The organism is Streptococcus sp. SCPM-O-B-15294 (M123), from assembly GCF_058200455.1.
The window spans coordinates 1-93362 of sequence record NZ_JBYQGU010000008.1; the positions used below are offsets into that span (position 1 = coordinate 1).

The 93362-nt window shown below is 42.5% G+C and carries 82 protein-coding genes, 1 pseudogene and 1 other annotated feature; of the genes and pseudogenes, 20 read left to right on the forward strand and 63 right to left on the reverse strand.

Going from position 1 to position 93362, the window contains the following annotated elements; all coding sequences use genetic code 11:
- From AC3E8G_RS06305 to trpX, 21 genes are all read right to left on the reverse strand, one after another.
- The coding region (locus tag AC3E8G_RS06305) for a GIY-YIG nuclease family protein (RefSeq protein WP_490677285.1) at positions 1-736 on the reverse strand (736 nt) is incomplete at its 3' end.
- Positions 733-1071, reverse strand: a complete 339-nt coding sequence (locus AC3E8G_RS06310; protein ID WP_154857768.1) for a nucleotide pyrophosphohydrolase — start codon at positions 1069-1071, stop codon at positions 733-735. The genes AC3E8G_RS06305 and AC3E8G_RS06310, both read right to left, overlap by 4 nt.
- Positions 1072-1197: 126 nt before the next feature.
- Positions 1198-1563: a TIGR02328 family protein gene (locus AC3E8G_RS06315; protein ID WP_490677286.1), complete on the reverse strand. Its 366-nt coding sequence runs from the start codon at positions 1561-1563 to the stop codon at positions 1198-1200.
- Entirely contained in the window at positions 1564-1941 is a 378-nt protein-coding gene (locus tag AC3E8G_RS06320; protein ID WP_287515007.1) for a YbgA family protein, read from the reverse strand.
- A 508-nt stretch (positions 1942-2449) separates the two neighbouring features.
- Positions 2450-4318, reverse strand: coding sequence for an ABC transporter ATP-binding protein (locus AC3E8G_RS06325; RefSeq protein ID WP_490677288.1), 1869 nt, complete (start codon positions 4316-4318; stop codon positions 2450-2452).
- Entirely contained in the window at positions 4308-6056 is a 1749-nt protein-coding gene (locus AC3E8G_RS06330; protein ID WP_414279469.1) for an ABC transporter ATP-binding protein, read from the reverse strand. The genes AC3E8G_RS06325 and AC3E8G_RS06330 overlap by 11 nt, the downstream gene beginning before the upstream one ends.
- 251 nt (positions 6057-6307) lie before the next feature.
- Positions 6308-8074 (reverse strand): glycerophosphodiester phosphodiesterase, encoded by a 1767-nt coding sequence (locus AC3E8G_RS06335; protein WP_287515000.1) that lies wholly within the window; start codon positions 8072-8074, stop codon positions 6308-6310.
- 257 nt (positions 8075-8331) lie between these two features.
- Entirely contained in the window at positions 8332-9477 is a 1146-nt protein-coding gene (locus AC3E8G_RS06340; RefSeq protein ID WP_287514997.1) for an FtsX-like permease family protein, read from the reverse strand.
- A 3-nt stretch (positions 9478-9480) separates the two neighbouring features.
- Positions 9481-10161, reverse strand: coding sequence for an ABC transporter ATP-binding protein (locus tag AC3E8G_RS06345; protein ID WP_048691050.1), 681 nt, complete (start codon positions 10159-10161; stop codon positions 9481-9483).
- Positions 10158-10733 carry a TetR/AcrR family transcriptional regulator gene (locus AC3E8G_RS06350; protein ID WP_003002793.1) on the reverse strand — a complete coding sequence of 192 codons (576 nt, stop codon included), beginning with the start codon at positions 10731-10733 and terminating at the stop codon, positions 10158-10160. Before AC3E8G_RS06350 ends, AC3E8G_RS06345 begins: the two co-directional genes overlap by 4 nt.
- Positions 10734-10877: 144 nt before the next feature.
- Positions 10878-11801: an aldo/keto reductase gene (locus tag AC3E8G_RS06355; protein WP_048714886.1), complete on the reverse strand. Its 924-nt coding sequence runs from the start codon at positions 11799-11801 to the stop codon at positions 10878-10880.
- Positions 11802-11904: 103 nt separating this feature from the next.
- Complete coding sequence (locus AC3E8G_RS06360; RefSeq protein WP_048691046.1) at positions 11905-13119, reverse strand: ABC transporter permease; 1215 nt, start codon at positions 13117-13119, stop codon at positions 11905-11907.
- Positions 13116-14009 (reverse strand): ABC transporter ATP-binding protein, encoded by an 894-nt coding sequence (locus AC3E8G_RS06365; RefSeq protein ID WP_013903836.1) that lies wholly within the window; start codon positions 14007-14009, stop codon positions 13116-13118. Before AC3E8G_RS06365 ends, AC3E8G_RS06360 begins: the two co-directional genes overlap by 4 nt.
- A gap of 11 nt (positions 14010-14020) precedes the next feature.
- Positions 14021-14794, reverse strand: coding sequence for a DUF3169 family protein (locus AC3E8G_RS06370; protein WP_490677289.1), 774 nt, complete (start codon positions 14792-14794; stop codon positions 14021-14023).
- A 2-nt stretch (positions 14795-14796) separates the two neighbouring features.
- Entirely contained in the window at positions 14797-15006 is a 210-nt protein-coding gene (locus tag AC3E8G_RS06375) for a helix-turn-helix transcriptional regulator (RefSeq protein WP_003002675.1), read from the reverse strand.
- A gap of 13 nt (positions 15007-15019) precedes the next feature.
- Entirely contained in the window at positions 15020-15328 is a 309-nt protein-coding gene (locus tag AC3E8G_RS06380) for a hypothetical protein (RefSeq protein WP_048691039.1), read from the reverse strand.
- Between the two features lie 235 nt (positions 15329-15563).
- Positions 15564-17969, reverse strand: coding sequence for a phenylalanine--tRNA ligase subunit beta (pheT, locus tag AC3E8G_RS06385; protein WP_490677290.1), 2406 nt, complete (start codon positions 17967-17969; stop codon positions 15564-15566).
- A 172-nt stretch (positions 17970-18141) separates the two neighbouring features.
- Positions 18142-18657, reverse strand: a complete 516-nt coding sequence (locus AC3E8G_RS06390) for a GNAT family N-acetyltransferase (RefSeq protein ID WP_490677291.1) — start codon at positions 18655-18657, stop codon at positions 18142-18144.
- Positions 18658-18659: 2 nt separating this feature from the next.
- Positions 18660-19706 carry a phenylalanine--tRNA ligase subunit alpha gene (gene pheS, locus AC3E8G_RS06395; protein WP_154853357.1) on the reverse strand — a complete coding sequence of 349 codons (1047 nt, stop codon included), beginning with the start codon at positions 19704-19706 and terminating at the stop codon, positions 18660-18662.
- A gap of 313 nt (positions 19707-20019) precedes the next feature.
- Positions 20020-20439, reverse strand: a complete 420-nt coding sequence (locus tag AC3E8G_RS06400) for a chromosome partitioning protein ParB (RefSeq protein WP_140814153.1) — start codon at positions 20437-20439, stop codon at positions 20020-20022.
- Between the two features lie 124 nt (positions 20440-20563).
- Complete coding sequence (gene trpX, locus AC3E8G_RS06405; RefSeq protein ID WP_140814154.1) at positions 20564-21568, reverse strand: tryptophan ABC transporter substrate-binding protein; 1005 nt, start codon at positions 21566-21568, stop codon at positions 20564-20566.
- Positions 21569-21700: 132 nt separating this feature from the next.
- Positions 21701-21935 (reverse strand) — a binding site (T-box leader).
- A 179-nt stretch (positions 21936-22114) separates the two neighbouring features.
- Here trpX and AC3E8G_RS06410 point away from each other — a divergent pair.
- Positions 22115-23776 carry an Rqc2 family fibronectin-binding protein gene (locus AC3E8G_RS06410; RefSeq protein WP_490677292.1) on the forward strand — a complete coding sequence of 554 codons (1662 nt, stop codon included), beginning with the start codon at positions 22115-22117 and terminating at the stop codon, positions 23774-23776.
- 190 nt (positions 23777-23966) lie between these two features.
- On the opposite strand, the gene budA is transcribed toward AC3E8G_RS06410, so the two are convergent.
- The 3 genes from budA to AC3E8G_RS06425 all read right to left on the reverse strand — a co-directional run bounded on the left by budA (position 23967) and on the right by AC3E8G_RS06425 (position 27231).
- Entirely contained in the window at positions 23967-24683 is a 717-nt protein-coding gene (gene budA / locus AC3E8G_RS06415) for an acetolactate decarboxylase (RefSeq protein WP_490677293.1), read from the reverse strand.
- A 150-nt stretch (positions 24684-24833) separates the two neighbouring features.
- Positions 24834-26072: a tetratricopeptide repeat protein gene (locus AC3E8G_RS06420; RefSeq protein WP_490677294.1), complete on the reverse strand. Its 1239-nt coding sequence runs from the start codon at positions 26070-26072 to the stop codon at positions 24834-24836.
- Entirely contained in the window at positions 26062-27231 is a 1170-nt protein-coding gene (locus AC3E8G_RS06425) for an AI-2E family transporter (RefSeq protein WP_048691022.1), read from the reverse strand. Before AC3E8G_RS06425 ends, AC3E8G_RS06420 begins: the two co-directional genes overlap by 11 nt.
- Before the next feature lie 175 nt (positions 27232-27406).
- Between AC3E8G_RS06425 and AC3E8G_RS06430 the strand changes: the two genes are divergently transcribed.
- Together AC3E8G_RS06430 and AC3E8G_RS06435 are read left to right on the forward strand one after the other, a co-directional pair.
- Positions 27407-28417, forward strand: coding sequence for a lactonase family protein (locus AC3E8G_RS06430; protein ID WP_042361161.1), 1011 nt, complete (start codon positions 27407-27409; stop codon positions 28415-28417).
- Positions 28418-28493: 76 nt separating this feature from the next.
- Complete coding sequence (locus AC3E8G_RS06435) at positions 28494-28679, forward strand: hypothetical protein (protein ID WP_490677295.1); 186 nt, start codon at positions 28494-28496, stop codon at positions 28677-28679.
- 102 nt (positions 28680-28781) lie between these two features.
- On the opposite strand, the gene eno is transcribed toward AC3E8G_RS06435, so the two are convergent.
- Positions 28782-30086 (reverse strand): surface-displayed alpha-enolase, encoded by a 1305-nt coding sequence (gene eno, locus AC3E8G_RS06440; RefSeq protein ID WP_006597394.1) that lies wholly within the window; start codon positions 30084-30086, stop codon positions 28782-28784.
- A 186-nt stretch (positions 30087-30272) separates the two neighbouring features.
- Between eno and AC3E8G_RS06445 the strand changes: the two genes are divergently transcribed.
- Positions 30273-30716 carry a DUF1694 domain-containing protein gene (locus tag AC3E8G_RS06445; protein WP_490677296.1) on the forward strand — a complete coding sequence of 148 codons (444 nt, stop codon included), beginning with the start codon at positions 30273-30275 and terminating at the stop codon, positions 30714-30716.
- Between the two features lie 57 nt (positions 30717-30773).
- Here AC3E8G_RS06445 and AC3E8G_RS06450 read toward each other — a convergent pair whose 3' ends face one another.
- From AC3E8G_RS06450 to AC3E8G_RS06485, 8 genes are all read right to left on the reverse strand, one after another.
- A complete protein-coding gene (locus AC3E8G_RS06450; protein WP_490677297.1) occupies positions 30774-31892 on the reverse strand; it encodes a glycerate kinase in 1119 nt (372 codons plus the stop codon).
- 90 nt (positions 31893-31982) lie between these two features.
- Positions 31983-33707, reverse strand: coding sequence for a septation ring formation regulator EzrA (ezrA, locus tag AC3E8G_RS06455; protein ID WP_490677298.1), 1725 nt, complete (start codon positions 33705-33707; stop codon positions 31983-31985).
- Between the two features lie 86 nt (positions 33708-33793).
- Positions 33794-35743: a DNA topoisomerase (ATP-hydrolyzing) subunit B gene (gene gyrB / locus AC3E8G_RS06460; protein ID WP_490677299.1), complete on the reverse strand. Its 1950-nt coding sequence runs from the start codon at positions 35741-35743 to the stop codon at positions 33794-33796.
- A 12-nt stretch (positions 35744-35755) separates the two neighbouring features.
- Positions 35756-36319, reverse strand: a complete 564-nt coding sequence (locus AC3E8G_RS06465; RefSeq protein WP_490677300.1) for an HAD-IA family hydrolase — start codon at positions 36317-36319, stop codon at positions 35756-35758.
- 179 nt (positions 36320-36498) lie between these two features.
- Positions 36499-37056 carry a DJ-1 family glyoxalase III gene (locus AC3E8G_RS06470; protein ID WP_490677301.1) on the reverse strand — a complete coding sequence of 186 codons (558 nt, stop codon included), beginning with the start codon at positions 37054-37056 and terminating at the stop codon, positions 36499-36501.
- 1 nt (position 37057) lies between these two features.
- The gene (locus AC3E8G_RS06475; RefSeq protein WP_490677302.1) at positions 37058-38302 is read right to left on the reverse strand and encodes an FtsW/RodA/SpoVE family cell cycle protein; all 1245 of its coding nucleotides are present in this window, start codon (positions 38300-38302) and stop codon (positions 37058-37060) included.
- 16 nt (positions 38303-38318) lie between these two features.
- A complete protein-coding gene (locus tag AC3E8G_RS06480; RefSeq protein ID WP_490677303.1) occupies positions 38319-39326 on the reverse strand; it encodes a YeiH family protein in 1008 nt (335 codons plus the stop codon).
- 1 nt (position 39327) lies between these two features.
- Positions 39328-41787 carry a bifunctional DnaQ family exonuclease/ATP-dependent helicase gene (locus tag AC3E8G_RS06485; RefSeq protein WP_490677304.1) on the reverse strand — a complete coding sequence of 820 codons (2460 nt, stop codon included), beginning with the start codon at positions 41785-41787 and terminating at the stop codon, positions 39328-39330.
- Positions 41788-41946: 159 nt separating this feature from the next.
- Here AC3E8G_RS06485 and AC3E8G_RS06490 point away from each other — a divergent pair, with 159 nt between their 5' ends.
- Positions 41947-42588 carry an MBL fold metallo-hydrolase gene (locus AC3E8G_RS06490; protein ID WP_490677305.1) on the forward strand — a complete coding sequence of 214 codons (642 nt, stop codon included), beginning with the start codon at positions 41947-41949 and terminating at the stop codon, positions 42586-42588.
- Positions 42589-42780: 192 nt separating this feature from the next.
- On the opposite strand, the gene ftsX is transcribed toward AC3E8G_RS06490, so the two are convergent.
- The 3 genes from ftsX to prfB form a co-directional block, all read right to left on the reverse strand.
- Entirely contained in the window at positions 42781-43707 is a 927-nt protein-coding gene (gene ftsX, locus AC3E8G_RS06495; protein WP_314368465.1) for a permease-like cell division protein FtsX, read from the reverse strand.
- A complete protein-coding gene (gene ftsE, locus AC3E8G_RS06500) occupies positions 43700-44392 on the reverse strand; it encodes a cell division ATP-binding protein FtsE (RefSeq protein ID WP_126404538.1) in 693 nt (230 codons plus the stop codon). Before ftsE ends, ftsX begins: the two co-directional genes overlap by 8 nt.
- Positions 44393-44434: 42 nt before the next feature.
- Positions 44435-45530 (reverse strand): peptide chain release factor 2 gene (prfB, locus tag AC3E8G_RS06505; RefSeq protein ID WP_490677307.1). Its coding sequence is split into 2 segments (ribosomal slippage): positions 44435-45457 and positions 45459-45530, totalling 1095 coding nucleotides; the frame shifts between segments, so codons are not numbered across the junction.
- A 197-nt stretch (positions 45531-45727) separates the two neighbouring features.
- On the opposite strand from prfB, the gene AC3E8G_RS06510 reads away from it, so the two are divergent.
- A complete protein-coding gene (locus AC3E8G_RS06510) occupies positions 45728-46585 on the forward strand; it encodes a metallophosphoesterase (RefSeq protein WP_490677308.1) in 858 nt (285 codons plus the stop codon).
- A gap of 58 nt (positions 46586-46643) precedes the next feature.
- Here AC3E8G_RS06510 and AC3E8G_RS06515 read toward each other — a convergent pair whose 3' ends face one another.
- From AC3E8G_RS06515 to AC3E8G_RS06525, 3 genes are all read right to left on the reverse strand, one after another.
- Entirely contained in the window at positions 46644-47312 is a 669-nt protein-coding gene (locus AC3E8G_RS06515; protein ID WP_490677309.1) for an MIP/aquaporin family protein, read from the reverse strand.
- A 120-nt stretch (positions 47313-47432) separates the two neighbouring features.
- Positions 47433-50117, reverse strand: coding sequence for a cation-translocating P-type ATPase (locus AC3E8G_RS06520; protein ID WP_219074458.1), 2685 nt, complete (start codon positions 50115-50117; stop codon positions 47433-47435).
- Positions 50118-50310: 193 nt separating this feature from the next.
- Entirely contained in the window at positions 50311-50694 is a 384-nt protein-coding gene (locus tag AC3E8G_RS06525) for a YwiB family protein (RefSeq protein ID WP_023023839.1), read from the reverse strand.
- A 110-nt stretch (positions 50695-50804) separates the two neighbouring features.
- Here AC3E8G_RS06525 and AC3E8G_RS06530 point away from each other — a divergent pair, with 110 nt between their 5' ends.
- The 4 genes from AC3E8G_RS06530 to AC3E8G_RS06545 are packed head-to-tail and all read left to right on the forward strand — an operon-like array spanning position 50805 to position 55312.
- Positions 50805-52115, forward strand: coding sequence for an HD domain-containing protein (locus tag AC3E8G_RS06530; protein ID WP_048688696.1), 1311 nt, complete (start codon positions 50805-50807; stop codon positions 52113-52115).
- A complete protein-coding gene (gene yidA / locus AC3E8G_RS06535; RefSeq protein ID WP_154853404.1) occupies positions 52105-52914 on the forward strand; it encodes a sugar-phosphatase in 810 nt (269 codons plus the stop codon). The genes AC3E8G_RS06530 and yidA overlap by 11 nt, the downstream gene beginning before the upstream one ends.
- Complete coding sequence (locus AC3E8G_RS06540; RefSeq protein WP_023027076.1) at positions 52914-54128, forward strand: aminoacyltransferase; 1215 nt, start codon at positions 52914-52916, stop codon at positions 54126-54128. The genes yidA and AC3E8G_RS06540 overlap by 1 nt, the downstream gene beginning before the upstream one ends.
- A gap of 8 nt (positions 54129-54136) precedes the next feature.
- Entirely contained in the window at positions 54137-55312 is a 1176-nt protein-coding gene (locus AC3E8G_RS06545; RefSeq protein WP_306474791.1) for an aminoacyltransferase, read from the forward strand.
- Positions 55313-55390: 78 nt separating this feature from the next.
- On the opposite strand, the gene tpiA is transcribed toward AC3E8G_RS06545, so the two are convergent.
- The 4 genes from tpiA to ftsW form a co-directional block, all read right to left on the reverse strand.
- Positions 55391-56149: a triose-phosphate isomerase gene (tpiA, locus tag AC3E8G_RS06550; RefSeq protein ID WP_006595928.1), complete on the reverse strand. Its 759-nt coding sequence runs from the start codon at positions 56147-56149 to the stop codon at positions 55391-55393.
- 163 nt (positions 56150-56312) lie between these two features.
- The gene (gene tuf, locus AC3E8G_RS06555; RefSeq protein ID WP_006595927.1) at positions 56313-57509 is read right to left on the reverse strand and encodes an elongation factor Tu; all 1197 of its coding nucleotides are present in this window, start codon (positions 57507-57509) and stop codon (positions 56313-56315) included.
- Positions 57510-57821: 312 nt separating this feature from the next.
- A complete protein-coding gene (ppc, locus tag AC3E8G_RS06560; protein ID WP_490677310.1) occupies positions 57822-60647 on the reverse strand; it encodes a phosphoenolpyruvate carboxylase in 2826 nt (941 codons plus the stop codon).
- A 28-nt stretch (positions 60648-60675) separates the two neighbouring features.
- Positions 60676-61914, reverse strand: coding sequence for a cell division peptidoglycan polymerase FtsW (gene ftsW, locus AC3E8G_RS06565; RefSeq protein WP_490677311.1), 1239 nt, complete (start codon positions 61912-61914; stop codon positions 60676-60678).
- A gap of 256 nt (positions 61915-62170) precedes the next feature.
- Here ftsW and AC3E8G_RS06570 point away from each other — a divergent pair.
- The 3 genes and pseudogenes from AC3E8G_RS06570 to AC3E8G_RS06580 all read left to right on the forward strand — a co-directional run bounded on the left by AC3E8G_RS06570 (position 62171) and on the right by AC3E8G_RS06580 (position 64231).
- Positions 62171-63033: pseudogene (locus AC3E8G_RS06570) on the forward strand (GH25 family lysozyme).
- Between the two features lie 86 nt (positions 63034-63119).
- Positions 63120-63593 (forward strand): aminoacyl-tRNA deacylase, encoded by a 474-nt coding sequence (locus AC3E8G_RS06575; RefSeq protein WP_490677312.1) that lies wholly within the window; start codon positions 63120-63122, stop codon positions 63591-63593.
- A gap of 14 nt (positions 63594-63607) precedes the next feature.
- Positions 63608-64231, forward strand: coding sequence for a histidine phosphatase family protein (locus AC3E8G_RS06580; protein ID WP_490677313.1), 624 nt, complete (start codon positions 63608-63610; stop codon positions 64229-64231).
- 419 nt (positions 64232-64650) lie between these two features.
- Here the strand turns inward: AC3E8G_RS06580 and lysS are convergent, their stop codons facing one another.
- From lysS to AC3E8G_RS06600, 4 genes are all read right to left on the reverse strand, one after another.
- Positions 64651-66141: a lysine--tRNA ligase gene (gene lysS / locus AC3E8G_RS06585; protein WP_490677314.1), complete on the reverse strand. Its 1491-nt coding sequence runs from the start codon at positions 66139-66141 to the stop codon at positions 64651-64653.
- Between the two features lie 183 nt (positions 66142-66324).
- On the reverse strand, positions 66325-67677 hold the full coding sequence (locus tag AC3E8G_RS06590) for an ABC transporter permease (RefSeq protein WP_048717382.1): 1353 nt from the start codon (positions 67675-67677) through the stop codon (positions 66325-66327).
- Positions 67677-68372, reverse strand: coding sequence for an ABC transporter ATP-binding protein (locus AC3E8G_RS06595; RefSeq protein ID WP_485771452.1), 696 nt, complete (start codon positions 68370-68372; stop codon positions 67677-67679). Before AC3E8G_RS06595 ends, AC3E8G_RS06590 begins: the two co-directional genes overlap by 1 nt.
- Entirely contained in the window at positions 68356-69513 is a 1158-nt protein-coding gene (locus tag AC3E8G_RS06600) for an efflux RND transporter periplasmic adaptor subunit (RefSeq protein WP_195550007.1), read from the reverse strand. The genes AC3E8G_RS06595 and AC3E8G_RS06600 overlap by 17 nt, the downstream gene beginning before the upstream one ends.
- A gap of 200 nt (positions 69514-69713) precedes the next feature.
- On the opposite strand from AC3E8G_RS06600, the gene gorA reads away from it, so the two are divergent.
- Entirely contained in the window at positions 69714-71063 is a 1350-nt protein-coding gene (gene gorA, locus AC3E8G_RS06605) for a glutathione-disulfide reductase (RefSeq protein WP_490677315.1), read from the forward strand.
- Between the two features lie 211 nt (positions 71064-71274).
- On the opposite strand, the gene AC3E8G_RS06610 is transcribed toward gorA, so the two are convergent.
- Positions 71275-72006, reverse strand: coding sequence for a cyclase family protein (locus AC3E8G_RS06610; protein ID WP_048689477.1), 732 nt, complete (start codon positions 72004-72006; stop codon positions 71275-71277).
- 338 nt (positions 72007-72344) lie between these two features.
- Complete coding sequence (locus AC3E8G_RS06615; protein ID WP_006597402.1) at positions 72345-72557, reverse strand: YdbC family protein; 213 nt, start codon at positions 72555-72557, stop codon at positions 72345-72347.
- Between the two features lie 90 nt (positions 72558-72647).
- Here AC3E8G_RS06615 and AC3E8G_RS06620 point away from each other — a divergent pair, with 90 nt between their 5' ends.
- Complete coding sequence (locus AC3E8G_RS06620; protein WP_040803002.1) at positions 72648-72977, forward strand: hypothetical protein; 330 nt, start codon at positions 72648-72650, stop codon at positions 72975-72977.
- Between the two features lie 40 nt (positions 72978-73017).
- On the opposite strand, the gene AC3E8G_RS06625 is transcribed toward AC3E8G_RS06620, so the two are convergent.
- On the reverse strand, positions 73018-74304 hold the full coding sequence (locus tag AC3E8G_RS06625; protein WP_042361172.1) for a peptidase U32 family protein: 1287 nt from the start codon (positions 74302-74304) through the stop codon (positions 73018-73020).
- Between the two features lie 162 nt (positions 74305-74466).
- A complete protein-coding gene (locus tag AC3E8G_RS06630) occupies positions 74467-75396 on the reverse strand; it encodes a peptidase U32 family protein (protein ID WP_490677316.1) in 930 nt (309 codons plus the stop codon).
- A 131-nt stretch (positions 75397-75527) separates the two neighbouring features.
- On the opposite strand from AC3E8G_RS06630, the gene AC3E8G_RS06635 reads away from it, so the two are divergent.
- Positions 75528-75824, forward strand: coding sequence for a DUF3270 family protein (locus AC3E8G_RS06635; protein WP_006595911.1), 297 nt, complete (start codon positions 75528-75530; stop codon positions 75822-75824).
- 375 nt (positions 75825-76199) lie between these two features.
- Here AC3E8G_RS06635 and AC3E8G_RS06640 read toward each other — a convergent pair whose 3' ends face one another.
- From AC3E8G_RS06640 to AC3E8G_RS06670, 7 genes are all read right to left on the reverse strand, one after another.
- Positions 76200-76670, reverse strand: a complete 471-nt coding sequence (locus AC3E8G_RS06640; protein ID WP_490677317.1) for a YtxH domain-containing protein — start codon at positions 76668-76670, stop codon at positions 76200-76202.
- Between the two features lie 15 nt (positions 76671-76685).
- Entirely contained in the window at positions 76686-77069 is a 384-nt protein-coding gene (locus AC3E8G_RS06645) for a DUF948 domain-containing protein (protein ID WP_006595909.1), read from the reverse strand.
- 11 nt (positions 77070-77080) lie between these two features.
- Positions 77081-77863 carry a prolipoprotein diacylglyceryl transferase gene (lgt, locus tag AC3E8G_RS06650; protein ID WP_048717396.1) on the reverse strand — a complete coding sequence of 261 codons (783 nt, stop codon included), beginning with the start codon at positions 77861-77863 and terminating at the stop codon, positions 77081-77083.
- Positions 77860-78792: an HPr(Ser) kinase/phosphatase gene (gene hprK, locus AC3E8G_RS06655; RefSeq protein WP_061564198.1), complete on the reverse strand. Its 933-nt coding sequence runs from the start codon at positions 78790-78792 to the stop codon at positions 77860-77862. The genes lgt and hprK overlap by 4 nt, the downstream gene beginning before the upstream one ends.
- 389 nt (positions 78793-79181) lie before the next feature.
- The gene (locus AC3E8G_RS06660) at positions 79182-79457 is read right to left on the reverse strand and encodes a PspC domain-containing protein (protein WP_048689503.1); all 276 of its coding nucleotides are present in this window, start codon (positions 79455-79457) and stop codon (positions 79182-79184) included.
- Positions 79458-79517: 60 nt separating this feature from the next.
- On the reverse strand, positions 79518-79970 hold the full coding sequence (locus AC3E8G_RS06665) for a SprT family protein (protein WP_154857677.1): 453 nt from the start codon (positions 79968-79970) through the stop codon (positions 79518-79520).
- The gene (locus AC3E8G_RS06670) at positions 79957-82083 is read right to left on the reverse strand and encodes a Tex family protein (RefSeq protein WP_490677318.1); all 2127 of its coding nucleotides are present in this window, start codon (positions 82081-82083) and stop codon (positions 79957-79959) included. The genes AC3E8G_RS06665 and AC3E8G_RS06670 overlap by 14 nt, the downstream gene beginning before the upstream one ends.
- Positions 82084-82201: 118 nt before the next feature.
- On the opposite strand from AC3E8G_RS06670, the gene AC3E8G_RS06675 reads away from it, so the two are divergent.
- The 4 genes from AC3E8G_RS06675 (at position 82202) to zwf (ending at position 85693) form a co-directional block, all read left to right on the forward strand.
- The gene (locus tag AC3E8G_RS06675) at positions 82202-82348 is read left to right on the forward strand and encodes an SPJ_0845 family protein (RefSeq protein ID WP_023023895.1); all 147 of its coding nucleotides are present in this window, start codon (positions 82202-82204) and stop codon (positions 82346-82348) included.
- A complete protein-coding gene (locus AC3E8G_RS06680; protein WP_125329827.1) occupies positions 82345-83250 on the forward strand; it encodes a permease in 906 nt (301 codons plus the stop codon). The genes AC3E8G_RS06675 and AC3E8G_RS06680 overlap by 4 nt, the downstream gene beginning before the upstream one ends.
- Positions 83247-84062 (forward strand): TIGR03943 family putative permease subunit, encoded by an 816-nt coding sequence (locus AC3E8G_RS06685; protein WP_048717404.1) that lies wholly within the window; start codon positions 83247-83249, stop codon positions 84060-84062. The genes AC3E8G_RS06680 and AC3E8G_RS06685 overlap by 4 nt, the downstream gene beginning before the upstream one ends.
- Before the next feature lie 164 nt (positions 84063-84226).
- Positions 84227-85693 (forward strand): glucose-6-phosphate dehydrogenase, encoded by a 1467-nt coding sequence (zwf, locus tag AC3E8G_RS06690; RefSeq protein WP_233331299.1) that lies wholly within the window; start codon positions 84227-84229, stop codon positions 85691-85693.
- Between the two features lie 64 nt (positions 85694-85757).
- On the opposite strand, the gene ftsY is transcribed toward zwf, so the two are convergent.
- Genes ftsY through rnc form a run of 5 tightly spaced genes read right to left on the reverse strand, consistent with a single transcriptional unit; the run spans position 85758 to position 93270 of the window.
- Positions 85758-87428, reverse strand: a complete 1671-nt coding sequence (ftsY, locus tag AC3E8G_RS06695) for a signal recognition particle-docking protein FtsY (RefSeq protein ID WP_485769920.1) — start codon at positions 87426-87428, stop codon at positions 85758-85760.
- Entirely contained in the window at positions 87428-88249 is an 822-nt protein-coding gene (locus AC3E8G_RS06700; RefSeq protein ID WP_154857668.1) for a Cof-type HAD-IIB family hydrolase, read from the reverse strand. Before AC3E8G_RS06700 ends, ftsY begins: the two co-directional genes overlap by 1 nt.
- Positions 88246-89043, reverse strand: a complete 798-nt coding sequence (locus tag AC3E8G_RS06705) for an HAD family hydrolase (RefSeq protein ID WP_154857666.1) — start codon at positions 89041-89043, stop codon at positions 88246-88248. Before AC3E8G_RS06705 ends, AC3E8G_RS06700 begins: the two co-directional genes overlap by 4 nt.
- Positions 89033-92578: a chromosome segregation protein SMC gene (gene smc, locus AC3E8G_RS06710; RefSeq protein WP_154857664.1), complete on the reverse strand. Its 3546-nt coding sequence runs from the start codon at positions 92576-92578 to the stop codon at positions 89033-89035. The genes AC3E8G_RS06705 and smc overlap by 11 nt, the downstream gene beginning before the upstream one ends.
- Positions 92569-93270 carry a ribonuclease III gene (gene rnc / locus AC3E8G_RS06715; protein WP_154858814.1) on the reverse strand — a complete coding sequence of 234 codons (702 nt, stop codon included), beginning with the start codon at positions 93268-93270 and terminating at the stop codon, positions 92569-92571. Before rnc ends, smc begins: the two co-directional genes overlap by 10 nt.
- Between the last annotated feature and the right edge of the window lie 92 nt (positions 93271-93362).

Below are 93362 nucleotides of genomic sequence, written 5' to 3' on the forward strand. Positions count from 1 at the left end.
AATTGATATCATTGTTTTCACGGATCATCTGAATATCTTCAGAATTCAACAAATCATCGATGAGAGAACTCATCAATACCGTTTTCCCTGCACCAGCATCACCCTTTACTAAAATTAGAACTCCTGTTTCATTTTTACTGATGACGGATGTAATTTTGAGCAATATTTCATTTTTGGCCTTTACTTGTTCATCCGTTAACTTGTGAAATGGAGAGGATTTAAATATCGCTGAATTTCGAATAAAGCTTTCAGCTGGGAATAAATAGTGGTTTTTTCTATTTAGGGTTCTCCAAATCTTTGAAAAAATCTCGTCCAATTCCTCAGAAGTATAGTATTGATTTTGAGGATTCCCTCTTCTATTCTGAACACGTTCAACCTGTTCAACACTTGAAAGATAGAGCATTAATCTATTCTCAATATCCAATGTCAATGATTTATTAAAATGGTTATGCCCAATGACAAACATTTTAGAAGTTTTAGATTGTTCAAATTGTCGCCAATCTTCTCGGTTCTTCTTTATATCATCTGATAAGTGTTGATTTGTTCTTCGAATAATATCTGTTGTTTCTCCAACATACACACTATACTTATTTTTATTCTCATCATTTACGATATATACAGTTGGATAATCAAAAATAAGCTTAGAATGTTTTGGGGCAATCGTTTCTTTTAATTGGTCAAACGTTCGACTTGAATAGTCGATTTCTATAACTACGGGTGATTGAATGTTGCTCATTTTTTCTCCAAGTCCGTATATTTTTTATTGCTACCTTTGCTTAATTCTACAGGGTATTTTTTTGAGTTTATATCAATTTTCTCTTTTATAATTTCTTCTACATCCAGATTCAAATTATCGGCAAGCATTAAGGCATACATAAAAACATCCGCAAGTTCTTCTTTGATTTCTTGTAACGACTTTTCAACTACTTCCTCTGACTGTTTCCACTGAAATAGTTCCAATAATTCACTTGCTTCTAGTGAAATCGAAATAGCTAAATCTTTTTCGTTATGAAACTTTCTCCAGTCACGTTCATCTCTAAATTGATTAATTAAATCGATTAATTCTTTCATCCGTCTATCCTTTTCCTGTACATAATCTCCTATTATTATAGCATGTTTGGGAAAGAAATTAACGCTTTCAAAGCATTTTGTTGGGAATTGGCGCAAAAAAACGAACCTGGTCTGGTCCGTTTTTTCTTAATCTAATTGAATCCCTTTTTCTGCTAGATTGTCTAGGCATTCTTGGAGGTAAGTAGCCTGATGCTCGGGATAGATGGGTGTACTCAAGGCTTCTTCTCCCAGTTCTGGGTAGGCTGGGCAGGTCTTGCCTCGGTAGGTCGACTCCCACCACTCTGGGCTGACCTTGTAGCCACGATCGGTCATCTCCTCCATGATGAGGCGGTGATAGGCATAGAGGCGATAGGGCGAGTAGTCAAAGACATAGTTGACCGTCGCGTGCTTCTTGCCCCAGCCGTTGCCTCGAAGGGCGCAGCATTCCCGATGTTGGCCGAGGAGCTGGGGACGAGGGAGTTTGCGAATCAAGTCTTGGTGCCACAGTCTCATCTATTGACCTCCTAGTAGTGTCGAGTCTTGCAAGTAGCGATTCGGGTAGCGCTCTAGGAGCCTTTGGATTGCCTTGATGAGATCCTCTTGACTAGCTTGCCCATGCTGGTATTTCTCGAGTAGCAGCATGAAATCCGCCTTTTCCTCAGCAGTCGTCTGCTTTTTGAAATAGCCCCAGATATGCTGGAAGGCATTGGAGACCTGGCCACGATTTTCCGGCAAGGCCAGCGCTTGCTGGATCAAGCCTTCGACGTGGCTGACCTCCACCTGGTCTTGCTTGAGGTATTCCCGGATCTCCTTGTAAATGTTGCTGGAATGACTCAGCACCAGGTATTTATTTTTCGCCCATAGGACTTGGCAGTGATGTTTTTGATCCACTCGTGTCTCCTTTTGATCTTCTCTATGAATAGTCCTCCCATTATACCATGGAAATGAGTTAAGTCATAAAAAAAGCGGACCTATTCAGCCCGTTTTTTCTTTCCGCTTTATCTATCAAAGGGAGGCTTTTAACTGTTCTAGACTGAGATTAGAAAATAAAGAGCGAAGGAGCTCAAATCGAATTGAACACGGGCTGCGGATTGTGTCAAAAGCGAAAAATACATTATTACTATATCCAAGACAGAGTAGCTGATTGAATTCTTCTCTCGCCTTTTAGCTTGAAAGAATCCTAATCAGCCTTGTGGGGGCAGGACAACGAAGCAATCCCATACAACAGTGCTTCTGTCCTGCTCCCTATTTTGACTTTATCCGCAGGCGCCCTTTGTATCTTGATTTAGTCATGGTACTTCTTCGAAGTTCGCTGACGTCCGATCTCACCTAAGGAAAGTTTCAAAGACAACGTTATACATAAGTAAAAAGCCTGAGCCAACGCTCAGACCTTTTCGTACTAATCAATTTCAAGACCACCGGTGTAGAGGCGGTAATAAGTCCCGCGTTCTGCCATCAAGGAAGCGTGGTTACCTCGCTCGATGATGCGTCCTTTGTCCATGACCATGATCACATCCGAGTTGACGATGGTTGAGAGACGGTGGGCGATGACAAAGACAGTCCTTCCTGCCATCAGGCGATCCATCCCCTCTTGGACCATCTTCTCTGTCCGTGAGTCGATTGAGGAAGTTGCTTCATCAAGGATCAAGACCGGCGCATTGGCCAAGGCTGCACGCGCGATAGCGATCAGCTGACGTTGACCGTTAGAGAGACCAGCTCCATCATCGTTCAAGACAGTATCGTAGCCTTGGTCCAGATGTTTGACGAAGGAATCCACATTGGCAATGCGGGCTGCTTCCAGGATTTCCTCCCGGGTCGCATCTGATCGACCATAGGCGATATTTTCTGCGATAGTTCCAGTAAAGAGGTGGGTATCCTGCAAGACGATCCCTAGCGAACGACGGAGCGAATCCTTCTCAATCAGCTTCACATCGATCCCATCATAGGTGATAGATCCTGATTGGATATCGTAGAAACGATTGATCAAGTTGGTAATGGTAGTCTTCCCTGCTCCTGTCGCACCGACGAAGGCCACCTTCTGCCCCTTGTCTGCGTAGAGGTTGATATCGTAAAGGATTTGGTTCTTCTCATTGTAGGAGAAGTCTACATTTGTAAAGACGACATTTCCGACCAGTTTGACCAGTTCGTAGTCGCCATTTTCCCGAGGGTGTTTCCAAGCCCAGAGATTGGTCTTCTTATCAGTGATGACCATGCGACCATCGACCTCTTCATAGTTGACCAAGGTGACTTTCCCTTCATCCACTTCGACTTCTTCATCCAAGAGATCAAAGATCCGATCTCCCCCAGCAAGAGCCATGAGGACAAAATTCAACTGTTGCGATACTTGGGTGATAGGTCCGTTGAAGGAACGGTTGAGCTGGAGGAAGGCCATGAGTCCACCAATGGTGAGGCCACTGATACCATTCAAGGCAAAGATCCCTCCGACCAGTGAGGTCAAGACGAAGGAGACATTTCCCAGGTTCCCCAATATAGGCATCAAGACATTGGCATAGCGGTTGGCTTGGTAGGAAGATTCAAAGAGCTGGTCATTGATCCGCTCAAAGGCTTCAATACTTTCTTTTTCATGAACAAAGGCCTTGACCACCTTTTGACCAGACATCATCTCTTCGATAAAGCCGTTTTCAATCCCTAAGTTCTTTTGCTGATCGGCGAAATAGCGACCAGATTTGCCAGAGATATCTTTGATGACATAGGCCATGACTCCGACCATCAAAAGAACGAGAAGGAAAAGAAGAGGGCTGATCATGATCATGCTGACTGCTACCCCGACAATGGTGATAGCAGATTGCAAGAGCTGCGGGATAGACTGCTCGATCGCTTGGCGAAGAGCATCGATGTCATTGGTGTAGATAGACATAATATCCCCGTGTTGGTGGGTATCGAAGTACTTGACAGGGAGCTTTTGCATGCGGGCAAAGAGCTGGTTCCGTAGCGAGCGCAGCGTATCCTGAGAGACTGTCGCCATAATGAGGGAGAAACCATAGTTGGCCAGAACTCCCAAGATACCGACTACTGCCAGCGTCATCAAGAAGCTGAGGAGAGGCCCAAAATCCTTGCTTCCACTATCCAACATGGGTTGGATGTATTGGTCCACCAAGGCCCTAATAGAGGAGGTAATATAGACCGTAGAGAGGGAGGCTGCCACAATGAGGACAGCCACTAAGAGAAGGACGAATTTATACTGTTTCCACATATAGTCTAGCAAGCGTACCAGAGAGCCCCAGCCAGCTTTTTTCTTATTCTTCATCTGCTTGTCCTCCTTTCCCTTGGGTTTGCATATCATAAACTTCACGGTAGATGGCATTGGTCTCGAGCAGTTCTTGGTGAGTACCGATGGCATCAATCTTCCCATCATTCATGACCACGATCCGGTCTGCATCTTGGATAGAAGAGATCCGTTGGCCAATAATGATCTTGGTCGTGTCCTTGAGACTAGATGCCAGTCCTTGACGGATCAGGCTATCCGTCTTGGTATCCACAGCTGAGGTCGAATCATCCAAGATCAAAATCTTTGGATTCATTAAGAGAGCGCGGGCGATACAGAGACGTTGGCGCTGACCACCTGAGACATTGGCTCCACCACGTTCGATCATGGTATCATAGCCATCCTTAAAGTTTTGGATAAATTCATCTGCCTGAGCGATCTTACAAGCTTCCACGATTTCTTCATCCGTTGCGTCCTTATTACCCCAGCGCATATTTTCCTTGATGGTACCAGAGAAGAGGACATTGGTCTGAAGCACCATAGCAACTTGCTTGCGCAAATGGTCTAGATCATAGTTTCGCACATCCTGACCAGATACCTTGACACTACCAGACTCTACATCATAGAGACGAGGGATGAGCTGGACCAGACTAGACTTACCAGAACCAGTCCCCCCAAGGATTCCGATGACTTCACCCGAGCGAATGCTAAGGTTGATATCGGACAAGACATGAGCCTTGTCGCCATTTTCGTCTGTGTAGGCAAAGTCCACATGGTCGAAGGTGATAGATCCATCTGCTACTTCTGTCAGACCATTCTCAGGAGAGACGATGGTTGACTCTGTCCCAAGCACTTCATTGATCCGCTCCACAGATGCCATAGAGATCGAGAGCATGACGAAGATCATCATAAACATCATGAGAGACATGAGGATGGTCATGACGTAGGCAAACATAGAGGTCAGCTCACCTGTCGTAAAGCTGCCAGCCACGATGAGTTGCGCCCCGATCCAAGAGATCAAGATAAAGGATGCATACAAGGACAGCATCATAGCTGGACTACTCAAGATCACGATGCGAATGGCCTTCATGAACATGTTGTAAATCAAACGAGAAGCCTTCTTAAACTTAACCGTCTCTTCTTCTTCCTTGACATAAGACTTGACCACACGCATGTTGGTAATATTTTCCTGGATGCTGTTGTTCAAGTTATCATAGGCTTCAAAGACCTTGGTAAAGAGTGGATAGACAATCTTCGTAATCACCCCCAAGACCAGCCCCAAAAAGAGAGTAATCCCGACAAAGATCATAGCCATCTGCGGATTGATCAAATAGCTAGCAACAATAGCAAAAATCAAGTTGAGCGGCGCCCGGACACAGATCCGGATGACCATCTGATAGGAGTTCTGCACATTGGTCACGTCCGTCATCATGCGGGTTACTAGACCACCTGAGGAGAAGCTATCGATGTTTTCAAAGGAGAAGGTTTGGATCTTTTTGAAGATCGCCTTCCGTAGATTCTTAGCAAATCCGGCTGATGCAAAAGCTCCGTAGCGGGCCGACTGCATCCCACAGAAAAGAGAGAGAAAGGCGAAGACCAACATGAGGAGACCATAAGTGAGAACAGTGGTCATATCCCCCTTCTGAACCCCTTTGTCCAGAAGCGTCGCCATGATAAAGGGAATAGAAATCTCAAACATGACCTCAAACACCATATAGAGTGAGGCTAGAATTGAGGGTTTCTTGTATTCCTTGATTTCAGCAATCAATGACTGAAGCATAGATACCTCCTAAAATACTAGTTAGTACAGTTTTCGTTAGCATGATGTCCATTCCCAACAAAGAAAAAATCATTTGAAGAGATCGGCCATCTCTGCATGCGAAAGCTATAGAAAGAGAAAGCGCCCTGACAGCGTGACTGTAGGGACGACTTTCGTTATTTGTAATAGTTATTATAGCTTAACAATGGATAAAAATCAAACTTTTAGTCAGTCCTTACCAAATAGACTGACATTCTTCTGGAGACAAGTTCCTACTCTTCACTGGTACTGAGAGACACCAAGCTCAGGAAGCGATCAAAGTAGGTCTTATTCTTCTTCAAGTTTTTCTTCAGGCTTTGCGCCTCTGTCAATTCATCCGTGATGATCCCATCAATGGGCCGTTGAAGGTAGGCCGTTAACTTTTGCTCATCATTGATGGTCCAGACATAGAGCTCTTTTTTCATCTCATGGGCCTGGGTTACCAAATCCTCCTGATAAGAAAAGTCTTCAATCGCAAAGAAATCAACTGAGGTGTTTTTAAATTGTCCAAACTGAATCGGAATGACATAGCCGGTCTTAATCTCCGGAGCTTTCTTCTCCACCTTTTCCATCACCGACAGATCCAAGGACATGGTTGGATAGTCCTTTTCAACTCCCAACTCCTTCATCTTTTGGACGAAGAGGTCCACGTAATTTTCTGGTTCTGCACCATGAGGTTTGAGCTCGACCAAGAGGGGCATCTTCAGCTCCTTGGCCCGGGTGACAAACTCCTCAAAGGAGGGGATATGACTGGTATGACCATCCTGTTGGATCTTCAATCCCTGCACCTCAGCCAGGGTCATATCTTTGACATCCTTGTCCACTCCAGCCAAGCGTTTGAGATTGTAATCATGCATGATGACGAATTGATGGTCCTTGGTCAAGAGGATATCCATCTCGACATAGGAAGCCTTCTCCTTGGCAGCTGCCTCGAGTGCTTCGAGGGAATTTTCTACACCCTTGGCCACATAGCCACGATGGGCTACGATTTTTACCTGGTCATTGACCTCTAAGGTCGCTAAGTCAAATGCTGCCATCCCTGACTGAGCCAGGAGGAAAAGAAAGGTCAGGACAAAGAGCCCCTTCATCTTGCGTGAACCTCGAGTCTTGATGACCGAGCGACTCGGAGCCTCCCAGCCATTGTCTAGGATGATTCCCAAGGTTCCCAGTTTTGACATGACAGAAAAGAGGAAAATGTAGAGGCGAATTAAGACCAGAAAGATGGTCTGCACCCAGATATGCTGGCCCGTTTTGTCCAGCTGACTAGACGCAAAGACCAGGCCAAGGATCAAGAGAATGCCCGTTACAGAGAGGATAAACTCAAAGGAGAAGATTCGCAGGATAAGGCGAATCCCACCTTTTTTAGTCATCTCCCAGCTCTTACGCATGGCAGCCCCAAAAGGCAACTCTTCAATCACGATATTGGGTACCGTATAGATGAGACGCAGATTGAGATAGATCAAAAGTAGTTGGACTATGAAGAGACCGATAGCCCCAGCGGTCGTCTTGGAAAACTCCCCTGTGATAAAGTTCGGAATATAGAGACCGTCCGTCAGAGTGGAACCAATGAAGAGCCCCGCTACAGGCAGAGTCAGAACCATATAAAAAAGAAAATGCAACAGATTCCAACCGCTAAAATCCTTTAAGCGACCAAAAGACTGGCGAAAGACCTTTTTAAAAGACAGGTGCTGATCCGTACGAGACAGATAGATCAGGGCGATCATGGTCCGCATCTCCAGCATAAAGAGAAAGGCGAAGACGATGGCAAAGAGGATCAAAGCCACTAGACTCAATGGATTGGTCAAGGTCGTGAGGATATTGTTCTTGTCAATGTTGGACGCACCCGATAAGAGGAGGGCCAGTTGAAAGACCCAACTCAAGGCCGCAGCCCCAATACCAACCACAAACTGCAAGAGGATCCCCACAGAGATAAAGGACCATTTGTTGCGCCAGATTAAGTAAAAGGCCCCCTTCAGGTCCTGCCAGTAGCTCCGTTTCATGATGTCTCTCTTTCATTTCTTTTATTCCCCTAGAATAGCGGAAAAGCCTCTCCCTGTCAATGATTCTACAAGAAAAAGGCTGGGACAAAAGTCCTAGCCTCTCAATTATTTTTTGATTGTCGAGCAAGACGCAGTGGTTGAGTGGGCTCTACTACGCTGATTTCATCAGCTTTTACAGCCCTACTCAACTGTGCTAGGTGGGACGACGAAATCGAATTCTAACGAATTACCGATTTCTGTCCCACTCTCTTTTCTATTTATTCAGCTAAGAGCACTTCTTTAATCGTTTGTTTTTGGAGTTTTCTGTTGGATAGATAAAAGAGGCTTTCGTAAACTACTGCAAAACCGAGCAAGGTCCAAAAGCACACATTCCCATCAAAGTGATGCTCAATCTTTTCAGGAACCGTATCTTTGATCACACCGATCAAGATTTCCATGATGCCATATTGATAAGCTGTCCCAAGAACAAATCCTAAATAAGCCCAAAAACGATAGGGAGCGAGAATATGACTTTGGCATTCACGATTGGTGTAGCCAAAAGCCTTCATAAGAGCCAAGGTTTCGCGGCTTTCTGAGACCACAATCCCCAATGACAAAAAGAGAATCGAGAAAGAAAGGATCAAGCCAATCATAATCATCATGGTTTGGATGATGTCATCTGTATAATCTCTTAAGCCAAAGGACAATTGAACCATGGCCGCAAAACACATGGAGCCAAAGACCACAAAAAACAAGATCGATTTTCTCCCCCAAATCAGAGATGAGGACAGCTCTTTTAGGAAGTCTTTGTCTTTCTTGGGAGCCTTCTTTCTCCTTTTGACCTTGATAGGACTTGGGGATTTTTTCAATAAGCGAAGTGCCGGCGTTTGGAGTTGTCTTCTAGCATAACCAATCGCGAGAAGCATAAAAAATGCTGTTGGAAGAATCACCAAAGCAAGCAAGAGCTGCCAGTGAAAATGAATGGTGATTTCTGGCAAAATCCCCTTCTCATTGCGGAAGTCATAAAAATGTCCCATCATGAGAAATGAAGCGAAATAGCCAATAAGCGCTCCAGCTCCAAAACTAAGTCCAAAGGCCCAAAATCGTTTAGCCAACTGACCATTGCTATAGCCCAAAGCCTTTAAAATCCCTAATTGTTCCTTGTGGTCATCGACAAATTGTTTGATATAAAAACACATGAGAAGGACCGACGTCAAAGACAAGACGACCCCACTGACCATGGCTACCATCCAGGAAAGCGAAACCTGGGCATCATAGTAGGTCTGCATCATGGGATTGGTTTTCGAAATCTCTAACTGTTCGATATCCAGGTAAAAATTCAAGAAGAGATTAGCCACAAAGACCGCACAAGCCCCAATGATACTGACGACAACTAATTTTCGAATATCTTTTACTGAAAACATGGCTTACCATCCAATCTCATAAGCAGTCTGAGGCTGATCATTGGTCACAACTTCGGTAATCTTGCCACTATTGACACGAATGATGGTTCTTGCCATATCCGCAATATTTTGGTTGTGCGTCACCATGATGAGGGTAAAGCCCAGTTTTTCCTTCAGTTTCCAGATATAGTCGAGAATCTTGCGCCCTGTTTCTTCATCCAGGGCTCCCGTCGGCTCATCTAAGAAGAGAATCTCTGGCCTTTTGGCCAAGGCCCGAGCAATGGAGACTCTCTGCTGTTCCCCACCAGACAATTCACTCGGATACTTGTCCAGCTTATCGCCAAGCCCCAAATCCTCGATGATCTGCAAAAAATCATGATTGTTTGCCAGGTCAGCTCCCATCTTTACATTTTGTCTAACCGTTAGATTCGGCAATAGATAATACTGCTGGAAAATAAAGGCAATCTTCTCCCGTCTAAAGGCTGTCAATTGAGCATCTGTGAGTTGTGATAAATCTTGTCCTTGAATGAGGATATGCCCTTCGTCTACCTTTTCTAAGCCTGATAACACATTTAAGAGAGTTGATTTCCCCGATCCAGAAGGGCCGAGGATAACCACATCATCCTGGTCTTGAATCTGCAAATCAATCTCCTTTAAAACCTTGGTTTGGCCGTAACTTTTGTGCACATTTTCTAGTTGAATCATTTCTTTCCTACCATTTCTTTGATGAGAGATTGACAAACCTCTGTCAGTAATCCAATCACTTCTTCCATGCCGAACTGGTAAATACCAGAAGCAACCATAGAGGCCATCCCGTGTGAGTAGATAAATAGATGCTGGTACAAGCGACTAGCCTCCTCTACAGTCAAAGGATAGTCTGCGACAATCGAATCCAGAACCAATTGGTAACTATGATCCTTCATGGGAAGAAAATCTTGAAAGCGACGAATCGGATCTTTGCTAGGATTTTGGAAAAGCAATTGAAAGAGTTGGGGTTCTTTTGAGGCGAAAAGGATATAAGCAACCCCGACAGATCGGAAAGGTTTCTCATCTTCTAAGGCCTTGCGAATATACTCCACCACGACCATCTCCGCAGCACCAATAACCTCTGCTTGTAACTCAGCCATATTAGCAAATTGCCCAAAAATGACTCTCGGTGTGGCTCCCAGTTTCTCCGCTAATGCTCGAGCAGTTAAACTAGCCATTCCCTCTTCTCTCACCAATTGTAAAGCTGTCCCAATGATAGCCTCTTTACTAAATTTAACCTTGGGTGGCATAAGACTCCTTTCGCGCAACATTCGTTGCGCAACACTTGTTGCATAAAGATTACCATAAAAAAGAAAGACTTGTCAAGAAAAAACTGAAAACCACAAAAAAACCAGACCACCGATAAGAGTGGAATCTGGTTTACTAACAAGATTCTAAGGCAAATCATTTCCCGCCGCCAAGTAGATTTGATACCATTCCTTGCGAGTTAGGGTGACTGTTGCTGCTTTTCCTGCTTCAAGGACATGCTGGGGCTTGGTCGTTCCGATGACGGACTGCATCTTACCCGGATAGCGGAGGACCCAGGCAAGGGCGATAGCTGTCGGTGTGACCTGGTATTTTTTCGCCAAATCATTGAGGACGTGATTGAGAGCCGCAAACTCTTCTTTACCGACAAAATTCCCCTTGAAATAGCCATGCTGGAGAACAGACCAGGCCTGAATCACCGTATCGGTTAAGCGGCAATACTCAAAGACACTGCCATCTCGCACGGCTGCTTTAGGCCCTTCCATGTTGACATGAAAACCAGCTTCAAAGCTCGGTGTAAAGGCAGCACTCAACTGCAACTGGTTGATCTTGAGAGGCTGTTGGACAGCCGTTTTGAGCAATTCCATCATCATAGGGTTTTGATTGGACACCCCAAAATGGCGGACCTTGCCCGCTTGCTCCAAGTGATCAAAAGCTGCCGCCACTTCTTCCGGCTCCATGAGGGCATCCGGTCGGTGAAGGAGGAGACTATCTAAGCGCTCGATCTGCAAACGCTCGAGAATGCCATTGATGGAGTCCAAAATATAGTCCTTGGAAAAATCAAAATAGGTAAAGCCGTCTTTGCGAATCCCACACTTGGACTGGATCCACATCTGGTCCCGAAGATCCGGACGACGCTTGAGAACCTTACCCAGCAGGATCTCACACTGGCCATCGCCATAGATATCCGCCAGATCAAAGGTGTTGATCCCAATCGACAAAGCTGCCTCCACCAAGGCCTCCACCTCATCTTCACTCATCTGACTGATCCTCATCATCCCAAGGACAATCGTGGACAGACGCTCATTTTCAGCAAACTCAATATAGTTCATGTCCGCCTCCTTTTCATTCTTCTTTCATTATAATGTAAAGAAGATCAAACAGCAATGATTTCACAAAGTAAAACACCTCCAGTATCCACTGAAGGTGTCTCTTTTAACGATAGCTCAAGGCTTTTTTAACAGTCTTGACTAAACCTAGGTCATCTGTTTGTAAGATAAGGCTTGAATAGATTTTTCCAATGATCATGGTGCCGAGGAGCGTGAAGGCCAAGGCAATTCCGAATGATCCCCATGATTCAAGTCCACTTGCATAGCCATTGATGGTACGGAATGGCATGAAGAAGGTTGAAATGAATGGAATGTATGATCCAATCTTCAACAGAAGGACATCACCTGCGCTACCTAAGGTAGTTACTCCAAAGAAGCTAAAGAACACTAACATCATCAGTGGCGAAATCGCTTTTCCTGTATCTTCTGGACGAGCAACTGTTGAACCTAGGAAAGCTGAAAGAACCACGTACATGAAGATTCCAAGAATGATCAAGAATAAGGTATTCAAGGAAATGGATTGTCCAATATGTTGGGTGATAGGAGAGTCTGGAGATAAGATATCTTTCACAAGAGGAATGGAGTCTCTAAAAATCCAAACGCCTCCCAATCCGACTGCATAGATACCAATATGAGTACAAATGACTCCGAAAAGACCAATCATGCGAGCATAGAAATAGTGAGTTGCGCGAATGCTTGAGAAGACCACTTCCATAATCTTGGTCCCTTTTTCACTGGCTACCTCTTGAGCAGTGATACCTGAATAAAACATCAGAATCATGTAGATAAGAAAACCGATTCCTCCAGCTACCACGGTCTGCACCATTTTCAGCCCTTCTTTCTTCTCATCAATTTTTTCAATCAATGAGACCTGTTGCGAAAGGGCTGCTAACTGCTCTTGGCTTAAATCCGCTTTAGAAACATTGAGCATTTGTTGGACCTGACTCAATTTAGCCATAAGGATTGCTTTGAAACCTGGCTTCATGGCATCCTCACTCTGGTAGCGAGCCTCTAGCTGGCCATCCTTTTCTTCAACTGTGAGGATTCCCTTGATTTCTTCCTCTTTCATGGCCTTTTTAGCTGCTGCTTCGTCCTTATAGTCAAAGGTCAAGCCATCGGTCCCTTTCAAGACTTCCTTGACAGGAGCTTGATCTGTAATCAAGGCGATGTTGCTTTTCGCAGATGTAGAAGATCCGACGAAATAGTTCACTCCAATCGTCAATCCGAAGAAGAGAAAGGGAGTAAGCACCATCAGTAAAAAGCTCCATGATTTCACTTGGCGTAAATAAGTTTCTTTGATAACAATCAGCATCTGTTTCATACTTCTACTCCTGATTCTAGTTTAAAGATTTCATCAATGGTTGGGGCTTGTTGGTCAAAGGTTGCTAGATAGCGACCCTTGGTCAACTGATCAAAGAGGTCCGGACCTGCTGTTTCATCATCCAATACCAACTTCCACAGGCCTTGCTTGGTCATGGTCACCTTGGTCACGTGAGGCAGCACTTCCAACTCCTCTTTACTGAAGTCATTGGATACGAAGAGACGAGTCTTCCCGAAGCTATTGCGAACTTCTTGTACGGGACCTGAAAGAATCACAGATCCATCACGAATCATAACCAACTCATCACAGAGTTCTTCCACATTGGTCATGACGTGGTCAGAGAAGATAATGGTGGCACCGCGTTCTTTTTCTTCAAAAATGACCTGCTTAAGCACTTCTGTATTGACAGGATCCAGTCCGCTAAAAGGCTCATCCAGGATGATCAATTTTGGCTCATGGATCATGGTAATGATCAATTGAACCTTTTGCTGATTCCCTTTTGAGAGGCTCTTGATCTTATCGGTTAATTTTCCTTTTACTTGGAGCTTTTCCATCCAGATTGGAAGTTTCTCCTTGACCTCAGCAGTTGACATTCCTTTGAGATTAGCAAGGTAACGGACTTGCTCATAGATGGTTAACTTAGGCATAAGGCTTCGCTCTTCTGGCAGGTAGCCAATTTCCTTATAGGTTTCTTGACTGATTGCTTGGCCATCCAATTGGATATCACCGCTGTAGTCAAGGAAGCGGAGGATACTATGAAAGATAGTGGTCTTCCCAGCTCCGTTCTTCCCGATCAAACCTAAGATGGATCCTTTTTTCGCAGTCAAGTCAATGCCGAACAAGACTTGCTTCTTGCCAAAACTCTTTTCTAAATTTCTAATTTCTAACATGAATGACTCCTTTACTCTTTATAATAACGTTTGGTAATCTTGTATTGAGAGACCAAGATATAGACATAAATTAGTGATACAACTACTAATGCTAACAAGATATCTGCCTGGAAAGCAATGCCAACTAAGAATATCGCCATTAAGGAAATCGGTAAGACATAATTGCTTAACTTGAAGACAATATCGTAATTCTCCTCGTAGCAAATTTGTTTCTCTGCCTCATCTATCATGCTCATTATTAGTTCACGGACTTCTGCCCCACTAGCATTGCGTGGGATTGCTTTTCCATAAATCTGTTTGAAGGTTTTTCGAAACTGATGTTCTAGCCCAAAAGTAAGAAGGAACAAAGCAAGAAAAATAAGCGGGATGGTGTATTTCCCAAAAGCACCTGTTAGTTTTTCTTCATAGACTAGTTTTTGGCAAGAGAAGAAAATCACTAATAGATAGGGAACAATCATGACGCCTTTGAACATCGTAGCCAAGTCATAGATTCTTCTCGTTTGGCTTTCATAACGGTAGGCTTCGTCTTCATCTTCTGTCTCCTCCATCATTTGATAAGACTGGCGAGACGACAATAGATAAGTAGACGCAATTCCGAAGATCACCAGATATAAAATGATTGACCCAATATAGAGCATATCTCGATCAAATAGCTTTTGGAATTCAATAGGATGGTCTGAACCAAAATAACCTGTCAAAAAACCAATGATTAATCCTGATAGGACCATGGCCATGTTTCTCCAAAAACGAAAACGGGCTGACCTTTCTTTTAACTTCTTTTTCACTTTTATTCCTCTCCCTCTACTAGACTAAAGACATTCTCCACCGGTTCCTTGAAAATCTGGGCGATGGTGATGGCAATAATAACCGAGGGGGTGTATTCCCCCCGCTCCAAGAGACTGATGGACTGGCGCGAGACTCCTGCTAGCTTGGCTAGCTCGGATTGGTTGAGGCCATCACGCGCCCTCAGCTCTTTCAGTCGATTTTTTAAGATCATGGCTTTCGCCCCCTTATAGTTGAATACCTTGAATATCTTCGATGCGGACTAATTTGGTTTCCCTCTGTTGTTTATGATTCACACGAGTCAGTTTGACCCAATCTTCGTCGATATCCAAAATTTCATACTCGAATCCAACACCACTCACTAAAACAGTGGCCGTTTGGCCTTTCAATTCTTCTAAAATTCTAGACATGTCTTGATTTCCTTTCACTTGTTTTTCTAATCGTCTAATGCGTTTGTTCAACCTTTTATTCTTCTTTTCTGAGCTCGCATAAACCATAATCAGAAAAGGGATAAAAAGAATCCATATGGCTCCCATAAGAAACCTCCCCTTCTTTCAACTAAAATCATTGTAACACTTCTTTTTCTTTTTGACAAGTGTATTTGTCAAAAAAATAAAAATATTTGTCAAAAATAGAAGGATGGTTGACATAGATATTTTGAGTACTTAAAGGAATTTCTTTATTTTTATAGGGTTTCAAGGCCTATAACTTGCAAATCCTGTAAGAAAAAAAACAGTTGAGAATTTCTCAACTGTTTCATGTTTTTACGATTTATCGCACTTCTGCGTCTACTTTTTCTTCGAGTGATGCTTGGATTTTTTCCATATAGCGAGCGACTTCTTCGTCGGTCAAGCTATCTTCTGGATTTTGGAAGGTCAAGCTGTATGCCATAGATTTCATTCCGATACCCAGTTTTTCACCTGAGAAAACGTCAAAGAGTTTGATGTCTGTCAAACGTTTCACGCCTGCAGCTTGGATGGCATCGACCACTTCTTGGTGAGTCACTTCTTCTTTGAGGAGAAGGGCGATATCACGGCTGACTGCTGGGAACTTCGTAATTTCCACAAATGGAGCAGCTGGTTGAAGGGCTGCTTCGATAGCTGAAAGGTTAAGCTCGGCTACATAAGTTTCTGGAATATCATAAGCCTTAGCCGTCACAGGGTGTACTTGACCGAGGAAACCAAGAACTTGATCCCCGAGTGAAATCAAGGCTGTACGTCCTGGATGGAGGCTAGCGATTTCAGAGGTTGCTGTATAAGTCACTTCAAGACCCAAGCGAGCAAAGAGGGCTTCCAAGATTCCCTTAGCATAGAAGAAATCAACTGGAACAGCTGGAGTCTGGAAGTCTTTTTCAGCAACTAAGCCAGTCAAAGCAAAGGCAAAGCTGTTGATTTCATTTGGCAAGTCTTCTTTTGGATTACCTGTTTGCTCGAAGACTTTTCCAATCTCATAAAGAGCCAAGTCTTTGTTCTTACGCGCTACGTTGTAGGCAACTGTATCAAGGATACCAGAAACCATATTTTGACGGAGAACTGAACGGTCCACAGTCATTGGCCACATAAGTTCTGTTAGGTTGCTTGGTGCAGTCGTAAATTCAACGGCTTTTTCAGGAGTTGTCAGAGCGTAGGTAATGATTTCAGTCAAGCCTGCCCCTTCAGCAATCGTCCGAACCTGACGACGCAATTTTTGAGTCGCAGTCAACTCACCTGCTGTCCCATCGTCTTTTGGAAGACTGGTTGGCAAGCGGTCATAACCATAGATACGTGCGATTTCTTCAAAAAGATCAGCTTCAATAGTGATGTCCCAACGGCGACGTGGAACACTCACAGTAAAGGAATCAGCATTTCCAGAAAGGCCAAAACCAAGGCGACGGAAGACATCTTCAATATCTGCGTAGGAAAGCTCTGTACCAAGGACACGGTTGACGTCAGCAAAAGTGGAAGATACTTCTACATCTGAAGTATCCAATTCACCTGCTGAAACGATGCCCTTACGCACGGTTGCACCTGCAAGCTCTGCTATCATGCTTGCTGCCGCATCAAGGGCTTCATTGACAGTTGCCACGTTGATGCCTTTTTCAAAACGAGAAGATGATTCAGAACGAAGGTTGAGACGACCGCTGGTCTTGCGGATAGATTTGCCATTGAAGACAGCGGCTTCAAGGACGACACGACTAGACTTTTCAGAAATTTCTGTAGCCTGACCACCCATAACACCGGCAAGGGCTACTGGCTTGTCAGCCACAGTAATGACTAGGTCATTCGTCTCCAACTCACGCTCTTCCCCGTCCAAGGTCACCAATTTTTCACCCGCACGCGCTTCACGGACACGGATCTCGTTTCCTTCAAAGGTATCCAAGTCAAAGGCATGCATAGGCTGACCAAAGTAGAGTAGGATATAGTTGGTCACGTCAACGACATTGTTGATCGGACGAATACCTTCATTCATGAGGAGGTTTTGCAACCATTGTGGACTTGGTGCGATGGTCACATTGTCCAAGATACGAGCAGCATAGTATGGCGCCTTGTCTGTGTCAATGCTGACAGAAAGAGCGTCTGCTGCAGCTTGGTCTGTTTCAGTCAAAGCAAAGTCTTTGAAATTGACTGCCTTGTCATAAATCGCTGCTACTTCGTGCGCTACCCCACGCATAGAAAGAGCGTCTGCACGGTTAGGCGTGATGGAAAGTTCGATGATTTCATCATCCAAGTCTAGGTAAGAGAATACTTCCTCACCTGGTACTGCATCATCCGGCAAGATTTGGATGCCATCTGCAAATTCCTTAGGTACAACGGAATCAGAAATGCCCAATTCACCAAGTGAACAGATCATCCCTAGTGACTCTAAGCCACGGATTTTCCCTTTTTTAATCTTGTAGTTATCCGCGATGCGAGCACCTGGAAGAGCCACCATAACCTTGATTCCTGCACGCACATTTGGTGCTCCACAGACGATTTGACGAGCTTCTTCTTCGCCCACATTGACTTGGCAAACATGAAGATGAGTTTCTGGCACATCTTCGCAAGACAAGACTTCTCCGACGACAATTTTTGAGAGGCCAGCAGCTGGTGATTCGACACCTTCTACTTCAATCCCTGTGGTTGACATTTTTTCAGCCAACTCTTGTGATGGCACATCAATGTCCACCAATTCTTTTAACCATTTATAACTAACTAACATATGTAAGATACCAAGGGCTAAGCAGAAATCTAGATATCTTTCCTAGATCTCCATCCACCCTCGTTTTGATCCTTTCATTTTGTGTTTTCCAGCTCGAGGCTAGCTTAGGAAGGTCTAATAACCTCCCCTTCTCTAGAATGGAAGCTTCCAATTCTGAGACTTCTTGTCCATTCTAGATCAATTTCTTTCTCAACAACCAGTCTGTATCCACGGTATCTCCGGTAACATACTGGTGTTCACTAAATCGTTCAAAACCAAAGCGATAGTAAAAATCTTGCGCCTTAAAGTTGCGTTCCCAGACACCTAGCCAGGCCCACTCAAAGCCCCGGCTCTTGGCTTGATCCAGCGCAAAGATAAACATTTCCTTGCCAAAACCAGCCCCATGAAATTCCTTTTTGACATAGATCCGTTGGATCTCAAAGGACTTGTCCATCTCTACTGGCTCCGTCTGTGCTTGCCCCCAATTGATCTTGAGAAAACCACAGATTTCTTGTTCTTCATTGAGGACAAAATAGATTTCAGATTCTGGATCTAGCAGATCCTTCTCGATTTGCTTCAAAGAGAGCACGGTAGAGAAGTACTCTTCCAAGTCTTCCTCAACAATATAGGGACCAAAGGTCTCCCGATAGGTTTCCACCTCTAGGTCACGTAAGGTCTGTAATTGATCGATTTTTACTCTAACTAACATGATTATTTAAACTGTTCTGAGAAGCGAACATCTCCTTGATAAAAGCCACGGATATCATTGATTCCATAACGAAGCATGGCTACACGCTCCTGACCAAGTCCAAAGGCGAATCCTGAATAGACTGTCGAATCAATGCCACTCATCTCGAGCACGCGTGGGTGAACCATACCGGCCCCCATGATTTCGATCCAACCTGTCTTCTTACATACATTACATCCCGCTCCACCACATTTGAAGCAAGATACATCGACCTCAACGGATGGCTCGGTGAATGGGAAGTAAGAAGGACGCAGACGGATTTGACGTTCTGCACCAAACATCTTTTGCACGATCAACTGAAGCGTTCCTTGAAGGTCCGCCATAGAAATGTTCTTCCCAACAACCAAGCCTTCGATCTGATGGAACTGGTGGCTGTGGGTCGCATCATCTGTATCCCGACGGAAAACACGGCCTGGAGAGATCATCTTCAAAGGTCCCTTGCTAAAGTCATGCGCATCCATTGCACGCGCCTGAACTGGTGATGTGTGGGTCCGAAGCAAGATTTCTTCTGTGATATAGAAGGTATCCTGCATATCACGAGCTGGGTGATCCTTTGGCAAGTTCATGCGTTCAAAGTTGTAGTAGTCTTTTTCGACTTCAAAGCCATCTACAACTTGGTAGCCCATCCCGATAAAGATATCTTCGATTTCTTCACTGGTTTGGGTCAAGACATGGCGATGACCAACTGCGACTGGACGTCCCGGAAGGGTCACATCGATACTCTCACTAGCTAATTTGGCTTGGACTTTCTTTTCTTCCAAGAGCTTAGCTGTTTCTTCAAAGGCAACCGTCAAAACATCACGGGCTTCATTAACGTGTTTCCCGATGACCGGACGCATCTTAGCAGAGACATCTTTCATCCCTTTGAGGATCTCGGTTAGAGAGCCTTTCTTCCCAAGGACAGAGACGCGTAGCTCTTGCATCTCTTTTTCATTTTCAGCAGAGATCTGCTTCAAGGCTGCCAGCGTTTCTTCTCGAAGCGCTTTTAGTTGTTCTTCAATCGTTGACATATTTCCTCCATCATGGTCCTCACTCAGACATAGAAAAAACCACGCGCCACACCCATATTCGGAGCGTTGACACGCGGTACCATCCGTCTTTTATCTGAAACTCAGACCTTAATTTCTAAATCCTTGCGCAAGTGAATTCACTCAGCTTTCATGCAAAGAGCTTTCAGTCACGGCTCTTCTCCCTGTTGCACTTCCCTTGAGGTACTAGTCTTGCAGATTTCTATTCAATTACTTTCTAGTTTATCAGATTTTTAGGTAAAAAACAAGTTAGATGAGACTAATTTCAATAGACAAAGGAACAAGACGCAGGGCATTATCTATTTGCCTTGTCTGTTTCATCTGCTTTCCTTTTCAATAGAAGAGTTGCTGCTTGGTTAAAACCATCACACCAGTTATACCATTTTGCTTCATACTCATCTTGAGGTAAGATATGATGTTTTAAATCCATAACAGAGGATATCTTTCTTTCCTCACAAGCTTGCGCATAGAGATGATAAATTTCATCACCACCATCTTTATCAAACTCAGCAGAAATCGTATCCCGACCTGCCAATAAAGCCTGATAAGCCCTGTGATGCCCGTCTGTAATCAAGAAGCAATTTCCAAACGCAAGAATACTAATTGGATCAACATTGATGATTTCCGCCGATTGATCAAGCATCTGGATATCATGTAACTTCTTTTCTGATAAATATAGTTGGGTCGGATGAAGATCTGTTATTTTGATTTTCAATTCTTTCTCCTCTACCAAGAGTAAAATAAGCTGGTCCTGGGCACTGGTGAACATTTTTAAAGGTCAGGATTTAAAGACCTGCCAAAGCCAAATTCCTCTGCCGTTCTTGTTATTCAATTTGTTTTTATTCGATGACTTGTCCAGCTTCTTTCAAGACAGATTCTGGAATGGTAATGCCTAATTCTTCTGCCACTTTTTTGTTGATGACAGATTTACCATCTGTAAAGATTTCGACTGGTGTATCCGCTGGTTTTTGACCTTTCAAGATTTTCGCAGCCATTTTACCAGTTGCCACTCCAAGATCGTGTTGGTCGACAACGACTGAACCTAAACCACCAGCTTCGACCATGGCTGTCGCACTTGGGAAGATTGGTTTTTTAGCTGTTTTGTTTGCTTCGACTACCGTTGAGAAGGCTGAAGCGATGGTGTTGTCGATTGGAACCCAGATGGCATCTACTTTACCAGTCATGACAGAAACCGTTGAAGCAATTTCATTTGTAGAAGGGACTGAATAAGGAACTACTTTGTAGCCTGCTTTTTCAGCCAATTTTGTAAATTCTTCTACTTGCGTTTTAGAATTATCTTCACTGGTTGAGTAAAGGACACCGATTGTTTTCACGTTTGGAGTCAACTCTTTGATCAACTTCAACTGTTGTTCCGTTGGGTTGTGGTCAGATACTCCTGTGATATTGCCACCTGGTTTTTTCAAATCTTTGACCAAGTTAGCGCCGACTGGGTCTGTGATAGCACCCATGATGATTGGTTTGTCCTTGGTTGCACTAGCTAAACCTTGCGCGGATGGGGTTGCGATTCCGATCAAGACATCGTTGTTGTTTTGAACCAATTGTTTACTCATGGTAGCAACCTTGTTTTGGTCCCCTTCTGCATTGAGGAATTCGATCTCAATCTTGTCCTTGTCATAGCCTTCTTCAGCCAAGCCATCTTGAATCCCCTTGTAGATTTCGTCTAGCGATGGGTGGCTGACCAACTGTAAGACACCGACTTTTACCTTTTTAGTTCCATCTGCTTTATTGGCATCATTTTTATTGTTTAACATTGGATAGACTACTGCTACTAAAATAATAGCTAGCAAAGCACCGATCATTCCCAATACACGTTTGTTTTTCATATTTTTCACCTCAATTATTTATTTTTTTCGTTTTTTCGCATCTTTGTTAAAGACTGAGTCGCCATCGTTTCTTCATCTTCTTTTCTCCCTTCTTTTTGAAACAAAAAACACGCCCACACATAGCTATAGCTATGTGAGGACGTGTCATCGCGGTGCCACCTCACTTATGGGAAAATGGATAAACTCCTCCCACATCTCTGTCTTGTCTAGCAACAAGTTGCACGATAAGGTGTGCCGACCGAATTTTTATTGTTTCAAATTCATCTCATCATTAGTCCAATTTCATAAATGTCCACTACCCACTTTCACCAACCGTGAGCTCTCTACTAAATTTTCATTTACTACTTTTCTAATTGAATCCATTGTAAATGTTTCTGTAAGCCTTGTCAATACTTTTTTATGTTTTTTTGAAAACGTTCGGCATTTCCTGAAATTCTTTTCCTAGTGAGGTTGTTTTTGCAAAATGTTTGTCCTTCTTCTTCCTAGGTTTTCAGGCACTTTTTTGATATAATTTACTAGAACTAGTCTAGAATGTTGAGGAAACCCATGTCTTTTGATGGATTTTTTTTACACCATATGGTGGATGAATTACAAAGCGAACTCTTAAATGGTCGCATCCAAAAAATTAACCAACCCTTTGAACAAGAGTTAGTTTTACAAATTCGTAGCAACCGCAAGAATCAAAAACTCTTGCTTTCTTCTCACTCTGTTTTTGGACGGATCCAACGGACCCAGACCAACTTCGAGAATCCTGCCTTCCCCAATACCTTTATCATGGTCATGCGCAAGTATCTCCAAGGAGCAGTCATTGAGCAGATCCAGCAAGTGGAGAATGACCGCATTTTAGAAATCGCCGTCTCTAATAAAAATGAAATTGGAGATGATATCTCTGTGACTTTGATTATTGAAATCATGGGCAAGCACAGCAATATCATTCTTCTGGACAAGGCGACAGGAAAAATTATCGAAGCAATCAAACATGTTGGCTTCTCTCAAAATAGCTACCGGACCATTTTGCCAGGCTCGACCTATCTAGCTCCTCCAAAAACCGATGCGGTCAACCCTTTTACAATCAAGGACGAAGCATTATTCGCCTTTCTCCATCGGGAAGAGTTGACACCTAAAAACCTTCAAACTCATTTCCAGGGTCTTGGTCGAGATACTGCTCAAGAATTGGCCAGTCGATTAGAAACTGGAGAAAAACTAAAAACCTTCCGAGCATTCTTTGAAGCTCCAACAGATCCTCGTCTAACGAAAAAATCCTTTGCTGCTCTCGCTTTTGCTGATAGCCAGGAGGAAACCTTTGAGACCTTATCGGATCTCCTCGACCACTATTACTTAGACAAGGCCGAGCGCGACCGGGTCCAACAACAAGCTGGAGAACTCATTCGCAAGGTAGACAATGAACTAGAAAAAAACCGGAAAAAGTTGGCCAAACAGGAAGCCGAACTGGCAGCGACAGAAAATGCCGAAGACTTCCGGCAAAAAGGGGAGCTTCTCACTACCTTCCTCCATCAAGTCCCAAATGATCAAGATCAGGTCACCTTGGACAATTACTATACCAATCAACCTATAACCATTGCCTTGGATAAGGCCTTGACCCCCAGTCAAAATGCGCAACGCTACTTCAAACGTTACCAGAAGCTAAAAGAAGCTGTTAAACATTTGACCTCCCTCATCCAGGAAACCAAGGAAACCATCTCCTACCTGGAAACAGTCGAAACCGCTCTGGCCCAAGCGAGCCTTTCTGAAGTCGCTGAGATCAGAGAAGAGCTGATCCAAACAGGCTTTATCAAACGACGCAACCGAGAAAAGATCCACAAACGGAAAAAACCAGAGAAATATTTAGCATCAGACGGCAAAACCATTATCCTGGTCGGCCGGAACAATCTTCAAAACGAAGAATTGACCTTCAAGATGGCTAAGAAAGATGAACTCTGGTTCCACGCCAAGGATATTCCGGGTAGTCATGTAGTCATTACTGGAAACCTCAATCCTTCAGATGAGGTCAAGACAGATGCAGCTGAGCTAGCGGCTTATTTCTCTAAGGGACGCCTCTCCAATCTGGTCCAAGTCGACATGATTGAAATCAAGAAACTCAACAAACCGACCGGAGGAAAACCTGGCTTTGTAACCTATACTGGTCAGAAAACCCTACGGGTCACCCCTGAAGAAGAAAAAATTAAATCCATGCGTATTAATGAGTAATAAAAAGGAGAGTGGGACAGAAATCGGTCATTCGTTAGAATTCGATTTCGGCGTCCCACCTCCGCACAGTTGAGTAGGGCTGTAAAAACTGATGAAATCAGCGTAGTAGAGCCCACTCAACCACTGCGTCTTGCTCGATAATCCAAAGACAATTGAGAGGCTAGGACTTTTGTCCCAGCCTCTCTTTGTTTTATTCTGATTTGTGAATATCCTCTTTGACCTGGTCAACATTAAACTTAGCAAAGAGATATTGGCGATCCTGGACAGGGAAACGTTGATCCAATTGATCAATGGCCCCAACTTCAACAATCCCTTCTTTGATAACAAAATCCATGACATGACCTCCGAAGGTATGGTCATCTGAGATAAAGTGAAGGTGATAGCCTGCTACACTGACCCCATGGAAAATCTCTGGTGTCCAAAAACCAACAATAGTTCCTGTAACATTTTCTCGCGTAAATTCAGGCTGATGGGTCGCCACATCTGCAAATTTGGTGTCTGAAGTTGATTTGGGAATCATACGCACATGCATCTTGGCGAAATCACCGTGAATCTTGATGGAACGAAACAAATTTTCGCCATCATAATAAGATTCAATGCGAGCCTCTAATTCCTCATCCGTCATTTCAAAGCGCTGACGAAAAATCACTTCGGCCTGATGGGGAACGATGGCCGCATAAGGGACTGTCGCATCCGGGGCCACTTCCACAATCTCTGGCTCCTCTCCTGATCCCTTAGCTTGGTAGGCCTTGCCATCTAAGACAATCAGTTCGCCATCAATGGAGTCCAGGGTCCCAATTCCAAGATCTCCATGCTCTAGTAATTCTTTAATGGTAAAGGATCCTCCATAGAGACCAGCCATCAAAGCCCCCAAGGTATTGTATTGAAACAATTTCACCGGTTCCATTATCTTCTCCCTCATTCATCTTGTCTTCTTTTCAGCCCTTCCAGTATACCACAATCTCAAGGACAATGACAGAAAGACTGATTAAAAAAAGAGCGGGCCAGAACAAGGATGCACACTTGTTCGGATTCCCGCCCTTCAAGGGTCAAGTAGTTAATCTTCTAACAGGCTCTCATAGAAAGCTTGCATTTGCCCATCATCTGGGACTAGCTGCAAATAGCCTTCTGCCACTTCCCGGGCTTTTGCGACATAACCCAACTCTCTCAAGAGGTAACTATAGCTTTCTAAGTACTCTGGATTTTCTTTCAAATCTGGGAAGAGCTCTTCATAGATCGGAGCCGCTTTTTCAACCTCTTCGAGTGCTACCAAGGCACGAGCGATATTCCAACGGGTGACGACATTTTCCACTTCCACTTCTTGCCATTCAAGGACGTCTTCATAACGTTCCTGTTCCAGATAAAGAGTTGTCAGACGAAGGGCGATATCTTCAAGATCCTCAGCAACTTCTTTGGCTTCTAACAAATACTTCTCTGCTTTTTCTGGCTGGTGCAACTCGTAGGCCAATTGGGAGGCTAGAAGGAGGAGATAAGCGTCAAAAGGATTCTTTTGGATTCCTTGCTCTGCTATTGCTAACGCTGTTTCTCGGTCATTTTCAGCTTGAAGAGCCAAGGCATAGCCGTATTCATACCCTTCAAAGTCTGGCGACAGTGTATCAATCTGCTTGAAGTAGATCAGAGAACGTTGATACTCTTCTCGGTCAGAGAGAAGGGTTGCCAATTCATAGGCAATCTGGTCGTCAAACTCAATTTCTAAGGCCTTTTCTAAAAACTCAATAGCAGACTCAAACCGACCCAGATTCGCATAAGCATAGCCAATCCGCTGGTATGTGGAAATGCCCGTTTCTTCTAAAATGAGACGGTTGTCTAACTGAGCATACTCTTGAATGGCTTCTTGGTAATTTTCAAGTTCTAAATCAATCTCTGCCAAGCCTAGTTGAATAATAGGGTCATCTGAAAGAGTCGCTGCTTCCATCAGTTTTTCTCGAGCCACATCTGCCAAGCCCTCACTTTGGTAGAGGTCTGCCTTGACTAAGAGACTGGCTAGATACCATTCCGAACTTTCCGGGATTTCTTCCAAATAAGCAAAGGCTTCTTCCATTAGTCCATCTTCCGCTACGATAGTGGCTAGACTCAGATAGACCTCTGGATAATCATCTCTCAGATGCAAGTAGGTTTGCTTGGCTTCTGGGTAAAAACCAATACTTTCAAAATATTGTCCCAATTCTAACAAGGTAGCTGGATCATCTTCTAGCAAAGCCTTATCCAAATAAGCTGGCAGACGATCTAGCTCTTGTTTCTCAATTGCTTCTAGAATTTTTTGACTATTCTTCACTTTGAATTTCCTCAACTTCGTCCTTTTCGTACAAACCACTGACCTCTTTATACCATTCAAATAGAGCACTGATGACTACTTTAGCCGAAGCATAAACCGGGATTCCTAAGAAGACTCCCCAGATTCCAAACATAGAGCCAGAAGTAATCAATACAAACAGAATCGTGATTGGGTGGATATTGAGCTGACTCCCCAAGACAAGTGGGGAAACGAAACGTCCCTCGATTGTTTGCTCAACAATAAAGACAATGACGACTTTGACAAACATCTCTGGTCCTGCCACCAACCCCAAGACTAAGGCTGGGAGCATGGCCAAGAAGCTGCCCAAGTATGGTATCAAGTTCAAAAAACCAGCGGTTACACCGAGTGTCACAGCGTAACGAAGCCCAATGATCTTAAGCAGAAGAATAAACATTAAAGCTACGATGATAGCAACAGTAATCTGACCTCTGACATAATTAGCCAATTGTGTATTGACATCAGACAGTACTTTGTCTGCAGATTTACGAATCTTGGTTGGCAAGAAACGGATGATTTGCCCTTTTAAGTTCTTTCCATCTCTCAAAAGATAGAAGACGATAAAAGGCATAATAATCAAAGCGATAATGACCTGAGAGGCGACAGTAATCAGATTGCTGACCCAGTTGACTGCTCGGGCGGAAAAAGAACTCGCCCAACTGGTAATATTCTGCGACAATTGGCTGGTCCATTCATCCAGCTGAGGCTTGATTTCTGGCGACACTTTGTTGTCTAAGACATCATCGATGGTCCTATTGGCCTTTTCCAAGTAATCTGGCAGGTTCTTCATAAAACTAAGAACTTGATGTTGAATAGCTGGAATAGCGACAGCCAAGCCCCATAAAATGAGAAGCGCGATCAAAATAAAGACGATGGAAATTGCAATGATCCGTTTGACTCGGTGCCTTTCCAAAAAGTCCACGATTGGATTTAACAAATAATAGAGGAGCCCTGAAATAATGACTGGTAGCATGACTGCTGCTCCAAACTCTAACAGGGGTGTAAAAATAAAACTAATCTTGCTGAGAACTAAAATATTCAATCCCATCAGTAAGGTTACTAGAAAAACAGTAATGGCTTTATTATCTACAAACCATTTAAAAAACCAGGATAAACTAAAATCTTTTTCTTTATGTTCCACGGGAATCTCCTTCGTTTTCAATCTGTCTTTATTTTAGCATTTTTAGTCCATAATTTCACGATATAGCTGAAATGTGAGCTTTTTTTTAATGCTTAGCTTGTCAATCCTTCACCTAATCGTTTTCCATCCCCTTCTTTTCTGATATAATGGAGCTATCAACAAAGTCGAGGTGCATGTGATGCAAGATATTTATTTCGGAACCTATACCAAACGAGACTCTAAAGGAATTTATAAGGCTTCCTTCGATGAAAGAACTGGTCAACTTAGCGACTTAGAACTAGTTGCTCAAGAGCCAAACCCAACCTATCTCGCTTTTTCAAAAGCTGGTTTCTTATACAGTGTGGGTGCGGAGCAAGGTCTTGGCGGCATTGCAAGCTTTAGTCCTGATCACCAGTTAATCAATCATGTGGTCGAGGAAGGGGCGCCCCTCTGTTATGTCTCTGTTGATGAGGCGCGTGGCTTGGTCTATGGAGCTAACTACCACAAGGGACAAGTCCTCTCATATCGCATCCATGAAGATGGTCATTTAACCTTTGTCGACCAAGCGACTCATCAGGGTTCTGGACCTCACGAAAACCAAGCGAGTCCCCATGTACATTATGCAGATCTCACTCCCGATAAGCTACTCATCACTTGTGATTTGGGTACCGATCAAGTAGTGGTCTATCAAGTCGATGATCTTGGTAAACTAACGAAGACTCAAACCTATCAAACAGCTCCAGGTGCTGGTCCACGTCATATCATTTTCCACTCTCATTACAAGACCGCCTACCTCATTAACGAATTAAACGCTACCATCGATGTCCTTTTCTATGACGGACTTGGCTACTTTGAACATTTCCAAACCATCTCAACCCTACCTAAAGAGTATGAAGGTCAAAAATGGGCCGCTGCTATTCGCCTCTCAGAGGATGGGAAATTCCTCTATGCCTCAAATCGTGCCCATAACTCCATTGCAGTTTATGAAATCTTGGCAGATGGTAGCTTAGTGCTTCTGGAAATCGTTCCAACCAATGGACTCAATCCACGTGATTTCATTCTTAGTCCGGACCAAGAATATCTCATTGCAGTTCATCAAGATTCAGACAATGCCACTGTTTTTAAACGCGATAAAACGAGTGGTAGATTGACTGAATTAAGCCATGATTTCCACGTACCAGAGGCGGTTTGTGTCCTCTTCAACTAACAATCAAAACGCTTGCTAGTTTGGTTAAAAAGTGATTAAATAGTGATAATAATAAATAGGTTATAGGAGAAAACTCATGAACCCAATGGATTTGTTTAAACAAGTCAAAGAAATGATCGAAAAGAAAGATTTCGATGCTGCTAAAAAAATTATCGATGACAACAAGGATAACCTTGGTGACTACTTAGAACAAGCGAAAGCTCTTGTTGCTGGAAACGATCTAGTAAGCGGCGCTGTTGATAAAATCAAAGGCTTGTTCTAATAATACGATTCCTCAACTATCTAGTTGAGGTTTTTTTGTAGGCCCAATACAAAAAAAGATCCTTGAGAAAACTCAAGGATCTCTTGTATCTAGTTAACTAGATTATTTTTTCAAGTTGTAGAATGATTTCAATCCACGGTATTCAGCTACTTCACCAAGTTGATCTTCGATGCGAAGCAATTGGTTGTATTTAGCGATACGGTCTGTACGTGAAAGTGAACCAGTCTTGATTTGTCCTGCGTTAGTTGCAACTGCGATGTCAGCGATTGTTGAATCTTCAGTTTCACCTGAACGGTGTGATACAACGGCAGTATAACCAGCTTCTTTAGCCATTTCGATAGCTTCGAAAGTTTCAGTAAGAGTACCGATTTGGTTAACTTTGATAAGGATTGAGTTAGCAGCACCTTCTTGGATACCACGTGCAAGGTAGTCAGTGTTTGTTACGAAGAAGTCGTCACCAACCAATTGGACTTTCTTACCAAGACGTTCAGTAAGAGCTTTCCAACCTTCCCAGTCATTTTCATCCATACCATCTTCGATAGTGATGATTGGGTATTTGTTAACCAATTCTTCAAGGTAGTCGATTTGTTCTGCAGATGTACGAACAGCAGCGCCTTCACCTTCGAATTTAGTGTAGTCGTAGACTTTACGTTCTTTATCGTAGAATTCTGATGATGCACAGTCAAATCCGATGAATACGTCTTTACCTGGTACATATCCAGCAGCTTCGATCGCAGCAAGGATAGTTTCAACACCATCTTCAGTTCCTTCGAAACGAGGAGCGAATCCACCTTCGTCACCTACGGCAGTTTCCAAACCACGTGATTTAAGGATTTTCTTAAGAGCGTGGAAGATTTCAGCACCGTAACGAAGAGCTTCTTTAAATGTAGGTGCACCAACTGGCAAGATCATAAACTCTTGGAAAGCGATTGGAGCATCTGAGTGAGAACCACCGTTGATGATGTTCATCATTGGAGTTGGAAGAACTTTAGTGTTGAATCCACCAAGGTAGCTGTAAAGTGGGATTTCAAGGTAGTCAGCAGCAGCACGAGCTACAGCGATAGACACACCAAGGATTGCGTTCGCACCCAATTTACCTTTGTTAGGAGTACCGTCAAGAGCGATCATTGCACGGTCAATAGCTTGTTGATCACGAACATCGTAACCGATGATTGCTTCAGCAATGATGTTGTTTACATTGTCAACAGCTTTTTGAGTTCCAAGACCACCGTAACGAGATTTGTCACCGTCGCGAAGTTCAACTGCTTCGTGTTCACCAGTAGAAGCTCCTGATGGAACCATACCACGTCCGAAAGCACCTGATTCAGTATAAACTTCTACTTCAAGTGTTGGGTTACCGCGTGAGTCTAGGACTTCGCGAGCGTAAACATCAGTAATAATTGACATTTCTTACTCTCCTTTGAGTTTAAATTTTTTACACCTCTATGATACCTTAAAAATACGCGTTTTTCAAGAAAAAACGTTATCTTTGTGCAGATTTTCCTTAACTTTATCAAGAAATCGCTTTCTTTTTGTTTCGATCAGCCTTTATACGTTTGGCATTTTTAACCTAAAGTATGATATACTATTCTTATGACTGATCTATCTAAAGAAATTATGGAAAAGGCTAACGGTGGCCTAAAATTAAATCCTGATGAACAACGTCGCTTTCTAGGTACGTTTGAAGAGCGCGTTCTAGGATATGCCGATATAAAAACAAGCAATAGTCCTCAGCTTCAGAAGGGCTTTTTGAAGGTGCTGAAGAGTTTGAGTGAACAAGCTAACCCTCTCTTTGTAAAGATTTCCCCAAATGTTGATTCTAGTGTCCAGTTGAGCTATCTAAAACAAGCAAAAGAGTTCGGTTGCCAGTCTACTATTGTTTCGGAAGAGCATAACTCCTCTCCTTTTGGGCTCGTGATTCATACAGATGCACCAGTGAACACTACTGACAAGGACCTCCGAACTGCTTTTGCAGATCTCTGGGAGGAAGAAAAGAAGCCGACCAAACCTTCTCTTTGGAAGAAATGGTTTGGTTGATCAGAGCTGTCCCTTAGACATTTTATTAGTATTAAACATTAGATGGAAAAAAGCGGTTTAACCGCTTTTTTCTATGCTTAATAGATTTCCGATATTTCTAGCTGTAAAGAGAAGATTTTCCCTCGCATCCTTCAGAAGTTGCTCTAAACTATCGGGATGTTTCGTACAGGAAAAAGCTCCGACTATATTTTCAAATGGGAGGCTTGGTAAATCATCTGCAAGACTTCCACAAATGGCTATTACTGGAATTCTCTTTGGGGTTCTTCTCGCAACCCCTATCGGAGCTTTTCCGGATAGACTCTGATGATCCAGTCGCCCCTCACCGACAATGACCAAGTCTGCAGTTGCTACTTTAGTGTCAAAGTCAATCAAATCTAAACAGCTATCAATCCCTGATACCAGTCTCGCTTTCGCAAATGCACAAAGTCCAGCAGCAAGACCACCACCAGCTCCCATCCCTGCTTGGGTCAATACATTCGCACAGTTCTTTTCATAAAAGCTGTAAATAGCTTGATCTACTTGCTCAAACAAAGCAGGACTCAGTCCCTTTTGTTTTCCAAAGGTATAGGTCGCTCCATCTAGTCCACATATAGGGTTCGACACATCTGCTAAGATATATATCTGGACATCCTCTGGAATCTTGATCGCTTCTTCTTTATGGATGGAATCCCATTCTAAAAGGCTTTGCCCACAGGCCTTCAATTCCTTTCCTTCTCGATCATAGAATTTGTAGCCCAGACCTACTGCAAGTCCCAGGCCCCCATCGTTGGTCGCTGTTCCTCCAACCCCGATATAGATATCTTTTTTTCCCTTATTGATCAGATATCCGATCAGTTCACCAATTCCTCGGGTTTCTATGTCAAGTGGTCGACGTTGATCAACTGGAATCTTTCCTAACCCGATCAAGTCGGCTACTTCAAAGAGAGCCAGAGAATCCTTTTCCACATACCGCATTTCTACCGGCTTTCCAAATGGGCCTGTAACAAGGGTATTAGCTTCCTCTAATCCCAATGAGTAGTGGATGGCATCCACTGTCCCCTCCCCTCCATCTCCAACTGGACAGGTGACCGGTTCTACATCAAGAAGAGACTGACGCAAGCCTTCTGCAATAACTTCCGCGACTTCTTTCGCAGGTAAGCACTCTTTGAATGAATCTGGAGCAATTAATATTTTCATAGATTCCTCCCCTTTTCTATTCTTCCCTTTCCCATCACACCTTCATCTCCATAAAAAAACATCCAGGAATTTTCTCCTGGATGTTTTGGATTAGAATCGGATGGATTCTCTTGTTTTTTCGAATGAGGTAACAAATCTCTCTGTTACTCCTGGTTCTACCGTTTCCAATGCTTCTGAAATGACTTTGAATGAAGCAGGATAGTCATACTCTTTTTCAAAGATGTACAAAGCTTCATCAAACGCTGCTTGGACATGATTGTCGAATGAACGATAGCGATTTGAGTATTGAAGCAACTGCTCTGTTAGAGTAGCATATTGTACTAATTTGTAGGTTTCTTCCTCTAACTCTGTCATATCGTTGGTCAAAATATCCAGGAGACGGTTGGCGTTTTCAATATTGACACGACGACCTTCTAACTCAGCCAAGAGAGCTTCTGTGTTATCACTTGCAGTGAAGAAGATAGTAAGGAAGGATTGAGGAATTCCAGGTAAGTTACGCTTATCCATGTAGCGCTTAATGGCATGTAAACGGTTGGCGTAGATATTTACCTTTTGACGAGCATTGGTGTCGTCTTTCTCAATCTTAGACAAGGTTTCGCTCAGTGCAATTTGATCATCTTCAATTTCTTTCAGACGTTCTTCAATCGCTTCTAACTCTTCTTGAAGAATAGAGTAGGCTTTTTGAGTTTCAGATGTATCCTTCAAGGCATCCTCTACAACGAGCTCTTGAGCTGTTAATTCAGCTTCTAACTCTTTCAAATGATTTTCCTTGAGTTCTTTGCTCTCGAATGTTTTGCTGAGACGTTCAACTTCTTCTGCTAAACGCTTGTTATTTTCCTTCGCATGGGCAAGGTAACCTGGTAAGGCTTTGACCAATTTTTCAACGACTTTGTGTGATTCAATTTCACGAGTGAAAATATCATACAAGGCGTTGATTTCTTCTTGAATCTGCTCATTTTCATAGAGCGCATTATCTAATTCAAGAGCAGCAACATTTTGTAGGTTGGCTTTCAAAGCTGCATGCAATTGTTGGAAACGTGCTTCCAAGTCGGTCTCTGTAAAATGATAACCAGACTCCAAAAGTTTGCGATGTCCAGCTTCCAAATCTTCCAATTGATCAGGAAGATTTGTTTGTACATCTTTCACAATTGCAGGAACTTTTTCAACAATATGAGTCAAGGCTACAATGTGGTTTTCAGCTGTATCCAAAATTTCAGCAGCTTCAACAGGGTCACCTGATGAATTCAAGGTTACAAATTTTGAAAACTCAACTTGAATATTTTCAGCTTGCTTCTCAATTTCGGGAAGCGCTGGGCCGTATGCATCTGGATCAGAAGCCACTTGTTTTTGCAAGTTTTCAAACATATCCAAGGCATGAACAACTCGACCGCTATTCATTTCTTCTTTTTCTTTTAATTCAGATAAAGCTTGACGGATAGCCTTGATGTCTTCATCAATTAATTGAATCTGACTCTCAATATTTCCAATTGCTTGTTTCGCTTTTAAAAAGCGGAAAGAATTGTTGTAGCCTTCTGCTTCAAAGAGGTTGTTCTCAATATCGGCAAAAGAATTGAGTGATAGGTCCACCCATTTTTGATTCCATTCACGAAATGCAACTTGACTTTGACCAATCAAATGCATATTCTTCACAGCCTCTACTTCATCATTTACCGGAAGGTTATACAACTCTTCTTTTCGTTCTTCCAGTGCTGCTAGTAAGGCTTCGTTACGCTTTCTCAATAAGACTGCCACTACATATCCTAAAACCAAAAGGACCCCAATGACAATAATGAGAATAATTAGTCCACGAGACATATAAAAACTCCTTCATTAAATTACTTGAAAGTAATCGTAGTTATTATATCATAAATATTCGAATAATTGGCAAATATCGCAGAATTTTATACATCAAGTGTACTATATTCGGCATTTTCTTCGATAAATTCACGGCGAGGTTCTACTCGATCTCCCATGAGCATATCAAAGATTTTATCTGCTTCTGCTGCATCATCAACTGTTACACGTGCCATGAGGCGGTGTTCTGGGTTCATCGTTGTTTCCCAGAGCTGATGATCATCCATCTCACCCAAACCTTTGTATCGTTGAATCGTTGGTTTGGAGCGACCTTCAGAATAGCGTTCTAAGGCTTCAGCTAATTCTGCTTCTTGGTTGGCTCCTGGTTGGATGTATTCTTTGATCTCACTACCGACTTTTACACCATAAATTGGTGGTTGGGCGATATAAACATAGCCTGCCTCCAAAACTGGTTTCATATAGCGATAAATCAAGGTTAAGAGGAGGGTTCGAATATGAGCTCCATCGACATCGGCATCTGTCATGATGACTAATTTTTGATAACGGGCTTTTGATACGTCAAACTCTGCACCAAAACCAGTTCCCATGGCTGTGAAAAGACTACGAATTTCTTCGTTGGCTAAAATCTTGTCCATGCTGGCCTTTTCCACGTTGAGGATTTTCCCACGAATAGGGAGAATCGCCTGAAACTCCCGGTTCCGACCTGATTTAGCAGATCCTCCGGCAGAGTCTCCTTCAACGATGAAGAGTTCTGTCTCAACTGGGTTGTTAGATGAACAGTCTGCTAATTTACCAGGAAGGTTTGAGATTTCTAAACCAGATTTCTTGCGGGTAACTTCACGAGCTCGCTTAGCAGCAACACGCGCTTTGGCAGCCAAAATTCCCTTTTCGACAATTTTCTTGGCAATCTGTGGATTTTCCAACAAGAAATCAGAGAAAGCATCACTGAACAGCCGGTTGGTAATCTTCACCACTTCAGAGTTTCCAAGTTTTGTCTTGGTTTGTCCTTCAAACTGTGGATTTGGGTGTTTGACAGAGATCACTGCTGTCAACCCTTCCCGGACATCTTCCCCTGTTAGATTTTCTTCATTGTCCTTGAGAAGTTTATTCTTACGCGCATAGTCGTTGATGACACGGGTTAAAGCTGTACGGAAACCTTGCTCATGAGTCCCCCCTTCGTGGGTGTGGATATTATTGGCAAAACTCATGACGGTTTCGTGATAACCAGTCGTATACTGCATGGCTACTTCAACCGTGATATCATCCAATTCTCCATCGGTATAGATCGGAGTTTCGAAGATGACATCCTTGTTTTCGTTGATGTACTCTACATAACTAGCAATCCCACCCTCATAGTGGTAATCTTTTGTCTGCTCTTGCCCTTCTCGCTTATCTGTGATTGAGATCCGTAAGCCACGGTTCAGGAAGGCTAATTCTTGAATCCGTTTGTTCAACTTCTCAAAGTCAAATTCAGTAGTTTCTGTGAAAATCTCTGGATCTGGAGTAAAGTGTACGGTTGTACCAGTTCGATCTGTTTCGCCAATGACTTCAAGATCTGCAACGACTTGTCCCCGTTTGTATTCTTGGTAATGAATTTGGCCATTCTTATGGACATGAACATCTAACTGAGTCGACAAGGCATTTACGACGGATGATCCAACTCCATGGAGTCCACCAGAAACCTTGTAACCACCACCGCCAAATTTTCCTCCTGCATGGAGAACGGTAAAGACAGTTTCAACCGCTGGACGACCCGTTTTTTCTTGAATGTCAACCGGAATCCCCCGTCCATCATCGACGACTGTAATCGAATTATCAGCTTCGATAAAGACTTCGATATGGCTAGCAAAGCCAGCAAGGGCCTCATCGATTGAGTTATCGACGATTTCCCAGACCAAATGGTGAAGACCTTCTTTAGAAGTGGATCCGATATACATCCCCGGACGCATCCGAACTGCTTCTAAACCTTCTAAAACCTGAATCTGACTGGCATCATATTCTTGGCCAGTCGTTTCTTGCTTCAATTCTTCTGTCATTCTTTCCCTTTTCTAATTAAAAATATAGGCACTTAATTGATCCATTGAGTCAAACAAATAGGTCTCCATGCCAGCTCTTTGACCAGCTTCGATATCGATCGGGCGATCTCCAATCACCAAGCCTGACTCAATCGCATACTTGTCTTTTAGATACAACATGGACGTAGGATCTGGTTTACGTGGAAAACCATCATCAGCTGTCACAACTTCTGTAAAGTAATGACGAATCCCTGTTTTTTCTAAGATGGTCTCTACATGATGGTCACGGTGAGAAACCAAAAAATGACGGGCTCCGACTGCTGTTAGACGATGCAATAACTCCTCAGTCCCCTCGAATAAGCAGGGGATTTCAAGAGCTTCTTTCTCTCGCTGTTTATACTCTCCCAAAAAGTCTGGAAGGTCTGAGGCAAACTGCTGAACAGCATAATCCGTGGAAACCTTTAAAGCTGCATAAACGGAATCATGATCAGCCTCCCTTTGGAAATACTGTAAGGTCGCTACAAAAGCTTTTGTAGAGGTCTCATAATTGTCCAATAAAGTCCCACCAAGATCCCATATAAAATCATGATAATCCATAGCTTCAATTATACCATATTTTTCAAAAAATTGCTTGTAAAGTCAATGTTTTCACGGTTTTTTTACAGTCATCTCCCACCTATTTTACTTTCATTCAAAAAGCATTTATATTTTAAGAAATCTAGACGATAAAAAAATGAAGACAGGAAATTCCCTACCTTCATTTTTCATCTCACCATCTATGGGGCCGATGTCCCAAAAACATCTTGATAGAGCATGCCTGCTCTTAATTTTGCTGCATCCCCACCAAAATGGTTGACCAATGCATAAGAAAAAGCCAGTGCAGTTGCAGGACCCCGACTGGTCAAGATGTGACCATCCTGAACCACTGCTTCTTTCACATAGTGTCCTGTTGCAATTTCTTTTTCAAAGCCATCATAGCAGGTGTAGTGTTTTTCATCTAACACTCCTGCCCGATCCAACACAATAGGAGCTGCACAAATAGCCGCAAGACTTTTCCCTTGTTCATGGGCTTCTTTTAAAGACTGAATCAAGCCTTCATGGTCGCGTAGATTCGCCGCACCAGGCATCCCTCCTGGAAGGACAATGCCATCAAATTGATCCAATGAACCGGACCAGATTTCATCTACCTTCACTGTGATGCCATGAGAACCTGTCACTTCTGGATCAAATCCAACCATTTGGCACTCGATTGCTGCTCTTCGCAGGACATCGACAACGGTCAAGGCTTCTATTTCCTCAAACCCACTTGCTAACATAACTGCTACTTTTGACATATCAAATGATTCCTTTCTCTTGTAGCCGACTGAGTTGTTTTTGCCTCAATAGTCGACTTTCTTTTTTTCGTTCTTCTGTCACTCGATTTTGATGGCTCATGGATAACAATAAGCCAATCCCAATGAGGTTACTAACAATAGCCGATCCCCCTTGTGAGATAAAAGGCAAGGGAATTCCAGTCAGTGGTAATATACCTGTTACGGCCCCAATATTCTCAAATATGTGGAAGACTAACATCATGATGAAACCAGTTGAGATATAGGTGTAAAATTGATTATTGGATTTCAGAGTAATTCGCAACATTTTATAAACTAAAAACATGTATAAGAGAAGGAGACCCAGTCCTCCTACAAATCCAAAATCTTCCGCAATGACCGTAAAAATCATATCACTCTCCCGGACAGGGATTAAAAGGTTGGATACATTAAAGCCTTGGCCCAATAAACCACCGCTTGCGATTGCCAACTGTCCTTGAGCCTGTTGGAAAGTCATGGTTTGTGCATAATCAAAAGGATTTAACCAGGCTAAAATACGATTCATCTGATAGGTGGGCATCCCCAGAGTTTGATGGAGAAAGGCCCGCCCACCGTTTGATAGAAAGATGGCCAAAAAGAGAGCGATTCCCCCTGCGAGGGTTAAAAAGATTGGTAAAATGATCTTCCAGGAGACCCCTGAGAGGAGGACTACCCCTGAGAAAATCGCCATAAATACCAAGGAGGTCCCAAAATCATGTTGGAAGGCTAAGAGCCCAAGAACCGGTACGGTATAGGCAGCAATTTGTAGAATGAGAGAAAAGTCTTTTTTTAGCGTTCGCTCTTCTTCCCTATTGTTTCGTAAAAAATGAACAATCGAACGAGAGACCATCAAGATATAAGAAATTTTCATAAATTCTGATGGTTGAAAGAGGCTAATCCCCTTATAGGATATCCAGTTTTTAGAACCGGTCGAAGCAACCAAGTTTGGGTTGTAAAAATAAAGGGGTAAGACCATTAAGACCAAACCAAAGACATACAAATAAGGCGTCACTTTCCATAAAAATTCTGTATTAAAGAGCATGACGACAAAACTAATCATACAGCCCAAAACAATCCAGGCAACCTGTTGGCCTAGAATGGGCCAAACCAGGTCAGGATAATCATTTGAAACTGCAATGTAGACTGCCACCACTCCAAATGCCAACAATAACAAAACAGTGGTGATCAAGGAGAAATCTCCTCTAAGTTTGAAAGACTGACGTCTCTTCATTTTATCTCCCTTTCATTTAGATTCCTAAAAAGTGTTGAAGTAGCAGACTAGAAATGGATACAGCTACCCAGGCAACAAGGCCGATAAGAAGAGGAGCTAGCCCTTGCTTGCGGAAGGCTTGAATAGACACATGACTGCCAATGCCAACCAAGGCCATGGCCATCAAATAGTGTGACAACCACTTACAGAAGGGGATCCAAGAACTTGGAAACCAGCCAAAGGACGTCACTAAAGAGGCCAAAAGGAAGTAGAAAATAAACCAAGGAACAATTTTACTCAATTTCACTTGCTTCCCTTCTCGATCCTGTTTCGACCGTCCTAGAATTTTTAGTCCCAACATCCCAAAACAGATCGGAATAATCATCAAAGCTCGGGTCAACTTCACAACCGTAGCCACTTCACCAGCTGCTTTACTATAGGAAAATGCGGCCGCTACAACAGATGAAGTATCATTAATGGCCGTTCCCGCCCAAAAGCCAAATTGCCGATCTGTCATAGCAAGGAGGTGACCAAAGAAAGGAAAGAGGAAAACCGCTAGGATGTTGAAGAAAAAGATGGTCGACATAGACAGAGCGATGTCGTTTTCATCAGCTTCTAGAACAGGAGAAGCCGCCGCGATTGCAGAGCCTCCACAAATTGCTGTCCCCATTCCAACCAAGGCCGTTAAGATCTTTGGAGCTTTTAAGAGGTAGCCCACTGCAAAAGCAGTGAGAAAGGCAATACTGATGGTCGGTAAACTAATGATCAAAGAAGACAGGCCCAATTGGGTCACCTTTTGAAAGGACAAGGTAAAGCCCATCAAGATAATCGAATATTGCAAGAGTTTTTTCCCTGAATAAGCTAGTCCCGGTCTACTATTTTGAGGCAAGAGTTTGCTGGCATTCAAAAGGATGCCACATAAGATAGCAAAGAGACTAGATCCAAGGATAGGCACTGCTTTTCCTAATAGCATAGATAGTCCTGCTGCAATAGCTGCAATCATAACACCTGGAATATACGGGCTCCAATTAGTTTTATTATTCATTTTAACTCCTAAATTGATCAACAACTTCTTTTACCTCTCCTGTCTTAGCAATGACAAGAGGAGCTATTTTCTCAAGACTGGCTTGGATCTGCGAGCCATATTGACGGTTTAATAAGCGTTGATCTAATAAAATAACTAGAGATTCTTGCTCGCTCGAACGATTCGAGCGTCCAAGAGCCTGCTTTAAGCGTAAAATAGCTAGTGGCAAACTATAATCATAGAAGGGATTTTTCCCTTCTAGACGCAAGCCTTCATGGAGCTTTTGTACGAAGAAATCACTTGGATTATCAAAAGGAATGCGAGGAATGACTTGAATGATTTTTGCTTGCTGGGCAAAATCGACTCCCTCCCAAAAACTACCGGATCCTAAAAGGACAGAAGCTTCCCCTCTATCAAATCGCCGTTTAATATTTGCCGCTTCGCCATTTTTATACTGAGCCAGATGGCTCACTGTCATCTGTTGTGAAGTCGCTAGAAGCAAGTCTTTGGACGTAAACAAGGCAAAGAGAGGCAAGCCAGTAGCTGCTAGCTCATCCAAATATCCTGCTAAAGAGATTGCTAATTCCTCTTGAGTCAGGTTGGTTAAATCAGGAAATTCTCGATCGATGAAAATGGTTTGACCTTGATGATAGGACAGTTCTTTCCCGATGAATTGGTAGTTCTCAATTCCTAAAATCGAAGCTAGATTGACCTTTTTACTAATCGATAAGGTAGCTGAGACCAAGAGAAGTCTGGTGGTCGTCGGAATAAAGTCTTGAAGTGAAACCAAGCCCTCTCTTCCAGACTGTAGTCGAATAATCGAATGCTGGTCCTCTTGTGTCCGATCCATCCAAAAAATTTGAAAACGAGAATCAAAGACCGTTTTTAATTCCGCTAAAACTGGACTGTCTAGTTCAGATAAATCCTGGCGAATCTTTTTCACCTGATCCACTGTTAGTTCGATCTTTTTACTTCCCGATTCAAGATGTTTGAGTAAGGCATTCAATTCAAATTGGAGACTTTCAAGGATCCGTCGTTTCAACAAGGATTTTTCTATTTCTATCTCACGCTGCAGATCTAGCATAAAATCTGATAATGATAAGGAAGCCCTTGAAAAGTGCTCCAATGAAAAATACAGTTTTTGCGCTTCATCCACCACTAGGGTTCGATTTTCTACCAATGAAGGATCGTCTTCTAAACGAGTCAATAAATAGGCATGATTGGTAAGCAAGACTCGGCTCATTTTAGCTTTTTCTTGACCGAGACGCCAAAAATCTTCTGTGTAAAATAAAGATTTTTTTGATAGGTTTCCATCATGACGGATCCGTTGAACAAAATTCCCGTAGCGATGAAGCTGCCCCACTTCGTTTAGATCACCTGTCCTTGTTTGAGCCAACCAGACCAGTAATTGCATTTTGAACCGATTCAAGAGACGATTTTCTTCTGGTTCATGAAGCATTTTAAAGAACTCATCCAACTTTAAATAATTTTGAGGACTCTTTAAACTATGAAAAGAGGTCTGAAAAACGGCCTCAATTTTCTTTGCTTCCTGTTGCATGATTTGATCTTGCAAGACCTTGGTCGGAACACTAACAACAATCTGGTCCTTTGTATGCGCTAGTATAGGAAGAAGGTACCCATAGGTTTTTCCAATCCCAGTAGGTCCCTCGACAAAGGTAGCTATATTTCTAGAGGACTGAAGACTTTCTTTAATCGACTGAGCAAACTCTTTCTGCAAGGGGCGGGGTTCCATCCCCATTAACTGGATATTAATATCAAACTGATCAGAAAAATTCTTAGCATCTCTTCTCTTAAGAGGCTTACGAAGAAAAATCCCATGATGGGATGTCAAGTCCTCATCATGAAAAGCTAGCGTATCCTCGAAAGCATCCTCCATCAAGAGTCTCGATTCGTAAATTAGATTATCAGAAAAGGACAGCAAGGTTTCCACCAATTCTCTTGGTAAGGAAGCAATCGTTTCACGAAGCTTAAGAAATAGCTGGGCGGTTGCTTGGGCATCTGAGATGGCTGAATGAGCATGGTCTAAGGGAATCGCAAATTCTTCGCATAGGCTACTTAAATTGTATCTTTCTAAAGTTGGGAAAAAGACTTGAGCCAATTCAACCGTGTCGATCCGGGGTGTTATGAGCTCAAATCCTTCCCAAAACAAAGATTCTGCCAAGAGATTAGCATCAAATTTGACATTATGAGCCACAAAGACAGCATCTTCTATCAGTTCATAAACTTCCCTGGCTACCTGAGAAAAATCCGGTGCCTTTTTTAGTTGCTGATTGGTAATTCCAGTCAGTTGGCGAATATGTTCATCTAGTTCCTCATGCGGGTTGACGTCTGTCTCATAGCTCTCTACAATCTGCCCATCTTGAATGATGACAATCCCGATTTGAATAATTTTTGCATTGCTGCTTGCACTGGTCGCTTCCAGGTCCACGACAGCATATTTTCTTTTAACATTCGTCGTCATAGCACTTAAAATTATATCATTTTCCGACTCGCTTTGCTTGGTATTTTAATGACATTGAAGGAGCTAAATTCAACCAAGCGATAATTCTTCGGTCTCTAGAGGCGTTTTAGTCAGCTATTTTGCCATATTTTTGATAGACTAATAGAGAAAGGAGCTCTTATGAAAATCCACCGCATTGTCAACCCCATCGCTTATGAAAACACCTACCTACTTGAAAATGAAAATGATCTTCTCGTTGTTGATCCTGGTAGTGCCTGGGAAAATATTCGAAACCGCATTGATCAGCTCGCAAAACCAATTGTTGCTATTCTCCTTACCCATACCCACTACGACCATATCATGAGTTTAGAGAAGGTGCGGGAAACTTATGGCCATCCACCTGTTTATGTAGATGCTCATGAATCGACCTGGCTCCAAAGTCCTGTGGACAACCTTTCCGGACTAGACCGCCATTCTGATTTAATGGATGTGGTCTGCCAGCCAGCCGAAGAGCATTTTAACTACCAAACAGATTATCATTTGAAAAACTTCCATTTTTATGTCCTTCATACACCAGGACATTCCATCGGAGGGGTCTCCTTTGTCTTTCCTGATGATCACCTCGTCTTGACAGGTGATGCCCTTTTCCGAGAAACCATTGGAAGGACTGATTTGCCTACAGGAAGTGGCCCTCAACTTCTTGAAAGTATTGAGACACAATTGCTCACTCTTCCATCCTCTTATACAGTTTACCCAGGACATGGGAATGACACCACCATCGGTCATGAAAAAATGTTTAATCCCTTTTTTCGGAATCGTTAAAAAAGAGAGTGGGACAGAAATCGGTAATTCGTTAGAATTCGATTTCGTCGTCCCACCTCCGCACAGTTGAGTAGGGCTGTAAAAGCTGATGTAATCAGCGTAGTAGAGCCCACTCAACCACTGCGTCTTGCTCGACAATCCAAAGACAATTAAGAGGCTAGGATTTTTGTCCCAGCCTCTTTTTTTATGTTCTTAAATCTTCAAGAAACGTCTCATTGAAATAGATGAGCCAATCGCTCCAATTAAAATACCGAGACCAAACAAACCACCGACCATAATTGGAACAAGAAGGTTTGGACTGTATAAGAACAATTTCTGATCTTGTAGGGTATTGTACATCGATTTGTAGACAATATTATAGACATAATAAAGCAAGAGAGCTGGTGGAATTGCACCAATCAAACCAATCCAGGCACCTTCCAAAAGGAATGGTGCACGAATATAGCCACTCTTCGCACCTACCAGACGCATAATCTTAATTTCTCGACTTCGTGAAATAATGGTAATCCGAATCGTATTAGAAATCAAGAAGACCGCGATAAAGATTAGTAAACCAGCACCAATCAAGCCCCAAATACGGATGAAGTTCCCGAGAGCAAAGAGACGTTGAGTATCAACTCCCCCATCTTTGACTTCAGACACCCCTTCAATTTTCTTAGCGGCTTTAGAAACCTCTTTCACATATTTAGGAGCCGTTGTCTCTACAAAATAAGCATCATAGAGAGGATTAGCATCCCCGTCAAAAATTTTCCAGTTGTTACCGGCAGTCTTGATCAAGTTTTCATACTGTTCTTCCTTGCTGGAGAACTCAACTTTATCAACATTCTTCATGGCTGTCAATGCATTATAGACTTTCTTATAGTCCTCATTATCAACCATCTGGCCTTCTTTTTCGATCTGCTGGCTTTGATCTTGGATATCCTTACGCATATAGACAACAATCCGTACACTATTTTGAATATCATCTGATAGCTTGATCGTATTAGCAATGACTGAGGCAAAAATCGCTACAAGTCCAAGTGTAATCGTCACCGAACTAACCGCAGCAATGGTCATCCAGCCATTCCGTTTTAAACTTTTAAATGATTCAATGAGATGGCGGAAAAATCTTCTAATCATCGTATCCGTACTCTCCTTCCGCTTCATCCCGTACAACACGGCCATTTTCAATGGCGATAACACGGTGACGAAGTGTATTTACAATTTGGCTATTATGAGTCGCCATCAAAACAGTGGTTCCTTGCAAATTAATTCGCTCTAGGAGGTTCATAATTTCCCAAGAGTTATCTGGGTCCAAGTTCCCTGTTGGTTCGTCTGCAATCAATACTTTAGGATTGTTGACGATGGCACGCGCGATAGCGATCCGTTGTTGCTCACCACCTGAAAGCTCATTTGGGAATGAACGAACCTTGTGTTTCAAACCAACAAGATCCAAAACTTCCATAACGCGTTTTTTAATGTTTCTACGACGCTCTCCAATTACTTCCATTGCGTAGGCAATATTTTCATAAACAGTCTTTTTAGGAAGCAATTTGTAGTCTTGGAAGACTACCCCAACGTTCCGACGCAACTTCGGAATATCGCGTTTTTTGATTTTATCTAAATCAAAACCAGCAACTTTCAAGGTTCCTTTATCATGCTTCACCTCACGGTAAAGTAAGCGAATAAAGGTTGATTTACCTGCACCAGAAGGTCCTACAATATAGGCAAATTCTCCTGGTTCAATATGAACGGTCACTCCTCGAAGAGCAGTCGTTCCGTTGTCATACTTTTTGACAACATCTTTCATTTCAATCATTGACATGTATTGAAAATTCCTTTCCACATTTTATATAGAAGGAGGACTTTAATTGAGACGCCATTTTAAATAGGCATCAATAAAGCCATCAATATCTCCGTCCATTACTTTATCAACTTGGGCTACTTCATAGCTTGTACGGTGGTCTTTCACCATGGTGTATGGAGTAAAGACGTAGGAGCGAATCTGACTTCCCCAGGTGATTTCTTTTTTATCACCCTTTAAGGAATCCACTTCAGCTGCCTTCTTTTCTTGCTCCAATTGATAAAGTTTTGCCTGCAACATTTTCATTGCACGGTCACGGTTTCCGTACTGAGTCCGGTCAACTGTCGAAGCAACCACAATCCCTGTCGGGATATGGGTCAAACGAACACCTGTTGAAACCTTGTTGACATTCTGTCCACCAGCTCCACCCGAACGGAAGGTATCCATCTTGATATCGTCATCTCGGACTTCTACTTCAATTGTATCATCCAATTCTGGCATGACTTCAACTGACGTGAAGGAAGTATGGCGACGTTTAGCTGAGTCGAATGGCGAGATTCGTACCAAACGGTGAACGCCCATTTCTGATTTCAACAACCCATAGGCATGCGGTCCTTCAAAAGACAAGGTAACGGATTTAATCCCAGCCTCATCTCCAGCCTGATAGTCCAAGACTTCAACTTTGAAACCATGAGCATTCCCAAAACGAGTATACATCCGAAGAAGCATATCCCCCCAGTCCTGAGCCTCAGTACCACCAGATCCCGGATGGATTTCCAAGATTGCATTATTATTATCATAGGGTTCTGATAAGAGAAGCGTCATCTCATAACTGGTCATCATCTTATCCAACTCTGTCAACTTCTCTTCTAGCTCTTCGTGAACGGATTCATCTTCTGAGAGAAACTCAAGAAGGATTTCGGATTCATCAAACAAGTCTGTCATTTGATGGAAATTCTCATAGGTTTGTTTCAACTCATTTAATTCCTGGGATGTCTTTTGCGCCGCAATATTATCATCCCAAAAATCAGGTTCTGTCATTTTATTTTCTAAAATGGCAATTTCTTCTTCCAATGCCTCTAAGTCAAAGAGACCCCCTGAAAGAAGCTAATTTTTCACGATTTGCGTCAATTTTCTGACGGATTTCTGAAATATCCATAAGTACCTCTTTCTAAGTATCAGTCTATTATACCACAAACCCCGTCATTTGCACATAGTAAGAGATAGTAAGAATGGTTTACCTTACAAAAATCGCATAAAACCAGGCCGTTGTCACCTCCCTTGTTACATAATTGTTAGATTTGTTACATGATGGTTACCTTTCTCTTTCTCATCAACTTATGATACACTAGTGATATGACACGTATTGGTTTTATGAGTGACCTGCACCTGGATTCCAATCAGTTTGGCGAGGCCGAACGCATTCAACTCCTTCAGGTCCTACAAGAAGAACAGATTGACCACCTTCATCTAGCTGGAGACATCTCCAATGACTTTAAACAGATAAGTCTCCCCTTCATTCAGGACCTCCAAAGACAGTTTCCTGTCTCCTTTAACCTGGGCAATCACGATATGCTATCTCTTTCAGAAGAAGAAATCAAGCAGTATGATTTTCAGGTCCAGACCTTTGGGGACAGCCATTTAGTATCTCTTGCTGGATGGTACGATTATAGCTTTGTTCCTGAAAAGAGTAAGGAGGCTCACCTACGTACCAAGAATACTTTCTGGTTTGATCGAAGATTGGAACGTCCTTTAGATGATCCAACTATCACGCAAGAAGTTCTCAACCGATTGGATCAGGTCCTCGCTTCTTTAGATGGTAGAATCATCGTCGCTCTTCACTTTGTCCCCCACAAGGACTTCCTCGTTAGTCATCCCTACTTTCAGAAATTTAATGCCTTCTTAGGTAGTCAAGCTTTTCACGATCTCTTTGTAAAGCACGAGGTAGCGGATGTCGTCTTCGGACACTTGCATCATCGCCATCCTTCCAGAGCCATCGATAACGTCCATTATCACATGCGGCCTCTTGGCTATATTCGAGAGTGGCAACTAACAGAAGACTTTTTCAAGGCCTATCCACAGTACAAGATCCCTCACATGTATCGTCTTCATAAACGCTACAATGCTGTGAAGGGCTTACCTGAATTTCATCAATACAAAAGACAACATTTAGCAAATGAATTTCGTCAAGCTTTAACCATCCTTGACTGCTAAAAAAAATAAAAAGATTTCGATCCCATAAGGAGTCGAAATCTTTTTTCGTTAAAATAGCTTATTCTTCTGTTTCAAGGAGATTCTTTGCAACAAGAGCTGCCAAGATACCACCAACGATTGGAGCAAGGATAAAGATCCAAATTTGTTGAAGGGCTGCACCACCTACAAAGAGAGCAGGAGCCAAGCTACGAGCTGGGTTAACAGAAAGTCCTGTAATATTCAAACCAACAAGAATGATCAAGGTCAAGCTCAAACCGATCACAAGACCAGCGATTTTACCATTTCCTTTAGAAGCTGATGTCACTGTCATAATGACCAAGATAAAGATAAAGGATGCAATCACTTCGAACAAGAAACCGCCAAATGGGGTTACTCCTTTAGCCAAGGCATTTTCACCAAGACTAGCTGTTGACATACCTGAATTGGACAAAAGGAAGAAGACAGAAGCAGTCGCAAGGAAAGCTCCCACTACTTGCGCTACAATGTAGTTGACCAAGTCTTTAGATGACAAGCGTTTGTTGACAAACATAGCAATAGAAACAGCTGGGTTCAAGTGGGCACCAGAAACAGTCCCAATAGAGTATGCAGCTGCAACAATTGACAAACCAAATGCCAAGGCAATTCTTAGATGCCCAAGACCTTCAGTTCCATTTCCAAAAACAACAGCGCCAGTCCCGATAAAGACAAGCATAAATGTGCCGATTACTTCAGCAAAAAACTTTTTCATAATATAGTTTCCTTTCTTCAAACTGTCGTCTAGTTTATCAAAAATTGACTCTCGCCTCAAGAAATATGCCCAGACATTTCTGCACACAAAAAAAGCCATCCGAAGATGACTTTTCAATGCTTAAATAGCGTTTTTATCCTTACCGAGTGCACGTTGGACGGCTTTGACAATTTCAACAAGAACCACAATCATAATTGCACCTACAGCAACCACCAACCATTGCGTCAAACTCAAGTTTGAAACGTGGAAGAGTTTATTAAATCCAGGTACCATAATGGTTGCCATTAAGAGAATAAAGGCTACTGGGATAGACCAGTTAAAGGTCTTGTTCTTGAAGAGTCCCACTTTAAAGATCGATTGATAGACCGATTTCACGTTAAAGGCATGGAGCAATTGGATTAAACCGAGAGTCGCAAAGGCCATAGTCAAAGCATCTGCATGGATTTCTGCGTGACTCTGGTGCTCTGGGAAAAGAATTGCCCATCCGTATACGCCAAGTACCAAGATAGTTTGGAAGATTCCTTGATAAAGGATGGCTCCAAAGACCCCACCGTCAAAGAAGTTGGACTTACGTCCACGAGGTTTGTGGGTCATGACACCTGGCTCAGCTGGTTCCACACCAAGAGCGATAGCTGGTAGCGTATCTGTTACCAAGTTAATCCATAATAGATGCACTGGTTGAAGAACGTCCCAACCAAAGAGGGTTGCAAAGAAGATAGTGAAGACCTCAGCCATATTAGCAGACAAGAGGTATTGGATGGATTTTTGAATATTGGAGAAGACCTTACGTCCTTCTTCAACTGCTACGATAATGGTTGCGAAGTTATCATCGGCAAGGACCATATCAGAAGCTCCCTTAGAAACCTCTGTACCAGTAATCCCCATACCGATACCAATATCAGCAGTCTTAAGTGATGGCGCATCGTTGACCCCGTCACCAGTCATGGCAACAACCTTGCCTTCTTTTTGCCATGCTTTCACAATCCGAACCTTGTGCTCAGGCGATACACGCGCGTAAACAGAGTATTGCTTGAAGACTTTTTGGAATTCTTCATCAGTGAGTTCATTCAACTCAGCACCAGTGAAGACATGGTCTTCTGTATCATTTGGATCGATGATTCCAAGACGTTTGGCGATAGCTTCCGCTGTATCTTGGTGGTCACCAGTAATCATGATTGGACGAATGCCTGCCTCCTTAGCGACACGAACAGCTTCTGCAGCTTCTGGACGTTCAGGGTCAATCATGCCGACCAAACCAGAGAAGATAAGGTCAGATTCAACAATTTCAGATTCTAAGGTTGGAATTTCATTGCTTGTCTTATAAGCCATCATCAAGACACGAAGGGCTTGTTTGGCCAAGTCTTTGTTGGTAGCAAGGATAGCTTTCTTATCTTCCTCTGTGATTGGGCGAACTTCCCCATCGACTTCAATACGAGTCACACGTTTGAGCAATTGGTCAGGTGCACCCTTCACAGCGATAAAGTAAGAGCCATCTGCTTCCTTATGAATGGTAGACATGAGTTTCCGGTCTGAGTCAAATGGCAATTCAGCCACACGTGGCTCATCCTTCAAGACTTCACGGACGTCGAAGTTGTGGTCCAAACCAAACTGTACAAGGGCTGTCTCAGTTGGGTCCCCAATCAATTTGCCAGATGGGTCTACCTTGGTATCATTGGCAAAGTTCATGATGCGAAGGGTATTGTTGCTAGCAGCAATCTCAGCTGCCGAGCTTTGCAATTGACCGTTGGTATAAACCTTCTCAACTGTCATTTGGTTCATGGTCAAGGTACCTGTTTTATCAGATGCGATGATTTCTGTTGAACCAAGTGTTTCAACGGCTGGCAATTTACGAACGATTGAATTGCGTTTAGCAAGGGTTGTCGTTCCCAAAGAGAGAACGATGGTTACAATGGCAGGAAGACCTTCTGGAATCGCCGCAACCGCAAGGGCTACCGCAACCATCAAGCCTTCCAACGGATGTTCACCACGAACGAAGACACCAACCAAGAAAGTAATGACCGCAATCACAACGATTAAGTAAGTCAAGGCTTTAGATAATTGTTCCAAGCTTTGCTTCAATGGTGTTTCAGTCTCATCGGCATTAGCCAACATATCTGCAATCTTACCAACTTCTGTATACATACCAGTGTTTGTTACGACACCAATCCCACGACCATAAGTTACATTTGAGTTTTGGTAACCCATGTTAACACGATCCCCGATACCAGCATCTGCTTCAACAAGTCCTGTCACATCTTTTTCAACTGGCACAGACTCCCCTGTAAGAGCTGCTTCTTCAATTTTAAGGGAAGCTGCTTCAAACAAACGCATATCTGCAGGCACGACATCTCCAGCTTCTAGCAAGACGATGTCTCCAGGTACCAATTCTTTTGAGTCGATCTCAATGACATGACCATCACGACGAACACGTGCCATCGGGCTAGACATATTTTTCAGAGCTTCGATAGCCGCTTCTGCTTGACCTTCTTGGTAAACACCAAAGGCAGCATTCAAGACAACTACGGCCAAGATGATCAAGGCATCTGTTAAACCATCCATTCCTTCTGTAATAACAGAAAGTGCCGCTGCCGCAAGCAAGATGATAATCATCAAATCCTTAAATTGATCAAGGAATTTAGCTAGTAGGCTACGTTTCTCGCCCTCTTCCAACTCATTTCGACCATAAGTCGCTAAGCGTTCTTGAGCTTGAGCAGTTGACAAACCTTCGATAGATGAGTCCAAATTCTTTAGGACTTCTTCTGCAGTTTGCGTGTAAAACAAGTCTTTATTTTGTTCTTTTGACAAAATAGTCTCCTCCTTTTTGGCCTCTTTTACAAAAAAAGAGACCTGTTTTTTAAAAAAACAAGTCTCGCTGTTTAATATAGTGCCGGAAATAATTCGGAATGACGACACTATCGCGGGAAATCCGCCAGCTACTCCCTTGAGTGGTTTCATTATACCACAACTCGTAAAAAAATCAAGAAAAACTACTGATAAACTAGTCTTCCCAAGTCAATTCTAAGTGATAGGTAGCGAATTGCTGACTTTCATCTGCCGTCAACAACTGATAGGACAAACCAAGCTTATTTTGCTCCAATACATATTCCTTGGTATCAATCACAAATTGCTGCATGCCTAGGGGAGTTGGAATGAGTGCATGACCTTTCTCTGAAGCCATAAATTTCATGATGGATTTTGGAGTTGAGAAGCGAGTCATGGTCAATTCTTGATCATGGAATTTCAAAGCTACTTTTTCTCCTTCTTCGTTGACGTAAAGCAGATAGTGATAGCCACCCTTTTCCTTCCATTCCCCTTCGTAATATTGATCCATCACTTCGAGTTGATCATCAAATTGAATCTGATTTTGTATTCTAATTTTCAAAAGTTCCCATCCTTTCCCTCTTTCCTTTATTTTACCAAAAACTTCTTTATTTTTCCTATTGCAACCATCTCTCGATACCAATTTAGGCCGTTTTCTGCTATAATAGAGGCATGAATGAAAAAGTATTTCGGGATCCTGTGCACAACTATATCCACGTGGATCACCCAGTCATTTACAAGCTCATTAATACAAAAGAATTTCAACGACTACGTCGCATCAAACAGTTGGGAACCTCCGGGTTTACCTTTCATGGGGGCGAGCATAGTCGTTTTTCGCACTGTCTAGGAGCCTACGAAATTGCTCGTCGCATCTTATCTATCTTTGATGAGAAATACACCGACCAATGGGACTCGAGTGAATCCCTCCTTACCATGGTTGCCGCCTTGCTCCATGACATTGGACACGGGGCCTATTCACATACCTTTGAAGGACTATTTGATACAGATCATGAAAAAATGACCCAGGAAATCATTACCTGTCCTGAAACGGAAATCTACCAGATTTTAATTCAAGTAGCTCCAGATTTCCCTCAAAAGGTTGCCAGTGTTATCGACCACACCTACCCTAATAAACAAGTGGTGCAGTTAATTTCTAGTCAGATTGATGTCGATCGCATGGATTACCTTCTACGAGACGCCTACTTCACTGGTGCCTCTTACGGGAACTTTGATTTAACTCGTATTTTGCGTGTTATTCGTCCAGTAGAAAACGGGATTGCCTTTCAGGTCAATGGGATGCATGCGGTTGAAGATTATGTTGTTTCTCGTTACCAAATGTATATGCAGGTCTACTTTCACCCAGCCACTAGAGCAATGGAAGTCCTATTGCAAAACCTACTCAAGCGAGCACGTCATCTCTATGCTACGCACAAGGAGTTCTTTCACGCGACTTCACCTCGCTTGATTCCATTCTTTGAACACCAAGTGAACCTTGCCGATTACTTGGCTTTGGACGACGGCGTCATGAATACCTATTTTCAATCTTGGATGGAGAGTCCTGATTCTGTTCTCTCTGATTTGGCCCAGCGTTTTATCAATCGCAAGGTTTTCAAATCCATTCTCTTTCAAGATAAGGATGAAAAACAATTAGCTGCTCTCAAACAACTGATTCAAGAGGTTGGTTTTGATCCGATCTATTATACAGCTATCCATCGAAACTTTGACCTTCCTTACGACGTTTACCGACCAGATTCAGAAAAACCTCGTACTCAAATTGAGATCATCCAAAAGGATGGTAAATTAGCTGAGCTATCCTTACTCTCTCCTATCGTTGCTTCCTTAGCTGGTAGTAGACAAGGGGATAACCGCTTCTATTTCCCGAAAGAAATGTTGCTTGAAAATAGCTTGTTTACACCTCAACTACAATTATTCCAGTCCTATATTATTAACGATACCTTCACAGGAGAGAAACATGAACATTAAACTTGTTGCCTTGGATATCGATGGAACCCTTTTAACGTCTGACGGCCAAGTAACCCCCGAAGTTTTCCAGGCTATCCAAGATGCCAAAGCTCAAGGGGTTCATGTTGTCTTAGCAACTGGTCGTCCTCGTTCTGGTGTCCTTCGATTGTTGGAGGAACTTCATTTGGATCAACCAGGTGACCTCGTCATCACCTTCAATGGGGGACTGATTCAAGACGCCCACACTGGTGAAACTCTCTATGAAGAACACCTCTCCTACAACGATTATTTGGATATTGAAGCGCTAGCTCGTAAGTTGGCTGTTCCTATGCACGCTAGTACCAAGTCTGGCATTTATACAGCTAATCGTAACATTGGTACCTATACCGTCCATGAAGCCAAATTGGTCCACTCGGATCTTTTCTATCGGACTCCTGAAGAAATGGAGCACCATACGGTTCTCAAGTGTATGTATGTCGATGAACCAGACATCTTAGAAACGGTCCTCTCCGCTATTCCGGATAATTTTTACGATCGATTTACGATTGTGCGTTCCGCACCTTTTTACCTTGAGATATTACCTAAGACAGTAAATAAAGGTCAAGCCCTCTTACAGTTAGCGTCCAAGTTAAACCTAAGTCCGGACCAAGTGATGGCGGTCGGAGATCAAGAAAACGACCAGGCTATGCTAGAGGTTGCTGGTCTCCCTGTAGCAATGGACAATGCCAGTCCTGAATTAAAAAAGATCGCTAAAGTCGTCACGCGCTCCAACGATGAGTCGGGTGTCGCTTACGCCCTTAGAAAGTGGGTACTCCATTAATGTATAGTTATAAAATCGGTATTACAGCCGAAGAACATGATGAATTCGTTAAAAATAGCCCCCAAACCAATTTGCTTCAAAGCTCAGATTGGGCAAAGATCAAAGATAACTGGGGCAATGAACGCCTTGGGATTTACCAAGATCAAAAACTAGTTGCAGTTGCAAGTATTTTAATCCAACCACTCCCACTTGGTTTTACTATGCTCTATATCCCACGTGGACCTATAATGGATTACCAAAATAGCCAATTAGTGTCCTTTATGCTCCAATCCATCAAAACATATGCTAAAAGTAAGCGAGCTGTTTTCGCCAAATTTGATCCCTCTCTTTTCCTTAGAAAAGGGTTAATTGGCCAAGAGGCAAAGGATCAAGAGGCTACTTTAGAGATTATCCAATCTTTAAAAGAATGTGGAGTGGAATGGGTTGGTCGGACGGAAGATATGGGGGAAACCATTCAACCACGTTTCCAGGCCAATATCTACAAGGAATACTTCACAGAGGACCAACTGTCTAAATCCACCAAGCAAGCCATTCGGACCGCCCGAAATAAAGGAGTCGAAGTCATCTTTGGAGGCACTGAACTCTTAGACGAATTTGCAGCTCTAATGAAAAAAACAGAGGCTCGTAAAGGTATCCATCTTCGTGGAAAAGACTATTATGAGAAACTGCTAACAACCTATGCAGGACAATCTTACATCACTCTATCAAGAATTAACTTGGCTCAACGCCTTGCTTCACTCAAAGAGCAACTGGAAAAAAATCAAGCAGAAGCTAGTCGTTTTAACGAAAAAACAAAACCAGGCAAGATTGACAACAACCGTCAAGAAAAAGAACGTTTGGAAGAAGAAATCCAATTTCTCAATCAAGAGCTAAAAGACGGCCAAGAAATCGTTTCTCTTTCTGGAACCTTGACTCTTGAATTTGGAGGCACTTCAGAGAATGTCTATGCAGGGATGGATGAGAACTTCCGCCGTTATCAACCAGCTATTTTGACTTGGTATGAAACAGCCCAGCATGCCTTTGACCGTGGAGCTGATTGGCAAAATATGGGAGGAGTTGAGAACCATTTAGATGGAGGACTCTACCACTTCAAGTCAAAATTTAATCCAATGATCGAAGAATTTGTTGGCGAATTCAACCTCCCAACAAGTATTCTTTATCCCCTTGTTAACAAGGCCTATCAATTACGAAAAAAACTAAGAAATAAACAGTAAGGTGACCTATGACATTCAATATTATTAGTAGGGAAGAATTTTACCAACACTCTCTTACTACTTCCAATCACTCTTTTTTACAGAGTATTGAAATGGCTGATTTGCTTCAAAAAAGAGGCGCAACTATTCAATATATTGGATGGAAAGAGCAAGGAACATTAGCTATCTCTGCCATTTTATATAGCCTACCCATGACAGGAGGCTTGCATTACGAAATCAATAGTGGACCAATCGTGACGGATGCTCGCTACCTACCAGATTTTTACGAAGCATTGCAGGATTATGTAAAAGAAAATGGTGGTATCGAATTTATTTTAAAACCTTATGACCACTATCAAGTTTTCGATAGCAATGGAAACCCGACCGAAGAAGAGCAAAAACAACTTCTCCATTCATTACTGGATCTTGGCTATCAATTTGATGGCTTACAAGTAGGCTATCCAGGAGGAGAACCTGTTTGGCATTATCTGAAAGACCTAACTGATTATGATGCGAAATCTCTCCTAAAATCCTTCAACAAAAACTGTAGCCGTAATATTACGACTGCCCTTAACTATGACATTTCCATCCGAAATATTAGTAGAGATGAGATCCCTCAGTTTAAACAAATTATTGAGGAAACTGGAAAACGTCAAGGCTTTGAAGACAAGAGCCTGGACTACTACTACGATCTCTATGATACCTTTGGAGACAAAGCAGAATTTCTCATTGCTGAAATCAATACAGCAGATGCAATCGCTTACTTAGACCAGAAGATTTCCTTGCTCAATCCTTCATCCAAACAATATGAGCAACAATTGCAAAAATTAGAGAAACAAAAGACAATTGTCCGGGAGACCTTGGCGGACGAAACGGTTGAAACAGTACCCTTAGCCTGCGCCCTGATCATCTATAATCCATCAGAAGTGACCTATTTGTTTGGTGGTTCGTATACCAAATATCAGAAATTCTCTGCAGCCTTCTTGATTCAATACCATGCCATGAAGCGTGCACTAGAAAAAGGAATCACCTTATACAATTTCCTTGGTATTCAAGGGATCTTCGACGGTTCAGACGGCGTTCTTCGTTTTAAACAAAACTTCAATGGCTATATCGTTCGTAAGATGGGAACCTTCCGTTATTACCCAAATCCTCTGAAATTTAAAGCCTTGTCCTTGATCAAACGAATCTTAGGACGCTCATAAAAAAACAAAAGCCAGCTTACTAGCTGGTTTTTTTAAGATAAAAAAAGACGAGAAATCTCTCGTCTTATATATTTTCGATTAGTTTACGAAGTTCAACAATGCCAAGAAGCTTTCTGGATCAAGTGATGCACCACCAACAAGAGCTCCATCAACGTCTGGACAAGCCATGTACTCAGCAACGTTTTCAGGTTTCACTGAACCACCGTATTGGACACGTACTTTGTCAGCTACTTCTTGACCGAAGTCAGCAGCTACAACGTCACGAACCACTTTACACATTTTTTGTGCATCGTCTTGTGATGCAGATTTACCAGTACCGATCGCCCAGATTGGCTCATAAGCGATAACAGATGCAGCTACTTGCTCAGGAGTCAAACCAGCCAAAGCAGCAGATACTTGAGCACCTACGAATTCAGCCGCTTTACCAGCTTCGTAAGTTTCAAGACTTTCACCACAACAGATGATTGGAAGCAAACCATTAGCAAAGATTGCTTTTGCTTTTTTGTTGATGTCTTCGTCTGTTTCGTGGAAGTAATCACGACGTTCTGAGTGACCGATCACAACATAGTCCGTACCGATTTCTTTCAAAACTTGTGGGCTAGTTTCACCAGTGAAGGCACCAGCGTTTTCAAAGTAGCAGTTTTGAGCAGCAACTTTAAGGTTTGAACCTTTAGCAGCAGCAAGAACAGTTGTCAAGTCAAGAGCAGGTGCAGCAATCCCAGCTTCAACAAGATCAGATGAAGGAAGTTTTGATGCTACTGCTTCAACGAATGCTTTAGCTTCTTCTGGGTTTTTGTTCATTTTCCAGTTACCAGCAATAAATGGTTTACGTGACATTTCACATACCTCGTTTTTCTAATTTTATACTAACTATTTTACCATAATTTTCGTGATAATGAAAGGTTGCACAAACTCTTTTACTTTATAAAACAATAAAAACCCCGTCTTCACGGGGTTTTCTGTCTGTCTATATAATTGTTAATCTGGGAACTAGATCGAATTAAGCTTCGATTTCAGTAACCATACCTGAACCAACAGTACGTCCACCTTCACGGATTGAGAATGTAGTACCTTGTTCAACGGCGATTGGGTGGATCAACTCAACGTCGATAGTCACGTTATCACCAGGCATTACCATTTCAGTTCCAGCTGGAAGTTCGATAGATCCAGTTACGTCAGTTGTACGGAAGTAGAACTGTGGACGGTAGTTGTTGAAGAATGGAGTATGACGTCCACCTTCTTCTTTAGTAAGGATGTAAACTTCACCTTTGAATTTAGTGTGTGGGTTGATTGAACCTGGTTTAGCGATAACTTGTCCACGTTCGATTTCATCACGTTGGATACCACGAAGAAGCACACCAACGTTGTCCCCTGCAAGACCTTCGTCAAGTTGTTTACGGAACATTTCAACACCAGTAACAACCGCTTTTTGGATTTCTTCTTTAATACCAACGATTTCGATTTCGTCGTTGACTTTAACGATACCACGGTCGATACGTCCTGATGCTACAGTACCACGTCCAGTGATTGAGAATACGTCTTCGACTGGAAGAAGCAATGGTTTGTCAGTATCGCGTTCTGGTTCTGGGATGTACTCATCAACAGTGTTCATCAAGTCCATGATGATGTCTTCGTATTTAGCATCACCTTCAAGAGCTTTAAGAGCTGAACCTTGGATAACTGGAAGGTCATCACCTGGGAAATCGTATTCTGAAAGAAGGTCACGGATTTCCATTTCAACCAATTCAAGCAATTCTTCATCGTCAACCAAGTCAACTTTGTTCATGAAGACGATCAAGTGTTTAACACCAACCTGACGTGAAAGAAGGATGTGCTCACGAGTTTGTGGCATTGGTCCGTCAGTTGAAGCTACTACAAGGATAGCTCCGTCCATTTGAGCGGCACCAGTGATCATGTTTTTAACGTAGTCCGCGTGTCCTGGAGCGTCGATGTGAGCGTAGTGACGTTTTTCAGTTTCGTACTCAACGTGCGCAGTGTTGATAGTGATACCGCGTTCGCGTTCTTCTGGAGCAGCATCGATAGACGCATAGTCTTTAGGTTGGTTAACTGATGAAGGCAAGCGACGTGCCAAAACAGTTGTGATAGCTGCAGTTAGGGTAGTTTTACCGTGGTCAACGTGTCCGATAGTACCAATGTTAACGTGTGGTTTACTACGATCGTATTTTTCTTTTGCCATTTGAGTAAAAGCCTCCAATAAAATATATTTTATAGATAGACAGTAGGCAATACAGTCTAACTTTCCTTACTATTTTATCAAATTTCGTCTAAATTGCAAGTGTTTTACTAGCTTTTTTTCTTATTTCTTTTTTCTTAAAGGAATTTATCTAAATGAAAGTTTGTGAAATCTCATTTCCACTTCTTTTTTGAAATAAACAGCTGGATATTTCATTCTTTGCGACCTATTTTACATGTTTTTTCACAATCATTTTCACTTTATTCCATTAAAAAACCAATCCCTTTAATTGGGATTGGTTTTAAGGGGTCACGATTAACCAGAATTACGCAATCCTGTCGCGACACCATTGATCGTGATATGAATCAACTTGTCCTGATCGGCAGGCAATTCACCGCGTCTTTGGCGTTTAATTAATTCTAATTGAATATAGTTCAGAACATTAAAGTATGGCATACGATAATCTAAACTATCTTTTAGATAAGGGTTCTCAGCCAAGAGTTCATCATGACCTTCAATCTGTAAAATAACATCCTTAGTCAATTGCCACTCGTCCAGGATAATATTGAAGATGTCACGAACCTCTTCTTCTTCACACAGCTTGGCGTATTCAAAAGCAATGTTCATATTGGCTTTTGAAAGCACCATATCTACGTTTGAAAGAAGAGACTTGAAGAATGGCCATTTTTGGTACATATAACGCAAGGTTTCAATGTTTTCAGGATCAGCATCAATAAATTCTTTAAAACTAGACCCTACACCGTACCAACCAGGGAACATGACCCGGCTCTGTGACCATGAGAAGACCCAAGGAATAGCACGCAAGCCACCGATTTCTTTGATGGTCTTACGGGCTGCTGGACGGGAACCAATATTGAAACTAGAAATGGCCTTAATCGGACTGGATTCGAAGAAGTAATCATAGAAATGGTCATTGCCAAACACCAATTCACGATAAATATCGTAGCTACGATTGACAATCTGGTCCATAATCTCATTGTACTGATCGGACATGCTCTTTTCACTCTTCTTCTTAGCAATCATCCGGTTAATCGTTGCAGATACCAACATTTCCAAGTTGTAATAAGCTGCATCCTTGTTTCCATATTTATTGCCAATGACCTCACCTTGCTCCGTCAAACGAATGCGGTCATTAATGGATCTCAATGGTTGCGAGGTGATGGCTTCATAGGTTGGACCGCCCCCACGACCAACTGTTCCACCACGGCCATGGAAGAAGGTAATCTTCACACCAAACTCGTCGCCAATCGCTGTTAATTGTTGCTGGGCCTTATAAAGAGTCCAACAAGAAGATAAATAACCACCATCTTTGTTACTATCTGAATAACCAAGCATAATTTCTTGGTAGTTATTCTTAGAAGCAATCCAGCGTTTAGCAATTGGAAGTGATAGATACTTTCTCATTGTATCTTCAGATTGATCCAAGTCTTCGATTGTCTCAAAGAGGGGAACAATTTGCACACGTGCGCTTTCCTTGTCAATCAGTCCCACTTCTTTCAGCATGATAGCCAACTCAAGCATATCCGATACACTGGTTGCATGAGAAATAATGGTTTGGCGAATGACATCTTCTCCTAAGCGGTCTTTTAATTCACGCGCTGTTTGGAAAATAGCTAATTCTTTTTCAAGCAATTCTGATTTTTCTGCATGGGTAGCAGATAAAATCCGAGGATCTTCTAACAACTCTTGTAAAAGCAACTCGCACTTTTCGTCTTCTGACAAATCACTGTAATGGTCATTGATTCCAGCTTCTTTGAGAAGTTCCGCAACACAGGCTTCATGGACACTCGAATCTTGACGCATATCGATCGAAGCCAAGAAGAATCCAAAAACTTCTACTGCTTCTAATAACTCAGCAAACTCTCCTGAGATTAAGGCCTCTGCCTTATTTTCAATCAATGATTCTTGAATAAGAGTCAAATCCTGTTTAAATTCTTCAACTGTTTCGTAATAAGGAGGGCGATCTTCTGCCAACTCTTGGATAGCTCCACTGATGCGATTGCCAATATAATCAGAAACCACCCCTTGTTGATGGGTATGAGCACCGAGAAGACGCTCAACCGGATGACGGTCATCTACTGTTGAGCCAACGACAGACCATTCCTTAATATTCAATAAGGTTTGGACCAACTTGGATTGAATATAATGGAAGGCCCGACGGTAGGGCTCCTTCTCTCTAAAGACAGATGTATCACTGGAACGGGCAGCCATCTCTTCAACCGCTTGACTGGTTTTTGAAAGATTGGTAGAGAGGGAGAAGTTCCGATAAAGACTAGAGATTTTCTGAATATAATAGTTCAGAATGACTTCACTTTGAATCGTAGCTGATCGCTTCAAGGTCTCTGCAGTTACAAAAGGATTCCCATCCCGGTCTCCACCGATCCACATTCCCATCGTAATCGGTTTGGGGTGTTGCAACTCAATCCCTTGCTCTTTGGCAAGACGTTTGTATTCCAACATTAAGTTGGGAACAGCCTGAAGGAAGGAGCTATTATAGTATTCCATGACGTTGGTAATCTCATTGGTTACCTTAAGTTTCTTTTCACGGATCATATCGGTTTGCATCATAATTTCGATATTCCGACGCAAATTATTGTACCATTTGGTCTCGTTCATCAAGCCAGCTTTTACATCTCGATGTTGGCGCAAAAGACTGTGAATGTGAGTGGTTAAGTCCAACATGGTTTTCCGTTGCACTTGGGTCGGATGAGCGGTCAGTACCGGTACTACATTGAGGTGCTCCAAGATTTCCTGTGCATTTTCAGTCTCAGCTACCTGGCGAATGGTGGATGATAGTTTCCCTAGATAGTCTTGCCCCACATTATTTTGATGATTGATTTCAAAAGCCAAATCGACATCTTCAGAAATATTAATCAACAAGGGGAGAATGGCAAAGTAACGAGAAATCACGGTCATCTCTTCATTTGATAGCTCTTTGACAATTTGATCCAATTTTAAATAGTCTTTTGAAACAGATAGTTTTTTCAATTCAAGAATCTTATCAAAGGTTTCTGGACTCACCAAATTTTTAGCAATATCTTCTAAAATAGTGGTTAAAATCTCTGCTTCTTCTTTGATAATTTCTTTGTTGGTATAGCTCTCTAGTTTTTGTAAAGTCATGATAACTCCTTTCTTTACTCACTCCGATTTAGTAATAGCTCTGAATTTTCTGAGGCTTCTCGTAAGAAGGGTCCTCTTGAGTAGCTAGGGCGCGCTTTTCACTCGCATCAATATTTAAGACAAGGGCAATCGCAATGGATAAGACCCACAAACTATTTCCTCCTTGTGAAAGGAAGGGAAAGGTCACCCCTGTCGAAGGAATCAGCCCAGAAATCCCACCAATGTTGATGAAGGTTTGGGTCAGGAGCATCCCTCCTATACCAATCGCCATCATTGAATTAAATGGATCTCTTGCCCGAATCCCGACAAGAATAATGCGTAAAATTAAGAAGAACAACAAGGCTAGGATGAGACTAGCTCCCACAAAACCAAGTTCTTCAATAACGATTGAAAAGACAAAGTCTGTATGAGCTTCTGGGAGGTACCCTTGCTTTTCAATCGAATTTCCAAGCCCCAAGCCAAACCAGCCCCCATTACTCATGGCGTAATAAGAATTGGCTAGTTGGTGTCCCGAATCTGATAAATCATTAAAGGGGTTATAAAAAGCACTGAATCGTTTTGCTACATAGCCAAAGACAGGGATCTTAGAAAAACGCTCTACCCCGATTAGCTGAATAGAATAAAGAAGAACGGTTGAGCCTCCTACTAGGATAGCTAATAGGCTTGAGAACCAGCGGTAAGCTATCCCACTTGCACTAATCATAATTAAGGTTGTCAGTGCAAGAATGGTCGCATTTCCTAAGTCTGGCATGATGACTACAATAGCAATCAGGAAGAGCACCATCCAACGCCAATCCGACAAATCTCGAGGAAGCCATTGATTGTGGGTTAACGCTTGGTAATCATATCGTTGAATTTCTTCTTGCTTTTTGGAGAAGACCAAGGCCAAGTACCAGACGATAATAATCTTCAAATACTCAGCTGGCTGAATAGAGAAACCTCCAAAACTCAACCATCCATGTGCACCATTCACCGTATCTGTGATGAAACGCGATAGCAAGAGAAGGATTGTCTCAGCTATAATGAAAATTCCAATGAAGCGCTTTTTCTTAAGGACATTTAATTTCACCTTATAGGTAATCAAAATAGTGATCAAACTTAGAACAAAAAAGATCCCCTGGCTTCTGATCATACCAAATGGACTAACCCCTTTTTGGATGGCTAAGGCACTCGTTGTCGAGTAGACTACAATCAATCCCAATACTGACAAAAGGAGGTAAGGGATCAGGATTGAATAGTTTAAAAAATGACGTTTTTCTAATTTCATGTAACACCCATACTTCTAATTTTCAAATTTCATTATATCACCTTTCAATAGTAAAAAAAAGGAAAGACCAAATAAGATTCGGTTTTCACTTTCAAAAGATGATCAAACAGACCAGTCTAACTCTTATTTCTACTTCAACTATTGTGAGGAAGCAAGGAAAATCAACCCTCTGATTCACTATAATATCATCTTGTTTTTCCTGTTTTCGGACCCTTTGTTTTGCCTTTTTCCATCTTTTACGGTAAAATGATTCTGTATGAGAAAAAGGATTAAACCAATTGTCCTCTTTGTCTTTTTCGCAAGTATCTTTTCCTTTTTGATAATTTCTAAAACAGTAGCAGATATCCAAAGGAATCAACTTGCTAGAAACAAGACCCTACAAGAGGCAAAGACAACCAATCAAACAAAAATCCCATCTTCCTCTTCTTCTGACTCAGTTGAAGAATTAGATCAAGAATTTTTGAATCGACCAATTATTGATATCTCTGGTTGGCAATTGCCAAGCGAGATTGATTATGATCTCTTAGCACAGAATGTTTCTGGAGTCATTGTTCGAGTTCATAGTGGCGCTCAAGCTAAAAAAGAAAATGCTGCGACTTATTTAAATGGAATTGACAAATCATACGAAACTCATATTAAAGAGTTTCAAAAACGAAATATTCCAGTTGCGGTATATGCTTACGTAGCTGCCAAGGACAAAAAAGAAATGGAAAAGGAAGCAGAAGAGTTCTATCAGGCGTCCAAAAAATACAAACCAACCTATTATTGGTTGGATGTAGAAGAAAAAACCATGGATGATATGAACGCTGGAGTGGAAGCTTTCCGTGCCAAGCTAGAATCATTGGGAGCCAAAAATATCGGAATCTATATCGGGACCTATTTCATGGAAGAACATAGTATCTCCACTGATAAATTTACCGCCCTCTGGATTCCAACTTATGGCTATGATGACGGCTACTACAATGCAGCTCCATCTACTGATAACGAGTATGATCTTCATCAGTACACCTCTCAGGGCAATTGAATGGCTTTACCCACTACTTGGACTTGAACCAGATTGCGCCAACACAAGATCAAGAAAAGATCTACCGAAAACTATTTACAGTCGAAAAAAATTAAAAGAGGCAACTGCCTCTTTTTCTCTTGAACGGAAACTCAAAGAGTATGATATAATGTTAGGAAATTAAGAGAAAGAGAAGAGTGAGATGGCAAAAAAACAAAAAGTAAAAAAAACATTGGTTGAACAAATCTTGCAAAAAGCAAAAACCGACCATACAGGATTGCAAATCAATGCCCTTGAGGGAATCATCCCAGAAGGGATTACGACTGATCAAATCTATAAGACACTGGCTCTAACAGGTGATAAAACTGGTCCCGTCATTGGGATTGTTCCCATCTCTTCCCACTTGTCAGAGAAAAAATTGGCCAAACTATCTGGCAATAAAAAAGTTAGTATGATTCCGCAAAAAGACTTGGAAAAGACAACGGGCTATGTCCATGGGGCCAATAATCCTGTTGGCATTCGACAAAAACACAACTACCCTATTTTTATTGACCAGTCTGCCCTGGAACTTGATCAGATGATTGTCTCTGCAGGTGAAGTTGGTCATAGTATTCAAATCAAGGCACAAGATTTAGCTGATTTTGTCAAGGCTAGCTTCGAAGACTTAGTCGAGTAAAGGACCAAACACATATGAAACTATATTTTATCCGCCACGGACGTACTGAGTGGAACGAGGAAGGACGTTTTCAAGGAGCCAATGGCGATTCACCACTTCTTCCTTCTTCCATTCAGCAAATCAAAAAACTAGGGCATTCCCTCTCATCGATAAGATTTGATGCCGTCTTTTCTAGTGATTTAAAACGGGCAGTCGACACCGCCCAACTGATTATGGTTCAAAATCAGTTCCCCATCCATGTAGAAGAAATCTCTGACTTGCGGGAATGGAGTCTAGGACAATTGGAAGGATGTAAAATTGATACCATTCGATCCAAATATCCTCAAGAAATGGAAGCTTTCCGCCACGATCTATCACAATTCCATCACGATCTATTCGATGCAGAATCCCTTTCTGATACAACCAAGCGGACCTGTGATTTTGTGAAAAGCTTGAAAGGAAAAAAATTCGATACCGTTCTTATCGTTGGCCATGGGGCTAATTTAACCGCTTCGATCCGGACTCTACTTGGCTATAAACCAGAAGAACTTCGCAAAAATGGTGGTCTCACCAATGCCAGTGTGACCATTTTGACTACAGATGATTTTGAGCACTTTGACCTCTTACAATGGAATGATACTTCCTATTTGGAAGACTAAAAAACACTGATAGCAAGATAATTGTTTTAGAATAGAGGCAAAGTCTATTTAGAAACTTTCCTTAGGTGAATGCGGACGTCAGCGAACTTCGAAGAAGTTCCATGACTAATTAAGATACAAAGGGCGTCTGCGGATAAAGTCAAAATAGGAAGCCCGTGTTCAATTAGTTTTGGACCCCTTCGCTTTTTAATTTCAAAGCTCAGGCTAAAACAGTTTCCCAAACTGTTTTACTCCCAAAACTCCCGAGTTCCTGAAACAATTTAGTTTCAGGAACTTTTCTCACTGCGGAAAGTTTTTAATCTTCTTAAATAACAAAAAAATAAAAGTTATTTTTTGAAAATCATCTAGTTGTCTTATGTAAAACAATAGTCTGTATACATTCAAAAACACTGATCTTGCGATCAGTGTTTTCTTTTAGCTTATTTCATAGTTGGGAAGAGCAATACGTCACGGATAGTAGTTGTATCAGTAAGGAGCATGCAGAGACGGTCGATACCGATTCCCAATCCTCCTGTTGGTGGCATACCATATTCAAGAGCTTCTACATAATCGTAGTCAATTCCAGTTGCTTCGTCGTCTCCCAATTCTTTGGCACGTGCCTGCGCTTCGAAACGCTCCAATTGGTCGATTGGGTCGTTCAATTCTGTAAAGGCATTAGCATATTCCTTGGTCATGATGAAGAGCTCGAAACGATCTGTGAAACGAGGATCCTCATCATTCTTCTTAGCCAATGGAGATACAGCTACAGGGTGTCCATAGACAAAGGTTGGTTGTGTCAAGGTTTCTTCTACATATTCCTCGAAGAAGGCATTGATGATATGCCCCACTTCAGTGTAGTGTTTTTCAACTGGCACATGTTTTTCTTTGGCAAGGGCTGCTGCTTCTTCAAAGCTCATTTCCTGCCAGAAGTCAACACCAGCAATTTCCTTGATGGCATCCACCATGTGGACACGCTTGAATGGTTCATTGATCTTGATTTCAGTTCCTTGGTAGTTAACAGGACCATCCCCATGAATGGCTTTCGCAGCGTGTTGGATAATCCCTTCCGTCAAGTCCATAATATCTTGGTAGTCAGCATAGGCTTGGTAGACTTCGATGGAGGTGAATTCAGGGTTGTGGGTAGCATCCATTCCTTCGTTACGGAAGATACGTCCGATTTCATAGACGCGCTCCATTCCACCAACGATCAAACGTTTCAAGTGAAGCTCGGTCGCGATACGAAGTACCATGTCAATGTTTTGGGCATTGTGGTGAGTGATAAACGGACGCGCAGATGCTCCACCAGCTTCATTGTGAAGAACAGGTGTTTCTACTTCAAGGAAGCCTTGACCATCCAAGTAACGACGGATTTCTGAAATGATTTTCGAACGGGTTACAAAGCGGTTAAAGCTTTCACGGTTCGAAATCAAATCCAAGTAGCGTTTGCGGTAGATGGTTTCCACATCAGACAAGCCATGGAATTTTTCAGGCAAGGGACGAAGGGCTTTAGACAAATGGGTGATGTGAGTAGCTTTGATGGAAAGTTCACCCATGTCTGTCCGCATTACTTCACCTTCTACCCCAAGGAAATCTCCAAGGTCAGCCTTTTTGAAAATTTCATAATTTTCTTCACCGACCGCATCTTTCCGAACGTAAATTTGGATTTGACCTTCACGGTCTTGAAGGTGGCCAAAGCCAACCTTCCCTTTCCCACGTTTGGTTACAAGACGACCCGCAATAATGGCCGTTTCGTTCAAATCATGAAGTTGTTCTTTATCTAATTCTGAATATTTTTCTTTCAATTGACCAGAATCTGCAGTTCGTTCGAATCGCTTTCCAAATGGGTCGATTCCTTGTTCACGAAGGGCCGCCATCTTTTCACGACGGACAATCTGCTGGTCATTTAATTCTTCCATATGTTCAGTAGTCATTTGGAACCTCCTAAGTTATTCTCCCCTATTTTATCATATTTGACGGGGAAATACACTATTCTTGAGCAGGAAAAATGAAAAAAGGAATGGAAGGAAAGGGTTCCTTCTCCCTTTTCCATCACATTCCATTCATTCATGATCAAATTCTGCTTCATCCGACTCAAGCATGTAGGTCATTCATCCTTATTCATAGCGAAGAGCTTCAATTGGATCGAGTTTTGATGCCTTACTTGCTGGTAGGATACCGAAGACAATTCCAACGCAAGCTGAGAAGATGATACTTCCGATAGCCACTGACATGGAGACGACTGGTGGTCCTTCTAGAGCACCTGCGGCAGCTGTAGCGATGAGGGCATTGACACCGTAGGCCAATCCCAGCCCGAGAATTCCTCCCATCATGGTCAAGACCATGGATTCGATGAGAAATTGAATCAAGATTTTTCCACGAGTAGCTCCGAGGGCTTTTCTCAGACCGATTTCACGTGTCCGCTCAGTCACAGAAACCAACATGATATTCATGACCCCAATCCCACCAACGAGAAGGGAGATTCCTGCAATCGCTCCGATGACTGTTGTCATAATACTGAGCATTTGATTGGTCTGCTCCAAGATACTATCCATGTTAAAGATTTGGAACTCTCCTTGGCGAACTCCCGATAACTCGGTTAATTTTTTCGCCGCTTCGATCCCAGTTGGTTTAATCTGTTTGACATCCGGGATATGCACCACAATAGTAGAAATTTCTTCTGTTCCAAATTCTGAAGCTACTTGGGTATTGGCCATCAAGGCACTTCCTCCAGAAGAAACCCCGTATAATGCAGATCCAGCATTTGGATCCTTGAAGATCCCTACCACCCGATAGTTGTTGTCTCCGACAGCAACCACTTGGTTGAGGGCACTTTCCGTCCCAAATAAGGTCGAAGCTAAGCCTTCATCCAACATGATGACCCGTGAGAAACTCTGATAATCTGAAGGATTCAGTTTTCTTCCTGAAACCAATTCAAATTTTCTTACTGAGAAATAAGTATCATTGACTCCCATGATATTGACCCCTTCAGATTTTTTCTTCTGATAGGAGATAGTGGCATTGGCCGTATTACCAACATAGTAGCCATCAATGCCAGGAATCTTGGTCAATTCCTTGACCCATTCTTCTTGAACGACGGGTGGTGTTTCAAGGATTGGGTTGTCAACGTCCTCGCTACTTTCCTCTCCATAGCCAGCTGGCGGTGACATTCCTTGGTCTTCTTCACTGGCAACACCGCCTTCGCCACCACCTTCTGCGCCTCCTTCTTCTGAGACAGGTTCCGGGCCAAGATTAAAACCAGTCATGTAGCCACTCTTTCGGGCGGAATAGGAAATCTGAACATATTGTTGATCCTTGGTAAAGGTCTTAGTCACTCCCGCTTTCATCCCATCTCCGAGAGCCATGATGACAACGACCGAGGCAACCCCGATGATAATCCCTACCATGGTTAAGAACGATCTCATTTTATGTCCCATAATGGAACTAATAGCGAATTTCCAGTTCTGCATCAGGCCCTCCTTTCGTTACGGCTATCCGAAGAAATCACTCCATCTCGAATGACAATCTGACGTTTGGCATAGGCAGCAATCTCCGTTTCATGGGTCACCATGATAATGGTTTTGCCTTCTTGATTGAGTGCTGTCAAGAGCTCCATAATTTGATCGCCAGTTTTGGAGTCGAGAGCTCCAGTTGGTTCATCCGCTAAGATAATAGAAGGATGATTGACCAAAGCACGCGCAATGGCCACCCGTTGTTTTTGCCCTCCAGACAATTCCGAAGGAAGATGGTGCATCCGCGTATCTAGTTCAACTTTCTTTAAAAATTGTTCAGCTAATTCCTTTCGTTTAGAAGGATTCACTCCTGCATAAATCAAGGGAAGCTCGACGTTTTGAAAGGCATTGAGTTTTGATAGGAGAAAGAATTGTTGGAAGACAAAGCCAATTTGCTCATTGCGAACTTGGGCTAACTTCTTCTCACTGAGGTTCCCAACCTCTTCCCCTTCTAGTCTGTACTCACCACTGGTCGGACGATCGAGAAGTCCAATGATATTCATTAGGGTCGATTTCCCAGAACCAGAAGGTCCCATAATGGCTAGAAATTCTCCCTCTTCTACTTCTAAATGGATATCCTTTAATACCTGTAAGGTTTGATCGCCATTTTTATAACTTTTATTGATATTTTTCAGCTCAATCAATTTTGTCATATTTTCCGACCTCTTTCCCATCTTCCAAATCGCCAGAAGGGTTGATGATCACTTGCGCATCTTTCTTCAAACCAGATAAGACTTCTTGATTTTCTGCATCTGCATTTCCTAAGGTAACATTGACTTTTTTAGCCTTGCCAGCTTCAATCGTCCAAACATAGCTTTGATCGCCGTCTGATAAGACACTTGTCACAGGAACTAAAGGATGGATGGTTGAACTTTTTACTTCAATATTGACAGAGAAACCTTGTTTCAAATCACCAATCTCACTGGTAATATCTACCGTAAACGGATATTTAGCTCCCCCTGTTCCTTGTCCAGAACCTGCGGCATTTGCACCAGCCTGACCAGCATCTGTCGGATAGTTGGCAACGTAGCTAATCTTTCCAGTCCATTTTTTTCCAGGATAGACCTTAGAGGTTAAGGTCACTTCTTGACCAACTGAAATGTTGGCTAGATTGTATTCAGACAACTCACCTTTTACTTGAAGGTTACCGTTGCTGACGATATGAACAAGGGTTTGGTTGGTTCCGGTTGTTGATTTGGAAACATCTTTATTGACTTCTACAACCGTTCCATCTGTACTACTTTTTACGGTTGTAGCATCCAACAAGGCCTTGGCTTTTTCCATATTGGCTACTGCATCCGCACGAGCATCGCGCAAATCTCCCACTTGTGTATCCAAGGAGCGTTGGGCTTGAGAGGCCGAACTGCTATCTGCTTCCTCATCCCCTGTTGTATCAATGGTCACTCCATTGGTCAAGAGATCGTTCAATTGACGATCTGCCTTATTGACCGCACGTACCGCCGCGTCATAGGCAGATTGCGCTTCTGTACTACTATATTGAACAATAGCTTGGCCAGCGGTTACTTGATCCCCGACATTCACTAAGATCGATTGCAAATCTCCTTTGGTTCCGTCAAAGTAAATATATTGTTCTTGATTGGCTGTGACCTTACCTGTCAATAGAACAGAGGAAGCAATCGAACCTTCTTTCACGGTTTGTACCATAGGTGTTATATCGACCATTTCTTCAGGGCCACTACTTGATTTTCCAAAAGCAAGCCAGCTCCCCATTCCTACAACTGCTATTGCAGCACCTGTCGCTGTAATAATTTGCCATTTTTTAAATTTCTTCATTTCTTTCCTCCAGTATTCGAAAGCGTTTCAATTTATAAGTTTAGTATATCATATTTCCTCATTTTTCAATTCAGAATCATCTGTTTTGCACGTTTTTTTTGCTATCTTGTTTTCTCCTCCTATTCAACGATGGTAATTTCTTGATTTTTGTAACCTTTGTTGTTACAATGAAAGTGTAAATCAACAAAGGAGTACTGACCATGAAAGAATTTGATATTATCTCCATTGGTGGAGGTAGCGGAGGGATTGCTACCATGAACCGAGCTGGAGAACATGGAGCCCGCGCTGCTGTTATTGAAGAAAAGCAGCTAGGTGGGACCTGTGTCAACAAAGGATGTGTCCCTAAAAAAATTATGTGGTATGGCGCCCAAATTGCTGAAGCCATTCGTGATTACGGTCCAGATTATGGGTTTACTTCTGAACAGACCCATTTTGATTTTGCGACCCTAAGAAAAAATCGCGAAGCTTATATTAATCGGGCTCGTTCTTCTTATGATGGCAGTTTTAAACGAAATGGTGTGGAGTATATCCAAGGTCGCGCACGCTTTGTCGACCCTCATACAGTTGAAGTCAACGGGGAAACCATCAAGGCTAAACACATTGTGATCGCTACAGGGGCTCATGCTTACATCCCAGATTTACCAGGTGCAGACTTAGGAGAAACCTCTGACGATGTCTTTGCTTGGGAAGAACTACCAAAATCAGTTGCCATTATTGGCGCTGGCTACATTGCGGTAGAACTAGCCGGTGTCCTCCATGCCCTTGGTGTTAAGACAGACCTCTTCGTTCGAGGGGATCGTCCCTTAAGAAAGTTTGATTCTTACATTGTCGATGGCTTAATGGAGGAGATGGATAAACAAGGATTGCCTCTCCATCCTCACAAGGTTCCTGTCCGACTCACGAAGGAAGAAAATGGTCAAATCCGAGTTTATTTTGAAGATCAAACATCTTTTGTCGCTGATCATGTCATCTGGGCGACCGGCCGAAAACCAAACGTCCAAGACCTCCATCTAGAAGCTGCAGGTGTCACCTTAAATGAAAAAGGATTCATTGCAGTGGATGAATACCAGAATACGGTTGTTCCTGGCATCTATGCTCTTGGGGATGTCACAGGAGAAAAAGAATTAACTCCTGTCGCTATCAAGGCAGGGCGTACCCTATCCGAACGTCTCTTTAATGGAAAAACCGATGCTAAAATGGACTACACAACCATTCCGACCGTTATCTTTTCCCATCCTGCTATTGGTACAGTCGGTCTCACTCAAGAAGAAGCCGAAAAACAATATGGAAAAGAAGCTATCAAGGTCTATACTTCAAGTTTCGCCTCTATGTATTCAGCTGTGACCCAACATCGTCAGTTGGCTAAATTTAAACTCATCACTGCAGGACCGGAAGAAACCGTTGTCGGTCTCCATGGTCTTGGGTATGGGGTGGATGAAATGATCCAAGGATTTGCCGTTGCTATCAAGATGGGAGCGACAAAAGCTGATTTCGATGCGACCGTCGCTATTCATCCAACTGGATCCGAAGAATTCGTTACCATGCGCTAATATCAGAAAAGGTTTGTTTGACAAGCCTTTTTCTTATGTTTAAATTTTAATGGATCATCATTGGAGCTACCATAGTCTAACCTTTCATTTTAACTTTCTTTCCTTACATTTTTGTAAGATAACAAGGTTTGATAAGATAACCATCAGATTCACTAATAGATTTCAACATCCATATAAAAGAGCCCGAAGATACGCTTCAGGCTCTGTTTATTTAAGGCAAGATAGCAATGGCACGAACAGGTGAACCAGTTGCCTTGTCCCAGTGAGGGAAGGCAATTGAAATCAAGGCACCTACGGCTGGCACTTGATCCAAGTGGTTCAAGACTTCTACTTGGTAGATATTTTGCTCCAAAAGGTAGTATTCATTGACCAAGCCGTGTTCTGCTGCTGGAATACCAGCATCTGTGTCAAAGGTTTCATGACCCACAGCCTTGACATGGCGTTCATGAATCAAGAATTCCAAGGCTTCACGGCTCCATCCTGGACTTTGTTGAACCCCATTTTCATCTAGATTACGCATAGCATCTTGATCTGGCCAACGTTTTGACCAATCACTACGGAAGGCAACAAAAGCACCCTCAGCAATTTGTCCATGTTCAGCTTCAAAATCTAAGATATCTTGTTTGCTCAAGATAAAGTTTGGGTTCGCGGCTACTTCTTTAGACTTGTCAATAACATAGAGTGGTAAGAGGAGATCTTTGAGGTCAATCTCATCCAACCAACGGCCCCCTTCTACAAAGTGAATTGGTGCATCGATATGCGTTCCGTATTGACCAACCACTGTAAATTTTTGGACATGGAAGCCATCTTTTAATGTGAAGAGGTCTTCTTGTTGCAAGGCAGGAAGAGCTGGGAAGTGAGGACTTTCTGCATTGATTTGATGACTCAAGTCCACCCATTTTTTAGCTTGCAATTCTTTATAAATACTTAGTAAATCTGACATATGGATTCCTTTCCTATAAGTGCTACATGGCATAAATGAATAAGGTTATTATAACAGTCCATCCCATCATCCACAATGATTTGCGTTAATCTTGTTTTCTTGAATAGGATATAGTTTCAAGCTATAATTATTGAAAACATCAAAAAAGAGGCCGGGACAAAAGTCCTAGCTTCTCAATTGTCTTTGGATTATCGAGCAAGACGCAGTGGTTGAGTGGGCTCTACCACGCTGATTTCATCAGCTTTTATAGCCCTACTCAACTGTGTGGAGGTGGGACCACGAAATCGAATTCTAACGAATTACCGATTTCTGTCCCACTCTCTTTCTTACTCAGCCTATTACTGTTTAAATGCATCTAGCAGAACTTGGAATTCTTCGTTGGTCAAAGTGATCCCCTTGCCCATCTTCGTATGGTCAGGGCTCCAAGTTCGGATATCATACTTGGCAGGTGCTCCATTAAAGCTAACCCGGTTTAACTCCTTGGTCCATCCTTTTTCATTTTCAGATAAGACCAAGAGTTGTTCTTCAATTTCAAAACTAAAATCTGCCATTTCATACTCCTTTCAATGTCTTTCACCTTAATAATTCGTAAAAAATTTTACAAAATGAATGAAATTTTCTATAATATATTGTATCAACTTATGGAGAATTATGCTATGAAAAGATTTCTTGAGCTTCTCAAGGACAGAGCCAATGAATTTTTCAACGATAAAACCTCTCAACCAGCTCCTTTAGAGGATGGTAAAACGATTCAGATTATTGAACTGGCCCTTCGAAAAAAACAAGGAGTCCATGTCATCTTCCAAAATAAGAGTTTTACAGGCGATATCGTGAAATATGATCAGGAACGAAAACAACTCATTGTCAAGAATTTTAAAAAGAGTATGTCAACCATCATTCGAATTTCTGACATTCAAAAGATTAGTCTCGTTCCACATACGATTCGAATCGCACAACAAAAAACACCGTAAACTTCCAAGCTCGGGAAGCATGCGGTGTTTTTTTTACGTTTTATGCACGAACTGTTTGGCTGGTTCCATCTTCTTTATAGAGGTTGATCAAGCCTTCTTTAAGAGCACGGATCATATCACCTGGTTCAACTGGTGTTGGCATATGAATGGTCAATAACTCCATCGGATTTGGAGCCCGATCAATTTTATTGCCCTTGGCATCATGCAAGTCTTCAATGACTGTTTCAAAATGACGGAACCCAGGTCCGTAAAATTCTACTTGGTCTCCTTCATTGATGACATTCCGTTGTCGAATGGTCGCAATTTGCTTGTCCGCATCATAGGCTACCACTTCTCCGACAAACTTGTACTCTGGAATCTTCCGACGAGCCCCAAACAGTTGCTCGTTTTCAGATGGTGTTCCGTAATAGAATCCTGTAGCCAACTCACGTTGAGCTACCTTCCACATTTCATCAATCAAGTCTTGCTTAATCGCTTCAAACTTTTCAGGACTTTCCAAATAAGCATCAACAGCTGCCTTGTAGCAGTTCGTTACAGTAGAGACATAGTGAATAGACTTCATCCGACCTTCAATCTTGAGACTGTCCACTCCATTTTCAATCATATCAGGGATATGGTCAATCATCGACATATCCACAGCTGACATCGAGAATTCTTCAGGGATTTCCCCTTTGAGACTCTTACGTTCTTGGCCAAATGGCATATCGTAGAGATCATACTTCCAACGACAAGATTGAGAACAACCTCCACGGTTGGCATCCCGCATACTCATATGATTGGACAAGGTACAACGGCCAGAGTAGGAAATACACATTGCTCCGTGAACAAAGGCTTCAATCTCAACGTCCGTCCGCTTACGAATTTCCGCTAGTTCTTCCATCGAAACTTCCCGAGCCAAAACGACCCGTGTCAAGCCCAAGTCTTTCCAAAACTCGAGAGTTTCATAGTTGGTGGCACTAGCTTGGGTAGAGAGGTGAATTTCCAAGCCAGGAGCTTCTGTCGCTGCGATGGTAATCAAGGCAGGGTCTGATACAATGACAGCTGCGATTCCGATATCCCGTAAGCGACGGAACCATTCACCAGCTCCAACTTCATTTCCTTCATGCATGACCATATTGGCTGCAACATAGACCTTGGCACCATACTTAGCCGCAAATTGGACACCTTCTTCCATTTGCTCGAAAGTGAAGTTCCCTGCACGGCTACGAAGCCCATAAGCCTGTCCACCAATGAAGACGGCATCCGCACCATAGCGCACAGCAACCTTTAATTTTTCAAGTGTTCCCGCAGGTGATAGAACCTCAGGACGTTTCAATTGTTTTGTCATCATATCTCCTAGTATATTACAAGTATATTAGTTAGATTATCAATCTTGTCTATTTTATAGCAAATCCAGTCGAAAGGCAATGGTTTGGGAATTGTTTTGACAATTCTCATTCTTTACCATCACTAAAAAGGAAGGCCCGCACTCCTGGCAGGCTTTTCTCCTTTATTTAACCATGTCTGGATCGTAATCATAAAATCCAGTGTCAAGGAAACGATTCTTAGGATGCAATTGGTGAATCTGCTCATCCAATAAGAAGGCTTGATCAGATGTGAAGGTCCCAGCTTCTAGAAGCTCACGTGCTTTCACAAAACACTTGGCAATTTCCACAAAGTTTTGACCAGGTGTATAAATCCCCTCTAACTTCCAGTGGGTGAAACCATGCTCGACTAACTCAGAGAGTTTGGTCATCAAATCCAAGTCATTATTGGCAAAAATATGAGTTCCATGCTTGTCCTCAAAGATAGAATAGTGGCTTTCTGGATCTCCTGGTTCTGCCAAAAAGAGATCGCGCTCTCTCGTCTTTTCGTCATCGATGTGAGTAAAATTATAATAATTTTGCAGAAGAGGACGTTTAGAATGGTGAATCACACTGGCACCATAAACCAATACTTCAGCAGGAATCTCTAAGATTTCTGGCATCTTGAAAAGCTCTGCAGATGGGATTTCTCGAGCAAGAACAGCTTCTGAAGCACCAGCCTTTTGTCCCCAGAAATTGATCTGACGGCTACTTGTCACCATGGTAGAAGCATCATAAATGGTTTTAAAGCTGTAGCCATCCCGCTTCAATACATAAAAGACGCCTGCATCTCCTACCGTGATATAATCGACGTTAATCGAAGCAAGGAAATCTAAAAATGGTTTGATACGATCCATCATGTCTTGGTGCATCAAGGCATTGACAGCCACTGTCAATGCCTTACCTGCCGTATGGACCAGATCAGAAATTCGACTTAATTCGTCATACGAGAAAGTGTGAGGAAGTCGTAATCCAAATTCCTTTTCTCCGACATAAATACGGTCCACACCTACTTCTAGAAGGGCTTGAACCTGTTCAATACTTTCAGCTGTAGCTGTAATAATTATCTTTTTCATGAAAACTATTATACCAAAAAAGTCATTTTGCTCTCTAAATTTCTTAATTTTGTAAAAATTGTAACAGTTTTGTAACATTTCTATGCTTGAAAACGTGTTAAAATAATAGAGTACTGTTAGGAGAGAGAAATATGCCCGCAAGAAAACTTAGAGTTGTTGAAGAATACGACTATGTCGAAGTCCCTCTTCAACAAGAGAATACAACAACTAATTATGATTTTAACCTTGATACTGAACCAGCTCCGCAATTAAGTGAGCTACTATTTTTCCTTAATATTGCTGTGTTTTGTGTCTTAACTGTTTTATTTAGTTTCGTCTTTTTATCAATGAAGATGAATACCTTCTTTGCTTTTGCCTCAGCAATTGCTTGTAGTTTGGGAAGTATCCAAGCTTTCCGCATTTTCCAGTTGAAACGGAAAAAGGACTAAGATTACATTTTTAGCCTCCTTCGGGAGGCTTTTTGGCATTTCCCATCCTCGTTTGTCATTTCATAAAATAAATCCCTCACCATTGGTGAGGGATTTTTGAATATTGCCTAACCATTGTGTTACATAAAACAGCTTGACGATTTTCAAAAAATGACTTTTACTTTTTTAGCCATTTGAGAAGATTAAAAACTTTCCGCTGTGAGAAAAGTGCCTGAAACAAAGTTGTTTCAGGCACTCGGGAGTTTTGAGACCTTAGGCTCAAAACTAAGTCATGGAACTTCTTCGAAGTTCGCTGACGTCCGTACTCACCTAAGGGAAGTTTTTCAGAAGACTTTATCTTCAATTTGAATCCCTCACCAATGGTGAGGGATTATTTTATTCTTCTTCAACAGCTGTTTCTTTGATCTCTTCTTCCACTTCTGGAAGGGCTGTTTCTTCTTCTAATTCAAGGACAATCTCTTCACTTTCTTTTTCCTGTTTAGAATGGAAAGGACTTGCTTGATTGCCGGTCTTTTGCTGGATTTTTTCCTTAATCGTTTGGATAGCATCTTGTGAAAATTCTACCACATCCTGTGTCTTATCTTTCACTGTCTCGATAACAGTGTCTTTGTTGATCTCACCACTTTCAACTTTTTCTTTGGTTTGCTGAATAGCGTCTGATGCTTGCTTGGATAGTTCCATTGCAGATTGTTTCACAGAATCATGAACTTCTTGTGGGTTCTCTTGGTATTCTTTTACAAAACCTTTGACTTTCCCAGTCAACTCTTTCCCTTTTTTGGTTGTCAGGAAGTAGGCTGCGGATGCGCCAGTGATCGTTCCAATTAATAATGATGATAAACGTCCCATAAGGTACCTCTTTTCTTATTTAAATAATTTCATAGCCATGCGAGCTGCTTTTAATCCGACAGATGTTTTAACGGTCTTTCCACCAACAACGACAGCTTTTTTGCTAATTTGACGAGCTTGATCATTCAGATCCGACACAGATACAGATAAATCTGCCACTGCTGTGAAGAGTGGATCAATGGTTGCAACCTTTTGATTCAAATCTTCTGTCAAAACATTCACTTTTGCTAACAACTCATTGGTTTGGTGTAAGGTTACATTTACATCTGATGTCAAGGTCTTAATCGTTACTTGAGTCTCATCTACAACTTTTCCAATCTTTGAAAACAAGATAATCAAGTAGATGACCAAAACTACTAAAGCTAATCCTAAAAGCCCATAGGCAATTTCAATAAACATTTCTTTTCTCCTTAATCTATTTCCGTTCTATAAAATGGTGCATTCTTTTTTCGTTGATAGATCATGATGCTGATACCAAGTAGGATGAGGATCAGGGAAAGCCATTGTGATACTCGAATTCCCAAAAACATCAAGCTATCTGTCCGCATTCCTTCAATAATCATTCGACCAAAGCCATACCAGATTAGATAGAAAGCAGTAATTTCGCCCTTTCTCAACAGTTTCGGACGACGACGCAAGTAAAGAATCAGTACAAAACCAAGCAAGTTCCAACAAGATTCATATAAGAAGGTCGGTTGACGGTAATGTCCATCGATAAACATCTGATTCCGAATGAAAGAAGGTAAATAATCTAAATTCTTAACAATGGCTCCGTAGGCTTCTTGGTTAACAAAATTGCCCCAACGGCCAATACTTTGGGCAATCATGACACTCGGTGCAGCAATATCTAAGAAATCAACCGGATCAATCAAACGACTGCGTGAAAATAGGTAGAGGACTAGAGCCCCTGCCAGGAGTCCACCATAGATAGCAATCCCACCGTTCCATACGGCAAAAATCTCTCCTGGGTGTTCCCTGTAATAAGACCATTGAAAAATAACATAGTAAAGACGGGCCCCTATGATCGCTACTGGAAAAGCAATCAGAATGAAATCAATAATATCGTCTGACTCTATCCCTTTACGAGGGGCTTCTTTCATAGACAGGATGACTGCCAAAAGGAGACCGAGGACGATACAAATCGCATACCAACGGATACTAAAGGGACCAAGTTGAATGGCTACTGGATTCATACTTTCACCTCATTCTGATCAATCAACTGGGTCAATCGATCTTCAAAGGTTTTAGTAGCATCATATCCCATTTCTTTGGCGCGGTAGTTCATCGCTGCTGCCTCAATGACAACGGAAATATTGCGACCTGTCTTAACAGGGATACGAATTCTTGGAATGGTCACTCCACAGAACTCAATTTCTTCTGCATTATTGCCTAGACGATCGTAGGTTTGTTCCTTGGTGTAGTTTTCCAAGTAGACAGCGATTTGGACCTGTGAAGAATCCTTCACAGCACTGGCACCATAGAGACTCATAACATCAATGATCCCTACCCCCCGAATCTCTAGCAGATGTCGTAGAATTTCAGCAGGCTCACCCCACAAGGTCATCTCATCACGGGCGAAGACATCTACGCGGTCATCCGCTACCAAACGATGGCCTCGCTTGACAAGCTCTAAACCAGTCTCACTCTTCCCGATTCCACTATCTCCTTGGATCAGAACCCCCATGCCATAGATATCCATCAAGACACCATGGACACTAGTTCTTTCCGCAAGGAGAGAATCTAGGTAGCTTGATAGTTCGCCAGACAGGCGACTAGTTGGAACGCGACTGCTTAAAATCGCGATTTGCTTTTCCTCTGCAGCACGGAGCATTTCTTCTGGAATCTCCAAATCACGCGCAATAATGATAACTGGTGTTTCCGGCTGGAACATCTTTCTCAAAACTTGGTGACGATTGTGGGAGGTCATCTTGATGAGGTAAGACCACTCTTTCATCCCAACCAATTGAATTCGTTCTGGAGTATAGTAATCAAAATATCCTGTCATTTCAAGTCCAGGACGTGAAATATCTGCCGTTGTGATTTCTTTTTCAAATAGGCTTTCATTGCCGTACACAACCTTCAAACGAAGCTTATCAATTAAATCTCGGACTGTTATTGCCATAGGCTTCTCCCTTTTTGTTTTCTCTTACTATTATAGCAAATTATCCCAGGTAAGACTTACTCAAGCATCTTTTTTTGATATCGAAACTGATGCTATTATTCTCACACTCATTCCAGTACTCTTTGATGTTTCTCTTTAACCTTCTTATCCCATTTTTCCATCGTTTCTTCATTTGAAAAAAAAGATGAGAGTGGGACAGAAATCGGTAATTCGTTAGAATTCGATTTCGTCGTCCCACCTCCGCACAGTTGAGTAGGGCTATAAAAGCTGATGAAATCAGCGTAGTAGAGCTCACTCAACCACTGCGTCTTGCTCGATAATCCAAAGACAATTGAGAGGCTAGGACTTTTGTCCCAGCCTCACATTCTTATTCGATTCATGAAAATTCTTTAAAAGAATGGATCATCGTCTTTGATTACTTGTGCATCCTTCCGTTTGCGAGGTCCGAGGCCATACTTTTCTCTTTCAAGGTCTTCTTTATACGGCAAGGAGAAGGCACACAGGCAATAAATAGCCAAGCCTACAAGCCCATAAGCATGAAAGATACTGAAGAGCACAAAGAGAAAACGCAATAGGTTTGCATCGAGCCCAAATCGATCCGCTAGTCCAGCAAATACTCCGAAAACGATTCTGCCTCGACGTAATTTATAAAAAGTTGGATTCAAGGGCCTACCTCCTATTATTTTAGAACAGTATATCCCGAAATCAAGTCACTGTCATCCGACTCAAGGCCGATTTCCTGAATCAATTGTCCCTTGATACTTAAGTAGTCCTCGACACCGCCCACAGCGGTACTTTTGCAGATCAATCTGCCGCTTTCTCCTGAATTCTTGCCCACAGCTCGTACAAACATAAATCTTATAGTTTCCCTTATCAACTGAAGGGGCATACCGCAAGCCGTCTACCTTTTTGAGTAAGGCCTTGAAATCTTGATCCTGATGGCGATAGCCCTTTTTCATGTAGTAGAGATGGTAGTGACACAATTCATGGCGGACAATCTTTCGAAAAATCTCCCAGCCAAATCTTTCTAGGATGCTGGGATTGAAATCCAGATGGCCATCTTTAGGAAAGAAGCGACCGCCGGTCGACCTCAAGCGAGGGTTCCAGATGGCTTGGTGAAGAAATGGGCGACCAAAATCTTCCAGCGATACTTCTTGAACGTATTTAGTCAGATTCATGTGGTGGTAAGAGGGAAAGATTTACTTTTTCCCGTTCTAAATCAATCTTGTAAACCCAAACGGTCACTAGGTCGCCAACTGAAACAACTTGACTTGGATGCTTGATAAAGTGCTGGCTCATTTGTGAAATGTGGATCAAACCATCTTCATGAATCCCAATATCGACAAAGGCCCCAAAGTCAACAACATTGCGGACAACCCCTTCTAATTTTTGACCAATCTTCAAGTCCTTCAAATCAAGAACATCCTGGCGAAGGACGGGAGCATCAAAAGAATCACGTAAATCACGACCAGGTTTGAGAAGATCTGCGACAATATCTTTTAAGGTCTCAGGCCCAATTTCAAGCTCCTGGGCCATAGAAACTGTGTCAATTTGTTTTAATTTGGCTTGGGCTTCTTCATCCATCTCCCTAATCCCTAGTAAGGTAAAGAGCTTCTTCACTGCAGGGTAGCTTTCTGGATGGACCCCTGTCCGATCAAGGAAATTCTCACTTTCTGGAATCCGTAAGAAACCAGCTGCTTGTTCAAAGGCCTTGGCTCCCAGACGAGGTACTTTTTTAATTCGCGCCCGAGAGGTGATTAACCCTTCTTCTTCCCGGTATTTCACGATGTTCTCAGAAATGGTTTTATTGAGACCAGCCACGTGAGACAAGAGGGCTGGACTAGCAGTATTTATATTAACACCGACTTGGTTCACCACAGTATCGACAACAAAATCAAGGCTTTCAGATAATTTCTTCTGGCTGACATCGTGCTGGTACTGGCCGACTCCGATTGATTTCGGATCAATCTTGACCAACTCAGCCAATGGATCCTGCAAACGACGGGCAATGGAGATGGCTGAACGCTTTTCAACCGTCAGTTCCGGAAACTCATGGCGAGCCAATTCACTAGCTGAATAGACAGATGCCCCGCTCTCGTTCACAATGACATAGCTGACATTTGGAACTTCCTTGAGAACTTCCGCAACAAAGGCTTCGCTCTCTCGACTAGCCGTCCCGTTCCCAATCGCAATGATTTCCACGCCGTATTGACGAATCAGCCGTTTCAGTTCTTCTTTGGCCGCTTCAATTTGTGCTGGTTTAGCCGGCGCAACAGGGTAAATCACCTGGGTGGTCAACATCTTTCCTGTCTGATCGACAACAGCTAATTTAGCTCCTGTCCGAAAAGCTGGGTCAAATCCCAAGACCACGCGCCCCTTGAGGGGAGCAATCAGCAAAAGGTGTCGAAGATTTTCAGAGAAAAGCTGAATGGCTCCATCTTCTGCCACTTCTGTCAGTTCTGTCCGAATTCGACGCTCCATAGCTGGTAGCATTTTCTTTTTCAGAGCCTGGTTAATGACTTCTTCAATGTAGCTATTCTTCGATTTAAATCGGGCTTCAAAGTGACGAATCAAACGGTCTACAGGATGCTCAAATCCAACCTTTAATACCCCCAATTTCTCTCCACGGTTTAAGGCCAGGGTTCGGTAGCCCTGCATGTTTGCAATCTTCTCAGAAAAATCATAATAGATTTGGAAGACTTGCTTCTCGTCTTTGCTTTCATCCTTCAAGCTAGAGGTGATTAAAGAGTGTTTGCGAATCTCCTGGTAGGTAAGGTTGCGCAATTGTGGATCTTCTGCAATAGCTTCGACCAAGATATCGATAGCACCAGAAATTGCATCCTTTACAATTGGAAATCCTTCAGATAGGAATTCTTCTGCTGCTGTTTCCAAGTCCTTTTGATCTTGCAGAATCATCCGAGCAACTGGGAAAAGTCCTGCCTCACGCGCAATGGTTGCCTTGGTCCGGCGTTTTTCCTTGTAGGGGAGATACAATTCTTCCACATCCGCCAATTTTTCAGCTTGCTCAATCGCTTCTTTTAAGACTGGGGTCAGTTTCCCAAGCTCTTCAATCTTAGCGAGAACCGTTTCTTTCCGATCGGCTAAGGCTGTTAAAGACTTGTCCATGTCGATAATAGCTTTGATGGCTACTTCATCTAGATTCCCTGTAGCATCTTTTCGATACCGAGCGATAAAGGGGATGGTGGATCCCTCTGCTGTTAAGGTCAAAACAGTATCAATTTGTTTGAGACTGACACCTAATTCTTGGGCTATTTTTTCATATTTTTCCATAGCTTCTATTATACCATAGAAGGCCTTCTATACTGCTTTTTCATCTTACTTTTAAACTTGATTTTCCCCTCTTTTTTGAGAATTTGATATAATGAGAAAAAAGAAAAGGAGACCTATCATGGCGATTAAATTTTCAAAAACAGACGATTTAGACAAACTCTTTGAGGAATTTGCTGTCTTCCCAGATCCCCCTCAAGTCACTTTACCAGATGACAAGAAGAATGAGAAAGCAGGGGAAAAAGAGCAGAAGGATTCTAACAAATGAGTTTCTTCCAACAACTGCCAACCAGTGTCCTTCAGGCTGGAGCGATTTTTCTTTCGATTATGATTGAAGCCCTTCCCTTTGTTTTAATTGGAAGTATCATTTCAGGGGCGATTGATGTCTACATTACCCCTGAAAAAGTCTACCGAGCCCTTCCCAAAAATAAATGGGGGAGAATTCTATTTGGGACCTTGATTGGCTTTATTTTCCCTTCCTGTGAGTGTGGCATCGTCCCCATTATCAATCGCTTTTTAGAGAAGAAGGTGCCTAGCTATACAGCTGTGCCCTTCCTAGTGACAGCCCCGGTTATAAACCCCATTGTCCTCTTTGCCACTTATTCTGCCTTTGGCAATTCTATTCAAATGGCTCTCTTACGAGCGATCGGCTCTATCCTGGTAGCGACTGTTCTGGGGATTTTCCTAGGATTTTTCCAAACAGCTTCTATTCAACGGGCCAACCGCAAGGAAGTCCATATTCATGACTTTTCAAAACTATCTGCCGGTCAACGCTTCTTCCAAGTGTTTGTGCAGGCCATTGATGAGTTTTTCGATACTGGACGCTATCTGGTCTTCGGTTGTTTATTTGCCAGTGTGGTTCAGGTTTATGTGCCAACTCGCGTGCTAACTTCTATTTCAGCGACGCCACTCCTAGCCATTCTCCTCCTTATGCTTCTCTCCTTCCTCCTCTCCTTGTGTAGTGAGGCGGACGCCTTTATCGGCTCTTCCCTTCTCTCGAGTTTTGGCTTAGCTCCCGTTTTAGCCTTTCTGGTTATCGGACCTATGCTAGACGTCAAGAACCTTTTGATGATGAAGAATTATCTGACCAATCGCTTTATTGTCCAATTCATTAGTATCGTCAGTCTCGTTGTCTTGGTTTATGCTTGGTTTGTGGGGGTAGTCTTATGATTCGATTTCTCATTTTAGCAGGCTATTTCGAAATTACCATGTATTTGCAGCTTTCTGGTAAGCTCAACCAATACATCAATATGCATTATTCCTATTTAGCCTATATCTCTATGATTCTTTCCTTCCTCTTGGCTGTCGTCCAGCTCTATATTTGGATGAAGAATCTGCCCGTTCATAGTCACCTAACTAGCAAAAAGGCCAAGGTCATGAGTATTCTTCTGCTCCTGATTCCCTTAATTGTAGGGATTGGCTTCCCGACTGTGACCTTAGATTCCCAAACGGTTTCAGCCAAGGGCTATCATTTTCCCATCGCGGCTGGCTCTTCCAAAGATATTCAAAATGATGAGGGCACAACCAACCAATACCTCAAGCCAGATACTAGCAGTTATTTTACCAAGTCTGCTTATGAATCTGAGATGAGGGCTGCAGCCAAGAAGTACCTCAAGCAAGATCATATCCAGATCACGACAGAAAACTATATGGAAGTCATGGAAGTGATCTACGACTATCCAGATGAATTTGCTGGAAAAACCTTTACCCTAACCGGCTTCATTTATAAGGATCCTCAGGATCCGGGCAGTCAGTTCCTTTTCCGTTTTGGAATTATCCACTGTATCGCTGATTCAGGAGTCTATGGTTTGTTAACCAAAGGAGCCTCCCAAACCTATGACGATAACACCTGGGTCCAGGCTACTGGAACTCTCAAGATCCAATACCATAAACAACTTGGCCAAACCCTTCCTATCTTAGAAATAAAGGAAGCCCACTCAGTAGAAAAACCTACGAATCCTTATGTCTATCGGGTCTTCTAAAGGACGTTAAACATCTCTCGGTTATGACCTTTCGGTCCAACCTTTTTTAGTGGCTTCTTCCACTTTCATTCTCTTTTAAAGTCTGAATCCTTTTACTTTCAAAGAGAAATTTTCTGAATTTTATGGTAGAATATGGTTTATCAAGTTAGAAAATAGGTATGAACATGTCCTCAAAAGTAATTGTAACCATTTTCGGGGCCAGTGGAGATTTAGCTCAACGCAAACTCTACCCTTCCCTTTTTAGACTCTATAAAGCCGGAAATCTTTCCGAGCATTTTGCAGTGATAGGAACTGCTCGTCGACCTTGGAGCAAAGAATACTTTGAATCCGTTGTCGTTGAATCCATTTCAGATTTAGCAGACAGTCCTGAACAGGCGCAAGAATTTGCCAGCCATTTTTACTATCAAAGTCACGATGTCAATGACACGGAGCACTACATCAAGCTTCGTGAACTCCAAAATCAACTCAATGACACTTACCAAGCTGAACATAATAAACTCTTTTTCCTATCCATGGCACCTCAATTCTTTGGTACGATTGCCAAACATTTGAAATCTGAAGGCATTGTGGATGGAAAAGGCTTTGAGCGTTTGATCGTTGAAAAACCATTTGGAACGGATTTGGAAACAGCTAGTCAGCTCAACAAAGAATTGGAAGAAACCTTTGAGGAAGAGCAAATTTTCCGGATCGACCATTATCTTGGTAAAGAAATGATCCAGTCCATCTTTGCCCTCCGCTTTGCCAACCTAATCTTTGAAAACATCTGGAACCGTGACTATATCGACAATGTTCAAATCACTTTTGCAGAACGACTAGGAGTCGAAGAACGTGGTGGCTACTATGATGAATCTGGTGCCCTTCGCGACATGGTCCAAAACCATACCCTTCAACTGCTTTCTCTTTTAGCTATGGACAAACCAGCTTCCTTCACCAAGGAAGATATCCGTAAAGAGAAGGTGAAAGTCTTTGAACAATTGGTCAACCCATCTGATGAAGAATTAAAGAAACTATTTATCCGAGGTCAATACCGTTCTGGAAAAATTCAAGGGAAAAAGGACATCTCTTACCGTAGTGAACCAAATGTCAACCCTGAATCCATGACCGAGACTTTTGCCTCTGGAGCCTTCTTTGTGGATAGCGATCGCTTCCGTGGAGTCCCTTTCTTCTTCCGTACAGGAAAACGTCTGACCAAAAAGGGTACCCATGTCAATATCGTCTTCAAACAAATGGACTCTATTTTTGGTCAGGAAATTGCACCAAACGTGCTTACCATCTACATTCAACCAAATGAAGGTTTCTCTCTCAGTGTCAACGGAAAAGAAGTTGGCGAGCAGTTCCAGATTGCTCCCATTTCCTTCGACTATGTAACAGAAGCTACTGCAACTGGTGCTTCTCCAGAGCCTTACGAAAAATTGATCTATGATGTCTTGAACAATGACTCAACCAACTTCAGCCACTGGAACGAAGTTAGAGCCTCTTGGCAGTTAATTGACCGAATCGAACACATGTGGGCTGAAAATCAAGTCCCTCTTCATGAATATAAATCTGGAACCATGGGACCTCAAGCTTCCTTTGACCTCTTGAAGGATTACAATGCACAATGGGTCTGGCAACCAGCAATTGAAGAATAAATTATCCGACTGACTAAAAGTGTAACTTAAAAACTCATCTCTTTCTTGAGATGAGTTTTTTTGTTTATATCAAGCCTTCTAACAAGCCACGCATAAAGTTTTCAGAATTGAATTCACCGATGTCATCGATTTTTTCACCAAAACCGATTAACTTCACTGGGATATCCAATTCTTCTCGAATGGCAAGAACCACTCCTCCTCGAGCTGTTCCATCAATCTTAGTGAGGACGATACCAGTAATCGGCGTGATCTTAGAGAATTCCTTGGCTTGGACCAGGGCATTTTGTCCTGTAGACGCATCCAAGGCCAAGAAGGTTTCATGAGGGGCTGTAGGATCCACGCGCTTGATAATGCGACCGATTTTTTCTAATTCAGCCATCAGATTGTCTTTATTCTGAAGGCGACCAGCCGTATCAATCATCAAAACATCGACTTGTTCTGCCACTGCTCGTTCCATCCCATCAAAGACCACACTTGCAGGATCTGATTTCTCAGGACCTGTGACAACGGGCACATCCACACGGCGTCCCCATTCAGCCAACTGAGCAACAGCTCCTGCCCGGAAGGTATCTGCTGCGACTAGCATCACCTTTTTCCCTTCCTTCTTGTACTTATGAGCTAGTTTTCCGATAGAAGTGGTTTTCCCAACGCCATTCACTCCGACGAAGAGCATGACGGTCAAGCCGTCCTTAAAGTTGATTTGCTCATTGTATTGGCCATCTTTTTCATAGAGATCTACCAATTTTTCAATAATCACGCGACGCAAAGCATCCGGTTTTTTGGCATTTTCCAAGCGTGCTTCATAGCGGAGCTCTTCCGTCAGATTCGAAGCGACTTGGACTCCAACGTCACTCATGATCAAGAGTTCTTCTAAGTCTTCAAAGAATTCTTCATCGACAGAACGGAAGTTAGCAAAGAATGCATTTAGGGCAGCACCAAAGCCAGTCCGAGTTTTCTTCAAGCTTCGATTGTATTTTTCTTGAACCGTTTCTGTTGGTTGAGCAATCTCTGGCTCACTTGTCGTTTCTTCTACTTCAGGCTCTTCTTCAACCTCTTCTGAAACTTCAGGTTCACTAGTAGGTTCCTCTACTGGGAATTCTGCTTCAAGCTCTTCTGTATCTTCAGGTTCGCTAGTTGTTTCTTCTACTGGAGTGTCTTCTTCAAACTCTCCTGTTTCTTCCTCTGAACTTTCAGTAGTTGCTTCTTCAATTACTTCCTCGGGTTCTTTGGAAAGACTTGAAGTCTCATCCTCTGTTTCATTCTTTGCAAGAACTTCCTCTACAAGAGCATCTTGAGCTAGATCTGATGAAGAATTCAGAGGCTCTTCTTCAAGATTCTCTTCTTGTAACGTTTCTACTTCTATAGTCTGTTCTTCAGGAACAGGAGCAGGTTCGGTTACTTCCTCAGGAGAGGTAGCTTGCTCTAGTTGAGAAGAGCCCTCTTCCTCGATAGTTGTTTCCTGATTTACAGGCTCTTCTGAAGGAACTTCTTCTTCAATAGATGCTGTCGACTCTTGCGATGATCGCGCTGATTCGGCAGCCATTCGCTCTTTTAATTCTGCGTAGTAGGCTTCCATTGCCGAAATCTTAGCCTCATCACTTTGCGAACTCTTACTTGGTTCTGGCTCAGCTGGAGAATTCGATTCCTCAGGGCTTTCCACAAGCTCTTCTGTAAGATCTTGGGCTTGTGGTTTTGTTTCTTCTTTTCTTCCAAATAGTCGGTCAAATAATCCCATTATTGACCCTCCTTCAATACATATTCTTCAATCGCTCTTCCGACTGCATCTTCATCATTGGTATAGTCTGAGACTAGAGTGGCAATCTCCTTCACCTCATCCACCGCATTGGCCATAGCGATTCCTAGTCCTGCCCATTTTAACATGCTGGCATCGTTGGCTTCATCTCCACAGGCCATGACTTGACTAGCATCGATTCCTAAATACTCCACCAAAGCTTCCAAGCCTCGATCCTTTTGCACTCCTTTGGGGCACCATTCCAAGAGCATGTCTCTGGATTTAAAAATCTCAAAACGCTCCCTTAATTCAGGAGAAATCTTTGGAATAGCGCCATCCAAATAGTCCTGTTGAAAGGCCGTTACACACTTATTGTAGGAAATCTGACTGGACAAATCTTCAATAGAAACGGGAATAAAGTTCAAGTAAGGATTATAGAGAGGGTAAAGAGATTCTTGATCAGATACCAGTGTATAAACATTCCCTTCGCTGATGGCATCTAGGGGCAAACCAAGGGCCTCTGTCTCCTCATAAATACGGACGACATCATCACGAGAGAAAACTGTCTTCGCAATGATCTCCCCTGTATTCTTTTGTACCAAGCCACCATTAAACGTAATGGTGTATTCATCTGACAAGCCGGCAGTCCCAATCTCTTGAAGCAGAAAATCCATAGCCTTGAGGGGACGACCCGTCGTCAAAACTACCTTGACCCCTTTTTCTTGAGCTGCACGAATGGCAGCTAAGTTCCGAGGGGAGATTTTCTTCTCTGAGTTTAAGAGAGTACCGTCCAAGTCTAGTGCGATAACCTTAATCTGACTCATAATTCTTCCTCCATGAAACGAAGGACAGATCCTGTCGAATGGTGGGGCAAGATGGTTTCAGCCAATTCCAAAATCTCTGGACGGGCATTTTCTGGTGCAATTGGATGGCCAACAACCTGCATCATATGAAGATCATTGAGATTATCCCCAAAAGCTAGGACTTGATCTCGACTAATGCCTAGCTGATCCATTAGGGCTTGGATGGCGACTCCCTTATCCACATAATCCAAGACAATATCAATGCACTCATAACCAGTGGTCATAGCCTTAACACCCTCAACATTTTGGGTAACCCAGGCTTCCCCTTCCGCTAATACTTCTTGGTCAAAATTGGTGGTCATCTTAAAGACAAGATCATCAATTTCTGAAAAATCAGACACCATTTGAATATTTTCATTGTAGTTTTGCGAAGCAGCTAGATAGTCTGGATCAACGGTCTTTAAAACATAGCTCCCGCGTTTTCCCGTTAACAAGCACTTATTTTTATCGAAATAAGGACTTTCTTGTAACTTGGCAAACATGGCTTGGTAAAATTCAGGACTCATGGTCGCTTCATAGACATCTTCACCATGAAACTCAACAACACTGCCGTTTTCAGCTATAAAAATAATCTGATCCTGAACCTCTTTAAAGATTGTCTTCAAAGAGAGGAGAGACCGACCACTTGCTGCCGCAAAGTAGATCCCTTTTTCTTGAAACTTATTTAATACCTTTAGGAATAAAGCTTGATCAAATTGATGATTTTCATCCAAAAAGGTCCCATCCATGTCGGTTGCGACTAATTTAATTTCCATTATCCATTCCTTCTATATCTTTCAGCTTCACAGATACAATCTTAGAGACTCCAGATTCTTGCATGGTCACTCCATAGATGGAATCTGCTGCCGCCATGGTTCCCTTACGGTGGGTAACCACAATAAACTGACTTTCCTTATCAAAACGATTGAGGTAATCCCCAAAACGTTTAACATTGGCCTCGTCTAGAGCCGCTTCTACCTCATCCAAGATGACAAATGGAATAGTCTTGACACGAATGATTGAGAAGAGTAGCGCCAATGCTGACAAAGCTTTCTCCCCACCACTCATCAAATTCAAGGATTGAATTTTCTTACCAGGCGGTTGAACAGAAATCTCGACCCCAGCTGACAAGAGATCCCCATCCGTCAAGATGAGATCAGCTGATCCTCCCCCAAACATCTGTTTAAAGGTGATTCGGAAGGATTCACGAATTGCTTCAAACGTAGACTTAAAGCGTTCTTTCACCTCATCATTCATATCATTAATGGTTTCGAGAAGAAGATTCTTCGCTGCCAAGACATCTTCTCGTTGACCGGAAAGGAAATCAAACCGAGTCTTGACCTCATCGTATTGTTCGATAGCATCAATATTGACAGGTCCTAAGTCTTTAATCGCTTTCTCCAAGTCTTTTAAGACTTGCTCAGACTGGGCTAGATTTTCTAGTTCGTTGGCCTGATTAGATGCCTCTTCAAAACTCATCTTGAATTCGTCTGTCAGTGCCAACATGAGTTTATTCAATTTGTCTGCTAATCGATCGCGATTGGATTCTGCTTTGGCCTGTAGGCGAATCCACTCCTCATTTTGACGACGGGCTTGTTCCATATGACCCGCTACATCTTCAGACTGGCCTTCCAAATCCTCTAATTCAAATTGCTTACGAATCACAGCTTGCTCCAGAGCGGTTTTCTCTTGAAGGGTTGCTTGCAGTTGTTTTTCAAGGACAGAAACATCGATTTTCTCATGTCGATCTTCTCCCTGCTCAATCGCATATTGGAGAGCTTGGATTTCCCGTTCAGTAGAAGCCAACTCTTGCTGCAAGCGTTCGGCATCTGTTTGGTCATAAGTCAATCGACTCTTCAACTCTGTTTTCTGTAATTGGAGCTTGGCAATGGCTGCTCGTAAATTTTCAATTTTCTCGACAACGACATCTTTATTGAGCTTGACTTCTTCAATCTCAGCAGTGACTTGCTCTTTTTCCGCCTCAATTTCTTTCAGTCGCGCTTGCAAGTGATCCCGTTTTTGGAGGAGCTCTTGGTCGCTACCTTCATCCAGCTCTGTACGGATAAGTTCTAACAGTTCTTGGGCATCCAAGAGTTGCTGGTGAGCTTGCTCAAAAGCCAATTGAAGGCGTTGCTCTTCTAGTCGAGCCCCTTCTCCTTGGCCTTTCAAAGATTCTAGTGTTTCTTGTGATTGGCTCACTTGGTCCTGTTGCTCTTGAACCTGCCCTTCTACTTCTCGCAAGTTCTTCTGAAGAGAGGCCAATTCTTGGTGCAAGCGATCCAGTTCTGGCTTGATGAAAATCGAATTATTGCTTCGATTCGCTCCCCCTGCATAGGAACCACCCGTGCGCAGTTCAGTTCCATCCAGCGTCACGATACGAACTTGGTAGGCAACCTTGCGTGCAGCCGCCTTGGCGTGCTCAATCGTATCAAAAATAGCTGTGACACCCAAAAGGTTTTGGAAAATCGACTCGAGGGAAGGATCATAGTCCACCAAACTGCTAGCCATTCCTAGGAATCCTGGACAGGATTCAATCAGTTCTTGATTCTTTCCTGCAAGGTAGCGTGGTTTAATAGTTGTCAATGGAAGGAAGGTTCCCCGACCCGAGCGATTCTTCTTCAGATGTTCGATTGCCCGTGTTGCTGCTCCTTCGTCTTCTACGATAATATGCTGACTGCTGGCTCCCAGAGCAATCTCTAAGGCAGTCTGATACTCTGGTGAGAAGGAAAGTTTTTCACTGACAGCTCCCACGATCCCACCTAAGCGAGCCGCTTCTTGTAAGACACTCTTCACACCCGCATAAAAATTACTATGATTTTTTTGAATCGCCTCTAAACTGTTAATGCGAGCCTGTTTTTCCTTGCTTTGATCCAGTAAATCAAACATCTTGGCTTGCGCTTCTTGATAAGCCTGGCGAGCTTCCTCAAATCGTTTTGCATCTGACTGATAGGTCTCAAGCAAGTGTTTCAGATGCTCTTGAGCTCCTTGATAAGCTTCTTGAGCAACCTGCTCTTTTTCTTGCAATTCTGTCACCATTTGGATTTGATTTTGGTAATCTTCCTTTTTACTTTGTGACAATTGAGCTGAGGTTTCCAATTGATTTTCAATGGTTGTTAATTCGTTTGATCGCTCCGCTTCATCCTGCATCAAGGCTACGTATTTTTCACGTAAATAATCGATCACCTGATCTGGATCTTCTGAGAAGCTGGCCAACTCTTTCTCCAGACCTTCCAGAGCTACTTGGCTCTTTTCCAGTTCTTCTTGAAGACTCTTTGTATTAGCTTGTTTTTCTTCCAACTGGTTCCGAAGAACTTGTAGACGCTCTTCCAGACTATTGACCCGCTCTTGATTTTCCTGACGACTTCGAGCGACTTGTTGCGACTCCAAGCGTGCCAATTCGATTTGTTTCTCCAAATCACTTAAGAGGCGAGTCAATTCCAGGAGGCTAGCTTGATCATCTGACAATTGGTGTTGAAGGGTCTGACGACTCTGTTTCAATCGGAGACTTTCCGCCTCATACTCTTCTCTTTTCTGGTAATAAGCCTTTAATTGCTCTTGGATAGAGGCTTCTTCTTGGACGGCTTGATCATAATCTTTTTTATTGACTTCAATTTGTGCAATCAAAACATCCAAATAAAGAACTTGGCGTTGTTGATCCAATTCTAAGAAACGTTTGGCCACAAGGGCTTGCTTCTCAAGAGGTTTGATTTGCCCCTCTAACTCAAAAATAATGTCTTCCAGACGGTCCAAATTATCTTGGGTCTGAACCAACTTAGATTCCGTTTCCTTGCGACGCGTCTTAAATTTAAGAACCCCAGCGGCTTCCTCAAAAATAGCCCGTCTCTCTTCTGGTTTGGAGTTGAAGATTTCTTCAACCTTCCCTTGGGAAATAATAGAGAAAGAATCTCTCCCAAGTCCAGTATCCATAAAGAGATCATGGACATCTCTCAAACGGACTTTCTTGCCATCAATCTTGTATTCACTATCACCCGATCGATAAATATGACGCTCCACGCGGATTTCTTTAGCAGCCTGTTTGATAAAGCCATCCCGGTTATCCAGTACTACCGTTACACAGGCGTAGTTTAAGGGTTTCCGAGTTTCAGTCCCTGCAAAAATCACGTCCGGCATCTTGCCACCACGTAGGCTCTTGACACTCGATTCCCCTAAGGCCCAGCGCAGACTTTCCGTAATGTTCGATTTTCCAGATCCGTTAGGGCCCACCACTGCGGTTACCCCTTGGTCAAAGATGACTCGGGTCTTATCTGCGAAAGACTTAAATCCTTGAATCTCAATTTCCTTTAAATACATGAGGGATCCACCTTATTCTCCACTGCTTTTTTTGCTGCTTCTTGTTCTGCAGCCTTTTTAGACCGGCCACGTCCTTGACCGATGATTTTCCCATTGACAGACACTTGCACTTCAAACTCCTTGGCATGAGCCGGTCCTGACTCACTCGTCACCTCATAGGTAATCAAGACATCTCCATGGATTTGAAGGATTTCTTGCAAGCGCGTCTTATAGTCAATCACTTGCTCAAATTGACCTGCCTCGACTTTAGGAATCATGACTTGCTGAATGAAGTTCCGCACCATCTCTACTCCCTTATCCAAGAGTAAGGCGCCTAAAAAAGCTTCAAACAAATCTCCTAAGATGGTATCTCGGTTACGTCCACCAGATTTTTCCTCTCCCTTGCCAAGTTTGATAAATTGATCGAAACCACAATCACGGGAAAAACCTGCCAGGCTTTCCTCACGAACAATCATGGAACGCATTTTTGACAAATCTCCCTCTGGCTTACTAGGGTAGAGGGCAAATAAATATTCGGAAATCACTAACTGGAGAACAGCGTCTCCTAAAAATTCCAAACGTTCATTATGTGAAATTTTTAAGAGGCGATGCTCATTCGCATATGAGGTATGTGTAAAAGCTGTTTCCAACAATTCTGTATCGTCAAAAGTCAGCCGAAATTTCTCAACAAGAAGGTTATATAAGGATTGCATCACGTTACTACTTTCTTTCTTCATTTATGCATCTGGATCGAATCCTGTGACCTATTCCGTCCAAAAGATACACCCCTCTATTATACCAAAAA

Bases quoted from the DNA above. Each gene is read 5' to 3' on its own strand.
- rnc (WP_154858814.1), bottom strand. From the start codon at position 93,270: ATGCAATCCTTATATAACCTTCTTGTTGAGAAATTTCGGCTGACTTTT.
- AC3E8G_RS06435 (WP_490677295.1), top strand. From the start codon at position 28,494: ATGAACCCAATGGATTTGTTTAAACAAGTCAAAGAAATGATCGAAAAG.
- AC3E8G_RS06575 (WP_490677312.1), top strand. From the start codon at position 63,120: ATGGCAAAAAAACAAAAAGTAAAAAAAACATTGGTTGAACAAATCTTG.
- AC3E8G_RS06615 (WP_006597402.1), bottom strand. From the start codon at position 72,557: ATGGCAGATTTTAGTTTTGAAATTGAAGAACAACTCTTGGTCTTATCT.
- AC3E8G_RS06665 (WP_154857677.1), bottom strand. From the start codon at position 79,970: ATGAATCTGACTAAATACGTTCAAGAAGTATCGCTGGAAGATTTTGGT.
- AC3E8G_RS06315 (WP_490677286.1), bottom strand. From the start codon at position 1,563: ATGAGACTGTGGCACCAAGACTTGATTCGCAAACTCCCTCGTCCCCAG.
- AC3E8G_RS06490 (WP_490677305.1), top strand. From the start codon at position 41,947: ATGAAAATCCACCGCATTGTCAACCCCATCGCTTATGAAAACACCTAC.
- ftsW (WP_490677311.1), bottom strand. From the start codon at position 61,914: ATGAAATTAGAAAAACGTCATTTTTTAAACTATTCAATCCTGATCCCT.
- AC3E8G_RS06705 (WP_154857666.1), bottom strand. From the start codon at position 89,043: ATGGAAATTAAATTAGTCGCAACCGACATGGATGGGACCTTTTTGGAT.
- AC3E8G_RS06630 (WP_490677316.1), bottom strand. From the start codon at position 75,396: ATGAAAAAGATAATTATTACAGCTACAGCTGAAAGTATTGAACAGGTT.
- AC3E8G_RS06540 (WP_023027076.1), top strand. From the start codon at position 52,914: ATGTATAGTTATAAAATCGGTATTACAGCCGAAGAACATGATGAATTC.
- AC3E8G_RS06475 (WP_490677302.1), bottom strand. From the start codon at position 38,302: ATGAAGAGACGTCAGTCTTTCAAACTTAGAGGAGATTTCTCCTTGATC.
- AC3E8G_RS06335 (WP_287515000.1), bottom strand. From the start codon at position 8,074: ATGAAACGGAGCTACTGGCAGGACCTGAAGGGGGCCTTTTACTTAATC.
- AC3E8G_RS06700 (WP_154857668.1), bottom strand. From the start codon at position 88,249: ATGAGTCAGATTAAGGTTATCGCACTAGACTTGGACGGTACTCTCTTA.
- AC3E8G_RS06330 (WP_414279469.1), bottom strand. From the start codon at position 6,056: ATGCTTCAGTCATTGATTGCTGAAATCAAGGAATACAAGAAACCCTCA.
- AC3E8G_RS06510 (WP_490677308.1), top strand. From the start codon at position 45,728: ATGACACGTATTGGTTTTATGAGTGACCTGCACCTGGATTCCAATCAG.
- AC3E8G_RS06445 (WP_490677296.1), top strand. From the start codon at position 30,273: ATGACTGATCTATCTAAAGAAATTATGGAAAAGGCTAACGGTGGCCTA.
- AC3E8G_RS06350 (WP_003002793.1), bottom strand. From the start codon at position 10,733: ATGCCACCCAAGGTTAAATTTAGTAAAGAGGCTATCATTGGGACAGCT.
- hprK (WP_061564198.1), bottom strand. From the start codon at position 78,792: ATGGCAATAACAGTCCGAGATTTAATTGATAAGCTTCGTTTGAAGGTT.
- AC3E8G_RS06485 (WP_490677304.1), bottom strand. From the start codon at position 41,787: ATGACGACGAATGTTAAAAGAAAATATGCTGTCGTGGACCTGGAAGCG.
- AC3E8G_RS06390 (WP_490677291.1), bottom strand. From the start codon at position 18,657: ATGTTAGTTAGAGTAAAAATCGATCAATTACAGACCTTACGTGACCTA.
- gyrB (WP_490677299.1), bottom strand. From the start codon at position 35,743: ATGACAGAAGAATTGAAGCAAGAAACGACTGGCCAAGAATATGATGCC.
- zwf (WP_233331299.1), top strand. From the start codon at position 84,227: ATGTCCTCAAAAGTAATTGTAACCATTTTCGGGGCCAGTGGAGATTTA.
- pheT (WP_490677290.1), bottom strand. From the start codon at position 17,969: ATGTTAGTTAGTTATAAATGGTTAAAAGAATTGGTGGACATTGATGTG.
- AC3E8G_RS06465 (WP_490677300.1), bottom strand. From the start codon at position 36,319: ATGGATTATCATGATTTTATATGGGATCTTGGTGGGACTTTATTGGAC.
- AC3E8G_RS06545 (WP_306474791.1), top strand. From the start codon at position 54,137: ATGACATTCAATATTATTAGTAGGGAAGAATTTTACCAACACTCTCTT.
- AC3E8G_RS06600 (WP_195550007.1), bottom strand. From the start codon at position 69,513: ATGAAGAAATTTAAAAAATGGCAAATTATTACAGCGACAGGTGCTGCA.
- AC3E8G_RS06515 (WP_490677309.1), bottom strand. From the start codon at position 47,312: ATGAAAAAGTTTTTTGCTGAAGTAATCGGCACATTTATGCTTGTCTTT.
- eno (WP_006597394.1), bottom strand. From the start codon at position 30,086: ATGTCAATTATTACTGATGTTTACGCTCGCGAAGTCCTAGACTCACGC.
- AC3E8G_RS06675 (WP_023023895.1), top strand. From the start codon at position 82,202: ATGGCGATTAAATTTTCAAAAACAGACGATTTAGACAAACTCTTTGAG.
- ftsY (WP_485769920.1), bottom strand. From the start codon at position 87,428: ATGGGATTATTTGACCGACTATTTGGAAGAAAAGAAGAAACAAAACCA.
- AC3E8G_RS06310 (WP_154857768.1), bottom strand. From the start codon at position 1,071: ATGAAAGAATTAATCGATTTAATTAATCAATTTAGAGATGAACGTGAC.
- AC3E8G_RS06355 (WP_048714886.1), bottom strand. From the start codon at position 11,801: ATGAACTATATTGAGTTTGCTGAAAATGAGCGTCTGTCCACGATTGTC.
- AC3E8G_RS06375 (WP_003002675.1), bottom strand. From the start codon at position 15,006: ATGATCTTAAAAAATCGACTGAAAGAGCTGAGGGCGCGTGATGGCCTC.
- AC3E8G_RS06480 (WP_490677303.1), bottom strand. From the start codon at position 39,326: ATGAATAATAAAACTAATTGGAGCCCGTATATTCCAGGTGTTATGATT.
- AC3E8G_RS06325 (WP_490677288.1), bottom strand. From the start codon at position 4,318: ATGAAGAATAAGAAAAAAGCTGGCTGGGGCTCTCTGGTACGCTTGCTA.
- AC3E8G_RS06635 (WP_006595911.1), top strand. From the start codon at position 75,528: ATGCCCGCAAGAAAACTTAGAGTTGTTGAAGAATACGACTATGTCGAA.
- yidA (WP_154853404.1), top strand. From the start codon at position 52,105: ATGAACATTAAACTTGTTGCCTTGGATATCGATGGAACCCTTTTAACG.
- pheS (WP_154853357.1), bottom strand. From the start codon at position 19,706: ATGTCAACGATTGAAGAACAACTAAAAGCGCTTCGAGAAGAAACGCTG.
- AC3E8G_RS06590 (WP_048717382.1), bottom strand. From the start codon at position 67,677: ATGCAGAACTGGAAATTCGCTATTAGTTCCATTATGGGACATAAAATG.
- AC3E8G_RS06680 (WP_125329827.1), top strand. From the start codon at position 82,345: ATGAGTTTCTTCCAACAACTGCCAACCAGTGTCCTTCAGGCTGGAGCG.
- AC3E8G_RS06380 (WP_048691039.1), bottom strand. From the start codon at position 15,328: ATGGGAGCCATATGGATTCTTTTTATCCCTTTTCTGATTATGGTTTAT.
- AC3E8G_RS06645 (WP_006595909.1), bottom strand. From the start codon at position 77,069: ATGTTTATTGAAATTGCCTATGGGCTTTTAGGATTAGCTTTAGTAGTT.
- AC3E8G_RS06470 (WP_490677301.1), bottom strand. From the start codon at position 37,056: ATGTCAAAAGTAGCAGTTATGTTAGCAAGTGGGTTTGAGGAAATAGAA.
- AC3E8G_RS06610 (WP_048689477.1), bottom strand. From the start codon at position 72,006: ATGTCAGATTTACTAAGTATTTATAAAGAATTGCAAGCTAAAAAATGG.
- ezrA (WP_490677298.1), bottom strand. From the start codon at position 33,707: ATGTCTCGTGGACTAATTATTCTCATTATTGTCATTGGGGTCCTTTTG.
- gorA (WP_490677315.1), top strand. From the start codon at position 69,714: ATGAAAGAATTTGATATTATCTCCATTGGTGGAGGTAGCGGAGGGATT.
- ftsE (WP_126404538.1), bottom strand. From the start codon at position 44,392: ATGTCAATGATTGAAATGAAAGATGTTGTCAAAAAGTATGACAACGGA.
- trpX (WP_140814154.1), bottom strand. From the start codon at position 21,568: ATGAAAAACAAACGTGTATTGGGAATGATCGGTGCTTTGCTAGCTATT.
- lysS (WP_490677314.1), bottom strand. From the start codon at position 66,141: ATGACTACTGAACATATGGAAGAATTAAATGACCAGCAGATTGTCCGT.
- AC3E8G_RS06450 (WP_490677297.1), bottom strand. From the start codon at position 31,892: ATGAAAATATTAATTGCTCCAGATTCATTCAAAGAGTGCTTACCTGCG.
- AC3E8G_RS06410 (WP_490677292.1), top strand. From the start codon at position 22,115: ATGTCTTTTGATGGATTTTTTTTACACCATATGGTGGATGAATTACAA.
- AC3E8G_RS06345 (WP_048691050.1), bottom strand. From the start codon at position 10,161: ATGATTCAACTAGAAAATGTGCACAAAAGTTACGGCCAAACCAAGGTT.
- AC3E8G_RS06530 (WP_048688696.1), top strand. From the start codon at position 50,805: ATGAATGAAAAAGTATTTCGGGATCCTGTGCACAACTATATCCACGTG.
- AC3E8G_RS06640 (WP_490677317.1), bottom strand. From the start codon at position 76,670: ATGGGACGTTTATCATCATTATTAATTGGAACGATCACTGGCGCATCC.
- ftsX (WP_314368465.1), bottom strand. From the start codon at position 43,707: ATGATTAGAAGATTTTTCCGCCATCTCATTGAATCATTTAAAAGTTTA.
- AC3E8G_RS06625 (WP_042361172.1), bottom strand. From the start codon at position 74,304: ATGACAAAACAATTGAAACGTCCTGAGGTTCTATCACCTGCGGGAACA.
- AC3E8G_RS06365 (WP_013903836.1), bottom strand. From the start codon at position 14,009: ATGTTAGAAATTAGAAATTTAGAAAAGAGTTTTGGCAAGAAGCAAGTC.
- lgt (WP_048717396.1), bottom strand. From the start codon at position 77,863: ATGAATCCAGTAGCCATTCAACTTGGTCCCTTTAGTATCCGTTGGTAT.
- AC3E8G_RS06685 (WP_048717404.1), top strand. From the start codon at position 83,247: ATGATTCGATTTCTCATTTTAGCAGGCTATTTCGAAATTACCATGTAT.
- smc (WP_154857664.1), bottom strand. From the start codon at position 92,578: ATGTATTTAAAGGAAATTGAGATTCAAGGATTTAAGTCTTTCGCAGAT.
- AC3E8G_RS06620 (WP_040803002.1), top strand. From the start codon at position 72,648: ATGGAGAATTATGCTATGAAAAGATTTCTTGAGCTTCTCAAGGACAGA.
- tuf (WP_006595927.1), bottom strand. From the start codon at position 57,509: ATGGCAAAAGAAAAATACGATCGTAGTAAACCACACGTTAACATTGGT.
- ppc (WP_490677310.1), bottom strand. From the start codon at position 60,647: ATGACTTTACAAAAACTAGAGAGCTATACCAACAAAGAAATTATCAAA.
- tpiA (WP_006595928.1), bottom strand. From the start codon at position 56,149: ATGTCACGTAAACCATTTATTGCTGGTAACTGGAAAATGAACAAAAAC.
- budA (WP_490677293.1), bottom strand. From the start codon at position 24,683: ATGGAACCGGTGAAATTGTTTCAATACAATACCTTGGGGGCTTTGATG.
- AC3E8G_RS06340 (WP_287514997.1), bottom strand. From the start codon at position 9,477: ATGTTTTCAGTAAAAGATATTCGAAAATTAGTTGTCGTCAGTATCATT.
- AC3E8G_RS06580 (WP_490677313.1), top strand. From the start codon at position 63,608: ATGAAACTATATTTTATCCGCCACGGACGTACTGAGTGGAACGAGGAA.
- AC3E8G_RS06670 (WP_490677318.1), bottom strand. From the start codon at position 82,083: ATGGAAAAATATGAAAAAATAGCCCAAGAATTAGGTGTCAGTCTCAAA.
- AC3E8G_RS06595 (WP_485771452.1), bottom strand. From the start codon at position 68,372: ATGACAAAATTGATTGAGCTGAAAAATATCAATAAAAGTTATAAAAAT.
- AC3E8G_RS06360 (WP_048691046.1), bottom strand. From the start codon at position 13,119: ATGAAACAGATGCTGATTGTTATCAAAGAAACTTATTTACGCCAAGTG.